Source organism: Streptomyces sp. NPDC004667 (genome assembly GCF_040609475.1).
Classification (GTDB): domain Bacteria; phylum Actinomycetota; class Actinomycetes; order Streptomycetales; family Streptomycetaceae; genus Streptomyces.
Window position 1 is genome coordinate 114,382 of record NZ_JBEXKC010000001.1, and the last position, 115,343, is coordinate 229,724.

Below are 115,343 nucleotides of genomic sequence, written 5' to 3' on the forward strand. Positions count from 1 at the left end.
CTCCTCGGCGTCGGCGCCGCACTCGGCGGCTGGGTCCGGCCCGACACGGGGACCGTCGTACGGCATCCCGCGCTCGGCCGGCGGCAGTGGCCGCTGGCCGCCGAGCTGGCACGGGCCCTCGGCCTGCCGGTGCACGTGGACAACCACGCCCGCGCCGTCGCCGGGGCCGAGATCCTCTTCGGGCATCCGGCGGCCCGCCGGAGCCTGGTGCACCTGTTCATCGGCAACGTCGTCGACGCCGCGTTCGGCATCGAGGGCACGGTCCACCAGGGTCCCGGCTCCGCCGCGGGCGACGTGGCGCACCTGCCGGTGCCCGGGTCCGGGGCCGTCTGCGCGTGCGGGCGTACGGGCTGCCTCCAGGCGACCGCCTCCGACACCGCACTCGGCGCCGAGGCCGTGCGGCGCGGGATCGTGCCCGATCCGTCCGTCGCCCTCCTCGTCGACGCCGCGGCGGCCGGCGACCCCCGGGCGGACCGGCTGCTGCGCGAGCGGGCCCGGGACGTCGGACGGGCCGCGGCACTGCTGCTCGACGTGTTCAACCCGGCGGTGATGGTCGTCACCGAGCTGTCCTGCGTACTGCACGAGGGCTACCTGGACGAGATCCGCGCCGCCGCCGTCGAGCGCTCGCACGTGTGCGACGATCCCGCGCGGATCATCTCCCCGCACGCCGGTCCGGCCGTCCTCCCGCAGGCCGCCGCGACGGTGCTGCTGGACCCGCTGTTCCGCGACCCGGCCGGGCTGACCTGGGAGTGCGAGATCACATCCGGCGGTTATGGTCTCGGTTGATCGGGCCCCCCTAGCATTCGAGCCATGACGGTCCTGCCTGACGACGGGCTCTCCCTGGCCGCCGAATTTCCCGAAACGACACATGAGCAGTGGCAACGCCTGGTCGAGGGCGTACTGCGCAAGTCGGGCAAGGAAGTATCCGGCGAGGCGGCGGAAGACGCGCTGTCCACCACACTCGAGGACGGGCTCATCACCCGCCCGCTGTACACGGCACGCCCCGACGGGGACGGCCCCGACACCGGTTTCCCGGGCTTCGCACCCTTCGTGCGCGGCGGGACGCCCGCCGGGACCGGCACCTCCGGCTGGGACGTGCGCCAGCGGTTCGCGGGCAGCGACCCGGTACGGATCAACGAGGCGGCCCTCGCCGACCTCGAGAACGGCACCACCTCCCTCTGGCTGACCGTCGGCCGGGGCGGTCTGCCGGCCGACGGCCTCGCGCGGGCACTGGAGGGCGTCTACCTCGACCTCGCGCCCGTGGTCCTGGACCCGGGAGCCGAATACGCCGACGCCGCACGGGCGTTGCTCGCCCTGTACGCCGAGCGGGGGGTGGCCCCGCGGGACGCGCGCGCCGCCCTGGGCATCGACCCGCTGGGGCACGAGGCCCGCACAGGTGAGGCCCTGGACCAGGCGCCCGCCGTCGAGCTGGCCCGGGAGGCGGCCGCCTCCTGGCCCGGCGTGCGCGCGCTGACCGTGGACGCCCTGCCGTACCACGAGGCGGGCGGCTCGGCCGCCGAGGAGCTCGGGCTGTCCCTGGCCACCGGGGTGGCGTACCTGCGGACCCTCACCGACGCCGGTCTCACCACCGAAGCCGCCCTCGGGCAGCTGGAGTTCCGCTACGCCGCGACCGCCGACCAGTTCCTGACCATCGCCAAGCTGCGCGCCGCCCGGCGGCTGTGGGCCCGGATCGCCGAGGCCTGCGGGGCCGCGGAGGCGGGCGCCCAGCGGCAGCACGCCGTCACCTCGCCGGTGATGATGACCCGGCGCGACCCGTGGGTGAACATGCTGCGCACCACGGTCGCCTGCATGGCGGCGGGCGTGGGCGGCGCGGACTCCGTCACCGTGCTCCCCTTCGACAGCGAGCTGGGCCTGCCGGACGCCTTCGCGCGCCGGATCGCCCGCAACACCTCCACCGTGCTGCTGGAGGAGTCGCACCTGGCCCGGGTGATCGACCCGGCCGGCGGCTCGTACTACGTGGAACGGCTCACGGACGAACTCGCCGAGGCCGCCTGGGAGTTCTTCCGGACCGTGGAGCGGGCCGGCGGGCAGGCCGCCGCGCTGCGCTCGGGGCTGGTCGCGGAGCGGCTCGCCGCCACCTGGGCCGCGCGGTCGAAGAAGCTGGCGACGCGCCGCGAACCGATCACCGGCGTCAGCGAGTTCCCGCTGCTGTCGGAGAAGCCGGTGGTCCGCGAGGCCGCGCCCGCGCGCCCGGCCGGCGGGCTCCCCCGCGTCCGGCGCGACGAAGCCTACGAGGCCCTGCGCGCCCGCAGCGACGCGCACCTGGCCGCCACCGGCGCCCGGCCGCGGATCTTCCTCGCGGCGCTGGGTCCGGCGGCCGCGCACACCGCCCGCGCCACCTTCGCGTCGAACCTGTTCCAGGCGGGCGGCGTCGAACCGGTCCACGACCCGGTGTCGGTGGATCCGGCGACGGCCGCCGGGGCGTACGCGGCGAGCGGTGCGGACGGCATGGCCGTGCTCTGCTCCAGCGACGCACTGTACGAGGAGCAGGCCGCGGCGGTGTCCGAGGCGCTGCGCGCGGCGGGCGCCACGACCGTCTTCCTCGCCGGCCGGCCGGGCACCGCAGGGGCTTCCGTGGACGAGTACGTCTTCGCCGGCTGTGACGCCGTCGCCGTGCTGTCCTCCGTACTCGACCGGATGGGAGTGCCGTCTTGAGCATCCCCGATTTCTCCGAGCTGGCGCTCGGCCCCACCGCCGCCCGGGGGGTGTCCGAGGAGCAGTGGCGCTCCGCGGTGAAGGAGTCCACCGGCACCGCGGCCGCCGACCTGCTGTGGGAGACCCCCGAGGGCATCGGCGTGAAGCCGCTGTACACGGGGCGGGACCTGGAGGGCCTGGACTTCCTGGCGACGTACCCGGGTGTGGCCCCGTACCTGCGCGGCCCCTACCCGACGATGTACGTGAACCAGCCCTGGACGATCCGGCAGTACGCCGGCTTCTCCACGGCGGAGGAGTCGAACGCCTTCTACCGGCGCAACCTCGCGTCGGGCCAGAAGGGCCTGTCGGTGGCCTTCGACCTGCCGACGCACCGCGGCTACGACAGTGACCACCCGCGCGTGACGGGTGACGTCGGCATGGCGGGCGTGGCGATCGACTCGATCTACGACATGCGCCAGCTGTTCGACGGCATCCCGCTCGACAGGATGTCGGTGTCGATGACGATGAACGGCGCGGTGCTGCCGGTCCTCGCCCTCTACATCGTGGCGGCGGAGGAGCAGGGCGTCTCCCCCGACAAGCTCGCCGGGACCATCCAGAACGACATCCTCAAGGAGTTCATGGTCCGCAACACCTACATCTACCCGCCGAAGCCGTCGATGCGGATCATCTCCGACATCTTCGCCTTCACCTCGCGGAACATGCCGCGGTACAACTCGATCTCGATCTCCGGGTACCACATCCAGGAGGCCGGGGCGACGGCCGACCTGGAGCTGGCGTACACGCTGGCGGACGGGGTGGAGTACCTGAGGGCCGGTCAGGCGGTCGGTCTGGACGTCGACGCGTTCGCGCCGCGCCTGTCGTTCTTCTGGGCGATCGGCATGAACTTCTTCATGGAGGTCGCGAAGCTGCGCGCGGCCCGGCTGCTGTGGGCGCGCCTGGTCAAGCAGTTCGACCCGAAGAACGCCAAGTCGCTGTCGCTGCGCACGCATTCGCAGACCTCGGGCTGGTCCCTGACCGCCCAGGACGTGTTCAACAACGTCACGCGTACGTGCATCGAGGCGATGGCGGCGACCCAGGGGCACACCCAGTCGCTGCACACGAACGCCCTCGACGAGGCGCTGGCGCTGCCGACGGACTTCTCGGCGCGCATCGCCCGCAACACCCAGCTGCTGCTGCAGCAGGAGTCGGGGACCTGCCGGTCGATCGACCCGTGGGGCGGCAGCGCGTACGTCGAGAAGCTGACGTACGACCTGGCGCGGCGGGCCTGGCAGCACATCGAGGAGGTCGAGGCGGCCGGCGGCATGGCGCAGGCCATCGACGCGGGCATCCCGAAGCTCCGGGTGGAGGAGGCCGCCGCCCGTACGCAGGCGCGGATCGACTCCGGCCGGCAGCCGGTGATCGGCGTGAACAAGTACCGGGTGGAGAGCGACGAGCAGATCGAGGTGCTCAAGGTCGACAACTCCTCGGTGCGCGCGCAGCAGATCGCCAAGCTGCGGCGGCTGCGCGAGGAGCGCGACGAGGCGCGTACGCAGGACACCCTGCGGGCGCTGACGAACGCGGCCGGCAGCGGGGAGGGCAACCTGCTCGCCTTGGCGGTGGACGCGGCGCGCGCCAAGGCCACGGTCGGTGAGATCTCGGACGCACTGGAGAAGGTGTACGGGCGGCACGCGAGCCAGATCCGTACGATCGCGGGTGTGTACCGCAACGAAGCAGGCGAGTCCCCGTCCGTGGAGCGCACGCGTGCGCTCGTGGACCGGTTCGAGGAGGCGGAGGGCCGTCGTCCGCGCATCCTGGTCGCCAAGATGGGCCAGGACGGGCACGACCGCGGCCAGAAGGTCATCGCGACGGCCTTCGCCGACCTGGGCTTCGACGTGGACGTCGGCCCGCTGTTCCAGACCCCGGCGGAGGTGGCCCGCCAGGCCGTCGAGGCGGACGTCCACGTGGTGGGCGTGTCGTCGTTGGCGGCCGGTCACCTGACCCTCGTTCCGGCGCTGCGCGAGCAGCTGGCGGAGGAGGGGCGCGAGGACATCATGATCGTGGTGGGCGGGGTGATCCCGCCGGCCGACGTGCCGACGCTGCTGGAGATGGGCGCGACGGCGGTGTTCCCGCCGGGCACGGTCATTCCGGACGCGGCCCACGACCTGGTGACGCGGCTGGCCGCGGACCTGGGCCACGAGCTGTAGGCGCCGCGCGGATGCCCCCGAAGATCGACATCGACGTGTACGTGAAGGGCGTGCTCGACGGGAAGCGCGCGCACATCGCGCGGGCGATCACTCTCGTCGAGTCCACCCGGCCGGATCACCGCACCCTGGCCCAGTCCCTGCTGACGCGGCTGCTGCCGCACGCGGGCAGTGCCCGGCGGATCGGCATCAGCGGGGTGCCGGGGGTGGGCAAGTCCACCTTCATCGACGCGTTCGGCACGATGCTGACCGGGCTGGGCCACCGGGTGGCGGTGCTGGCCGTGGACCCGTCCTCCACCCGGACGGGCGGGTCCATCCTCGGCGACAAGACGCGGATGGAGCGGCTCGCCGTCGATCCGGCGGCGTTCGTCCGGCCGTCCCCGTCCGCGGGGACGCTGGGCGGGGTCGCCAAGGCGACCCGCGAGTCGATGATCGTCATGGAGGCGGCCGGGTACGACGTGGTCCTCGTCGAGACGGTGGGCGTGGGCCAGTCGGAGACCACGGTCGCCGGGATGGTGGACTCCTTCCTGCTGCTGTCGCTGGCGCGTACGGGCGACCAGTTGCAGGGCATCAAGAAGGGCGTCCTGGAGCTGGCGGACGTGCTGGCCGTGAACAAGGCGGACGGTCCCCACGAGCGGGACGCGAAGGCGGCGGCCCGGGAACTGTCGGGCGCGCTGCGGCTGATGCACCCGGCGGACGCCGCCTGGACCCCGCCGGTGCTGACGTGCAGCGCGCGGGAGTCGGCGGGGCTCGACGAGGTCTGGAACCGGCTCGAACAGCACCGGATGCTGCTGGACGCGGGCGGCCGACTGGCGGCCAAGCGCGCGGCGCAGCAGGTGGAGTGGACCTGGTCGATGGTCCGCGACGAACTGCTGGAGCGGCTGCGGGCCGATCCGGCGGTACGGGAGCTGGCTCCGGAGCTGGAGGCGGGGGTGCGGGCGGGTACCGTCACCGCCACCTCGGCGGCGGACCGGATCCTGTCGGCGTTCGGCCGCGGCTGACGGTCCGGCGCGCGTCCGGGCCGGCAGGTCCGGGCGCGCCCGGGAAGGCGCGAGGCGCGGGAGCGGGGGCGTGACCCCGGCTCCCGCGCCTCGCGGCTTCCCGGCGGTTACGCGTCGATCAGTACCGAGCCCGCGGCGCCCAGCACCTCGTGCAGGACGCGGGCCCGTTCGGCCGGCTCCGGGGTGGCCAGCAGCGCGGAGAGGACCGCGATCCGGGCCTGGCCGGCCCGCAGGGTGCCGGTCGGGACGGCTCCGGCGGCGACGAGGTCGACCGCGCCGCCGTGGGTGTAGATCTCGGTGACGGGACCGGCCGCGACCCGCGTGGTCAGCGCGACCAGGACCCCGCGGGCGACGGCGGCGGCCACCGCGTCCACGATCTCCGGGGTGGCGTTGCCCGCGCCGGTGCCCACCAGGACGATGCCCTTGGCGCCCGCCTCGACGGCGGCGTTCAGCAGCACCGGGTCGCCGTCGGCATGGTGCATCACCATGTCCACGCGCGGCGGCAGCTCCGGCATGGCGGGCAGGGGCAGCGGGGCCGGCCGCTGCGGGCCGCGCAGCACGGCGACCTTGCCGAAGCCGACCTTGCCGAGGAGCTCCTTGGAGGGGTCGGCGAACGCGTCCAGGGCCACGGCCTGGGTCTTCACGGTGCCCCGGGCGGCGTGCACCCGGCCGGCGAAGGTGATCAGGACGCCGAGTCCGCGCGTGGTGGCGGCGGTGAGCAGGGCGTCGTAGAGGTTGCCGGGACCGTCGCCCTCGGCCGAGCCCATGGGGAGCTGCGAGCCGGTGAACACGACGCTGCGCGCGTCGTGGTGGTGCAGGTCGACGAGGAAGGCCGACTCCTCCAGGGTGTCGGTGCCGTGCGTGACGACGATGCCGTCCACGCCGGGGTCGGCGAGCACCTCGTGGACGGTGCGCAGGAGGGTCAGCTGGTGGGCGGTGGTGAGCCGGGGACTGTTCACGCTGAACAGGTCCACGACGTCGACGGTGACGCCCTCGGGCAGGGGGGCGGTGGCCATCACCTCGCGTCCGTCGGCCTCGGCGGCGAAGCCGGAGCCCATCCACCGGCTGGCTATCGTCCCGCCGGTGCTGATGACGACGATGCGTCCCATGGCCTGGCCACCTTCCCTCGCGTAGATCTCGTACAGATTTCCTATACCCGGCAATGATAGTGAGATCTACGCGCAATGCGATTGCGTGTTTCAGCGTGCCCGTAACAAACCGTGGGTGATAATTGCGCCATGGACGCGATCGATCACGAAATCTTGCGCGAGCTCCAGCGCGACGGCCGCCTCAGCAACCAGGAACTGGCCCAGCGGGTCGGCCTGACGCCCTCCCCTTGCATGCGCCGGGTGCGCCAGCTGGAGCAGGACGGGGTGATCCAGGGCTACCGGGCCGTGATCGACCCGGAGGCCGTCGGGCGCGGGTTCGAGGTGCTGGTGTCCGTCGAGGTCAAGCGGGACCGGGAGGCCGTCGAGGCCTTCGAGGCGGCGCTCCAGGACATCCCCGACGTCATCGAGGCCTACCGCCTCTTCGGCAGCCCGGGCTGCCTGCTGCGCATCGCCGTCGCCGACCTGCGCGCGTACGAACGCCTCTGGATCGAGCGGCTCACGGCGCTCTCCGGGATCACCGAGGTCAACTCCCAGATCATCATGAAGCGCGTCAAGGAGCCGACCGGGCTGCCCGTCTGACGGTGCGCCGGCCGCTCCACGCCCCGGCCGCGCCCTCCGCCCACCCCTGGCGACCTGCGCATATCTCCCTACGCCGGAAGCCGGGCGCACGGCGATAACCCTCCAATAAGGCCCCCCACTAGCTTCTGGAATCCGACACGGATGCTCACACCAGAAGGGGGTGCCGCATGGACTTCCGGCTGCTCGGGCCGATCGAGGCCAAACGGGGAAGCGGCGCTACGATCCCGCTCTCCGGTTCAAAGGTCCATACGGTGCTCGCGGCGCTACTGCTGTCCGAAGGACGCGTGGTCTCCGATGCCCGGCTCAGCGCCCTCCTGTGGGGGTGGGACCCGCCGGCCACGGCCAGCGCGCAGATCTACACGTACATGTCGAGGCTGCGCAAGCACCTCGGCCCGGAGATCGAGATCGTCCGACGGCAGCCGGGCTACGTGCTGCGGGCACCCGGGGCGTGGATCGACCTCACCGAGTTCGACCGCCTGGACCGCCTGGGCCGCGAGGCCCTCGCCGACCGCCGCTTCGACGAGGCGGGCAGGCTGCTGCGCGACGCCCTGGACCTGTGGCGGGGCACCGCGCTGGCCAACGCGACCGAGCAGATGATCGAGGCGGAGCTGCCCCGGCTGGAGGAGGCGCGGATGATCGCGCTGGAGAGCCGGATCGAGGCCGACCTCGCCGTCGGCCGCCACGAGCAGGTCACCGCCGAGCTCACCGGACTGGTCGCCGAGCACCCCGTACGGGAACGGCTGCGCGCCCAGCTGATGACGGCCCTGTACCGCTGCGGGCGGCAGGCCGACGCGCTGCACACGTACTACGAGGGCCGCGCGGTCCTCGCCGACCAGCTGGGCGTGGACCCGGGCGAGGCGCTCGGGTCCACCTACCAGGCGGTGCTCGGCGGCGGCCTCGGACTGGGCGCCTCCGCCGGTTCCCCGCCCGCCGGCGCGGACGCCCCGCAGGCCCCCGCGGCCCGGGGCCGGGCCGGATCCACGGCACCGGCTGCGGGCACGGCGGCGGCGCCGTCGCGCGCGGTGCCCGCGATGCTGCCCGCACCGTACGGGGAGTTCACCGGCCGGCGGGCCGAGCTGGCCGGGCTGCGCGCGAGGCTGGGCCGCGAGGACGGCCGTCCGCGCCGGCTGCTGATCACCGGCATGGCCGGGGCGGGCAAGACGGCGCTGGCGGTGCGCGCGGCCCAGGACTGCGCCGCGCACTTCCCCGACGGACAGCTCTTCGTGGAGCTCTGCCACCCGGACGGGGCCCCGAAGGAGCCCGCCGAGGTACTGGTCCGGCTGCTGCGCGCCCTCGGCGAACCGCCTGCGGCGTCGGCATTCGGGGACCTGGAGGAACTGGTGCGGCTGTACCGGACCCGGACCTCGGGCGCCCGGCTGCTGCTGGTCCTGGACGGCGCCGTGGGCGACCGGCAGGTGGCCCCGCTGCTGCCGGGCGGCCCGGAGTCCGCGGTGCTGATCACCAGCCAGGAACGGCTGGCCCGGGTCGCCGGCGCGGACACCACCGCGCTGGCCCTGGTCGACGAGGAGGAGGGGCTGGAACTGCTCGCCTCGCTGGTGGGGCGCGGCCGGCTGGACGCCGACCCGGACGCGGCCGACGACCTGGTGGCGTACTGCGCCGGGCTGCCGCTGGCCCTGCACGTCACCGGGGCCCGGCTCGCGGCGCGCCCGCACTGGCCGGTGGCCCGGCTCGCGGCCCGGCTCGCCGACCCCGGTACCCGGCTGGCCGAGCTGTCCTACGGCGACGTGAGCGTGCGGGAGGCCCTGGTGCACTCCGTACGACGGCTGGAGGAGCCGGAGCTGGCGGCGCTGACCGGGCTCGCGGACGGGGACGCGGAACCCTTCTGCGCCCAGTACGCGGCCCTGGTACTGGGCACCGCGGAGGAGGAGGCGGAGGCGGCCCTGGACACCCTGGTGGACCGCGCCCTGCTGGAACTGTCCGGGCTGGACTCCCAGGGCCGGCCGCTGTACCGGTGGAACGACCTGGTCCGGCTGCTGGCGGCCTCCCTGACCACCCGGGACGCCTTCCCCTCCGCAGTGCTGTGAGTCACCCCGCGGTGCTCACCACGAGCTGTGGGACCGCAGGTGGAAGGTGCCCGCGGGCCGCAGGGCCGGCTCGATGGTCTCGCGGACGATGGTCCACACGTCGCCGACGACCCGCTCGCGCGGGGGCCGGGGCGAGCGGGACAGCGCGTCGGCGGCGATCGCCCAGGCCGAGGCCACGGCGGCCGTGGCCCGTACCTCGGCGGACGGCTTGGCGGCCTTCGCCCGGGCCCGGCCGACGTCGATGCGGAACGCGAGTTCCGCGGCCTGGCCGAGCTGGAACTCGCGGATGACTCCGGTGACCGGGAGCGCGAAGACGGCCGGCGAGAGCGGGTGCTCGTAGACCCGGCGGACCCAGGTGGAGAAGCGCAGCCGCTCCCGCTCCTCCCAGCCGCCGCGCGCGGCCGGGCCCGGGTCGTCCCGCTCCACGGCTTCCGCGATCGCCTCGAAGTACGCGGCGAGGTCCTCGGAGTCCAGCCCCAGCAGTTGCCCGGGCGAGTCGAACTCGGGGGAGCCGGACGGGGCTTCGGCGGTGGAGGCGGCCTGGAAGGCGTTCTCCGCGATCAGCTGTTCCACGGGGAAGAAGGACTCGATGGTCATGGCTCTACGGCCTTTCGCTGAGGCGGTACCGGGGCGGAGGGGGCGGTGACGGGCGGAGAGGTGTCGGTGCGGTGCGATGTCGGTGCGGTGCGTGAGGTCGAGGGGGGCTCAGTGGTCGGTGTGGTGGTGCACGGGTCCGTGCGCGGCGGGTCCCGCCGGCCGGGCCAGCGCCACCGCAACGCCGTCCAGGAGCCGGAGGTCCTCGACGGTCCAGGCAGTGGTCCGGCCGCGGTGGGTGTGGGTGACCCGGACCGGACCCTCGCGGCCCGGATGGGTTTCCAGCAGGCCCAGTTCGACTCCGGACAGACCGAGTCCGGTGGCCTTGACCACGGCCTCCTTGCGGGTCCAGATCCGGTAGAAGGCCGCGTCCCGCTCGGGACCGGGGCGGAGCGCCGCCAGGTGGTCGCGTTCCGCGGCGGTGAGGTCCGCGTCGGTGGTCGCCGAGCCGCGGACCGGGCGCACCGACTCGGCGTCGACGCCGATCGAGGCGCCCGCGCCGAGGGCGAAGATCCCGCAGCCGGTGGTACGGCTCATGCTGACCGGGAGACCCAGGTCCGGGACGACCAGCTTCGGCGGGCCGTGACTGCCGTCGCCGCAGCCGGGACAGGAGCGCCGGCCGAGGGCGATGTCCCCGGGCCCGAGACCGAACAGCCCGGCGAGGGCCCGGCGGGCCGCGGCGCGGGAGCGGACGAAGGCGGCGGCGTCGCGTTCGGCGGGCAGGGACAGCGCCCGCCGGAACTCCTCCGTGTCCAGCAGCGGCAGATCGGCCGGATCGGTGTGTTCCGGCGTACGCCACCACCAGACGTGGGCCTCCCCCCGTGCGCCGAGGGCGTCGGCCACGGCCATCGCCGTGCCATGGGCGCGGCCTTCCGTGCCTGATGCCATGAAGTCCTCCCTTCTACTCCCCCGTCGGATGGTGCGGGACGTGCGGCGGCCGGCAGGAATTCGCCGGGATTTCCCCGGGGAAACCGTAGACAAAGCCGCCCCATAACCATGCGGTGGGCAACTATTTCCCGGCTATACACGGATACGCGGACCATGCGGAGCCCTTTCCCATAGGAATGGGATAGGAAAGGTCCGGAAACTGACTCGGGTCACCGTTCATCAACCCGAGGATTTCTTCATGCCGCGGATTCAGGAACACACCCTTACTCTTCCCGCGACCGGCACGGCCCCGGACGCCCTCACGCTCACCGACGCCGAGCGCGCCGGGCTGATCGCCGTCGCCACCGACGTGCTGCGGGCCACCCCGGCCCTGATCGACGATCCGGCCTGGCTGGACACCGTGCGGGACGCCTCGTCGGCGCTGCCCCGTTCGGTGCTGGCCGCGCTGCGCCGGTTCCGCCACGACGCCGGCCCCGACGGGGTGCTGCTGCTGCGCAACGTGCCGGTGGTCGCGAACGACCCGCTGCCCGAGACGCCGACCGTGCCCGGTTCCGTGGAACGGGTGCCGGCCGTGGCCTCGGCTCTGGTCACTGCGGCCATGCTCCAGCTCGGGGAGGTCATCGCCTATCGCAGCGAAAAGACCGGCGCCCTGGTCCAGAACGTCGTCCCGGTCCCGGGGAGCGAGAGTTCCCAGAGCAATGCCGGCTCCGTTCTGCTGGAACTCCACGTCGAGAACGCCTTCCATGACAACAAGCCCGATTACGTCGGCCTGCTCTGCGTCCGCGAGGACCCGACCGGCGATGCGAAGCTGTGCACGTCCTCGATCCGGCGGGCCCTTCCGCTGCTGTCCGCCCACACCGTGTCCGTACTGGCCGCGCCGCGGTTCCTCACCGAGCCGCCGCCGTCCTTCGGCGATCTGAACTCGGTCACCCCCGCCCACCCGGTGCTCGTCGGGGACCCCCAGGACCCGAACGTCCTGGTGGACTTCGCCGCGACGCACCCGCTGGACGACGAGGCGAAGGCCGCCATGGGCGAGCTGCGCGAGGCCCTCATGCGGACGATGTCCGCGCTGGCCCTGCGGGTCGGGGACCTCGCGGTGGTCGACAACCGGCTCGCGGTACACGGCCGGACCTCCTTCACCCCGCGTTACGACGGCCAGGACCGGTGGCTCCACCGGGTGTACGCCCACCTGGACCACCGGCGCAGCCGGGTGGACCGCAAGGGTGGTGGCGCGGTGCTCAACTGACGTGCCGCCCACCGCTCTTCGGGAGCCGGTAGGAACGGCCGGAGGGCCGGCCCCTTGCGGGGGCCGGCCCTCCGGCCGTCGTGGTGCCTACTGCCGTGAGCTGATGACGTCCGCCGGCCGGCCCGCCAGGGCCAGACGGCCCGGGACCAGCGTGGCCAGGGCGGTCAGCAGCGCCGCGAAGCCGAGGACGCCCAGGTACATCCAGCCGTCGATGGAGGGGGACGCGGAGCCCGTCATCCCGACGCTGAAGGCGGTGAGCACCGCGAAGGCGATGCCGGTGCCGAGGACCGAGGAGATCACGATCACCAGGGCCGCCTCGATGCGGAGCATGCGCATCACCTGGCGCCGGGTGGTGCCGACGAGCTGGAGCAGCGCGAACTCGCGGGTGCGGTCGGACACCGACATGGCCAGCGTGTTGACCACGGCGATGGCGGTGAAGGCGATGATCAGGCCCATCGCGACGTAGTTCACCTCGGCGTTGGACTGCTGGACCTCGGCCTGCAGGTCCTTGACCTGGTCGCGGTCGAGCACCCCGACGCCCGGCAGGCCGGCGAGGGCCTTCTGGAGGTCGGCGCGGCCGGGCTTGCCCGCGTCAGCGGTCTTGACCAGCAGCGAGGAGGCCAGCGGGTTGTCGACGTGCTTCGAGACCAGCTCGTGGGACATCGTCAGGTCGCCGAAGCCCAGGCCGCGGTCGTAGACGGCCGCGACGGTCAGTTCGGTCTCGGTGCCGTCACCGAGGGTCAGCTTCAGCTTGTCCCCGGGCTTCTTGCCCAGGTTGTCGGCCGCCACGTCGCTGAGCGCGACGCTCTGCGCGCCGAAGCCGTCCAGGGTGCCGTCGCTGACGCCCGGGTCCCAGGTGCGGGTCAGGCCCTCGGTGGAGACGCCCTGCGCCGGGTACTTCTCCAGGCCGACGCGCACGGAGGTGCGGACGACCTCGGTCACCGCCGACACGCCGGGGACCTTGCGCAGGTTCTCGGCGGCCTGGGCGGGCACGCCGGGGCCGGCGGCTCCGACGACCCAGTCGGCCTTGTTGCCGGCCTGGGCCTGGGCGGTGGCCGCCGCGCCCATCGTGGTCTGCACGAAGAAGACGGTGCAGGCCATGCCGATCAGCAGGGCGAGCGGGGTGACCGCGGCGGAGACCCGCTTGGTGTTGGCGCGGGCGTTGGCCGTGGCCAGGTAGCCGCCGACCCGGGAGGCCCGCAGCGGGACCCCGAGGACGCCGACCGCGATCCGGGCGATCAGCGGCCCGAGCAGCGAGACCGCCACCGAGAGCACGACGACCGACAGGAACGTCACCGGGGTGGAGGCGGGTTCGCTGCGCAGGGCGGCGAGTACGGCGAGCAGCACGATCCCGCCGGCCAGGAACGCGGCACCGGCGCCGAGCCGGCCCCAGGCGAAGTTCCGCTGCTCCATGGCCGCTTCGGACAGGGCCTCGGCGGGACGGATGCGGGCGGTGCGGCGGGCGGAGATCCGGGCGGCGGCCCAGGCGCCCAGCAGGGCCGCGCCGATGGCGGCGAAGAACGGGAAGACGCTGAAGGTGACTTCGAGGGTGTCGGGGATCGCCTTGAAGCCGACGAACTTGCCGTGCAGCCAGTAGGCGATGGGCAGGCCCGTGATCGAGCCGAGGACACCGGCGAGGGCGCCGACGATCAGTGCCTCGCGGCCGATCAGCTGGCGGACCTGCTTGGGGGTGGCCGCGATGGCGCGCAGCAGGGCCAGTTCGCGGTAGCGCTGCTGGATGGAGAGGGCGAAGGTGCCGACGACGACGAGGATCGCGACGAGCAGCGAGGTGCCGCCGATGGCTCCGCCCATGGAGACCAGCTTGATCCGGGCCTTGGCCGCGTCGAGGAACTCGACCGGGCCGCGCTCGCCGCCGGTGACCACCTCCGCGGAGGTGCCGTCGAGGGCCTGGCGGACCTGGCCGGCGAGCTCCGAGGTGGACACGCCCTCCTTGGGCAGCACGCCGACGACGGCGACCAGGTCGGCGCGGCCGGACAGCCGCGCGGCCTCGGCGTCGGAGAAGAACAGCGAGGTCTGCTGCTTGAGGTCGTGGCCGGCGGGGGCCGCGATGCCGGTGACCCGGTAGACGCGCGGGGAGCCGGTGGCCTGGACGGTCAGTTCGGTGCCGGGCTTGATGCCGGCCCGCCGGGCCAGTTCGCGGTCGACGACGACCTCGTCGGCGCCGATCGGGGCGGCGCCCTCGGCCAGGGTGAAGGGGGTCAGGGGCGCGGAGGTCCAGGCGTGTCCGTAGGAGGGCTTGTCGTCGACGCCCGGGACGACCTGTCCCTTGGGGGTGACCGCGTACGCCGGGAAGGTGATCTCGGGCAGCGCCGCCCGGACGCCGGGCAGCGAGGCGACCTTGGTGACCGTGTCGGCGGGCAGCCAGACGCGCTCGCCGAGCGGCTTCTCCTTCTTCTTGGTCTTGGTCTTGTCGCCCTTCTGCTTGACGGTGACCTGGTGGACGTTCTGGTCGCCGCCGACGATCACCGGGGCGCCGGCGTAGCGTTCGGTGCCGATGGTCCCCCTCAGCCCGGTCTCCAGCAGGATGCCGCAGGCCGTGACGAGCGCGGCCGCGCAGAAGAGGGCGAGGAACGCCCCGATGAAGCCGCCCTTGCGGGCGCGCAGGGTCTGCAACGCATAACGCAGCATCAGGCCCACGCTCCCAGGTGGGTCATGCGGTCGGCGACGCGGTCGGCGGTGGGGGCCTGCATCCGGTCGGCGATCCGGCCGTCGGCGAGGAAGAGGACGGTGTCGGCGTAGGAGGCGGCGACCGGGTCGTGGGTGACCATGACCACGGTCTGACCGGTCTCGTCGACGCAGGAGCGCAGCAGGGAGAGGATCTCCTTGGCGGTCACGGTGTCGAGGGCACCGGTCGGCTCGTCGCCGAAGATGACGTCGGGGCGGGTGATCAGGGCGCGTGCGATCGCCACGCGCTGCTGCTGGCCGCCGGAGAGCTCCGCGGGGCGGTGGGTGGCACGGCCGCCCAGGCCCACGCGCGTGAGGATCTCCTCCAGCCAGCCGGAGTCGAGGCGCTCGCCGGCCAGGCGCAGCGGCAGCTCGACGTTCTGTCGTACCGACAGCGCCGGGATGAGGTTGAACGCCTGGAAGACGAAGCCGATGCGCTCACGGCGCAGCTTCGTCAGCTGGGTCTCGTTCATTCCCCCGAGCTCGGTGTCACCGATGTACGCGGAACCGCTCGACGGCTTGTCGAGGCCCGCGGCGCAGTGCAGGAACGTCGACTTGCCGGAACCGGAGGGTCCCATGACGGCCGTGAACGAACCGCGCTCGATGCCCACCGAGACCCCGTCCAGCGCGCGCACGCCCCGGCCGGCCTTTCCGTACTCCTTCACGACTCCGTCCAGGCGCAGCGCGAACCCCGGGGACCCGGCGCCGTTCTGCCCGCGGCGGCTGTTCGTCTCGGTCCTCATGCGCGACCAGTCCTTCCAAAGCTTTTGAGGGGGGGAATGTCAGCAGCCTCATCCGCGAGATGTGGCGGATGCAACACCGCCGATCCTGGACGGCGTTCCTATATTCCCTCTACTCAAAATGCCCCGGGGTACGGGTTTCCGGCCGCGGGCTGGGTGCCGACGGCCGGAAAGGGTCGTTCGCGGGGGATTCAGCGGCGGCGCCCCCTCGTCCAGCGGTGGACCAGGGCCGCGGCGGAGGCCGCGAGGCACAGGGCGTAGCAGGCGGTGACCCACGGGGCGGGGGTCCGGCCGGCGCCGAGTCCGTGGACGATCCCGGCGACCCAGCCGGCGTAGGCGAGCCCGTGCAGCACCCGGAAGGGGCGGATCCAGCGGCGGGTGGCGAAGACGCCCCGCCACAGGCCGGTGATCAGCGCGAGCACGAAGAGCTGGGCGGCCAGGGAACCGAGGTCGACGAGGAGGTCCCCGCTGCCGAGGACGACGTCGCTCGCCGCGATCTCCTCGCCGGCCACCTTGACTCCGATGTGGACGAGCAGGAAGCCGACCCCGGCGAGGCCGGCGGCGCGGTGCAGGAGCTGGGCGAGCCGGCGCCGGTCGGGGGTGAGGATGTCCCGGAAGACGGAGGCGAGGCCGAGCATCACCGAGACCGAGAGCGCGACCAGCGCGAAGACGCCGGCCATCCGGTCCAGGAAGTCCTGGAGCGCGCCGCCGGCGAGGGCGCCCGCGGACAGCAGCAGGGCGACCGCGAGCACCCCGGCGGCCACGGCGCGGGCCCCGGGGGCGGGGGTGTGCGGGGGCCCTGGCCGGGCGGGAGCGGCGGTCGTGGCGGGCGCGGCCGGGGCGGCGGCGGACATCGCGGCGGGCGCGGGCGCGGTGGCGGGCGCGGGTACAGCGGCAGGCGTGGGTGTGGTGGCGGGTGTGGCCGGGGCGGCGGTCTGGAGGGCGGGGTGGGCCATGAGGAGCTCCGGGAGGGGTGGGTTCTCCGTGCGGGGAGGCCTCCGCCCGCCCCCGGCCCCCGCCGCGGGGGCGGGTCCGGGGGCGGGCGGACGCGGGTCAGGCGGGGCGGTGCCGGTGGACCACCCCGAGGGGGGAGCCGTCGACGGGGCGGGCCAGGGAGGCCGACCAGTTCCCGTCGAGGTCGAGGTCGTCGATCTGCCAGCTGCTGACCTCGCCCTGGTAGCCGTGCTCCACCGCGACGGGGCCGGCCGTGCCCGGCCGGACGTCCAGGGCGTTGAGGTCGATGCCGAGGAGCCCGAGCCCGACCCCCTTCAGAACGGCCTCCTTACGGGTCCACACCCGGTGGAAGGCGGCGGTCCGTTCGGGCCCGGCGGGCAGCGACAGGATGTACGCGTGCTCGGCGGGCGCGAGCACCACACTGGCCAGGGAGCCGGACTCGACGGGCCGCAGGGCCTCGACGTCCACCCCGATCCAGTCGCCGGCGTGCAGGGCGAGCACCCCGCAGCCGCTGGTCCGGGTCAGGCTCAGCGCGAGTCCGACGGCGGGGGCGGCCACGGCCGGCGGGCCGTGCTCCAGGTCACCGCAGCCGGGGCACACGCGGCGGCCCAGGGCCACCTCACGGGCGTCCACGCCCAGCAGCCCGCCGATGGCTCGCCGGGCACCGGCCCGGGTACGGACGAACGCGGCGGCGTCCCGCTCCAGGCGGAACCGCCGTGCGCGGACCTGCTCGACCTCGTCGAGCAGGTCGAAGTCGCTCTGGTCGACCCGGTCTTCGAGCGTCCACCACCAGACGTGGGCCTCGCCGGTCGCCCGGAGTCTGGCCGCCTCCCGTGCGGCCGATTCGGGCACGGGCAGTACACCGGTGTGGTCGGTGTGGTCGATGCGGCCGCGGGCGGCGGCCAGGGTCTGGCTGGTCATCGGATCCTCCTCTCCCCCCTTGAGGGCGTTGTCAGGTCAGTCCACCCAGGCGCAGGAGCAGGTCCTTCACCTCGGTGGCGTGGTAGCGGGCGCGTTCCTGCGACGGGTCGGAGCACAGCAGCAGCGGTCCGTCCCGGTCGTCCTCGGGCAGCCGCCCGTGGCTGCCGCGGACGCAGCCCGGATCGAGCGGCACCACCTGGAGCGGTGCGCGCAGGCCCGCCTTCTTCTTCAGCACGGCGAGGCCGGCCTTCGCCCTGGCCGCCGGATCGGCGGGGTCGAAGAAGAGTTCGGCCGGGTCGTATCCGGGTTTGCGGTGGATCTCGACGCCGCGCGCGAAGTCGGGCGCGCGCCGGTCGTCGAGCCAGTAGTAGTACGTGAACCAGGCGTCCGGCTCCGATACGGCCACCAGTTCGCCCGCGTTCGGGTGGTCGAGGCCGTAGTCGGCCTGCTGGGTGCGGTCCCAGACCTCGTCGACCCCGTCCAGGCACTTCAGGACGTCGCGCACGCGCGGGACGTCGGACGGGTCGGCCACGTAGACGTGCGCGGCCTGGTGGTCGGCGACCGCGAACGCCCGCGAGGTGTGGGGGTCGAGGTACTCCATGCCGCGCTGGGCGTAGACGGACAGCAGTCCCTCGCGGCGCAGCGCGCGGTTGATGTCCACGGGCCGGCTGACGGGTGAGATCCCGTACTCGCTGAGGGCGACGACGGTGGTGCCGCGCTCGCGGAGGTCGTCCAGGAGCGGGCCGAGTGCGGCGTCGGCCTCGCGGGCGGCGCGGACGGCCTCGGGGCCGTCGGGGCCGAAGCGCTGGAGGTCGTAGTCCAGGTGCGGGACGTAGATGAAGGACAGGTCGGGGTCGCGGGTGTCGGCCACGTGCCGGGCGGCGCCGGCGATCCACCGGGTGGAGGTGAGGGAGGCCGTCGGGCCCCAGTAGTTGAAGAGCGGGAACTCGCCCTGGGCTGAGGTGAGTTCGTCGCGCAGGGCGGCCGGGACGGTGTAGCAGTCGGGAGCCTTGCGGCCGTCGTAGTGGTAGACGGGCCGGGGGGTCAGGACGGTGTCCACGTCGGCGCCCATGGCCCACCACCAGCACAGGTAGGCGGTGGTGTGGTCCGGGTCCTGCCGCCGGGCGGCCTGCCAGACCTTCTCGCCCCGCACCAGCGCGTTGTGCTGGCGCCACATCATCACTTCGCCGTGGTCCCGGAAGTACCAGCCGTTGCCGACCGCTCCGTGCTCGCGCGGCAGCGTGCCGGTGGTGAGGGTGGCCTGGACCGTGGCGGTGACGGCGGGGAACACCGTGTCGAGGGGGGCCGCGAAGCCCCGCTCGCCGATGGCGCGCACGTTGGGCATGTGGGGCAGCAGTCGTGGGGTGAGGCCGACGGTGCACAGGACGGCCGTCTTCTTCCGGGCGGTGGGGGTCATGAGCCGGGCTCCTTCCGCGCGGCGGACGGTACGGGGGCGGTGAGTACCGGGGCGGGCGGTACGGGAGCGGGCGCCGTGCGGGTCAGGCCCAGTGCGGTCAGCTCCCGGGCGGTCCAGGCGAGTTCGGCGGCGATGCCCCGGGCCAGCCCGGCGTCGCCCACCGGCCGGCTGCCCTCGGGCAGGACCGACCAGGTGTACGTCTCCACCTCGATGTGGTCGGTGACGGCGTGGTCCCCTCCGAACAGGGCCCGGAGGGTGTCCCGCAGCACCGGCCCGGTGGAGGCCAGCGGCGGGGCCGGCTCCTCGTGCAGCGGTACGTGGTAGTGGATCCGCCAGGGCGCCTCGCCGGGCAGGGCCCCGGCCAGCGCCGGTCCCAGGTCGTCGGAGCCGAGCAGGGCGCCGCCGGCCGGGGCGGCCTCGCGGGTCTGGTGCAGGAAGCGGGGTTCCGCGAAGGCGGCCAGGGCCTCCCGGACCCGGGGGTCCGCGGGGTCGGCGGCCTGGAGGGCGCTGGACGCCTGCACCTTGACCACCTGGAGACCGGCCGTCAGGAGTTCGGCGACGGCGGCGCCGGGCTCCTCGTGGGCGACGGCGAGGTGGCAGGCGTCCAGGCAGAGCCCGATCCATTCGTGGTCGACGCCCTTGAGCGCCTCGACGGCCTGCGCGGTGGTCTCGGCGACGCAGCCCGGCTCGGGTTCGACGGCGACCCGCACGGTCCTGCCGGTCTCCGCCTCGATGCGGCGCAGTCCGGCCGCGAGCTTGTCGAGCTGGCGCCCGGCCGCGGCCCGCTGGGTGCGCGACCAGGCGGTGCGCCAGGCCAGCGGCAGGGTGGAGACCGAGCCGCGTTCGGCGTCGTCGGGCAGCAGCCCGGCCAGGACCCGGGCCAGGTTCAGGGTGTAGTCGAGGCGGGCGGGCTCGGACCAGTCCGGGTAGTACACCGCCCGCTTGACCACGGGGGCGTGGAAGCCCTTGTACGGGAACCCGTTGAGGGTCACCGTCTCCAGTCCGCGGGCCGTGAGCTCGCGGCGCAGCCGGGTGACGGCGGCCGGGTCTGCGGCGAGGGCCGCCGCCGCGTCCACCGGCAGCCACAGGCCGAGTCCGATGACGGACTCCCCCGCGGCCCGGCGGACCGGTTCCGCGTACGCGGCGAGCTGGGCGGTGATGCCCTCCAGGGTTTCGGCGGGGTGCACGTTGGTGCAGTAGGCGAGGTGGACGGCGGTGCCGTCGGGGTGGCGGAAGCGCATCGGGCGGATCCCCTTCCCGGTCAGTTTCCGCCGCGGGCGATCGAGTTCCCGGCGTACAGCCCCGCGGCCTGCTCGTCCGTGTAGCCGTCCAGGCCGAGCCGGCCGGACTGCGCGTAGAAGGCGACCGGGTTGCGCCACAGGACGCGGTCCACGTCGTCCTCGTCGAAGCCGGCGGCGAGCATGGCGTCGCCGGTGGCGCGGGTGAGGAGCGGGTCGCTGTGGCCCCAGTCGGCGGCGGAGTTGACCAGGATGCGCTCGGTGCCGTGCTCCTCGAGGATGGCGACCATGCGGTCCGGGGTCATCTTGGTGTCGGGGTAGATGGAGAAGCCCATCCAGCAGCCGGAGTCGCGGACCTCCCGGACCGTGACCTCGTTGAGGTGGTCGAGGACGACGAAGCCGGGGTCGATGCCGGATTCGCGGATGACCGCCAGGGAGCGGCTGGTGCCGCCCGCCTTGTCGCGGTGCGGGGTGTGGACGAGGGCCGGCAGGCCGAACTCGACGGCGAGGGAGAGCTGGACGGCGAAGGCGTGCTCCTCCGCGTCGGTGACCGTGTCGTAGCCGATCTCGCCGACGGCGACGACCCCGTCCTTGGCGAGGTAGCGCGGCAGCAGGTCCAGGACGGGGGTGCAGCGCGGGTCGTTCGCCTCCTTGGGGTTGAGGCCGATGGTGCAGTGGTGGCTGATGCCGAACTGCGCCGCGCGGTAGGGCTCCCAGCCCAGGAGGGCGTCGAAGTAGTCGGTGAAGCTGGACGGGGAGGTGCGCGGCTGCCCAAGCCAGAACGCGGGCTCGACCAGCGCGCGGACGCCGGCGGCGTGCATCGCTCGGTAGTCGTCCGTGGTGCGGGACGTCATGTGGATGTGCGGGTCGAAGATGCGCATGGTCGGGCTCCGGTAGGGGTGGGTGGCTGGGTCAGTGGTCGAGGGTGGCTACGGTCCACAGGTCGGCCGGCACGGGGCGGTCCGCGGCGCGCCGCTCCGCGGCGAACCCGTGGGCCATCCGTGCCAGTTCGGCGTCCCGGCGCTCGTGCAGTCCGGCGACCTTGGCCAGCGGTATCCCGGTGAACAGGCACTTGAGGACGGCCTGGCGCCAGCGGTACTGGTCGAGGTGGGCGCGGGCGTAGGGGCCCAGCGCGGCCGCGATGAGCCGGTTGTCGTTGGTCCGTACGGCGTCGTCGGTGAGGTGCACCGCTCGGGCGCCGAGCGGGAGGAAGGGCAGGGCGCGCAGGACGCCGCGGCGTTCGGCGGCGTCCCCGTGGGCGTAGCGTTCACCGGCCTCGCGGGCGAGGGCGGCGCCGGAGGTGCCGTAGCGGGTCAGGGCGAGCAGGAGGACGGCGCGGACGGCGTCCTCGACGGCCCAGTCGGCCCAGCCGGGCAGGGGGCCGCGGCCGTAGTCGCGTCCGGCGGCGGGGAAGCGGCGGTCCAGGGCGGCGGGGCCCTCGGCGGCCACGGCGGCGGTGTCGGCGACGAGCGCGGCCCGGTGCTCCTGGTCGAGGACGGAGCGCAGGGACTCCTCCAGGGTGCGCAGGGTCAGCGCGTCGTGGACGGCGTGGTCGGCGGCGGTGGTGGCGGGTGCCACCGGGACGGGCGGGGCGAGGGTGGGGGCGGTCATGCCGGTACGGCCTCCTTCGACGGCTCTTGCTGCGGACGGGTGTCGCGGGACGCCTGACGGGCGGCCGCCTCGCGCAGGAACGCGATGCTGTGGCGGGCGGTCTCGGCGCCGGCGTGGCTGTGGCGCGGGAGTTCGACGGAGACGAGCCCCCGGTAGCCGGCGTCGGCGAGGGCGCCGAGCACGGGCGGGAAGTCGATCTCCCCCTCTCCGAAGGGCAGGTGTTCGTGGGTGCCCCGGCGCATGTCCTCGATCTGGACGTGGGCCAGGCGGTCGGCGGCCAGTGCCACGCAGTCGGCCACGGGGTAGGGCTCCAGGCAGCGGCAGTGGCCGATGTCCAGGGTGAGCCGGAAGCGGTCCGGGCGGCCGAGGTCGGCCAGCAGCCTGCGGTATCCGGCGAGGTCGGCGACGAGCATGCCGGGCTCCGGTTCGAAGGCGAGGTCGATGCCCGCGGCGTCGGCGTGGCCGACGGTCTCGGCGCAGCCGTCGACCAGCCGCTGCCAGGCCTGTTCGCGGGTGGTGTCCGGATCGGGGGTGCCGCTCCAGAAGTGCACGGCCCCGGCGCCCAGTTCGGCGCCGATGCCGACGGCCCGGCGCAGCAGGTCCAGGCGCTGCTCCCGGCCCTCGGGTTCGGCGCAGAGCAGTGTCGGGCGGTGCTTGCGGCGCGGGTCGAGGAGGTAGCGGGCGCCGGTCTCCACGACGACGGCCAGACCGGTGGCGTCCAGGGCGCGCCGGACCTCGTCGACGCGCGCGGCGAGTCCGGGTGCGTACGGGTCCAGGTGCTGGTGGTCGAGGGTGAGCGCGACGCCTTCGTAGCCGAGGTCGGCGAGGAGGCGCAGCGCGTCGCCCAGACGGTGGTCGGCGAGGCCGTTGGTGCCGTAGGAGAACCGCGGGCCGGTCGGCGTGCTCATGTGGAGGACACCTTCCGGGAGAGGCGGCGGACCAGCGGCAGGGCTGCGGCGAGCGGTACGGCGACGCGGGGCGCACCGGCCCGGGCGGCCAGGGCGGCCTGGAGGGGCAGCAGGGCGTGGATGCCGGCTCCGACGGCCCGGCGCACGCGGGGTGCGGCGGGGTCGCGCAGTACGCGGGTGAGGGCGGGGCCGAAGCTCGTGGCGTACAGGGCGAGGGCGGCCGCCTGGGCGGGTCCGGTGCCGCGGTGCGCGGTGCCGGCGGCCGCGGCGGCCGCGGCGGCGAGGGTCAGGGCCGCCTCGCGGGGCGGGGCGCCGTCGACCTCGTGGCGGCTGAGCCGGGTCAGGCCCAGGGTGTGGACCGCCACGGCGGCGGCCGGGACGAGGGCGGGGCGGACGGGGGCGGGCCCGGTGCCGTGCAGGACGTCCAGGGCGCGCGCGCCGGCCATCACGGCGGGGCCGAGGGGGGTGGCCTTGGCGCCGAGGTCGTAGGCCCACACCGCGGCGGCCAGGGGCAGGGTGCGGCGCAGGGCGGTGCGGGGGCCGCCGGCCAGGGTGGCGATGCCGAGACCGGCCGCGGTCAGCCCGGCGGCGGTGGCAAGGGCGGACCCGGGGCGGATCCGGCCGGACGGCAGCGGGCGTTCGGGCCGCTCCACGGCGTCGAGCTCGCGGTCGGCCCAGTCGTTGAGGGCCATGCCCGCCCAGTAGAGGCAGACGGAGGAGGCGGCGAGGCCCAGGGTGCGGGGGCCTGTGCCGCGTCCGGCGGCGAGGGCGCCGGCCAGGACGTCGCCGGGCACGGTGATCGCGGCGGGCGCCCGGACCAGCTCGGCGTAGGCGCGCAGGGTGCGCCGGGCGCGGAAGGCGCGGCCCGGGAACGGCGGGAGCCGCAGGGGTCCGGCCTCGCCGACGGTGGTGGCGGTCCCGGGGCGGGCGCCCCGCCCCGGGAGGGTGGCGGTGGTCACGGCCGGGCCCCCGTCAGCGGATCGGCGCCCGTCACGGTGGACGCCGGGGCGGGGTTCGCGGCCCAGGCGGTGAGGGCCTCGTACTGGAGGGTGAGGTTGTGCTCGGTGGAGCCGGCCGGGTCCTTGAAGAAGAACCCGAGGGCGGCCAGGGCCCCGGACTCGCCGCGCCGCCCGGCCAGCGCTGCCAGCCGTACGAGGTCCAGGACCAGCGGGGCGGCCAGCGCGGAGTCGCAGCCCTGCCAGGTGAACTGCATGGTCATCCGGACGCCGAGGAAGCCCTCGAAGGAGATGTGGTCCCAGGCGGTCTTCCACTCCCCCATCTCGGGGACGTTGTCGATGTGCGTCTGGCCCTGGACCGCGTGGCCGACGGTCTCCTCCAGGCTGCGCTGCTTCGACTCGGTCTTGGAGCGGGCCGCCGCCGGGTCGGCGAGGGTCGCCCCGTCGCCGCCGCCCAGCAGGTTGGTGCCGGACCAGGACCGCAGGCGCAGGGCGCGCTGGGTGAACATCGGGGCGAGGGCGCTCTTGACGAGGGTCTCGCCGGTCTTGCCGTCGCGGCCGGCGTGCGGGACCCCGCGCAGCCGGGCCAGTTCCTCCAGGGCGGGCAGGGCGGCGCCCGCCGACGGGGTGAAGTTGACGTAGGAGCAGCCCGCGGTGAAGGCGGCGTAGGCGTAGAGGGAGCTCGCCGGCAGGGTGACGGAGCCGGCGGTGAGGGCGGCCTCCAGGGAGGCCAGGTCCAGGAAGGCGGGGTCGGGCTCGGGCAGCGGCTCCGTGGAGGAGACGTTGACGACGACCACCTGCTCGAGGCCGTGCCGGTCGCGGAAGGCGGCCATGTCCTCGGCGAGGCGGGCGGCGGTCTCGGACTGCGACTCGCCGGGGCGGACGGAGCCGTCGCGGATCTCCAGCTCGGCGGCGGCCAGCGGGGTGTCCAGGGCCTTGAGGACCGCGAAGGGCAGGACGCCCGCCTCGGCGAGTTGGCCGGCCCTCACCGACAGGGGGGTGCCGACGACGTCGTGGCCGCCGAACACGAGGTCGGCGAGGGCCGGAAGAGGTGCGTCACGGAACGGGGGCGTTTCGGTGACGCACCCGACGGGGGAGGCGGCACCCGCGACGATGGCGGCGGCGCCGGCGATGGCGGCCGTGGCGACCGAGCCTCGCGCGCCGACCATCCAGACGCCGATTCGGGGGGAAGATCCGGTCGTGTCTCGCATGGTGTGCCATTCCTCCTGAGTCGTGTGGGGCGGGGGTACAGCCGGACTACTTGCCGAGGTCGACCGGGTAGGGCCAGACGTCGAAGGCCTTGGTGACCTTCTCGTCGGAGCGGCACAGCCACTTGTCGGTGACGTGGCGGACCACGTGCCGGGGCAGGTGCTTGTTGTCGTTGGCGTCGTTCACCGGCTTGGCGATGGACTGGAGCTCCCAGGCCGCGCCCGCGAGGCGGTTGATGTGCGCCCAGAACCGGCGGTCGATGCCGAGCAGCTGGAAGGACTGCAGGTAGGCGTGCCAGCGGTGGTAGGCGTGGGTGGCCTCGGGCGGCGTGTAGTTCATCATGTGGACCTTGTTGCCGGCCGGGCGGCGCGGGTCGAACAGGGTGCCCTGGCCGAACTCCTGGAAGGCGAAGACCAGTCCCTTGGGGTCGTGGCCGTACCACTTGTCGTAGACCTTCTTCTGCTCGCGGGAGAGCAGTTCGAAGTGGGCCTTGTTGGGCTGGATGAGCTCCATCCAGCTGCGCGGGTAGCGGCCGCCCTGGCGGGTGGCGAGCCAGGCGTCGTAGGACTTGGTGAAGCCGCCGAAGGGCGCCGTGATGGCCGCGACCGCGGCCTTCATCTCGGCCGACGGCGTGTAGTAGGACATCTCGTCGTAGTCGTACCAGAACTCGCTCGCCCAGCGGTCGCCGACCAGGCCCTCGACCTTGGGCAGCTGCGGGCGGCGGCCGTGGGCGGCCGCCGGGCCGGCGCCGAGGACGGTGACCGCGGCCGCGGCGCCCGCGGCGCCCAGGGCGGTCCGCAGGACGCTCCTGCGGTCCATGGAGTTGAGCGGCATGGTCGTGCTCCTTCTGGCTCTGTCGCTGATGCGGACGGATCATCGGGGGGTGCGATGGGTGTACTCTCCCGGGCCCCGCCATACCTGCCCTATATCGCTGTTCGCGCAGGTCACAGGCGGGGCCCGGAGGTGGCTACGTGAGCTCCGGGGAGCCCTTCTCCAGGGGGTTGCGGCGCAGGGACGGCGACAGCAGCGCGACGAGCGCGGTGACGCCCATGGCGACGCTGAGGCCCAGCACGGTACGGGTGGGGCCGAAGGCCTCCAGGGCGAAGCCGGCGGCCACGGGACCGGCCGCCATGGCGCCGCCGCCGACCAGCATGGCGAGGGAGTTGGCCCTGCCGCGCATCCGGTCGGGGGCGACGCGGACCATGAACACCCCGCCCGCGACGTTGAACACGCCGCCGACGTAACCGCTGGCGGCGAACAGCGCGCCCAGGGCGTAGGGATCGCGCAGGAACGCGACGGGGACCATCAGGGCGGTCCAGACGGCCAGCCCGCCGAGGACCAGGGTGCGCAGGGAGAAGCGGGTGGCCCACCAGCCGCCGGTGATGGCGCCGACGAGTCCGCCGGCCCCGCTGAGGGAGAGCACGACGCCGATCTGGAACTGGGAGCCGTGGTTCTCCTGGATACCGGTCATGACGGCGAGGTTGAGGCCCTGGAACAGCACGTTGGAGACGGCCACGGCGGCCATCACGGCCCGCAGGAAGCGCTGGCGCCACATCCAGACGAGCCCCTCCTTGATCTCCCGCACCAGATCGGGCCGGGGCCCGGTGCGCTCGGCCTGGAGCTTGCCCCGTACTCCGAAGAGCAGCACGACGGAGGCGAGTTGGCCCACGAGGGCGGCCACGTACGGGAAGGAGGAGCCCAGGGCGACGAGGCCGCTGCCGAGCGGCTGCCCGGCGATGGCGGCGCCGCGGGTCCGGGCCTCGTTGCCGGTGAGGGCGGCGGGGAGCTGCTCCGTGGGGACCACGGCGGGGACCGCGGCCCGCTCCGCGAGCTGGTGCAGCACCCCGAGGGTGCCCTCGGTGAAGGCCGCGGCGAGCAGGGCCCAGAGCCAGACGTGCCCGCTGAGCAGGAGGGCGGCGACGGCCCCGGCGACCAGCGCCTGCCCGAGGCCCGCGCCGATCATGATCCGGCGCCGGTCCCAGCGGTCCACGAGGGCGCCGCCGGGGAGCTGGACGAGGAGCTGGGGCAGCAGGAGGGCGGTGCCGACCAGGCCGGCGTCACCGGGCGAACCGGTGATCCACAGGACGGTCAGCGGGTAGGCGACGGCGGTCGCCCGGCCGGCGAGGAGCGAGAGCCCGGCGCCGCCCCACAGCAGCCCGAAGTCACGGTTGCGGCGCAGCGGGACGGCTGCCGCCGGGGCCTCGTCGTGCTCCGGATCCGGGGCCGCCCCACCGGCCCCGGACCGGGCCGCGACTTCGGCCTGGGTCTGGGCCTGGGTCTGGGTCTGGGCCTGGGCCTGGGTCCGGGATGCGGGCCGGTGCTCCGGGGCGTCTCCCGCCGGGGCGGAGGCGGCCAGCTCCCACGGGAGGACGGCCGGGTCCGTCACCGTCTTCGGCGGCGGGGTCACCGTACGGCCGTCACGAGGTGCGCGGCGGAGCGGGTGCCCGGGGCCTCGCCGTCATGCGGGCCGGAGTGGGTGTACTCCAGTACCGCCATGGCGCTGTGCATCTTGTTGGTGGCCTGGGCGAAGGCGATGCTCGTCGGGCCGTCCAGCACCTCCGCGGTGACCTCCTCGCCCCGGTGTGCGGGCAGGTCGTGCATGAACACGGCGCGCGGGCTGGTCTCCCACAGACCGGAGGTGACCTGGAACGGGGCGAAGATCTCCCGCCAGTTCGCGTCCGGCTTCGCGGTGCCCGTCGTCTGCCAGCGGGTCGTGTAGACGACGTCGAAGCCCTCGGGCAGCACGTCCATGTCGTGCCGTTCGACGATCACCGCCCCGCTGCGCGCGGCCCGGGCGCGGGCCCGGTCGGCGATGGAGGGCAGCAGCCCGTAGCCGGGCGGCGTGCGCAGCTCGAAGTGCACGTTCGGGAACCGGGTCAGGGCCAGGGCCAGTGCGGCGGCGGTGTTGTTGCCCTCGCCGACGTACAGGACGCGCAGTCCGTCGACGCGGCCGAAGTGGCGCAGCAGGGTGGTGAGGTCGGTGAGGGCCTGGGTGGGGTGCTCCTCGGCGCTCATCGCGTTGACCACGGCCATCCGGTCCTGGGCGGCCCAGCCGCGCAGTTCGGCCTCGGGGCCGGCGGTGCGGGCGACGAGGACGTCGAGCATGCCGGAGAGCACGCGGCCGGTGTCCTCGACGGACTCCCCGGTGTTGAGCTGGAGGTCGCCGGGGCCGTACGCCACGATCCGGGCGCCCACGCGCAGCGCCCCGGAGGAGAAGGCGGTGCGGGTGCGGGTGGAGGTCTTGGCGAAGTAGATGCCGGCGACCAGGCCTTCGAGGGCGTCGGAGCGGGTGACGGTGCCCGCCGAGAACTCGGCGCCGCGGGCGACGATGCGGTGCAGGTCCCGGTCGGTGAGGTCGTCGATGGAGATGAGGTGGCGCGCCGGGCGGCGGCCGTCACGGTCGTTCGTGTGCTGCGGGTCCATCGGATCAGCCCTTCTCGGGGTGGTCTGCGCCGGCGTGGGGAGCGGCGGCTTCGAGTGCGGCGGCGGTCCGCGCGACCGTGTGGTGGCGCAGCGCGGTGGCGAGGTCGAGGTCGAGCCCGTGCCGGCGGGCGGCGACGAGCAGCGGGGCGACGAGCAGCGAGTCGCCGCCGAGGTCGCGGAAGTCGTCGTGGACGCCGACCTGTTCGAGGCCGAGGACCTCGGACCAGACCTCGGCGAGCACCTTCTCCAGGTCGGTGCGCGGGGCGGTGTACGGCAGGGGCGTCGCGGTGGCCCGGCGGGAGGCCAGGGCGGCCTTGTCCCGCTTGCCGTTCGCGGTCAGCGGCAGCCGGTCGACGACGGTGACGGCGGCGGGGATGGCGGCGGCGGGCAGGACCGCCCGCAGCCGGTCGCGCAGGGCGGGGACCTCGACGGAGTGTCCGTCGGCCGGGACCACCCAGGCGGCGAGCCGCTTGCCGCCGTCGGCCGCGTCCACGGGGGTGACGAGCGCCTCGCGGACGGCCGGGTCGGCGGTCAGGGCGGCCTCGGCCTCGCCGGGCTCGACGCGGTGGCCGCGCACCTTGACCTGCTCGTCGGCGCGGCCGGTGAACTCCAGCACTCCCCCGGGCAGGATGCGGGCGAGGTCTCCGGTGCGGTAGATGCGGGTGCCGGGCAGGCCGTAGGGGTCGGGCAGGAAGGACGCGGCGGTCAGGGCGGGCTCCCCGGCGTAGCCGCGGGCCAGTCCCTCGCCGCCGAGCCAGACCTCGCCGGTGATCCCGTCGGGCACGGGCCGCAGCCGGTCGTCGAGGATCCGCAGCAGCACCCCGGGCAGCTGGGAGCCGAGCGGGACGAGGGTGCGCCGGGTGTTGGGGCGTACGTGCCCGAAGGTCGCGGCGACGGTGGCCTCGGTGGGCCCGTACTCGGCGCCGAGCAGCATCCGCCCGCCGGCCGCGGCGATGCGGGCGGCGACCCGTTCGGCCTGCGCGGTGGGGTAGGCGTCGCCGGCGCAGACCGCGATCGCGGCGAGGCCGCCGAGCTCGGAGTCGCTCAGCTGGGCCTCCAGGAGCTGGAGGTGGCCGGGCGTGAGGCCGACGAAGGCGTACGGGGCCCCGGCCATCAGCAGCGGGCCGAACTCCCCCGGCTGCCAGTCCTGCGGCAGCAGGCGCACCGGCTGCCCCGTCATCAGCGGCGCGTACAGGGCGGGCAGGCCCAGGTCGAAGCCGACCGAGGTGAACCAGGGGGCGCCGCCGGAACCGGTCTCGGCGTAGGCCCGTACGGCCCAGTCGAGGTAGTGAGCGAGCGAGCGGTGGCTGATCTCGACGCCCTTGGGGGTCCCGGTGGAGCCGGAGGTGTGCAGGACGTAGGCGAGCCGGTCGGGGTCGAGGTCCAGGTCCAGCGGGCTCCCGTCGCCCTCGTGGGAGATCTCCTCGGCGAGCAGGATCCGCCCGGCGCCGGCCGCCGGGGCGAACCGGTCGGCGTACGCGCCCTGGGTGAGCGCCAGGTCGAAGCCGAGGGCGGGGATCCGGGCGGCCGGGGTGCAGGGGTCGACGGGCAGCTGCGCCGCGCCGGCCTTCCACACGCCGAGCAGGGCGGCGACCAGCTCCGGCCCGCGGTCCAGCAGGACGGCGACCCGGGTCTCGGGGCCGGCGCCGAGGGCGCGCAGGCGGCGGGCGATCCGGTTGGCCCGGGCGTCCAGTTCGGCGTACGAGGTGCCGGAGCCGTCCGGGGTGCCCGCGCCGGTGAGGGCGGTGGCCCAGGGGGTGCGCGCGGCCTGCGCCTCGAAGCCGGCGAGGGCTTCGACGGGGGTCTCGGGGTGCGGGAGGGCGGGCGCGGCGAGGCGGTAGTGCTCCTGGTGGTTGGGGAAGCCGCTGCGGGCGTCGCCGTCGGCCCCGGTGCGGGCCATGTCGGTGAGGACCGCCTTGTAGAGGGCGGCGAGGCGCTCGGCGTTGGCCTTGGCGAGGGTCCGGGTGCGGGAGGCGATCGAGAGGTGGCCGCGCACGGGCGTGCCGACGACGAGCGGGAACTCGTTGGGGCTGTCGTCGCGGCTGGCCATGATGTCGATGAGCTCGACGTCGACCTGGTGGAAGTCCAGGTAGTGGAAGAGCACGTCGATCAGGTGGCTCTCGCCGCCGGCCACGCGCATGGCGGGCATCGGGTAGCGGCGGTGGGGCCACAGTTCGACCTCGCGGGCGAAGACCTCCCGGGCGAGCTCGCCCCAGGTCGCGGCGCCCTTGCGGTAGGGGAAGGGCACCGAGTTGAGGTACATGCCGGAGACCCGTTCGGCGCCGGCCTCCTCGGGGCGGGCGTCGGCGACCATGCCGCCGCGGAAGCTCCCGGCCCGGGTCAGCATCGACAGGACCTTGCTGTGCGCGGCGTGCAGCACGCTCTTGTACGGGACCTCGGCGGCGGAGGCGAGGGCGCGCAGGCCCGGTTCCACGTCGCCGAGTTCGAGGTCGATGCGGTAGCGCTCGTCCGCGCCGAGCGGGTCGCCGGCCCAGCCGGTGGGGATCGTGAACTTCTCGTGGCCGTCGACGAGTGCGCGCCAGTAGTCGCGGTCCTCGGCGGATTCCAGGGAGCGCAGTTCACCGGCGATGAAGTCGGCGTAGCGGACGGCCGGGACGGGCGGCGCCGGGTCGGGCTCGCCGCCGGTGCGGATCGCCCGGTAGGCGCGCAGCAGCTCCATCAGCTGGGAGTGGTAGCTCCAGCCCTCGATGACCGGGTGGCACTCGGTGATGGACAGCCACCAGCTCTCGTCGTCGACGAGGTGGACGGCCATCCGCATGAGCGGGGCCGCGCCGAGGTCGAAGAGTTCCTCGCGGTCGCGGTCGGCGAAGGACCACAGGGTGGATTCGCGCTCCTCGCGCGGCAGGTGGCGCAGGTCCTCGAAGAGGCAGGGCATCGACACGGAGCCGGCCTCGTGGACCAGCTGGAGGGGTTCGCTGTAGCCGGAGAGGGCGAAGGAGGTCCGCATCACCTCGTGGCGTTCGACGATCAGGTCGGCGGCCCGCTGGAACACCGCCGGATCGAAGGGGAGTTCGTCGCGGATCCGGAAGGAGGTGATGTTGTGGTAGCGGTTCTCGCCGCTGCGGCCGTGCATCTCGACGAGCATGCCCGCCTGGATCCGGGAGACCGGGTAGGCGTCGGTGACGCCGTGCGGCAGGGTGGCCCGGTCCTCTTCGCCGATCAGGGCGAAGGGGGCGACGGGGCCGTCGGCCCGCTCGGCGGAGCCGTCGCCGGCCTGGTCGCCGAGGGCGGCGCGCAGTCTGGCGACCGTACGGTGCTCGAAGACGTCGCGGACGCTGGTCTCCCAGCCGGCCTCGCGCAGGGCTCCGACGAGGGAGACGGCGCGGATGGAGTCCCCGCCGAGGTCGAAGTAGTTGTCGTGGACGCCGACGGTCTCCAGGCCGAGGACCTCGGCCCAGACGGCGGCGATGGAGGCCTCGGCGGCGTCGCGCGCCCCGACGTGCTCGCCGACGGTGGTGGCCTCGCGGCCGGGGGCGGGCAGGGCGCGGCGGTCCAGCTTGCCGTTGGCGGTCAGCGGGAGCGCGTCCAGGCGCAGGTAGGCGGAGGGGACCATGTAGGCGGGCAGGGCCTCGCCGAGCGCGTCGCGCAGGGCGGCGGGGGCGAGGTCCGCGTCGGCGGCGCCGGTCTCGGGGACCAGGTAGGCGACGAGCTGCTTGTCCCCGGGGGTGTCCTCACGGACCAGGGCGACGGCCTCGGCGACGGCGGGCAGGGCGGTGAGGGCCGTCTCGATCTCGCCGAGTTCGATGCGGTAGCCGCGCAGTTTGACCTGGTGGTCGATGCGGGCGACGAAGTCGAGGCTGCCGTCGGGCAGGACCCGGGCGAGGTCTCCGGTGCGGTAGATGCGGGCGCCGGGGGCGCCGTAGGGGTCGGGCAGGAAGCGTTCGGCGGTCAGGTCGGGGCGGCCGGCGTAGCCGCGGGCCAGGCCGGTGCCGCCGATCCACACCTCGCCGGGGACGCCCAGCGGCAGCGGGCGCAGCCGCTCGTCGAGCACGTACATGGTGGTGTTGGGGACGGCGCGGCCGATGGAGACGAGCTCGGTGGTGACCGGGCCGTGGGCGGTGCCGTCGGCGGGCAGGAAGTGGGCGGAGTTGCCGACGGTGATCTCGGTGGGTCCGTACTCGGCGGCGAGGCGGGTGCCCCCGGGTCCCGCGGCGGCGGCCCAGCGTTCGGCGAGGCGGTGGGTGAAGGAGTCTCCGGCGGCGATGACCAGCCCGGCCAGGTCGCGGATCTGCCCGTCGGTGAGCTGCTGCGAGAGGAGGTCGAGGTGGCCCGGGGTGAGCTTGATGAAGGCGTACGGTCCCCCTTCGGCCAGCAGGGTGCCGAGGTCGGCGGTGTCGAAGTCCTGCGGGAGCAGGTGGACGGCCTGGCCGGTCATCAGGGGGGCGTACAGGTCGGGGACGCCGAGGTCGAAGGCGACGGAGGAGAACAGCGGGGCGCCGCCGGTGCCGGCCGTGGCGTAGGCGCCGACGGTCCAGGTGAGGTAGTTGGCCAGGCCGCGGTGGCCGATGAGGACGCCCTTGGGCTTGCCGGTGGAGCCGGAGGTGTAGATGACGTACGCGAGCTGGTCGAGGTCGTACGCGGTGGGCAGTTCGGCCTCGGCGGTGGCCAGGGCGGTCCGCTCGGCCGGGTCGTCGACGACGACGAGGCCGGGGCCGTCGAAGCGGTCGGCGTGCCGGGCCTGGGTGATCACGAGGCGGGTGGCGGTGTCGCCGAGCATGAAGGCGATGCGCTCGTCGGGGTATCCCGGGTCGATCGGCACGTAGGCGGCGGCGGCGCGCCAGATGCCGAGGAGGGCGGCGACGAGGTCGGGGCCCCGGTCGAGCAGGACGCCGACGGTGTCGTCGGGGCGGACTCCGAGCTGGACCAGGCGGCGGGCGAACCGGTCGGCGCGGGCGTCGAGTTCGGCGTAGGTGAGCTCGCCGGAGGCGTGCCGGACGGCGACCGCGCCGGGGGTGGCGGCGATCCGGTCGGCGATGGTCTCGAACACGGGGCGCAGGGCGGCGGCGTCCACGGGGGCGCCGACCGGTTCGGCCGGGCCGTCGAGCAGCAGGGAGCGCTCTGCGGCGCCGAGGAAGTCGAGGGTGGACAGGGGGGCGCCGGGCCGTTCGGCGACGGCCGCGAGCAGGGCCGCGTAGTGCCCGGTGATCCGCTCGGCGGTGGCGGCCTCGAACAGGTCGGTGGAGTACTCCAGGGCGCCGTGCAGGGAGCCGTCGGGGCGCTCGGACAGGTGCAGGGTGAGGTCGAAGCGGGCGATGCGGCCGCTGGCGGCGACCGGGGTGACGGTGAGGCCGGGCAGGTCGGGGCTGTCGGAGCCCTGGCCGGAGGCGAGGTCGAACATCACCTGGAAGAGCGGGGTGGTGGACAGGTCCCGTTCGGGTTCGAGCTCGTCGGCGATCTTGTCGAAGGGGGTGTCCTGGTGGTCGAAGGCGTCCAGGACGGTGGTGCGGTTGCCGGCGAGCAGCTCCCGGAAGGCCGGGTCGCCCTGCCAGCGGCCGCGCAGCACCAGGCTGTTGTAGGCGTAGCCGGCCATCTGCCGCAGCTCGGGGCGGGTGCGGCCGGAGACGGCGGTGCCGACGGCGACGTCCTGCTTGCCGGTGTAGCGGCCCAGCAGTGCCTGGTAGGCGCTGAGCAGGACCATGAAGAGGGTGGCGCCCTCCTGTTCGGCGAGGGCGCGCAGCCGGGCGGCGGTCTCGGCGGGCACGTCGAAGGCGGCGACGGCGCCGTCCCAGCCGCGGACCGAGGGGCGGGGCCGGTCGGTGGGCAGGCCGAGGGGTTCGGTGCCGGCGAGCTGTCCGCGCCACCAGTCGAGGGCGGCCTCGGCGGCGGGGCCGGACTGGCGGGCGTTGAGCCAGGCCGCGTAGTCGGCGTACTGGACGGGGGGTTCGGGCAGGACGCCGTCCAGCGGCCCGGTGACGGTGCCGGCGGCCCGGTAGCAGGCGGCCAGGTCGGCGAGGATCAGCGGCCGGGTCAGGGCGTCGCAGGCGATGTGGTGCATGACGACGACCAGGACGTGGTCGTCGGCGGCGAGGCGCAGCAGGCGGACCCGCAGCGGGGCCTCTGCGGCCAGGTCGAAGACCTCGCCGGCGCGGGCCTGGGCGAAGGCGGCCGCGGCGGCGTCGCGGTCGGCCGCGTCGATGCCGGTGACCTCGCTGACGGCGTAGTCGACGGGGCCGGCCGGGTCGACGACCTGCCGGGGCTCGCCGTCTTCGAGGAGGTAGCGGGTGCGCAGGATCTCGTGGCGGGCGGCCAGGGCGTCGAAGGAGCGGCGCAGGGCGCTCTCGTCGAGGGTGCCGCGCAGCCGGTGCGCGAGCGGCAGCAGGTATTCGGGGCTGTCCGGGTCGAGCTGGTGGAGGAACCACAGCTGGCGCTGGCCGGCGGAGAGCGCCAGCGGGGCCTGCCGGTCGGCGCGCGGGATCCCGGTGCGGGCGGCGCCGCGGCCCGTGGTGCGGCCCGCGCGTCCGGCGAGCCGTCGGCGCAGCAGTTCCGCCCGCAGCTCTTCCTGCGTGGGTGCGGTGGGTGCGGTCACGGCTGGTACTCCCTGTGGGCGATGGCCAGTTCGGCGTGGTCGAGGGTTTCGATCTCGATGCGTACGGCTTCTTCGACGGCCGCGGCGAGACCGGCGACGGTGGGGTGTTCGAAGACGGCGCGCAGGGGCATCTCGACGTCGAACTCCTCGTGGAGGCGGGCGATGACGCGGGCGGCGAGGACGGAGTTGCCGCCGATCCGGAAGAAGCCCTGGCGGGCGCCGATCCGGCGGGTGGTGCCGTCCTCCCCGGCGAGGACCTCGGCCCAGATCTCGGCGACGATCTCCTCGACCGGGCCCTCGGGCGCCGTGTAGGGCTCGTCGGAGAGGGCGGCGGCGAGGTCGGGGGCGGGCAGGGCCTTGACGTCCACCTTGTTGTGGCGGGTGAGCGGGATCCGCGGGACGGGCACCAGCAGCGCGGGGACCATGTAGTCCGGCAGGCGGCGGGCGCAGTGGTCCAGGAGTTCCCCGTCGCCGGGCGGGTTGTCGCCGCGCGGGACCCAGTAGCCGATGAGCGCGGCCGTGGGGCCGGTGCCGTGGACGACGACGGCGCACTGGGCGACCCCGGGGTGCTCGGCGAGGACGCCCTGCACCTCGCCCGTCTCCACGCGGCGGCCGCGGATCTTGGCCTGGCCGTCGGCGCGGCCGGCGAACTCCAGGGTGCCGTCGGGCAGCATCCGGGCGCGGTCGCCGGTGCGGTAGAGGCGGGCGCCGGGGGGCCCGTACGGATCGGGGACGAAGGCGGCGGCGGTCAGGTCGGGGCGGCCGTGGTAGCCGCGGGCCAGTCCGGATCCGCCGACGCACAGTTCACCGGTGGTGCCGTACGGGACGGGCTCCAGGTACGCGTCGAGGACCCGGGCCGTGACGTGCGGGTAGGCGCGGCCGACGGGGACGGCGGCGGCGGTGTCGTACGCGTCCCAGCGGGTGGCGGCGATGGTGGTCTCGGTGAGCCCGTACTCGTTGACGAAGCGCAGCAGGCGGCGGGACAGGTCCCGGGCCAGGGCGGGCGGGCAGGGCTCGCCGCCGGTCTGGCCGACGAGGGGGCGCCGGCCGAGGCCCGCGTCGATCAGCATCTGCCAGTGCGGCGGCGCGACCTGGAGGTGGCTGACGCCGTGCTCCTCGATGAGCCGCAGCTGCGCGGCGTGGTCGGCGAGGTCCCGCTCCTGGGCCAGGACCACCCGGCCCCCGGCGACGAGCGGCATCAGCAGCTCGGTGCAGGAGATGTCGAAGGTGGGCTGGGCCAGGGCCAGCCAGGCGTCGTCGGGGCCCTGCCCGAAGTCCAGGTGGGCCTGGGAGGCGCGGAGCATCGCGAGCAGGGTGCGGTGCTCGACGGCGACGCCCTTGGGGCGCCCGGTGGAGCCGGAGGTGTACATGATGTACGCCAGCCGGGCCGTGTCGGCCGGGGTCCCGGCCGGGACGGCGGCGCGGGACCAGGAGCCGATGCCCTCGGCGGCCAGGGCGGGGTCGCTGGCCGCGGCCAGGGCGGCCGCGGCCGCGGCGGCGGCGATACCGGCGGCGGGCTCCGGCGCGGTCGTCGCGGCGCCGTGCGCCGCCCCCGGACCGGCCGCCCGCGCGGGGTCGGAGTCCAGCGCGGCGTCGGAGTCCAGGGCGGCGAGGCGCTCGTCGGTGTCGATGGCCAGCCACGGCCCGTCGTGGTGGCCGCGCAGCCGGGCGGCGCCCGCCAGGTCGGAGACCAGGAGCCGGGCCCCGGCGTCGTCCAGGACGTAGCCGAGGCGTTCGACCGGCGCGGCCGCGTCGAGCGGCACCCAGGCGGCGCCGGCCTTCCAGACGCCGAGGTAGGCGGCGATCAGGTCGGGGGTGCGGCCGAGCATGACGGCGACCGCCGTCTCGGGGCCGGCGCCCAGTTCGCCGAGCCGCCGGGCGAAGGCCTCGGCACGGCGCTCCAGCCGGGCGTAGGTCCAGCTCTCGCCGCCGCAGACGACCGCGGTCTCCTCGGGGTTGGCGCGGGCGACGGCGGAGATCACCCTGTGGACGAGGTCGTCGCCCGCACCGGCGGTGCCGGGCTCGGGGGCGCCGGGGCCGAGGGCGAGGATCTCCTCGCGCAGGGCGCCGGGCAGCAGCGCGGCCCGGTCCAGACGCGCCCACGGCTCGTCGACCAGGGACTCCAGCAGCCGCACCCAGCCGGCCGCGAAGCGTTCCACGGTGCCCGGGTCGAAGAGGGAGGTGGCGTACTCGACCAGTCCGAGCAGGGAGCCGTCGCCCTGGCGCTGGAGCACGAAGGTGAGGTCGGTACGGGCGCTGCGCCAGGCCCCGCGGAAGGCCTCGACGTCGCCCTCGGCGGCGGCCGTGCCGGTCCGGCCCTCCTCGTGGAGGTCGAACATGACCTGGTAGAGGGGGGTGCGGCCGGGGTCGCGGGCGTCGTCGAGCTCGGCGACGAGGCGGTCGAAGGGCAGGTCCTGGTGGGCGAAGGCGCTGCGGGCGGTGTCCCGGACCCGGATCAGCGCCTCCTCGAAGGTGGCGTCGGCCGGGGCGTCGCAGCGCATCACCAGCGTGTTGAGGAAGAAGCCGACGACGTCGGCGACCTCCGGCCGCTCCCGTCCGGCGACGGGCACGCCGACCGGCACGTCCCACTGGCCGGTGAGCCGGGCGACGAGCGTCCCGAAGACGGTCAGCAGGGTCTGCTGGAGGGTCGCCCCGCGGCCGCGCCCGAAGGCGGCGGCCCGGTCGGCGAGTGCGGCGGGGACGGTGAACACGTGGGCGGCGCCGACGCCGTCGCGGACCGCGGGACGGGCCCGGTCCGCGGGCAGGTCGGCGGGGACGGACCCCTCCAGGGCCCGCTTCCAGTGGGCCAGCTCCTCGGTCGCGGCGGATCCCGTCAGGCGGCGGCGCTGGTGGACGGCGTGGTCGGCGTACTGGACCGGCAGTGCGGGGAGCACGGCGCCGGTGCCGTGGTGCGCGGCCTCGGCGAGGGCCAGCAGGTCGCGCTCCAGGACCACCGAGGACCAGCCGTCGCAGGCGATGTGGTGGATGGACAGGACCAGGTGCAGGGAGCCGGCGCCGCGGACGGTCAGGGCGCGCCAGACGGGCCCGTTCTCCAGGTCGAAGGGGCGGCTGAACTCGTCCTCGATCAGGACGTTGCGGGCCTCGGCGGTCTCGGCGCGGGTGGTGCGCAGCTCGATGTGCGGGGCGGGGTCGGCGATCTGGACCGGCTCGGTGCCGCGCAGGACGTAGCGGGTGCGCAGGATCTCGTGGCGCTCGGCGAGCCCGTGCAGGGCCGCCGCGACGGTGTCGTCGGCGTAGGCGGGCGGCAGGGTGATGAAGACGGGCGCGTTCCACTCGGCGCTGCCGGGGCGCATCCGGTCCATCAGCCACAGGCCCTGCTGGCCCGGCGAGAGCGGCAGTCCCGCGTCGGTGCGGGGCACGGGCCGGACGGCATCGTCGGCGGCGGCCGGGGCGGCGTCCGGGCCGGCGGTGCCCGCGAGGGCGGGGGCGCCGGCCAGCAGGGCGGCCTGCGACTCGACGGTGGTGGCGGTGAACAGGGCGCGCAGCGGGACGGTGGTGCCGGAGGCGGCGGACAGGGCCTGGGCCAGCCGGCTGAGCAGCAGGGAGGCCCCGCCGAGCTGGAAGAAGTCGTTGGTGGCGCCGATCCGGGCGGCGGGGATGTCCAGGAGGGCGGCCCACTGCTCGGCGACGACCCGTTCGGCGGCGGTGCGCACGGGGACGTGCGCGGTCTCCGCCTCGGCCGCCGCGGAGGCGGGCTCGGGCAGGGCGGAGCGGTCGATCTTGCCGTTGGCGGTGAGCGGGAAGTCGGCGACGGGCACGTACACGGACGGGATCAGCGGGTCGGGCAGGGAGCGGCGCAGGAAAGTGCGCAGTTCCTCGGGGCGCAGCCGCTCGCCGCGGGAGCGGACCCAGGCGACGAGGCGGTGTCCGCCGTCGCCGTCGGGGACGGCGGCGGCGACGGCGCCGCGCACCCACGGGTGGGAGGCCAGCGCGGCCTCGACCTCGCCGGTCTCGATGCGGACCCCGTTGACCTTGACCTGGTGGTCGAGGCGGCCGAGGTACTCCAGCGTGCCGTCGGCCTGCCAGCGGACCCGGTCGCCGGTGCGGTAGAGCCGTTCGCCGGGCGGGCCGTAGGGGTCGGGGACGAAGCGTTCGGCGGTCTGGTCGGGGCGGCCCTGGTAGCCGAGGGCGAGGCCGATGCCCCCGGCGTGCAGTTCGCCGGGGACGCCGACCGGGACGGGACGGCCGGCCGGGTCGAGGACGAGGGCGCGCATGTGGGCGATGGGCCGGCCGATGGGGACCGCGCCGGTCTCCTGCGCGGGGTCCCAGCGGTGCTCGGTGATGTCGACGGAGGCTTCGGTGGGACCGTAGGTGTTCCAGATCTCGGCGCGCGGGGCCAGTTCGGCGAGGGCGCGGCAGAGTTCGGCGTGCAGCGGTTCGCCCGCGCTGAAGATCAGGCGCAGGGCGGTGGCGCGCTCCCAGCCGGACTGTTCGGCCAGGCGCCGGTAGACGGAGGGGACGCCCTGCAGGACGGTCACCTTGTGGTCGCCGACGGCGCGCAGCAGCGCCGCCGGGTCGCGTTCGGCGTCCTGGGGGGCCACGGCCACCGCTCCCCCGCTGATCAGCGGCGAGAAGAGTTCCAGGCCGGCCGCGTCGAAGCCGATGGTGGTCTTGAGCAGGAAGCGGTCGGCGGGGCCGAGCTTGTGCCGGTGGGCCAGCCAGCGCACCCGGTTGGCGATGCCGGCGTGCGGGACGAGGACGCCCTTGGGGCGGCCGGTGGAGCCGGAGGTGTGCAGGACGTACGCGGGCCGGGCCGGGTCGGGGGCGAGCGGGAAGGCTGCGGCCTCGGCGGCGGGCACGGAGTCGGGGGCGTCGGCGACGTCCAGGACGGTGAGTCCGGCGGGCAGCCGCGCGGCGGTGCCGTGACCGGCGAGGACCACGGTGGCGCCGGCGTCCTCCAGGACCAGGGCGAGCCGGGCCTCGGGGTAGGTCGGGTCGAGCGGGACGTAGGCGGCGCCGGCGAACCAGACGCCGAGCAGCGCGGCGATCAGCTCGGGGCCGCGCGGCAGGCAGACGCCGACGAAGTCGCCGGGCGCCACTCCGCCGGCCCGCAGGGCGGCTGCGTGGCGGGCGGCGTGGTGCTCCAGGTCGGCGTAGGTCCAGACGGCCCCCGTGGTGGCGAGGACGGCGGGGGCTTCGGGGGTGCGGGCGGCCTGGGCCCTGAACAGGCCGGGCAGCAGCAGACGGCCGGGGGCGGATCCCGACTGCGTACGGTCGTTCACGTTCTCTCCTTCATCGGGATCGGGGGTGGCGTCGGCCGCTTCCCGGGGCCGGGGCGCCCGGGTGGCCCGCACGTCCGGGTGGTCAGGCGGCGGAGCCCGCGGACATCCGGCGGCGCAGGCTCGCGGGGCGCAGGTCGGTCCACAGTTCGGTGATCCGGGCGAGGCATTCCTCGCGGGTGCCCTCGGTGCCCTCGGCGTGCCAGCCGGCGGGCAGGTCGCGGTCGGCCCACCAGAGGGAGTACTGCTCCTCGTCGTTGAGGACGACGCGGTGGACCGTGTCCGCCCGGTTCTCGTTCTGCTGTTCGCTCATCGCTGTTCCCTTCGCGTGGTCAGGTGCCGCCATCCTTGAAGAGGCCGCTATCGATGCCCTATCGAGCGCATATACGTGCCGGAACGCGGCAGGGCCCCCGATGCCTTTCGGCTTCGGGGGCCCTGGGGTGCGCGGGGGTGGCGGGTCAGGCGGCGGCGCCGCTCAGGCCGGTGCCCGCGGTGTCGGGAGCGCCCTGGAGGGGGGTCGGGAAGGCGGCTTCGAAGGCGGCCTCGACGTCGTGGCCGAGGATCCAGCCGACGTCCGCCGCGGCCTCCTTGACGCCACCGGGCCGGCCGCCCGCGCCCGGGGCGGGACGGCCCGTGCGCGATCCGAGCTGGACCTTCGTGGTGTGCGGGCGGCGCAGCGACTCGTAGCGCTCCAGGGCGTCGGCGACGCCCCGCGCGTCCTCGTCGGCACGGGCCAGGCACAGGGCGAGCGCCACGCCGTCCTCGACGGCCTGGTTGGCGCCCTGTCCGTGGTGGGGCAGCATCGGGTGGGCCGCGTCCCCGAGCAGGGTCACCCGGGAGGTGCTCCACCGCTCCAGCGGGGCCCGGTCGTAGAGGGCCCAGCGGCGGACCTCGCCCGCGGCGCCGACCAGTTCGCGCACCTCGGGCGCCCAGCCGGTGAGGACGGCGTCCAGGTCGGTCCGGTCGCCGGCGCTGGTCCAGGACTCGGCGTCGCCCTCGTCGGCGGGGGTGACCACCACGTACGTGAACTGCCGTCCGCCGCTGACCGGGTAGCACAGCACCCGGGACTCGGGCCCCGCGAACATGTACATCCGGCCCGGGTCCAGCGAGGGCACGTCCGCCGCGTCCACCAGCCCCCGCAGCGCGCTGTTGCCGGAGTACACGGGGGCGTCCGCGCCGGCCACCGCGCGGCGCACCGCCGAGTGGACCCCGTCGGCGCCGACCAGGACGTCCGCCCGGCCCGTGGTGCCGTCGGCGAACTCCAGGAGCACCCCGTCGGGGCCCTCCTCGTGACGGACGAGCTCCTTGCCGGTGCGCACCCGCTCGCCGGGCACCAGTCCCGCGAGCATCCGGTGCAGGTCGCCGCGGTGGACGGTGAGGTAGGGGGCGCGGAACTGCCGCTCCCAGGCCTCGCCCATCTCCTGTACGGCGACGGGCGCGCCGTTGTGGAAGGCCCGGACCTCCAGGGCCTCGGGGCGGACCGCCAGCTCGGCCAGGCGCGGGCCGAGGCCGAGGCGCTCCAGCAGCCGGGTGCCGTTCGGGCCCAGGTGCATGCCCACGCCCTGCTCGCGCAGGGCCCCGCCCCGTTCGTACACGGTGACGTCCAGGCCCCGGGCGTACAGGGCCGCGGCGGCGGTGAGACCGCCCAGACCCGCGCCGATCACGGCCACTTCGAGGCTCACCGGTACTCCCAGGCGCTCTCGAAGGACTCGAACTCGTCGGCGGAGTCGAAGGATCCGAAGTCCGTACCGGCCCCGCCTGCGGAGCCCAGGGCCAGCAGTGCCTCCAGCTCGCCGGCGCCCGCCAGCTCCACGTCGGCGACGAGGGTGTCCGGTGCGGCGACGGCGGCCGCCAGCATCCGCTCGTACCCGTCGGCGAAGCGCGCGACCGTCTCGCGGTCCAGCACGTCCGTGTCGTACGAGAAGACCGCGGTGACCCCCTCGGGGGTCTGCTCGATGCGCAGCAGCAGGTCCAGCTGGCCCTCCTGCTGCGGGACGTCGATCAGTGCGATGTCGAGCCCCGCGTACGGGACGGACGGTCCCTCGGTGGCGCCCGGCGGGACGTTGGGCACGGGCGGTTCCATCCGGTCCATCTGGACGAGGAACAGGGCGGTGCGGAACACCGTGGCCCGGGGGAAGGCCAGCGCGCACGGGTAGCGCACGCCCATCATGCCGCCCATCACCCGCTGTCCGGCCTGCTCGGCCGCGCTGCGGAAGGTGGAGCCGGCGGTGAAGTCGGCGCGCACCGGCATGGTGTTGAGGAAGCAGCCGATCACGTCCCGCTGCGCGCGGCCCATCCGGCTGGTGGCCGGGACCCCGAGCACGAAGGCCTCCTGGCCGGTCCAGCGGTGGGTCAGGGCCTGGAAGACGCCGAGGAGGTAGGCGAAGGGCGTCACCCCCGCGACGGCCGCGGCCGGGGCCAGCGCGGCGGCGCTCTGCGCGGCCAGCTGCCGTACGACGGTGCCGCCCCGGTAGGAGCGCAGTGCGGGCCGGGGCCGGTCCAGGGGGAGTTCGGCGGCGGGGGCCCGCCCCACCGACTCCTGCCACAGCTCGGCCGCCCGCAGGCCCGACGCGGAGGCGGTGTAGCGCAGCTCCTCGGCGGCGTGGTCGGCGTAGGAGCCGGGGATGGGCCGCCAGCGGGGTTCCTGCCCGGAGGCGAAGCCCTCGTAGGCGTCGAGGACGTCGCGCACCAGCAGCCAGCGCGAGGTGAAGTCGCTGACGATGTGGTGGGCGGAGGTGACCAGCGCCCAGTCCTCGTCGGTGTTGCGCAGCAGCACCACGCGGAAGGCCGCGGACTCCAGGCGGAAGGGCCGGGCCCCGGCCTCCTCGGCGGCCCGGTGCAGGGCCTCCTCGCCGGCGCCGTCGAGGTCGCGGAACTCCAGCCGGACAAGGGGCTGTTCGCCGACGGTGCGGCGGACTCCCTCGGCGTTCTCGGTGAACACCGAGCGCAGCAGTTCCTGGCGGGTGCCGACGGCGGTGACGGCGGCGTCCATGGCGGCGGGGTCGACCCGGCCGCGCAGCCGCAGCGGCATGACGATGTTGTAGGCGGAGGCCTCGGGGGAAACCCGGTAGGCGGTCCACATGGACTGCTGGATCGCGGTCAGGGGCAGTGCCCGCACGGCGCCGGGCGCCCCGGCGGCGGTGTCCGTCACTGCGGTCACGGCGGTCACGGCGGTCACGGCGGTCACGGCGGTCACGGCGGTCACGGCGGTCATCCGCAGCCTCCCGCGTGGCTCATGTCCGTGGTGCGCCCGGCGCCGACCACCGCGAGCTCCGCCTCGGCGGGCTGTGCGGCGGGGGCCGCGGGGGCGGCGTCCCCGAAGGAGGCGGCGAAGGCGGTCACCCGGTCCAGGCCCCAGTAGGGCTCGTTGCCGTTGACGAAGAACGGGACGCCGAAGACCCCGTCGCGGTGCACGTCCAGCAGGGCGGCGACGGCCCGCTCGCGCAGCTCCGGGCTGTCGGTGGCGGCGGCCACCGCGTCGGCGTCGAGGCCGATCTCCACGGCCAGTTCGAGGACGGTCGCGGGATCGCAGATGTCGCGTCCCTCCAGCCAGCGGGCCCGGCCGGCGCGGGCCACCCACTCCCGGCCCAGGCCCGCGTCCACGGCGAGGAACCAGGTCAGGTGGGCCGGCTCCCACCACGGCTCGCGGTCGGTCGGCCAGGTCAGCGCCAGGCCGCGCTCGGCCGCGAGGCGGCGTACGTCACGCAGGATGTAGAACTGCTTGGCACGGGTCATGGGGGTGTACGGGAACTGCCCGCCGGCCTCGTCCAGCAGCTTGGCGCTGGTCTCGTCGGGCTCCCAGAAGGGGCGCCACTCGACCCGGTCGAGCAGACCGGGGTGCTCGCGCTCCAGGTCGTGCAGGGCGAAGAAGTTGTAGGGGCTGCGCAGGTTGAAGTAGAACCGGGGCGGTTTGGCGGCACGGCCGGCCATGTCGAACTCCTCTGTGAATCAGGCTGGTCGGACTGGTGGGGGCCGGTCAGACGACCAGACCGCCGTCGATGTGGAAGACCTGTCCGGTGATGTACGCGGCGCGGTCGGAGGCCAGGAAGGACACCAGCTCGGCGACCTCGTGCGCCTCGCCGAAGCGGCCCAGCGGGATCCGGGCCGTCATCTCCTTGGCGTGCTTCTCGGACAGGCCCCCGACCATGTCGGTGGCGATGAATCCGGGGGCGACGGCGTTGGCCCGCAGGCCGCTGCGGCCGGACTCCTTGGCCAGGGCCTTGGTGAAGCCGATGATCCCGGCCTTGGTCGCGGAGTAGTTGCTCTGCGTGGCGTTGCCGGCGGCGGCGACCGAGGAGAGGGTGATGATGGTGCCGCGGCGGCGCTTCATCATCGGGAAGGCCAGTGCCTTGGCGAAGTTGAACGTGCCGTCGAGGTTGGTGCGGACCACCGCGTCCCAGTCCTCGTCCTTCATCATCGCGAGGTGGCCGTCGCGGACGATGCCGGCGGCGGTGACCAGCACCTCCACGGGGCCCAGTTCGGCCTCGGCCCGCGCGGTGAAGGCCCGGACCTGCTCGCGGTCCGTGACGTCCACGCGGCCGGCCAGCACCCGCGCCCCCAGCTCCCGGGCGGCCTTCGCGGCGAGCTCCGCGGCCTCCTCGTTGGACTGGTAGCAGAAGGCCACGTCGTGGCCGTCCCGTGCCAGGGTCTCCACCACGGCCCGGCCGATGCCGCGCGAGCCGCCGGTGACGAGGGCTACCGGCCTCGGTGTCTCGGACATGGATAGATGCCTCTCTCTTCGGGACGCGGGTGCGCGCGTACGCGTCGACGCGCGCGGGGGATGGTGCGCAGGGTGCGGTACGGGACCGGGGGCGCGGTGGTGTGCGCCCCCGCCGGTCTCAGCCGAGCCGCAGCAGGGTGGCTCCGACGGTGCCGTCCCGGTCCAGGGCGGTGACCAGCGCGAGCCGGTCCACCAGGGCGGGCTCCGAACCGGCGTGCGCCAGGACCGCCGCCAGCTGGAAGGCGGCCGAGGCGGCGGTCGCGTCGCCGACGAGCGGGCGTACGGCGATCCGCTCGCCGCCGATCCCCTCCAGCGCGGACTCCTCCTGCTTGCCGAGCTGCCCGGGCGGGGTGCCCGGCGCGATCAGGGCGACGTCCTCGGGGCCCACGCCGGCGTCGGCGAGCACCTCGGCCACGCAGCGGGCCAGCGCGGCCCCGGCGCGTCCGCTCTCGGGGAAGGCCCGGAAGCGGGAACCGAGGACGGTGGCGAGCACCCGCCGGCCTCCCTCGCGGGCGGCCTCCCCGCTCTCCAGCAGGAACAGCGCGGCGCCCTCGCCGAGCGGGTCGGCCTCGGCCCCGCCGTGGTCGGCGACCCGCTCCAGGCGGGCCCGCTGGACGGAGAACTCCTCGGCCGCGCCGGCCAGCAGCGCGTTGGCGTGGCCGCCGCGCAGCAGCCGGGAGGCGTAGTTCAGGGCGAGCAGGCCGGTGGCCGAGCCGCCGGAGACGGTGACGTTGGGGCCCTTGAGGGTGTGCCGGATGGCGCTCTGGCCCGTCGGGCAGTTCATCACCGTGTTGGGGAACCGGGCCGGGTCGACGAGGTAGGGCTTCTCCCCCGTCAGGGCGTCCTTGGTGAAGTCCATGATGGACTGGACGCTGCCGGAGGTGCCGAGCACCAGCCCGGTCTTCTCCGGGTCGGCGGCCAGGCCCTGTCCGAAGTCCTCCAGGAGCTCGCCGACGGTGACGACGGCGATCCCCGTGGCCCGGTCCATGGAGCGGGTTCCCTTGCGGCCGAGCACGGCCTTGATGTCGAAGCCCGGGATGAGGCCCGCTTCCCCGTAGGGGACCGGCCACTGCCCGCCGTCGACGGCGGAGGTCGCCGTGGTCCCGGCCAGGAGTCCCTCGGCGAAGGACCGGCGGCCCAGGCCATACGGGGAGGTCACGGCCCAGCCCGAGATGACGAGCCGGCGCTCGCGGGGCTGCGCCGCCGCTGTGTGCGTCATGCGACTGCGCTCCTGTCTTCCCAGTGGCCGAGGACCAGTACGGCGTTGTTGCCGCCGAAGGCGAGTCCGTTGTTCTGCACGACCTTGAGGTCGGCTTCGACCGCCTCGTTCGGTACGCAGTCCACGCCGCACTCGGGGTCGGTGGTGCGGTGGTTGATGGTCGGCGGGATGAATCCCTCGCGCAGGGCGAGGGCGCAGGCCGCCGAGGCCAGGGCGCTGGCGGCGCCCATGGTGTGGCCGATCATCGACTTGATGGAGACGGTGCGCGGCAGGTCCTCGCCGAACACCTGGCGGATCGCGCCGACCTCGGTGACGTCGTTCGCCCTGGTCCCGGTGCCGTGCGCGGAGATGAAGTCCACATCGGCGGGGGTGATCCCGGCGTTGGCGTGCGCCGCGGTGATGCAGCGGGCGATCGAGTCCCGGTCGGGGGCGACCGGGTGGCTGGCGTCGCAGGACAGGCCGTAGCCGAGGACCTCGGCGTAGATCCGGGCGCCGCGGGCCAGCGCGGACTCCAGCGATTCCATGAGCAGGATGCCGGCGCCCTCGCCCGTGAGGATGCCCTGCCGGTCGGCGTCGAAGGGCCGGCACACGTCGGGGGCGATGGTGCCGAGCCGGTAGAAGCCGGTGAACGTCTTGCGGCACAGGGCGTCGGCCCCGCCGCACAGGGCCATCTCCACGTCTCCGGAGCTGATCGCGTCGTAGCCGTAGCCGACCGCGTAGTTCCCGGCGGCGCAGGCGGTGGGGACGGTGACCGTCTCCACGTCCTCCAGGCCGAGTTCGCGGACGATGCCGGCGGAGAGCCGGCCCGGCCAGACGCGGCGGGCGACCACCGGGTCGAGGGTGTCCTCGTCCCCGGCGACCTGGAGCCCGGTGAGGTGGTCCAGGTCGCGGGACTCGCCGTCGGTGGTGCCGACCGAGACCAGGGAGCGCCTGGCCCGGACGTCCGCCTCGGTGAGACCGCCGTCGGCCACCGCCATCCGGGCCCCGGCGACCGCGAACTGGGCGGCCCGGCCGAGCTCGTCGGCCGGCAGCTCGCGCAGCCAGGCCTCCGGCTCGAAGTCGGTGATCTCGCAGGCGTTGGAGTGGGCGAAGCCGGTGGTGTCGAACGCGCTGATGGGCTTGGCCCCGCTGCGTCCGGCGCGCAGGCCCTCGGCGAAGGCGTCCACGCCCGTGCCGATGCTCGTCACGACACCGAGACCCGTGATCACCACCCGGTGCCGGGCAGCGGACCGCTGCCCCGTCGCGGCCGTCTCGGTGGTCACTTGCCCTCGGCCTCCGCGATCACGGCGTAGACGCCGACCAGGTTGACCATGCGGCTGAGCTCGGACTGCTCCAGCGTGATGCCGAAGACGCGCTCCAGCGAGGCCAGGATCTCGATGGTGCGCAGGGAGTCCGCGTCGTGCTCCTCCTTGAAGAGGCTCGTCTCGGTCACCTCGTCGAGGTCGAGTTCGAGGATGTCGCAGACGATTTCCTTGATCTGCTCCTTGCGCCCGGCGTCGAGGGCGGGGATCTGGGTGGTCATCTGATGTTCCTCCAGGTGAAGGGCGGTCCGCGGCGGACCTGCCGGTGCCGTGCCGGGTGGGCTCCCGGTGGGGTGGCGGGGGTGGGGGGCTGGCGGGGCCAGCGGTGGTGCGATGCTTCGATGGTGGGAGGGGCCGCTATCAGTGGCCTATATCCACCAGGTGCGGAGTGAGGCCCGCGGAGCGGGGCTCCTTCCAGAGGTGCGAGACCTCGCCGAACTGGCGGTACACCCAGGCGTCGTCGTAGATCGTCTCCAGGTAGCGGTCGCCGCCGTCGGGCAGGACGAGCACCACGTTCGAGCCGGGGATGATGTCGGGGGCGATCCGTTCCAGTGCCGCGACGACGGCCCCGGAGGAGCCGCCGGCGAGCACCGCCTCGTCCCGGACGAGGCGCCGACAGCCGACGACGCAGTCGAGGTCGCCGACGTGGATGACCCGGTCCGCGTCCGAGGGACGCAGCAGCCGGGGCACCACCGAGGCGCCGTGGCCCGGGATGAGCCGGGTGCGGCGCTCCTGCGGGCCGAAGAGCACGCTGCCGATGGCGTCCACGGCGTTGATCGTGGTGTTCATCCCGTGCCGGCGGACGTACTCGGCGCAGCCGCCCAGGGTCCCGCTGGTGCCGGCGGCCACGATGAGCTGGTCGACGCGGCCGTCGAGGGCCTCGGCGATCTCGCGCATCGTGTTCTGGTGGGCGATGGGGTTGAGGGGGTTGGAGTACTGGTCGGGCCAGTAGGCGTCGGGCGTCACGGCGACGAGGTCGGCCACCCGGCGGAGCCGGGCCGGCAGCAGTTCGCCGGTGGCCGGATCGGGGTCGACGACGATCTCGACCTCGGCCCCGTAGGCCCGCAGGATCGCGACGTTCTGCCGGGTCGTCCTGGCGTCCACCACGCAGATGAAACGCAGTCCGAAATATCCGCAGATCTGGGCGAGCCCGATCGCGAGATTGCCGGAACTCGACTCGATCACGGTCGATTTGCCGGGTACGAGTTCCCCGGTCCTGATGCGCGCCAGCACCATGGAGAGTGCGGAGCGGTCCTTGATGCTTCCTCCGGGATTGAACCGCTCCACCTTGGCGAACACCCGCGAGCCGAGGCCCGGCAGCAAACGCTCCAGTTCGATGAGCGGAGTTCCTCCCACGGTGGAGAGGATTCCCTTCGTCCCTTCTTCGTACGGCATCTGATGCAGCCATCCTCTGCTGGGAGTTGCGGGGTGCGAATACAGCGTGATTGAGATTCGGCCAATCCGCTATATCGATGCCATACGGCCGGTTATAGGTGGCGCATAGTCGATGGCCTGAATCTCTTCCACATCGCACCACGGAAGTCCCCATGAAGACGGAAGAGAGAGTCCCTGACATGACCGGCACCGACTCGCGCATTCAGAAAGTCGTCATCCTGGGCGGCGGAACCGCCGGCTGGATGACCGCCGCCTATCTCGGCAAGGCGCTCCAGGGCACCGTGGACATCACGGTCCTGGAGGCTCCGGCGATCCCGCGGATCGGTGTCGGTGAGGCCACCGTCCCGAACCTGCACAAGGTCCTCTTCGAATACCTCGGCATCGCCGAGGAGGAGTGGATGCGGGAGTGCAACGCCAGCTTCAAGATGGCCGTCCGCTTCGTCAACTGGAGAACCGGCGGTCAGGGCGAGCCCAACGCGCGTGAGCTGGAGAACGGCGGCCCGGACCACTTCTACCACCCGTTCGGCATCCTGCCGGACAGCGACAACGTCCCGATGTCGCACTACTGGGCCAAGCGGAAGCTGGAGGGCCAGACCGAGGAGCCGTTCGACTACGCGTGCTTCCGCGAGCCCCCGGTCATGGACGCGAAGAAGTCCCCGAAGTGGCTCGACGGCACCCCGTCCACCCGCTACGCCTGGCACTTCGACGCGGCCCTGGTCGCCGACTTCCTGCGCCGCTTCGCCACCGAGAAGCAGGGCGTCCACCACGTGCAGGGCGAGATGACCCACGCGGAGAAGGACGAGCGCGGCTTCATCAAGGCCCTGCACACCAAGGACGGCCGGGTCCTGGAGGCCGACCTGTTCGTGGACTGCTCCGGCTTCCGCGGCCTGCTCATCAACCAGGCCCTCGAAGAGCCGTTCATCGACATGAGCGACCACCTGCTGTGCGACAGCGCCGTCGCCACCGCCGTTCCGCACGACGACGAGGCCAACGGCATCGAGCCGTACACCTCCGCCATCGCGATGTCCTCCGGCTGGACCTGGAAGATCCCGATGCTGGGCCGTTTCGGCTCCGGCTACGTCTACTCCAGCAGGTTCACGACCAAGGAGGAGGCGACCAAGGAATTCAGCGCGCTGTGGGGCCTCGACCCGGAGACGACGAAGTTCAACCACGTGAAGTTCCGGGTGGGCCGCAACCGCCGCGCCTGGGTGAACAACGTGGTGAGCATCGGCCTTTCCTCCGCGTTCCTGGAGCCGCTGGAATCGACCGGGATCTACTTCATCACCGCGGCCATCTACCAGCTGGCCAAGCACTTCCCGGACCGCACCTTCAACCCGGAACTGGCCAACAGCTTCAACCACGAGATCGAGGTGATGTTCGACGACACCCGCGACTTCATCCAGGCGCACTTCTACTACGCGCCGCGCAATGACACGCCGTTCTGGCGGGCGAACAAGGAACTCACGCTGCCGAAGAACATCCAGGAGAAGATCTCCGCGTACAAGGCCGGCCTGGCGATCAACTCCCCGATCGCCGACGAGTCCACGTACTACGGGAACTTCGAGGCGGAATTCCGGAACTTCTGGACCAACGGCAGCTACTACTGCGTCTTCGCGGGCCTCGGCCTCGAACCGGACGCCCCCCTGCCGATCCTCGCGCACAAGCCCGATTCCGTGGCGGGCGCCGAGGCCATGTTCGGCAAGGTCAAGCAGGAGCAGGACCACCTCCTCGACACGCTGCCGAGCACCTACGACTACCTGCGCAAGCTGCACGGCTAGTCCGCGGTCCCTCCCTTCCGGTGCGCAGGCCCGGAGCCGGCTCCTCCCTCCGGCTTCCGGGCCCGCGCCGCACCCCGATCCCCAGGAGCCCCACAGATGTCCCGTACCTCCCAGCCCTCCCCGTCCCTGCGCGCCGATCGGTCCGACGGCGCGGCCGAAGCCGACATCCGCCCCCTGATGTCGGCGTTCCCGTCCGGTGTCTCGGTGATCACCACGATCGGTACGGATTCCGAGCCGCGCGGTATGACCTGCAGCTCCCTCGCCAGCGTGGCCCTCTCCCCGCCCACCGTCGTGCTGTGCCTGCGCACGCAGAGCCCGACCGTCCAGGCGGTGCTGGAGACCGGCCAGGTGGCCGTCAACCTGCTCCACGAGAACGCCCGTCCCGTCTCCGACCTGTTCGCCTCGGGCGCCCCGGACCGCTTCGCCCGGACCGAGTGGCGGCTCCCGCTGGGGGCCGGCGGCCCGCACCTGGCGGCGGCCTCGCACGCCGTCGCCGACGGGGAGGTGGTCAAGGCCGTCGAGTTCGGCGACCACACCGCGGTGTTCGTCCGGGTCACCCGGGTCTCGTTGCACGACGGGGAGCAGCCCCTGCTGTACGGCAAGCGCAGGTACGCCCGCTGGACCGATGCCACCGCCGTGCCCGGCCCACCCGCCGCGGCCCCACCCCTGCCGGCGATACCCGGCCCCGCCTCCGCGGCCCCGTCGGTCACCTCGGCAGCGTCGGTTGCGTCGGCCCCGTCGGCCCCGTCGGCAGCCTCGCCCGCCCCGGCCGTGAAGGAGACCGCCCGTGTCCGCCCGTGACCCGCTCCCCGATCTGCTGATCGCGATCCCTGCGGTCATCATCGCGTGCAAGGCCGGCGCGATGCTCTTCCGCCGCCTCGGTCAGCCTCCGGTGGTCGGTGAGATCGCCGTCGGCATCCTGCTCGGCCCCTCGCTCCTCGGCTGGCTGTGGCCCTCTGCCCAGACATGGCTGTTCCCCGGGACGGTCCTGCCGTTCACCGGGGCGTTCGGAAATCTGGGTCTGCTGGCGTTCATGTTCCTGGTGGGCCTGGAGCTGAACCTCTCCGCCCTGCGCGGGCACAGCCGTACCGCCATCGCGGTCAGCCAGGCGAGCATCGCGCTCCCGCTGGTCCTCGGCTCCGGGCTGGCCCTGCTGATGTTCGACACGCTGGCCCCCAAGGGGGTCTCCAAGATCGCGTTCGTCCTGTTCATCGCGGTGTCCATGAGCATCACCGCGTTCCCGGTGCTGGCCCGGATCCTGACCGACCGGGGGCTCTACAACACCCGGATCGGCGCCCTCGCCATGGCCTGCGCGGCGGTGGACGACGTGACCGCCTGGTGCCTGCTGGCCGCGGTGGTCGCCGTCAGCACCAGCAGCTCCCCGATCGAGGCGGCCACCACGGCGGCCCTGGCGGCCCTGTTCCTGGCCTTCATGATCTACGCGGTCCGGCCGCTCCTGGCCAAGTGGGCCGTGCGGGCCGCCCGTACGGTGGACTCCGTCGTGCTGGTCGTGCTGTTCAGCGGGCTGTGCCTGTCGGCCTTCGCCACCGACAAGATCGGCGTGCACGCGCTGTTCGGCGCCTTCGTCTTCGGGGTGATCACCCCGCGCGGCTCCCGGGTGATCGAGCTGTGCGCGGCCCGGCTGCGGGCCTTCACCATCCCGATCCTGCTGCCGCTGTTCTTCGTCAACACCGGTCTGCGCACCGATGTGGGGCTGGTGGTCGCCGACCCGATGATGTGGGTGTGGGCCCTGGCCATCATGGTCGTCGCCTTCCTCGGCAAGTGGGGCGGCAGCACCTCCGCGGCGCGGGCCACCGGCCAGTCCTGGCGGGACGCCATGTCGATCGGCGCCCTGATGAACTGCCGCGGCCTGACCGAGCTGGTGGTGCTGAACCTGGGGCTGGAGCTGGGGGTGATCGGGCCGGACCTGTTCACCATGCTGGTCCTGATGGCCCTGCTCACCACGGCGGTCACCTCTCCCGCGCTGTCCTGGATCCGCCGTAAGGTGCCGCGGGGCACGGAGGCCGACGACGTGGCCGACGGTCCGCTGGCCCACGATCCGGTGCAGTTGCCGGCCAAGGCCGCCGCGGCCTCCTGAGGCCTCGTCCCCCACCGGGACCCGCTCCCGGACCCTCAGCCCGACCCGCCGTGCGGCCGTACCGTCCCCCTCCCAGGGACCGGTACGGCCGCACGGCCGCGGTGCGCGCGTCATGCCCGTCCTACGTGTCCACCGCTCACCGCCCCGCCGTGGCGAGCGGTGCCCCGGCGTGTCCGGCGGCGGCCCGCACCCAGCGGTCCAGCACCGCTTCCGCGGCCCCCGAGTCGAGGGCGCCCGCCGCCACGGCGACGGCCTCCCGCAGCCGCTCGGTGACCCCGCGCCCGCGCGCCGGCTCGGCGGCGGCCAGCGCGGCCCCCGCCGAGAGCAGCACCGCGTCGCGGACCGGGCCGCGCTCCCCGCCGGCGAACAGCCGTCGGGCCACCGCCGCGTTGTGCGCGGCGTCGGCGCCGCGCAGGGCGTCGGCCGGGGCGAACGCGATGCCGAGGTCGCGGGGGTCGAAGGATTCCTCCCGGACCCTTCCCCCCTCGACGCTCAGCACCGTCGAGGTGCTGCTGACGCTGAGCTCGTCGAGCCCGTCGTCCCCGCGGAACACCAGGGCGCTGGTGCCCCTGCGGGCCAGTACCCCCGCGATGAGCGGGAGCAGCCGCGCGTCGGCCACACCCACCGCCTGGGCGGTCGGCCGGGCCGGGTTGGTCAGCGGCCCGAGCGCGTTGAAGAAGGTGGGGATCCCCAGCTGCCTGCGCACCGGCGAGGCGTGCCGCATGGAGGGGTGGAAGTCGGGGGCGAAGCAGAAGGTGATCCCCGCCTCCTCCACCAGCGCCGCGACCCGGGCCGGCGGCAGGCGCAGGGTGACCCCGAGCGCCTCCAGTACGTCCGCCGAGCCGGAGGCCGAACTCGAAGCCCGGTTGCCGTGCTTGACCACCCGGGCCCCGGCGCCGGCGGCGACGATCGCCGACATGGTGGAGATGTTCACCGTGCGGGCGCCGTCGCCGCCCGTGCCGACCACGTCGACCGTGGCGCCCGGTACGTCGAGGGTCACCGCGTGGTCGAGCAGGGCGCGTACCAGGCCCTCCAGTTCGCCGACCGTCTCCCCCTTGCCGCGCAGGGCGACCAGGAAGCCGGCGAGCTGGGCGTCGGTGGCCTCACCGCGCATGACCTGGTGCATGGCCCAGCCGGTGTCGGCGGTGGTCAGGTCCCGGCCGGCGAGGAGGGTCTCCAGCAGGGCGGGCCAGTTGCGCGCCTCTCGGCCGGGTTCGGGTCTGGCGGTGGTCACTTGGTCTCCCTCTGGGATGGTCGGGTGTGACGGCTCAGTTCCACTCGCCCCAGTTGGTGGTCGCCGTCGGCGAGGGGGAAGCGTTCACCGGCGCCGCCGGGGGCTGCATGGTGGTGTCTGCTGCGACGCTCGCGTCGGCGGCGGAGCCCTCACTCGCGATCTGAACCCCGCCGGCGATCGCCACCGCCGCGATGATCGCGATGGTGATGCGCTTGACCTGGGTGCGCCACATGCTCTGCATTTCTGTTCTCTCCCCCGTTGGACTTCTGCTTGAGCTCCGGTCTGTTCCGGTGAGAAGAACACTAGGAAGAGGCGGCTTCGAGCTGATATCGCTGTGTCTTCCAGGGCCACACAATTTCGATAAGGACGATATACCTGCTGGTCAGAGGGGGTCCCGAGACCGATATCGGTCTCGGAAACCCCCCTTGACGATCCCTCGGGAGCCGCTTGAGGGCCGTTCGGGAGATGGTCGGGAACGGTCCGCGATAACGACCCGAAGCGGAGTTCAGCGTTCCCTGTACATTTCGGCCACCAGGAAGGCCAGATCCAGCGACTGGGTGCGGTTCAGCCGGGGATCACAAGTGGATTCATAGCGTTCGCACAGCTCGTCCAGGCTCACTTCCTCACCGCCGCCCACGCATTCGGTGACGTCGCCCCCGGTGAACTCCAGGTGCACGCCCCCGGGATGCGTCCCGAGCTCGCGGTGGACCTCGAAGAAGCCCTTCACCTCGTCGACGATGTCGTCGAAGCGGCGGGTCTTGAGGCCCGACGGGGCCTCGAAGGTGTTGCCGTGCATGGGATCGCTGACCCATGCCACCGGCGCCCCCTCCGCGGCCGTCTTCTCCACCAGGACGGGCAGCCGCTCGCGGACCTGCCCGGCGCCCATGCGGACGATGAACGTGAGCCGGCCTGGCTCCCGTTCGGGGTCGAGCCGGTCGATCAGCCGCAGCACCGTGTCGGAGTCGGTGGTCGGGCCGAGCTTCACCGCGATCGGGTTGGCGATCCGCGAGAAGAACTCCACGTGGGCCCCGTCCAGGTCCCGGGTGCGTTCCCCGATCCACAGCATGTGGCCGCTGCCCGAGTAGCGCCGCCCGGTCGTCGGGTCCTCGCGGACCAGTGGTTCCTCGTACTCCAGCAGCAGTCCCTCGTGGCTGACGTAGAACTCCACGGCGTGCTGGATGCGTTCGTCGGCCCCGCAGGCCCGCATGAAGTTGAGGGCCTGGTCGATCTGCGTGGCCAGGGCCGAGTACCGCTCGCCGACCGGCGAGCGGGCCACGAAGTCCTGGTTCCAGGCGTGCGCCTGGCGCAGGTCCGCGTAGCCGCCGGTGGTGAAGGCCCGCACGAGGTTCAGCGTGCCGGAGGCCGCCTGGTGCATCCGCAGCAGCCGGCCGGGGTCCGGTTCGCGCTCGCCCGGTTCGAAGGGGAAGCCGTTGACGGCGTCGCCCCGGTAGGCGGGCAGGGTCACCCCGTCGCGGGTCTCGGTGGGCTTGGAGCGGGGTTTGGCGTACTGGCCCGCCATCCGCCCGATCTTCACGACCGGCACGGAGGCGGCGTACTGCAGGACGAGCGCCATCTGGAGCAGGGTGCGCACCTTGCGGCGTACGGAGTCCTCCCGCACGTCCGCGAAGGTCTCGGCGCAGTCCCCGCCCTGGAGCAGGAAGGCCTCACCCCGGGCGACGGCGCCGAGGCGCGCCTTCAGCTGCTCGCACTCGGCCGCGACGACGAGCGGAACGCTGTCGCGCAGTTGCGCCCGTACGGCCTCCAGGGCCGCCTTGTCGGGCCACTCGGGCTGTTGTGCGGCGGGCAGGGCCCGCCAGGAATCCACGTGCTCCACGACATGCTCCTTCGTCACCCGGTGAGGGCGTCTGCGGGCTGGGTCCGTGCGGTGGTGAGGAAGTTCTCCAGGAGGCGCATGCCGCCGACCGTGGTGATCGACTCGGGGTGGAACTGCACCCCTTCGACGGCGAGGGTCCGGTGGCGCAGTCCCATCACGTAGCCGTCGTCCACGGCGTGCGCGGTGGCGAGCAGCTCCTGCGGCAGGGGTTCGGCGACGATGAGCGAGTGGTAGCGGGTGGCGGTCATGGGGGCGTCGAGCCCGGTGAAGACCCCGGCGCCGTCGTGGGCGACCTCGCTGGTCTTTCCGTGCTTGAGCCGGTCGGCCACGCGCACCCCGCCGCCGTAGGCCAGGCCGATGGCCTGGTGGCCGAGGCAGATGCCGAGCAGCGGCACCCGTCCGGCGAAGCGGTGCACCAGCTCGACGTGGCCCGACTCGGCGGGGTGTCCCGGGCCGGGGCCCAGGACCACGGCGTCCGGCAGCCGGGCGGCGAGCTCGTCCGGGCTCTGGGTGCGGGAGCGCACGACCTCGGTGGTGGCGCCGAGGGTGCGCAGGTACTGGTCGATGATGTGGGTGAAACTGTCGTACGCGTCGACGAGCAGGACCTTCACGGGAGCAGCTCCTCACCGGTGAGCGCCCAGTAGGCCGCCCCCATCTTGTGCAGGGTCTCGCGCCACTCGGCGGCGGGCGAGGAGTCCGCGACGATGCCGGCGCAGCTCTGGGTGGAGTACGTCGCCCCGTCGTGGGTGACCGTACGGATGCACAGCGCCAGCCGGGACCAGCCGCGGATGTCGACCAGGCCGACGGCTCCCGCGTACATGCCCCGGGAATCGCTCTCCAGTTCGGAGATGATCTCCATGGCGCGGATCTTGGGAGCTCCGGTGACGGTCCCGGCGGGGAAGGTCGCGGCCAGCGCGGACCAGGTGTCCTCCCCCGGGGCGAGCAGGCCCTCGACCGTGGAGACCAGGTGGAAGACGTGCGAGAACGTCTCGACCGTCATGACCTCGCGGGCGTCCAGGGTGCCGGCCAGGCTGACGCGGCCGATGTCGTTGCGGCACAGGTCGACCAGCATCACGTGCTCGGCCCGCTCCTTCTCGCTGGCGAGCAGGGCCTCGATCCGGGGCCCGTCGACCGCCGGGTCCCCGCTGCGCGGGGTGGTCCCGGCGATGGGGCGCATGACGATCCGGTCGCCCTCGGTGCGGAAGAGCACCTCGGGGCTGGCGCCGATCAGCGTGGAGCCGTCGCGGGGGACGAGGTACATGTACGGGGAGGGGTTGCGCGCGCGCAGCCGGCGGTAGACGTCCGCGGGGGTCAGCGCGGTGTCGACCTCGATGCGGTGGCCGATCTGGATCTGGTAGATGTCGCCGACGCCGATGTGGCGCAGGCAGCGTTCGACGTTTCCCAGGAAGGCGGCCTCGTCCGTGCTGTCGCGGACGGCCAGGGGGGCGGGGGCCTCGGGGGCCCGGCCGGCGGGCTCGGCCATACCGGCCGTCAGCCGTTCGACGATACCGGCGAGGTCGGTACGCGCGGCGGGGCCTCCGTCGGGGCCGAAGGCCTCGCTCCGGGCCGCCAGCCGGACGGCGGTGCCGGCGTCCAGGTCGTACCAGACGGTGTCCTGGAACAGGGTCAGGACGAGGTCGGGGGTGCCGTCGGCGACTCCTTGCCGGTCGGGCAGCTCCTCCATGTACCAGGCGGCGCCGTAGCCGATGGTGGCGAGGAAGCCGAAGGCGTACTCGGGGCGGGTGCTGTCGACGTCGAAGGAGGCCTGTACGGCCCGCAGTACGTCCCAGACCTGTCCGGGCCGCTCGAACAGCCGGTCTCCGCCGGGGCCTTCGGCCAGCCCGAGCCGGTCGGCGACCGCGGACAGTTCGGCCAGGACGGGGGCCACCCCGACGGCGGAGATCCGCCCCGGGTGGATCCGCAGCTCGGCGAGCCGGCCGAAGCCGACGACGGCCGAGTTCCCGTCGAACTCGGGGCTCTCCAGGGACTCCAGGAGGAACACGTCCTCCCCGAACCGGGCGCGCAGCGCCTCGTAGAGCTCCATGGGCGGGTGCGGGTCGAGGGCGCTCTCCTCGATCCGGACGGGGAGGGGGCGACGGCCGTGGTCGGCCGGTGCCCGAGTGGTGGTGTCGAGCAGTGTGGTCACCGGTTCGCTTTCCTCGGGTGGCTCGGGGCCGTGATGGGGGCGGCCGTGGGGGATTTCGGGGGGGGCGGGACGCCTCAGCCGTAGCGGCGCATCTCGTGGAAGAAGTCCTCGACGACCGCGAGGCCGCCGCGGCCCCGGAGGGTGTCGTAGATGTGCCGGCCGACCGCGAGGTCGAGCACGCCGAGGCCGAAGGGGGAGAAGAAGACGGGCCTGTCCTCGGGGACGGAGAGCTTCCCGGAGAGCACGTCGTAGAGGGTGCCGTCGACGAACTCGCGGCTGCCGGTGAGCTGTTCGGCCAGGTGGGGGGAGGTGTCGGCCTTGAGGCAGTGCTCGATGTCGTCGACGACGTTGAAGCCGGAGAGGATCACCTCGGGCGACAGGTCGCGCAGGGAGACGTGCAGCACGAGCGGGTTGTGCCCGAACCACCGCGGGTCGGTGACGTGGGGGGTGCCCGCCACGGTCGCGAAGACGACCAGGTCGCTCTCGCGGATCAGCTTCTCGGCGCTGTCGTGGACGGTGACCGGGCCCGGCTCGCCGGAACGGGTGAGGTAGTCGGCGAAGCCCTCGGCGTGCTCGGTGGACAGGTCGTGCACACCGATCTCGTCGAACTCCCAGCCCGTGCCCGCCAGGTACTGGTGGATGAAGCGGGCGATCAGGCCGACGCCGAAGAAGCCGATCCGGCGCGGGCGGCGGCCGGCCGGGCTGAGCCGGTCGGCCGCCAGCGCGGCGGAGGCGGCGGTGCGGGCCGCGCTGATGATCGAGGATTCCAGGCAGGCGATCGGGTAGCCGGTCTGCGGGTCGTTGAGGATCAGTACGGCGGAGGCGCGCGGAATTCCGGCCGCCACATTCTCGGGGAAGCTGGAAATCCACTTCACTCCGTCGACCGGCGCCTCTCCCCCGATCGAAGCCGGAAGCGCGATGATCCGCGAGGTCGGCCGGTCGGGAAAGCGCAGGAAATAGGACGGCGGATTCACCGTCCCGCCCTCGCCGTGCACCCGATATGCGGATTCGATCAATCCGACCAGTTCGGGCGCACGGCCGTCGAGGACTTCGTGCACCTGGGCGCCGGGGATCACGGCGAATGAGGGCGCGCCGGTCGTACGTGACATCGCAGACTCCACAGCTCGGCAGTTTTCTCGTCTGCGATGACGCTAGGGATCCGTTTTATCGCCGGGTTATTGACCGGTTACGGGCTCCTCACACACCGCCGTTCAGGGCTGCGGAAGGCACCCGCTCCAGAGCGCGGGCCGCCTTCTCCTCCCACGGAGGTGCTCCGGTGCGCTGGAAGATGGCGAGCGCACCGGTCAGCTGTGCCGTCGCCTCGTCCTCACGCCCACTCCCGAGGTAGGCCTCGCCCAGCGCCAGCCGGATCTGGCCCTCGATCATCGGGCTGCCCGTGCGGAGCGCATTGTCCAGCGCCTCCAGGAAGGTCGCCAGGGCCGACTCGCCATCGCCGGCCGCGTGCCGGGTCTGCGCGAGCCCGAGCAGGCCATACGAAAGTCCCAGCAGATCGGACCGCTCCTGGACGAGGTCCACCACCCGGGCGAACTGCGCCTCTGCCTCGTCCAGCTGGCCCAGCTCCAGATGAGCGCTCGCCAGCTGATGTGTGGCGATAGCGATGTTGCGCGCCGCCTTGCCCCCGATACTCTCACTCACCCGGACCGAGTCCCGGCTGAGCCGTATTGCCGTCTCCGGCTCTCCCTGATCGCGCGCGAACTGGGCCATGAGGTTGAGTACGTAGGCCTCGGAAGGCCGGTCCCCCGCAGCCCGGAACACCGGCAGGGCCTCCCGCAGACGGGCCATCCCCCGCTCGTGCTGCCCCCGGATCCGGTCGATGACCGCGAGGTTGCCCAGCACCAGCGACCGACCGACCTCGTCACCCGCCCGTGTGTAGAGCTCCAGGGACACCTCGTGCCGTGCGGCCGACTCGGTCAGGTTGCGCAGTCGCAGGTCCACGGTGGCGAGCTGCTGTTCCATTGCCGCCTGCCCGCGGATGTTGCCCGCACTGCGGGTCGCCTCCAGGGCGTGCCGGCCGCACGTGCGCCAGTCCTCCACATAGTTGCGCGACTCGAAGAACACCTCCATCGACATGACGAGGTCCCAGGCGACCTCGTCCATGCCCATCCGGGCGGTTTGTTCGACGACGGCAACCAGCGACAGACGCTCCGCCTCGTACCACTCCAGGGGAGCCGCGAGCAGTTCCTCCAGCAGGACCACGTCGATCTCCCGTCGAGAGACCGCGCTGTGCACGATGCTGAAGTCCCCGCCGTACTCACGGCGGTGCGCCTGCTCGGCGATGGTCAGACAGGTCCGGAACACCCGGTCACACGCTGCCAGCCGGTCCTCCTCGCTCTCCTCCTCCCGCGCCAGCTCCTCCGCGTACAGCCGCATCAGGTTCTGGAAGCGGTAGCGCAGCTGCCCGGTGGCGTCGACGCCGACGACCTCCAGGAACTGGGCGTCCACGAGGTGCTCTATCAGCCGCTCCGCGTCCATGACGTCCTGGTCCATCAGCGCGGCCCCGACCCACGCCGTGAAATCGGGTACGCCGAGCAGCCCGAGGTAGCGGTAGAGCCGGGCCGCGTCCTTGTGCAGGTAGCGGTAGCTCAGCTCGAAGCTCGCCCGGATCTGGGACTCGCCCTGGCTGAGCTCGTCCAGTCGACGCCGCCCGTCGTTGAGCCGGGTGACCAGGTGCCGCACCGACCAGTGCGGCTTGGACGCCAGCCGGGCCGCGGCGATGCGCAGGGCCAGGGGCAGCCGGTCGCACAGCTCGACCAGCCGGGCCGAGTCCGCGGGCGCGGCCATGATCCGGGCCTCCCCGACGATGCGGCCGAGCAGCTCGACCGACTCGTCCTCGGGCAGCACCCCGAGGTGGACGCGGGCGCGCGGGGGCCAGGTCACCAGCTGTTCCAGTTGCTCCCGGCTCGTGACCAGGACGGTGCAGCCACCGCTTCCCGGCAGCAGGGGCCGGATCTGCGCGAACGTGCGTACGTTGTCGAGCACGAGCAGTACCCGGCGTTCGGCCAGCACGCTGCGGTACAGCGCGATCCGGTCCTCCAGCCCGTTGGGCACGTCCTCGCTCTCCACCCCGAGGGAGCGCAGGAAACGGCTCAGTATGTCCCCGGCGGTGGTGGGGGCGTGGTGCTCGTCATATCCGCGGAGATCGGCGAACAGCCGTCCGTCCGGGTACTGTTCGGTAACCCGGTGCGCCCAGCGGACGGCGAGGCCGGTCTTGCCCACGCCCGCGACGCCCGTGATCAGTCCGACGGTGGGCGCGCGGCCGCTCTCGCCCTGCCCTTCCACCAGGGCGTCGAGGTCCGTGAGTTCCTCCCTGCGGCCGGCGAAGCCCGGTACGTCGGGGGGCAGTTCGGAGGGCACGACGCGGTTGCGTGCTCCTAAGGCGTCGCCCGTCGCGTCGGCGGCGGCCGTGGCGGGCGCCTCGTACGCCAGGGACGGGTCGTCGCGCAGGATCGCGTCGTGCAGCTCCTGGAGCTCGGGACCCGGATCCATGCCCAGTTCGTCGATGAACTGGCGCCTCGCCTCCCGGAAGCTCTCCATGGCCTCGGCCCGCCGCCCGGATCTGTACTGGGCGAGGATGAAGTGGTAGCGGGTGCGCTCGCGCAGCGGGTGTTCCCGTACGGTCGCGGCCAGCTCCGGGAGCAGCAGCTGGTGCCGGCCGAGCTCCAGCTGGACGCTGGTCATCGCCTCGTAGGCGTTGATCCGGACTTCCTCCCAGCGGGCCGCCTCGTCCTCGACGAGCTGTCCGGTGACCCCGGCGAGCGCCGGTCCGCGCCACAGGGCGAGGGCCTCGGCGTAGCAGCGCGCCGCGTCGGCCGGACGCACGTCGCGGACGGCGGTCTCGGCCTCGGCGACCAGCCCGGTGAAGGTGACCGTGTCCAGCGCGTGCCCCTCCGCACGCAGCAGGTAGCCGGGGTGCGCGGTGACGATGACTTCCTCGGTCACACCCTCGGCCTTGATGGCCTTGCGCAGGGCGGCGATGACGATGGCCACCTGCGTCCGCGCGGTGGCAGGAGGCCTGCCGTTCCACACTACATCGACAAGTGTGTCAACTGGCACAATCCGCCCAGGACTCAGGAGCAGAAGGGCCAGAATCGTACGTTGCCGGGCACCCCCTACCAGAATCGGCCGCTCCCCCACGGTGGCCATAAGTGGACCAAGAATTCTGAAACTGAGCCGCTCACCCAATGGATCTCCCCCCGTCACTGACCGGGCCCGGCCAGCGGGAGCAGCCTACCTGTCTGCCGCTGACAGAAAAGGTGCCCGACGTAAGCCAAGTGACTGGTGAGACACCCTGACCGAAAGCTGATCGGTCATCTCGGGATTGGCTGAAATTAACCCGTTGAAGCCCTCTCGACATCTGTGCTCAGGGGACAACTTCAAGCCACACTCGACGAAACCGGAAGCTCCGCTTGACCTTGCATGGACCCGGCACGGACAACGGCCCGGCCCCCACGCGTGGTCACTCGTGGGGGCCGGGCCGTGCGCGGAGTGCAGTCAGCCGCGGGCCGGGGTCGGCGCCGGGGCGAAGTGGAGGGGCTGGCGCAGCGATTCCGGACCACGGACCCGGGTCCCGTAGACCAGCAGCTCGCATCCGGGTGCGACGCGGCAGTCGATCGTCCGGCCGTCGTTGGTGTCGAAAGCCGCCGAGACGAGGACCGTCTCGTCCAGCCTGCCCTGGTCCGTGGTGATCGGCGGACGGCCCCGGGTCCGGCAGGCGGTCTCCTGCGTGGACCCGGCGACGCACTCCAGGACCACCGAGTGGAACTGCGGCTCGTAGCCCCGCCCGGTGGCGCGCACGGACTGGCCGTCCACCAGCCCCTGGGACGGATCCACCCGGAAGGTGGGCGCCGCCTCGAGCGCCCCGTGCGGCCGGAAGGCCAGCGGGACGGTGGTGAGAACGGCTCCGGTGATGTCGGTCAGCGCCAGCCGGCACGGATGGGCGGCGGTCGCGGTACGGCAGTCGAAGGTGCCGGAGCCGGTGGCGAGCTCGGCGTAGAGCTTCTTCGGGAAAACCGGGAGCGTGCCGTCCGGAAGGACGCGGAACTGCCGGCTGGTCCTCTCGTCACAGGCCCCGGCGACCGTGTCCGGGGCGCAGAGCTCGACCAGCACGTACGCCTTGGCCGGACCGCCCTTGACCGAGAAGCCGACGACGTCCCCGTCCAGCAGCCCCGCCGTGCGCTTCACGAGCAACTGCGGATCCGCCGGCGCCGCCTGCGCGGTCCCCCCGAACCCCACCCCGGCCAACGCCAGCACCAACCCGGCGCGGGCGAGTGACCTCAAGATCCTCATGCGTCCCCCCTCTGGTCGCCCTGTCCGATCGCAGGCATCCTCCTGCCCGCGGAACCCCCCGACAAGGCCGCGAATCCGGACGCCTCCCCACCCCCACACCCCCCACCGAACCCCTTCGCGCCCACGTCCCCGCAGGTGCGTGCCGCCGCCACGGCCCGGACTCCGACGGGGAAGCGCTCCACCGCTTGGCGGGATCCGAGCCGTTCGGCCGCGCTCTCGGCCGCCGACCGGGAGCGCGGGTCCGGCCGGGCAGGGGCCCGGGACCCGGCTCCGAACGGGGCTCAGGTCGTGTACTCCGAGTTCAGGCGGACGTAGCCCTCGGTCAGGTCGCAGCCGTAGACGGTGAAGGAGCCGTCGGCGATGCCGAGGTCGATCCCGATCACGACCTCGTCGGCGGCCTTCAGGTAGTCGGCGACCTCGGCGCGCCGGGCCTGCTCGTCACCGGCCGGCGGGTAGACCTCGGCCGCGCCGAAGGAGACGCGGACGCGCTCGGGCGCGATGTCCGTGTCGTCCTGGCATTTGCCCACGGCCATCACGACCCGGCCCCAGTTGGGGTCGGCGCCGTGCACGGCGGTCTTCACCAGGGGCGAATTGACCACGGCCTTGCCGACCCGCTTGGCCTGGGCGCCGTCGCGGGCCCCGGTGACCGTCACCTGGATGAGCTTGGAGGCGCCCTCGCCGTCCGAGGCGATCATCTTCACCAGCGCCAACGCGACCTCGTACAGGGCCGCTTCGAAGGCCTGCGGGTCCACCGGGCCGGCCAGGCCGTTGGCGAAGAGGGCGGCACTGTCGGACGTGGAGGTGTCGGTGTCGATGGACACCGCGTTGAAGGTCACGTCCATCACCCGCTTGAAGGCGGCGGTCAGCCAGGCACCGTCGAGCTCGGCGTCCGTCACGAAGAAGGTGAGCAGGGTGGCCATGTCGGGCTCGATCATGCCGACGCCCTTCGCGATGCCGGTCAGCACGGCGTCGCCGACGCGTACGGACACGCACTTGGGCCGGGTGTCGGTGGTCATGATGGCCCGCGCGGCGGCGTCCATGCCGACGGCCGGCCGCTCCGGAGGCCAGGCCAGGCCTTCGAGGTGGCCGAGGATCGACGGCAGCGGGTACTGCACGCCGATCACCCCGGTGGAGGCGATGAGCAGTTCGGCGGGGTCGATCCCGACGGCGCCGGCGGCCGCGTCACGGACCGCGGCGGCGTTGCGGGCCCCCTCGGCTCCGGTGGCCACGTTGGCGTTGCGTGCCACGACGACGACGCCGCGGGCCGAGCCGTCCGCGACGGCCTCCCGCGACAGCAGGACCGACGGCCCGGCGAACAGGGAGCGGGTGAAGACGCCCGCCGTCTTCGCGGGCACCTCGGAGACGATGACGCACAGGTCGTCGCGTCCGTCGTCGGCGATACCGACCGGTGCGGTGTGGACGACGAAGCCCTTCGGCAGTGCGTGCGTCACGGCGGTCCTTCTCTCGAATGGGTCCGGTGCGAATCGGGGAGTTATAAGTATGTGTGACCTTGAAAATTTATGCAATGCGGCCCGAAAAGCGGGCCGGTACGGGTATCGACCCGTACCGGCCCCGCCCAGGCCCTGGGGCCCGAGCGCCTATGCGGCGATCTGGAGCTGCTGCGCCAGGATCGACTGCATCGTCTCGCGCAGGCGGCGCCCCGGCATGATGCCGATCTCGTCCATCAGCGTCCGCTTGGCCTGGTGGAACACGTTCAGCGCGTCGGCCTGGCGGTCGGCGCCGTAGTACGCGTGCATGAGGGCCACATAGAGGTCCTCACGCAGTGGATCCCCCGCTATCAGCCCACTCAGGCGGGCTATCGCCTCCTCGTTGCGGCCGAGCTTGATGTCGAGCCGCGCCCGTTGCTCCAGTGCGGCGAGCCGCTCCCGGTCGAGCCCGTCGGCGCGGGCCCGCAGCCGGGCGGAGGTGATGTTGGCGAGCGCCTGCCCCTTCCACAGGGCCAGAGCCGCGTCGAGCCGGTCGGACGCCTCCCGGTACCGGCCGGCCTGGCCCTGTTCCTTCGACTCCCGGACCATGTCACGGAAGACGCTCACGTCCACCCGGCCCGCCGGGACGTGGAGCTGGTAGCCGAGGGCGTGGGAGGCGAGGATCTCCCGCCCCACACCCACCTCCTCGAACGCGGTCCGAATCATCCACGCACTGTTCTGCAGCTGTCCGGAGACCGTCTTCGGAGGATCCGCGTCCCACGAATCCTCGACGATCGACTCCTTCGTCACCATCTGTCCCGCATTCAGAGCGAGACTGGCCAGGAATTTCAACTGGCGCTGGCCCTGAACCGGAACCTGGGCTTCTGAATTGAAAGCGGTTACTGGCCCGAGAAGCCGGACTGTCACGCGCGTCGCAGTATCGATGTCATCCCCCTGATCATCGTATTCCTCCACCCGCAAGCGACTTTTGGTCGAAAAGTCGTCTTCCGGATGACTTGATCAGGTTATTGCCGAAGATCCTCTTTCGCAAATGAGGATCAGCTGCGCAACGATATCGTTGCATAGTCGTACATTCCATACACCTGGGACATGCGCACGTTGGCGGCCCGACCGCCCCTGACCACCACGGACTTGACGTACATGTAGGGGCACATCACGGCCGCCTCCATCGCCTCCCGGTCCACGGCCGCCCACAGGGCCTCCCGGGCCTGCGCGTCGAACGTGCGCGCCCCCGTGTCGAGCAGTGCGTCGATCTCCGAAGACGCCAGTTCACCCAGGTTCTGGTTCCCCGCCTCCTTGATCGCGCGCGAGTCCGAGATCTGCTGCAGGTAGCCGAAGCCGTCCGGGAAGTCCGCCGCCCAGCCGAACATCACGATGCCGATGCCGTGCTCCCGCAGGTACGCCGGAACACCCGCGGTCTCGGTGAAGTAGCCGCCGGAGGTGAACGGCACCACCTCCGCCTCGATGCCCACGCGGGCCAGGCCCCGGGACAGCGCGAGCGCCGCGTTCCACTCCTTGCGCCGGTCCTCGCGCGCCGCGATCCGGGTACGGAAGCCCTCCGGGAGCCCGGCCAGCGCCAACTCCCGGCGGGCGGCGTCGAGATCGCCCGTGGCGTCCGGACCCACCGGGTAGCGGTCGTGGGACTCGTGGCCCGGCACCGTGGGCGGCAGGAGCGTGGTGGCGATGTCCCCGGCCGGCTCCCCGCCGTACGCGGCGCGCATCGCCGCCTTGTCCGTCGCGTACTGCACCGCGCGCCGCGCGTGAACGTCCCGCAGCGGCCCGACGTTCTGGTTGATGCAGTACAGCCACACGAAGCCGGTGTGCGGGTTGTCCACCCCCTCCCGGGCCGCCGGATCCGCCAGCAGCCGGTCCTGGGTCTCCGGCTGCACGCCGACCCCGGCCAGGTCGATGTCGGCCTCTCCCGCCAGCAGCATCCGGTCCACCTCCGGCCCGGACACCCCCAGCCTGACCGTGACCGCGTCCGGCAGCGCCGTGCGGACGGGGTCGCTCTCGCGGACCCAGTGCGGGTTGCGGGCCAGGGCGAGGCGCTCCCCGGGCAGGTACTCCCCGATCCGGTACGGGCCCGAGGAGACCGGCCGCCACCGGTACTCGGGGTAGGTGTCGGCCCGCTGCGGCACCGGGATCGTGGTGGGCAGCGCGGCCAGGTAGTCGAAGCCCGCGAACGGCTCCTTCAGCCGGAACACCACGGTGTGCTCGTCGGGCGTCCCGATGCCCTCCGGCCCGGTCAGGTACTGCCGGAAGTAGGCCGGGCCCCCGCGGGTCACCACGCCCGGGTAGACCTCCTCGGGGAAGCTGGCGCGCAGGACCGCGTAGCGGACGTCCTGCGCGGTGACGGGGGTGCCGTCCTCGAAGCGCACGCCCTCGCGCAGCCGGTAGGTCCAGGTGCGGCCGCCGTCCGACGGCTCGCCGAGGGAGGCGGCGAGGTCCGGCACCGGCTGCGGCCGGCCGTCCTCCCCGGTCCCGTAGCCGACCAGGGGCCGGCCGAGGAGGCGGATGAAGTTCCAGGTGTACGCGTAGTACGTGTCGGCGGGGTCGAGGGAGTCGAAGTCGTCGGTGCGGACGAAGCGGAGCGTTCCGCCCGTGCTGTCCGACGGGTTCACGGTCCCGTGCGAGGCGGCGTCGAAAACCACAGGGTCTCAGTCCCAACTGTGTTGCGGGTTGCGGGCGGTGCGGTCTTGGCGGGTGCGGGCACGCCCCCACCGCTGCGGCGCGGTCAGCGGAGGGCTTCGAGGAACCGGGCGGCCACCGGGCCGGCGTCCTTGCCGCCCGAGCCGCCGTCCTCGATCAGGACGGACCAGGCCACGTCCCGGTCGCCGAGGTAGCCGATCATCCAGGCGTGCGTCTGCGGCGGCTTGGCCGCGCCGAACTCGGCCGTGCCGGTCTTGGCGTGCGCCGTGCCCGGTACGTCCTTCAGCGCGGCCGCGGCCCCGTACGTGACGGTGGCGCGCATCATCCCCCGCAGCCCCTCGGCCACGGGCGCCTCCAGCGCCGGGGCGGTGTGCCGGTTCCGGACGTGGTCCGGCACCAGGACGGGCTGCTTGAAGGAGCCCTCCTTGACGGTGGCCGCCATGGAGGCCATCACCAGCGGCGACGCCTGGACCCGGGCCTGCCCGATGGTGGTGGCGGCGAGCTCGTTGTCCGAGGCGGGCAGCGGGACCGAACCGTCGTAGGAGGCGGCCCCGATGTCCCACGGGCTGCCGATGCCGAAGGCCTTGGCGGTCTCCGGCAGCGCCGGCCCGGCCACCTTGCGGCGGGCCTCGACGAAGAAGGTGTTGCAGGACTTGGCGAAGGAGTCCCGGAAGAGCGAGCCTTCCGGCAGGACGAACTGGTTCTGGTTCTCGAAGCGCTGCCCGTCCACGGAGGCGAACTTCGGGCACGCCGCCACGTCCGTCGGCTTCATGCCGGTCTTCAGCAGCGCCGCCGCCGTGACGACCTTGAAGGTGGAACCGGGCGCATAGCGGCCCTCCAGGGCCCGGTTCATCCCGCCGGGCCGGTTCGCGGCGGCGAGGATGGCGCCGTTGCGCGGGTCGACCGCGACGATCGAGGCGTTCTTGTCCAGGCCTTCCAGAGCGCCCGAGGCGGCCCGCTGGACCTTCTGGTCGATCGTCGTGCGGATGTCCTCGCCCTTGCCGGACGGGCCCTGTGTCAGGGACTTGACCACGGCGCCCGACTGACGGTCGGCCACCACGACGGACTTGCCGTACGCGGCGCCGCCGGACAGCTCCTTCTGGTAGCGGGCCTGGAGCCCCGAGACGCCCTTGCCCTGCTCGTCGACCGCCCCGGTGAGGGAGGCGGCCTCCAGCGGGGCGCCGCCCTTGTCGAGGATGCGGCCGCGGCCGGTGTTCGCCGCGAGCGCGAGGGTCTGGCCGGCCTGCATCTGCGGGTGCACCACGGGCGTGGAGAACTGCACCTTCCAGGCGCCGGAGCCGTCCTTGAGGACCTTCGCCTCGGAGTCGTACGCCAGCTCCCCGGCTCCCGCGGTCTGCAAGGAGACCTTGAACGGCACCGTGACGGCACCCTCGCCGCCCTTCGAGGCACGGGGGCGGTCCGCGGTGATCGCGGCCTTCGTCGGCGCGACGTTCTTCATCACCGACTGGAGCAGCGAGCGGGCGCCGTCCGGCGAGTCGGTCAGGGCCGCCGCGTCCGCGGGGCGGTTCGCCGCCCAGGCGTCGAGGAACTCCTGGAGCCGGCCCGCGGCGGCCGCGACGTCCTCGTCCTGCGACGGCGGGGAGAGCCAGCGGTAGCCCGCGTAGGCGCCCGCGCCCAGCGCGGCCGTGGCCGCCACGGCCACCGCGGCCGCGCCCACGCGCTTGCCCCGGCCCGTCCTGCGGCGGGACGGGGCGTTCTGGTCCATCGCGTGCTCAGACATGCCGGTCAGGTTAGGCAGCGGCCGTCTCCGGGCTCTCTCGCCACTCTCCCGGCGCTCTCCCGACCCGCTGCGGCACTTGATCTCGTACCGCGGAACGTGTTGGGGTGGCCCCACCGCGAACCCCTCGCCGCTGCGCGGGGTTCGCCGGCCGGTCGCCCGTGCGGCCCAGCCGGGCCGACCGCCCCGGCTCCGCCGCGCGCGACCCCCTTCCCGGCCTCTACCGAGAGCGCATCCATGCACATCGCACGACGCACCGTCGTGTTCACCGCGGCCGTCGCCTGCCTGCTCACCGGAACGCCTGCCATGGCGTACGCACAGCAGGCACAGGGCACGCAGCCGGTGCACGACTTCAGCAAGGCCATACGCGAAACCGTGTTCGTGACCACGGACACGGACACCGACGGCGACGGCCGCAAGGACAAGGTCCGGGTCCAGGTGATCCGCCCGGACACGCCCCGCAAGGTCCCGGCGATCATCGAGGCCTCCCCGTACCACGGTGGCTTCGCCAAGGCCGACTTCCACCCCGCCGATGTCACCGGCACCCCGCAGCTGGCTCCCTGGACCCCGGGCGAGGCCGCCAAGGACGTCGACCAGTACCCGCCGTACTGGGACAACTACTTCGTCTCGCGCGGCTACGCCACCCTCGCCGTCTCCACGCTCGGCACCGGAGGCTCCACCGGCTGCCCCGGCACCGTGTCCCCCGAGGAGGTCAAGGCGATGACCAAGGTGGTGGACTGGCTGAACGGCCGGGCCGGCGCCACCACGGCCGTCGACGACACCGGCACCGGGGCCAGGGCCACCGGCTGGTCCACCGGCACCGCCGCGATGACCGGCACCAGCTACAAGGGCACCCTGGCACTGGCCGCCGCCACCACCGGCGTGCGCGGCCTGAAGACCGTCGTGCCGATGCTCCCGGTGTCCGACTGGTACGACTACTACCGCGCGAACGGCGGGAACGTCGGCCCCAAGGGCTACCCCGGCAACGACGCCGACATGCACGTCAAGCTCGTCCTGACCCGCGACCGGCCCGAGGCCTGCGCCCGGGCGGTCGCGGACGTGCAGGCCCGCATGGGCCACGAGAACGGCGACCTCAACTCCTTCTGGCGGGAGCGCGACTTCCGCTCCCGCACCGACCGGATCCGCGCCTCGGTCTTCCTCGTGGCCGGCCTCAACGACTGGAACGTCCGCCCCAAGCAGAGCCTCGACCTGTGGTCGCGGCTCCAGCACTCGGGCGTGAAGTCCCGGCTGTGGCTGACGCAGGGCCAGCACGACGATCCGCTGGACGTCCGCCGCCAGGCCTGGCTGGACTCGGTCCACAAGTGGTTCGACCAGGAGCTGATGGGGCTGCGCTCCGGGGCCGACGCCGAGCCGCGGGTACAGGTGCAGCGCCCGTCGGGCGCGTGGGACGCGTACCGCGAGTGGCCCGCCCGCGGCGCCCTCGACCGGACCCTGAAGCTCGCCTCCCTGCACGGCCCGCAGGCGCGCGGCTGGACGGACGACCCGTCGCGCACCGGCGACCAGCTGGCCACCGCCCCGGAGGGCGAGGACCCGGCGCGGCTCGCGTACCTGACGGAGCCGCTGAAGGAGGCCGTGCGGATCTCCGGCACCCCGCGGATCAGCCTGCGGGCGGGGGTCGACGGCCCCTCCCCGTACCTGTCGGCGTTCCTCGTGGACTACGGCCCGGCGAACTACCCGGTGAAGCTCAACGCCGGGCAGGAGAACTGGTGCTTCGGCGACAGCGCGCCGGGGAACACCGGGTGCCGCCCGCTGAAGGAGTTCAGCCGCGAGGACAAGCCGTTCAAGATCATCACCCGGGGGTGGACGGACGTGCGCAACCGCGAGAGCCCCGCCCGGCAGAGCCCCGTGGAGCCCGGCAGGACGTACGCCTTCCGCTGGGACCTGGAGCCGACCGAGCACATCGTCCCGGCGGGCCACCGCATCGGGATCGTCCTCACCTCCACCGACCGCGACCACACCCTGCGCTACCCGGCGGGCACCCGGGTGACGCTCGACCCGGCGGCCTCGGCACTCACCCTGCCCCTGGCCTCCGCCCACTAGCGGGCACGGCCCGGCGGGCACGGCGAAAAGGGCCGTCCCGGCCTTCCACCGGGGGTGTGGAAGTGCCGGGACGGCCCGGCTCCCCGTCCTGCTCAGGGACCGGGAGGCTCACTGCGGGGACGACTCCAGGACGTCCTGCGCGGGATCGCCCACGCCGGGTTCCGCTCCTCTTCGCGGGCTCTCCACCCCGTTCGCGGGGAGCCGCAGGAGCAGCACCCAGGCGCAGGCGGCCGCGCCGCCGCCCGCGAGGACGACGTCGGCCGGGTCCGCGACGCGCGTGGCGGCGGAGGCCAGGGCCGCGCCGAGCGGGATCATCCCCCACACCAGGGTCCGCATCGTGGCGTTGACCCGGCCGAGCAGCTCCGGCGGGGTCACCGACTGGCGCAGGCTGATCTGGGCCACGTTGTACACCACCGCCCCGGCGCCCACACCGAACAGCGCGACCGCGGTGGCCCAGAGCGGGACGCGGCCGGTGAGTCCGGCGAGGAGGGCGAAGGGGGCGGGCAGCATCAGCCCGACGGTGATGGACCGGCCGGCCCCGAGCCGCTGCGCGAGGCGGCGTACCGCGAACGAGCCGGCCAGGCCGCCCGCGCCGAGGGCGGACATGACCGCGCCGGCGCCGCCGCGGGAGAGGCCGTACGCGAGCATCAGGGCGATCAGCAGGGCGGCCACCGCGGACCAGGCCGCGTTGAACAAACCGGTCGCGGCGGCAATGCGGCGCAGGGCCGGGTGGGCCACGACGAACCGGAGGCCTTCGGCGACGTCCCGCCCGACTCCGGCCCGCGCCGCCGGGCGGAGCTCCTCCGCGCCCCGCCCCTTCTCCGTTTCCAGGGGCTCCGCCCCGGACCCCGGTCGCCTCGAACGCCGGCGGGGCCCCGGGGTGAGCAGCAGGAAGGTGGCCGAGAGGGCGTAGGCCAGGGTGGAGACGGCGAAGCCCAGGGGGGCGGCGCGCCAGGCGAGGGCTCCGGCCAGCACCGGGCCGAGGACGGCCGCCGCGGACTCCGCCGCGGACAGCCGGGCGTTGCCCGCGACGAGGTCCCGGGCGGGCACCAGCGCGGGCACCGCCGACTGGGCGGCGACGTCGAAGAACACCGAGGCCACCCCGACGGCGAACGCGGCCGCGTACAGCAGTCCCAGCTCGATCCGGCCCGCGGCCCACGCCAGGGCGACGCACAGGACGGTGGCGCAGCGCACCCCGTCCGCGGCCACCATGACGGGGACCTTGCGGCAGCGGTCGACCCAGGAGCCGGCGGGCAGCCCGACCAGCAGGAACCCGGCGGTCTGCACCGCCATCAGCGCCGCGGCCCCGGCCGCCGAGGCTCCGCAGGCGGCCAGCGCGGTCAGCGGGAAGGCGGTCTGCGCGATCCGGAAGCCGAACTGCGAGGCGGTGTGGGCGGCGAGGAGCCGCCCGAACTCGGGGGTCATCGCGCGGTGCTCAGCTCCCAGGCCCACCGGACGCCGGCCGGCACGAACCCGAAGTCGGCGTTGACCCGCAGCATGTGCGCGTTGCCGGAGGCGTTCCAGGTGTCGACGTGGGCCAGCCGGGTCTCCGCCGCGCGGGCGCGGGCCAGGTTGTACGCCTTCACCTGGCGGCCGAGCCCGCGGCCGCGGTGCGCGGGGTCCACGATGGTGATCGCCTGGAGGGCGTTGTCCGGGTTGGCGCGGGTCATCGACAGCGCCGTCCAGGCGGCCATCCGCCCGGTGGTGTCGTCGAGGACCGCGCACTGGTGGGCGCGCCGGCCGCGGGTGGTCCGCATCCGCTCGAAGTCCCGGATGCGGGAGATCGCGGCGGGCTGCGGCTCCCGTCCCGGGTCGCCGGCCGGGGCGGTGGCCGAGAGGGCCGCCTCGAGCCGGGCGGCCTGCTCCACCAGCTCCTCGGGGACCTCGCTGCCCCAGTACCGGACGGACATCGACTCCGGCAGCGGCCGCGGCGGCGGCGCGTCCGCGATGTCCAGGCGCAGGTGGTCGAGCGTCCACACCGGGCGCGCGCCGACGGCCGCGGCCAGGCCGTGCGCCGGCACGGCGCCGCCGCCGGCCTGCCCCGAGGGACCGGAGTCGGCGGTGAAGAGGATCCGCGAACGCCGCGCCGCCTCGGCCCGCTCCCGTACGAACCCCACCAGGCGGCGCCCGGCGCCCTGTCGGCGCAGGGCCGGGTGGACGGCGAGGACGGCCGCGGCGACCATCCCGGTGTTCTCCTCCTGGGGGAACTCCAGGCGTACGGAGGCCACGCACCGCCCGGCCGCGTCGCGGCCCGCCCACTCCTCGACCCTGGTGGCCGGGGGCGGGACCATCAGCGAGCCGACGAAGTCGGCGGGGCAGGGCGCGGGCAGGTGGGGGGTGTCGGCCCGGTGGACGAGGGTGCGCAGCTCGAAGACGTCGTCGACGGCGTCGCGGTCGGCCGGGTCGAGGGGGGTGAGGTCGAGGCGGGTGAGGTCGGGGTGGGTGGGGTCGGGGTTCATCGCAGTACTCCCATGGCCTGGATGTCGTAGAGGCCGAAGGCGGGGTGGACGTAGACGTTCGTCAGGTCGGGGTGGCGGTAGTGCAGCGTCCGGTCGTGGGCCATCGGCAGCATGACGGCGCGGTCCATCACGGCCTTCTCGATCCGGCGCCACACCGCGCGGCGGGCCGCGGCCCCGGTCGTGGTGCAGGCCTCGTCGACGAGGGTGCGGACCAGTGGGTCGTCGAGTTCGGCGAAGTTGAAGTTGCCGCCGCCGTGCTTGATCTGCCGGCCGTCGACGAGCGGGGCCAGGAAGCCGTACTCGGTGGGGTAGTCGGCGCCCCAGTCGGTGACGCCGAGGCCGAGCCCGAGCCTGCGGACGGTCTGCGGGCTGCCGAGGCCGGTGCGGTAGTAGGAGGCGGTGTCGAGGACCTCCACCCGGGCCCGGATGCCGACCCGGGCGAGGCTGGTGGCGAGCGTGCGGGCCACCAGCTCGAACTTGCCGGGCTGGGTGGCGATCACGGTCTCGAAGCCGTCCGGCAGCCCGGCGGCGGCCAGTTCGGCGCGCGCCGCGCCCAGGTCGCCGGTGAGCCGGGGCCCGGAGGGGTAGCGGTCCTGGCTGCTGTGTGCCGGCAGGTTGGGCGGGATCAGGCCGGTGGCGAGGGAGCCGCCGACGCCGTCCCCGCCGCGCGCGTCCAGCAGCGCGGCCTTGTCGGCGGCGTAGAAGACGGCGCGGCGGGCGTGCAGGTTGTCGAAGGGCGGGACGGCGGTCTGCACGGTGATGTACTGGAGGAAGCCGGTGGCCGGATTGTCGGCCTGTGCCCGCAGCACCGGGTCGGCGAGGATCCGGTCGCGCGCCGCGTGCTGGATGCCGCGGCCCTCCACGTCCACGTGGAACTCGCCGGCGAGGAGCCGGTCGTCCATTTCGTTGACCTCGACCCCGAAGGCCACGGTCATCTCGTCGGGCAGGGCGGGGCGGACGGGGTCGGTGCTCCGCTCCCAGGCGTTGTTGCGCACCAGGTGCAGCAGGCGGCCGGGCTCGTAGCGGTGGATGCGGTACGGGCCGGAGCAGACCGGCCGCGACCCGTACGCCTCGCGGGTGTCGCGGTGCTCGGGGACGGGCGCCGTGTTCGGCTGGGCCATCAGGTAGTCGAAGTCGGCGAAGGGCCGCTTCAGACGGAAGCGGACGGTGTGCTCGTCGGGCCGTTCGACGGCCGGGCAGCGCTCCCCTTCGTACGGGCCGCGGTAGCCGCCGTGGTCGAGGAGGTCCGTGAGGTACGTGGGGCCGCCGGGCAGGACGTGCTGGGCGAACACCCGCTCCACGGCGTACGCGACGTCGTGCGAGGTGATCTCCTCGCCGGTCTCGAAGCGGATGCCGCGCTTGAGCCGGTAGGTCCAGGTCAGCCCGTCGGCGGAGACCTCGCCCGGGCCCTCGGCGAGGTCGGGGACGGCCTCCGCCCGTTCCGGGTCGGTGCCGAAGGCCATCAGGGTGCGGTTCAGGGCGCGCTGCAGCAGCCACGACCACACGTAGTAGGTGCGGGCGGGGTCGAGGGAGTCGACGTCGGCGGAGGCGACCATCTCCAGCCGCCCTCCGCGCCGGGCGGAGGGGTTGGCCACCGATCCGATCGCCGCGTTCCAGCCGGTCATGCGGGGAGCTCCTTGACGTACAGGTACTGGCGGGAGAGGGCGCAGCCGCGGGAGGCCTTGGCCTGCGTGGAGCCGATGCCGTAGTGCACCCGGCGCACACCGGCCGCGGGTGCCCGGTCGGCGACGGTGTAGTAGAGGAGCTCGTAGTACAGGGGAAGCCCGGTCCGGGCCTGGGCGGCGTAGTCGAAGCCGGCGCGGTGGGCGAACCAGTCCGCGCCGTTCGCCAGGATCAGCCCGAAGCCGGCGATCTCGCCGTCGAGGACGGCCTTGGAGACCAGCGCCCGGTCCCCCAACTGCCGGTGGGCGGCTTCGAGGACGGCCTCCGAGCGGCGCGGGTCCCAGCCCGCCATGCCGTACTTGGCGAAGAGCTGCGTCTCCAGCTCGGCGAGGCGGGGGATGTCGGCCGGGTCGAGCGGGGCGAGGGTGATCCCGGCCCCGCCGGCCTCGATGCGGCGCCGCTCGGACCGTACCCGTCGGGAGCGGGCGGCCGGCAGGCTCATCGCGTAGTCGGTGAAGTCCCGTCCCGGCAGGGTGAGCGTGGCGAACTCGCCCGACACGTGCGAGGTGTAGCCGCGCTCCGCGAGGACCTGCTGCTGGAGGGTGTCGCGGGAGTCCACGTACGGGAAGCACAGCGAGCGGCAGCCCGCCTCGGCGGCGGTGCGCTCGGCCCGCTCCACCACCAGGTGGGCGGTGTCCGCGCCGGCGCCGGGACCGAGCAGCAGGCGGGTGCGGCCCAGGTGGCGGCCGCCGAGCATCATCGAGGGCATCAGCCGGTCGAGGTCGCCGAAGGCGGCCGCGACCTCCGCGGCCCCCGCCATCCCCTCGGCCGCGCAGTGCGCGATCAGCAGGTCGGTACGGCCCAGCGCCCAGGGCGATTCCCGGGTCGCCAGCACCAGCGGGAGCCCGGCGAGCAGTTCCCCTCCGGCGCGGGCGGTGAGGTACCGCATCCGGGCGCCGGACGAGTCGTGCAGCACCCGCATCCAGGGCGGGGTGAGGAAGAAGTCCTCCGCGCCCGCCAGGGCGTCCCAGCCGACTTCCCCCGCCTGCTCGGGAGTTGGCCACTCATCTACCACGACATCTGTTCTCACGCATGGATCCTGGGCCGCTCCGCTCTCCGGCCGATCTCCGTCCGATCCCGGATACCGGAACGAGAGTCCGAAAAGAGATCGGCGCCCCAAGGTGAGCCCGCCCCAACGAAATTCGGACAGGAGACTGGTTTCACATGTCCCGCGTATCCACCGGCCCCAGCGAGCACCCGACCGCGGCCCACGCTCTTCTCAAGCGCCTCAAGGAGCACGGCGTCGACAAGGTATTCGGCGTCGTCGGTCGCGAGGCGGCCTCCATCCTGTTCGACGAGCAGGACGGCGTGGAGTTCATCCTCACCCGCCACGAGTTCACCGCCGGCGTCGCCGCCGACGTCCTGGCCCGCATCACCGGCCGCCCGCAGGCCTGCTGGGCCACGCTCGGTCCGGGTATGACCAACCTGTCGACCGGCATGGCCACCTCGATGCTGGACCGCTCTCCGGTCATCGCCCTGGCGGCGCAGTCCGAGTCGCACGACATCTTCCCGAACGACACCCACCAGTGCCTCGACCTGGTGAAGATCGCCGAGCCGATGACGAAGTACGCCGTCGAGCTGGAGCGCCCGGCGGAGATCACCGACCTGGTGGACTCCGCGGTCTCCGCCGCCATGACGGAGCCGGTCGGCCCCTCCTTCATCTCCCTGCCCGTCGACCTCCTCGGCTCCTCCGAGGGCATCGACATCACCAGGGACCACGGTCCGGCCCGGACCCCGCACAAGCCGATCGGCGCGGTGCAGCCCGGCTGGGAGTCGGCCGCCGACCAGGCCGCCGAGATGGTCGAGGGCGCGAAGAACCCGGTGTTCGTGGTCGGCGCCGCCGCCATCCGCGCCGGTGCCGTCCCGGCCATCCGCGCCCTCGCCGAGCGCCTGAACGTCCCGGTCATCACCACGTACATCGCCAAGGGCGTCCTCCCGCACGGCCACGAGCTGAACTACGGCGCGGTCACCGGCTACATGGACGGCATCCTGTCCTTCCCGGCGCTGGAGACCCTCTTCGGCCCCGCCGACGTCATCCTGACCATCGGCTACGACTACGCCGAGGACCTGCGCCCCTCGATGTGGGAGCGCGGCATCGAGAAGAAGACGGTCCGCGTCTCCGCCACCGCCAACCCGGTGCCGCGGATCTACCGCCCGGACGTCGACGTCGTCACCGACGTCCTCGCCTTCGTGCAGCACCTGGACGCCGCCACCGCCGGCCTCGCCGCGAAGGACCGCCACGACATCGCGCCGCTGCGCGAGCGCATCGCCGAGTTCCTGGCGGACCCCGAGCACTACGAGGACGGCATGCGCGTCCACCAGGTGATGGACTCCATGAACACCGTCATGACCGAGATCGCCCAGCCGGGCGAGGGCACGATCGTGTCCGACATCGGCTTCTTCCGGCACTACGGCGTGCTCTTCGCCCGCGCCGACCAGCCGTTCGGCTTCCTGACCTCGGCCGGCTGCTCCAGCTTCGGCTACGGCATCCCGGCCGCGATCGGCGCGCAGCTGGCCCGCCCGGAGCAGCCGACCTTCCTCATCGCGGGCGACGGCGGCTTCCACTCCAACAGCGCGGACCTGGAGACCATCGCCCGCCTGAACCTGCCGATCGTCACCGTCGTCGTCAACAACGACACCAACGGCCTGATCGAGCTGTACCAGAACATCGGCCACCACCGCAGCCACGACCCGGCCGTGAAGTTCACCGGCGTGGACTTCGTCCAGCTGGCGCAGGCCAACGGCGTGGAGGCCACCAAGGCCTCGACCCGCGAGGAGCTGCTGGCCGCCCTGCGCAAGGGCGCCGAACTGGGCCGCCCGTACCTCATCGAGGTCCCGGTCAACTACGACTTCAGCGCCGGTGGCTTCGGGGCGCTGAAGGTCTGACATGGCTGAGCAGGAATTCCCTGCCGCCTACGGCTTCCTGGTCTCCGCCCGCACGGGCGGGGACCAGGGCCCCACGGCGGCCTTCGCAACGCGGGGCCGGCACACCCGTACCACCGAGCGCCTGCGCTCCCTGACCCTCGAGGCGACCCTGGTCCACCCGGGCGCCTCCCCCGGCGGCGCGGTCGCGCGCGGCGCCGACGCGGTGCTGTGGCTCGCCGGCGAGCTCTACAACCGCGACGAGATCCGCTCCGTCCTCACCGCCACCACCGGGGCCGGCGCCTCGGACGCCGAACTGGTGCTGGGCCTGTTCGAGACGTACGGGCTGCACGCCTTCCGGCTGCTCAACGGCCGGTACGCGGCGGTGCTCTGCCAGGAGCAGCGCGTCCTGCTCGCCACCGACCACGCCGGCTCCGTACCGCTGTACACCCGGCCCGTGCCGGGGCACGTGCTGGCCGCGACCGAAGCCAAGGTGCTCGCCGCACCCTCCGACGGCCAGCTCGGCTTCCCGATCTCGGGGGCCCGGCGGATCCGCCGGCTGCCGGGGCTGTACCAGGTGCCGGCCGGCACCGCCCTGGAGATCGACCTCGCCTCCGGCTCGGTGCTCGCCCACCCGACCTGGGTACCGCCGGTGTCCCGGCGCATCGTCGACGAGGACACGGCCGTCGAGCAGGTCCGCACCGCGCTGCGCACGGCGGTCGGGCGCCGCCTGACCGGCCCGGAGCGCCCGCTGGTGGTGCTCTCCGGCGGCATCGACTCCTCCGGGGTCGCCGCCCTCGCCGACGCGGCCGTGGCCGGCCCGCTCGACACGCTCTCCATGGGCACCGACGTCTCGGACGAGTTCCCGCAGGCCAGGGTGGTCGCCGACCATCTGGGCTCGGAGCACCGGGAGATCACCATCCCGGTGGCCGAGCTGCTCGCGCAGCTGCCGCACACGATCCACGCCGCCGAGTCCCTGGACCCGGACGTGATCGAGTACCTGCTGCCGCTGACCGCGCTCTACCGGACCCTGGACGGTCCGGCCCGGCGCGTGCTGACCGGGTACGGGGCCGACATCCCGCTCGGCGGCATGCACCGCGAGGACCGGCTGCCCGAGCTCGACACGGCCGTCTCCCGCGACATGGCCACCTTCGACGGACTGAACGAGATGAGCCCGGTGCTCTCGACGGCGTCCGGGCACTGGTCCACCCACCCGTACTGGGACCGCGACGTGCTGGACCTGCTGACCGGGCTGGAGGCCGGGCTCAAGCGCCGGTACGGCCGGGACAAGTGGGTCCTGCGGTCCGCCATGGCGGAGCTGCTGCCGGCCGAGACCGTGAACCGGCCCAAGCTCGGCGTCCACGAGGGCTCCGGCACCACGTCCGCGTTCTCGCTGCTCCTGCTGGACGCGGGGGTGGGCGAGGCCGATGTGGCCCGGGCCAAGACCCTGGTGGTCCAGGAGCTGTTCGACCGGACCGTCGTCGCCGGCGAGGACCCGGACGCGGTCCCCGTCGCCGAGGTGGTCTCCCTCGTCGCCGCGCACTTCCGGGAGCTGCGGTCATGAGCGCGGCGGACACGAGCGCGTACGGCGGCTTCGCGGGCAGGCGGCTGGCCCTGGTGGAGTCCATGCTCCACACCGCCTTCTACGACGGCATCCAGGCGGCCCGCGCCCACGGCGCCGAGATCTGGCTGCTGGTCCGGGGCGAGGACTGGTACACCGGGGGCCGCCCGTTCCACGAGCACCCGCTGTCGGACGTGGACCGGGTGCTGCACGTCGACACGCACGACTGGCGGGCCATCGCGGCCGCGCTCGGCGACGGCTCCGGCACCCCGCTGGTCGACGGAGTGCTGTCGTTCTCCGACTACCACACCGAGGCCACGGCCCGGGCGGCCGAACACCTGGGCCTGCCCTCGCAGGGGCTGGAGGCCGTACGGGCCGCCAACCACAAGCACCTGCTGCGCGCCGCCCTCGACGGCGACCCGGCCAACCTGCGCTGGCGCCTGGTCACCGGGGAGGCGGAGCTCGACGAGGCGCTCGCGCACGTCGGGCTGCCCTGCATCGCCAAGCCCCCGTCGGAGGCGATCAGCTACGGGGTGCGCAAGTGCACCACGGCCGCCGAGGCGGCCGCGGCCTGGCAGGAGCTGTCGGCCGTACGGAAGTCCCTGCGCGGCCAGCCGCGCCCGGGCCACGTCCTGTTCGAGGAGTACGCGAGCGGATTCGAGGTCTCGGTGGAGTCGATGACGGCGGGCGGGAACACCCACTTCTTCGGCGCCACTTCCAAGGACCTGCACCGCACCACCCTGCTGGAGGAGGGCCACTCCTTCCCGCTGGCACTGGACGCCGACGTGTGGGAGGAGGTCCGCGGCTGCGTGGAACGGGCCCTGAAGGCGATCGGCTACCGGCAGGGACCGGCGCACACCGAGGTGATGGTGACCGCGGACGGCCCGCGGATCGTCGAGGTCAACCCCCGGCTGCCCGCGCACATGATCTCCACGATGGTCGCCGACGTGTGCGGGACCGATCCGCACCTGGACGCCAAGCTGCTGGCCCTCGGCGGCACCCCGGAGCCGGGCCTGCCCGGTGCCGGATCCGCGGGCGGCGCCGCCGTCCACGTGCTCTTCCCCGAGGAGCCCGGCGAGTTCACCGCCATCAGCGGTGTCCCGGAGGCCGAGGCCCTCGGTGCCCGCGTGCACCTGCACGCCGAACCCGGCGACCGCGTCGCGACCCGCCTCGACAACTCCGCCTCGGTCGGCTTCGTGTACGCGCACGGCGCCGACGCGGCGGCGGCCCTGGCCACGGTCCGCGCCGCGGCCGCCCGCATCCGCATCGACACACGGAAGGAAGGACCGCGATGACCGAGGTCCCGCGGACCGGCTCCCGGCGGATCGACTCGCACGTCTCCCCCCGGTACGCCCAGCTGCCCACCTTCATGCGCCTGCCGCTGGACCGGGAACCCCAGGGCAACGACGTCGTCGTCATCGGCGCGCCGTACGACGGCGGCACCAGCTACCGCCCCGGCGCCCGGTTCGGGCCGCGGGAGATCCGCGCCGAGTCGGGCCTGATCCACGGCGTCGGCATCGACCGCGGCCCGGGCGTCTTCGACCTGATCAAGTGCGTGGACGCCGGCGACATCGACCTGACGCCGTTCAACCAGCACATCGCGATGGAGACCGCCCAGCGGCACCTGACCGGCCTGCTCAAGGACAACGCGGCGTTCCTGATGCTCGGCGGCGACCACTCGCTGACCCTGGCGGCGCTGCGCGCGGTCCACGAGCAGCACGGCCCGGTGGCCGTGCTCCACCTGGACGCCCACTCGGACACCAACCCGGCCATGATCGGCGGCGAGTTCCACCACGGGACCCCTTTCCGGCACGGCATCGAGGAGGGCCTGATCCGGCCGGAGGCGATGGTCCAGCTCGGCATCCGGGGCCACAACCCCAAGCCGGACAGCCTCGACTACGCACGCGGGCACGGCGTGCGCATCGTGACGGCGGACGAGTTCGCCGAGCTCGGGGCGGCGGGCTCGGCCCGGCTGATCCGCGAGCGGGTCGGCGACCTGCCGGTCTACGTCTCCGTCGACATCGACGTCGTGGACCCGGCCTTCGCCCCCGGCACCGGCACCCCGGCCCCGGGCGGCCCGTCCTCCCGCGAGGTCCTGGCGCTGCTGCGGACGATCGGCGACCTCAACCCGATCGGCTTCGACGTCATGGAGGTCTCGCCGCTCTACGACCACGCCGGGATCACGTCGGTCCTGGCGACCGAGATCGGCGCGGAGCTGCTGTTCCAGTACGCCCGCGCCCACCAGAAGAAGGAGAAGGAGAACAGGACATGACGATCATCGACGTGACCGCACACCGGGAGGCTCTCCTCGACCTGGCGTCGATGCTCCCCGACGTACCGCGCGCCGACCTGTACCGGTTCCTGGACGAGGCCGGGAAGCTCTCCGCGGAGCTGCCGCAGGAGATCGCGGACGCGCTGGACGCCTTCAACCGGGGCGGCAACGAGGACGGCTACCTGGTGCTGCGCGGCCTGCCCGTCGAGGCCGACGAGGACCTGCCGGCGACGCCGACGAGCACCCCGACCCCGGTGGAGCGCGGCCGCCTGAACATGGAGGCCTTCCTCGCCCTGCTCGGCCGCCGCCTCGGCCTGCACACCGGCTACGCGGAGCTGCGTGCGGGCACCGTCTACCACGACGTCTACCCGTCGCCGGGCGCCCACCACCTGTCGTCGGAGACCAGCGAGACGCTGCTGGAGTTCCACACGGAAATGGCGTACCACACCCTCCAGCCGAACTACGTGATGCTGGCCTGCTCCCGCGCGGACCACGAGCGCACCGCGAAGACACTGGTCGGCTCGGTCCGCAAGGCGATCAGGCTCCTCGACCCCGCGACGGTGGAGCACCTGTACGACAACGGGCAGCCGTGCGAGGTCGACGTCGCCTTCCGCGGCGGCATCGAGGAGCCGGGCGCCATCGCGAACGTCAAACCGCTGTACGGCGACCGCGAGGACCCGCTGCTCGGCTACGACCGCGAGCTGCTGAAGCCGAACGGGGGCGCGGACGCCGAAGCCGTCGCCAGGCTCTCGGACGCGCTGGACGAGGTCACCGAGGCCGTCTCCCTGGTCCCCGGCGACGTACTGATCATCGACAACTTCCGCACCACGCACGCCCGTACCCCCTTCACCCCGCGCTGGGACGGCAAGGACCGCTGGCTGCACCGCGTCTACATCCGCACGGCCCACCACGGCCAGCTCCCCACGGGCGAGGAGCGCGCGGGTGACGTGGTCGCCTTCGCCCCGCGCCGCTGACGCACCCCGCCCGACCACCGCATGACCACGGGCCGCGCCCGCCCCGCCGAGGGGTGGCCGCGGCCCGCCGCCTGCCACACGGCCGACCGGCCGAGACGAGGAACACAGGGAATCACGTGGACAAGAAAGTCCTGGAAGCACAGCAGTGGGTCAACAAGACCTACGCGGGCAAGGCGGGCTACAACCCGTGCCCGGAGAACGGCCAGACCGGGTGGTCGACCATGCTCTCCCTCACCCGGGCCCTCCAGATAGAACTGGGCATCGCGACCCCGTCGGACAGTTTCGGTCCGACCACGGAGGCGAAGCTGACGGCCCTCGGGCCGGTCAGGGACGGCTTCGCCAACAAGAACATCATCCAGATCGTCCAGCACGCCCTGTTCTGCAAGGGCTACTGGGGCGGTGAGGGCGGCACCTTCGGCCTGGCCACCCAGAAGGCCGTCATGCAGATGAAGGAGAACATGGGGCTCTCCAAGCCGGGCCCCGACGTCGAACCGAAGTTCTTCAAGGCGCTGCTGACCCTCGACGCGTACGTGGTCGTCTCCAGTGGAACGGAGAAGGTCCGCGAGATCCAGCAGTGGCTGAACGGCAAGTACTCCAACCGCTCGTCGTTCAACATCGGCCCGGCCGACGGCATCTACTCGCGCGACGTGCAGAAGTCGCTGATGAGGGCGCTCCAGTACGAGTTCGGCGTCGCCGACGACGCCGCCTCGGGCAACATGGGTCCGACGACCCAGAACGGCCTGAAGTCCCACGAGGTGGGCGAGGGCGACAAGGGCATCTTCGTCCAGCTCTTCTCCGCGGCGTGCGTGTTCAACGACCTGAAGAAGGGCACCAAGTCCGCCTCCTTCACCTCGTCCTTCGACGCAAACCTGAAGGAGCTGGTGCAGGAGTTCCAGGAGTTCTCCTGCCTGGAGAAGCAGAACGGGCGGGGCGACTACGACACGTGGTGCCAGCTCCTGGTTTCCATGGGCAACCCGGACCGCAAGGCCAACGCCTGCGACACCCGGTTCACCATCACCACCGCCCGCGCCAAGGCCCTCAAGGCCGCCGGCTACGAGGTCGTGGGCCGCTACCTGGACGAGGAGGTCCTCGACCCCAAGTACGCCCTGCACAAGGAGATCCAGCCCGGCGAGCTCGACCAGATCTTCGCCGGCGGCATGCGGGTCTTCCCGATCTCGCAGTACCACGCCCGCAAGCTGGGCGACTTCACCTACCCCGAGGGCTACCGGCACGCGTCGATGGCCCACGACCGGGCGGAGAAGACGTACGGCTTCAACCGGGGCACCGTGATCTACTTCGCGGTCGACTACGACGCCACCGACCCGGAGATCGCCTCCAACATCATCCCGTACTTCAACGGGATCCAGGCGGCGCTGAACGCGAAGGGCAAGCGGTACATCGCCGGCGTGTACGGCTCCCGCAACGTCTGCCAGCGCGTCACCGACGAGGCGTACGCGCGGTACTCGTTCGTCTCCGGCATGTCGTGGGGCTTCTCCGGCAACCTCGGCTTCGCCATGCCGAAGAACTGGTCGTTCACGCAGATCAAGGAGTTCAAGTTCAGCGCGAACGGCGACACCTTCGACCTGGACCGCGACGTGATGCGCGGGACCGACACCGGTGCCGGCCGCGAGAACGTCGGCCAGAACGACGCCCCCACCGACAAGGTGCTCAAGTACATCGACGACCTGTACGCGGCGGCCGTCCGCTACAACAAGGGCAACCCGAACGAGCTGGTCTGCGAGTACCTGCGCAAGCCCAAGTACGACGACAGCAACTGGCAGATGCTGCTGTACTCGGTCGACGACGCGTGGGTGAAGCGCGCCGACGCCGAGGTCGGCCGCCCGGTGGAGTTCTTCAAGGACCCGTCCTACGGCACCAGCGTCAACCTCGACCACCTCGGGGCCTGCGCCAACACCGTCATCAGCAAGGGGTCGATCACAGGCAAGAGCGCCAACCGCGGCGACTTCGCGGGCTGGGGCGGCGACCTGTGCACCTTCTACGTCGAATGGCGCCAGGCGGCCGACTCCTACGCCTCCGGCTACCTCTTCTGCCAGGACCGGCTGGCCAAGATCGGCACGCCTTCCTCCTTCAGCTTCGGCGACCTCATCGAGGACGTGGACGGCTACCTGATCGGCACGGCGGCGGGCGTCAAGGACAGGCCGATCAACGAGGTGTTCCGTGCGCACTACGGCCAGGGCGCCGGCCCCGGCCACCTGCGCCGCTTCCGCGACTTCTACGACAAGCGGTACGAAGGAAAGATGGAGGTGCTGCGGGACGCGGCCAACTTCATGCTGGAGGGCAGCCTGCCGGACAGCATCCTCCAGGTCATCCGCCAGGGCCTGTTCTACAAGACGGGCAAGAACATCCTCGTGCCCAACGTGATCCCGGACGAGAAGCTCGACCCCTTCGTGAACGGCTACGTCGACACCTTCCAGAAGATCATGGGACAGGAGAACGCCCAGGCCAAGGCGTTCGCCGCACGCCGCTAACCCGTAGGAGGGGACATGCTCGTACTCGCGCTCCTGGCGCTCCCGTTCGCCTTTCTCGTCGGCTCCGTGAAGGGGATCCAGTTCCTCGTCCGGGGCATCCGGGCCAGAGCCTGGGCCGCGCCGAAGACGTGGACGGGGGCGGTGCTGCTGGCCGGCACCGCCGCCTGCTTCGCGTACGCCTGGGGCTTCGTCGCCGGGTGGGGCGGGATGGACATGGGGGAAACGTGCGGGGAGGACCAGTACGACGCCACGTTCGTCATGGCCCACCAGGACGATCCGCCGTTCCCGCTGCACAACTGGTGCAACGCCGGCCACGACCTCGTCCCCTCATGGGTCAACCCCACCGTCACCGGCCTCGCCGCGCTCACCGCGGTCTGCCTCGCCGTGACCGCGGTGACCGGTACGGCCCGCATCACCCGGACGCTGTCCGCCCGGCGTGCCCGGGCGGCAGAAGAGACACAACAGAGGGAACAGAAGGCATGAGCAACCCCATACCCGGCCTGTCGCGCCGCCGTTTCGTCGGCACCGCGGCGGGCGCCGCCGGAGCCGCCGCCCTGTGGAGCATCGGCACGGGCACGGCAGCGGCCGCCCCGAAGCCGACGCCGCCGAACGCCCCGACGGCCTGGAAGGGCAACAGCACCGCCAACGGCTGGCCGGTGGTCACGTCGGTCCCCACCCGGCTGATCGAGGGCAGCCCGGCCTCCGTCGCCGTCCTGGACGGCGACGTGGCCACGATCCTGCTGCACGTGGCCCGCCGCTTCCACTACGAGGTGGACTCCCTGCGCCAGGGCGAGGTCACCGGCCACTCCGGCGACCGCAAGGTGGCCCAGCCGTACGAGTCGAACCACCTCTCGGGCACGGCCGTCGCCATCCGCCCCCAGGCGTACCCGACGGGCGCCCAGGGCGGCCTGTACCCGCACGAGCTGGTCATCATCCGCGACATCCTCACGGAGCTGGACGGCACCGTGGCCTGGGGCGGCGACGAGAAGACGGCCAAGGAGTCGCACTTCCACATCGCCCTCAAGCCCGGCCACCCGAAGATCAAGAACGTGGCCCGCAAGATCAACGAGTGGAACGAGGCCCCCGGCAAGGGCGCCGGCACGGTGGACGCCTTCGAACCGTCCCGCCGCCGGGCGGCAAAGGCCTTCACCCGCTAGGACCCCGCATCCCACCGGAAGAGGCCAGGGGCCCGACCGCACGAGCGGTCGGGCCCCTGGCCTCGTCGTGCCCCGTCTCAGCCGAAGGACGGGCGACTCACGACGTCACGCTGGTTCTTTTCGAAGACCTTGCCGTCCTTGAAACGGAACCAGGCCTGCGCGTCGAGGAACCCGGTGCCCTTGCCGGTCCAGCACGCCAGCGTGGACGTGGCACCGGCGGTGGACGGGAAGGCCGGCTGGGCCACGTCGGTCACCACGCACGAGTTCGCGCCGACCGTCTTGAGCACCTGCTCCTCGGTCATGCCGACCGTGACCTTCTTGTACTGGGCAGCCGTCATGGACGGGGCCGAGGGCAGGCTCATCCGGTAGAAGGACTTCATGTAGAGCTTGCCGTCGGCGTTGAAGGTGAGGTGGGAGTACGGCGCCCACTCCTCGATCCCCGACACCCAGCAGGTGAAGGTGGGCACGACCGACTCCGCGGTCGCCGGCTTGCCGTCGTCCGCGCAGGCGCTCTGCCCGACGATGTCCAGCACCTCCTGCCGGCTCATCCCGAACCGGACCCGGTCGTACTTCTCCTTGCTCATCCCGGAGAACCCGGCCGCGCTCGACGCCCCGGCGGTCCCCACCACGATCCCGACGGCCACCCCGGCCACCACGACGGCCTTCTTGATCCTTGCCACGCGCCAACTCCTCACGACACACCAAAGCCCCGCCCCTACGACGAGCGCCCGGCCATCGTGGCAACGCCCCCTCTCCCCCGGATCTCCACCGGCTCTGACGCCCCGCCCGCGCACGGCACGGTCCGACCCGGTCACCCGGCGCGGCCGCACTACGGAGTGCGGTCGTCACTCATGGGCCGGCCAGGTCGGACAGCAGTGCGTCGAGAACGGTCTCCTCCTCGATGCGGATGCCCAGTTCCTCAAGTGCGTCGGACAGCCCCGGGGCCCAGGGGGCTTCGGCCGGGCGTCCGGTGAGGGGCGGTCCGCCCGGGTGGGCGAGTGCCGCGGCGCGGTAGTCGGCCGTCGTGTAGCGCCAGGGCAGCCACGGGACGCGGCGCAGCAGTGCGGAGGCGATGCGGAGGCCACCCCAGTCGAAGTCGCCGTGATAGCGGAGCGTGGTTCCGCCCCGGTGCAGGTGGCGCAGGAGGGTGAGGGCGGCGGCCGACGGCTGGCCCTGGAGGCACACCAGTGGGGCGCAGTCGCCGCCGTGGGTATCGGCCGCCGCCGCGAGCACCGTCGGGTTCTCACAGATCCTGACCATCGGGGCGGAGACGGCGAGGGGGTTGCGGATGAGTTGCCGCAGGGTCAGGACGCACGGTTCGCCCGCGTCGGCCGCCCAGTCGAGTGCGGGAGTGCCGCGCAGGTTCAGGGTGAGCACGGTCGAGGACAGCTCGTCGCGCAGCAGCCCGGCCGATGCCCAGGCCTCCCGGCGCCATTCGGTACCCGTGCCATCGGGGAAGCCGGTCAGCGCTCGGATGCCCGCCAGGACGACAGTGGCCCGGGGGGTGTCGTCGTCGAGGGCGTGGGCAGCGCCCAGGACCCGGGCCGCGAAGGCCGGGAGCGAGACCGGTGGGTCGGCGGGAAGGGCGCGGAGGACGGCGGCGACCTCGCCGAGGAAAGTGTGAGCGGCGGCGGGTGCGTCCACCAGGCGTCGTATCAGACCGTCACCGCGCAATCGGACGACCCATGGGGCGAGGGGTGGCATCTCGTCCGCGAGGGCGGCCAGCGGGGTGTACGCCTCATGCCATGCACGGGCCTCGGCCTCCTTCGCGGGAGCGAGCGGGGCAACCGGCCCGGTGAGGGCCGTGACGGCGGCGGCCAGCCCGTCCGGGCTCACGCCGGAGCGGCGCAGCACGGCGTCCACGTCGTCGAGCCTGAGGGTCAGGGAGCGGCCGCTGCCTGGAGAACGGCCCAGCAGCCGCTCGGCCGCTGCCCGCTGGGGCTCGGTCGGGGCGCTGAGGGAGACCTGGCCGGTGAGCGGCTGTTGGTGCTCCAGGCGTCGGCGTACCCGGTCGACCAGCCAGGTCAGGGCCGGGTCGCCGAGCAGGCGACCCAGGCGGACGCCGTCGACGGGCACGGCATCCGGCCTCAGGTCCACAGCGGCTCCGCTCCGGCCGCCTCGGCCGCTGCCCCTGCCGCTGCCCCTGCCGCTGTCCGTTCCTCTGCCTCCGCCCGCATGCCCGTGGCCGCGTCCGGTGACCGCACCGGGTCCTCTCTGCGCCACCGCCTCGCGCCGTCCCATTCCCATCGGGTGACGAGGACCGCCGCCACCTCGTCGATCCGCGACAGCTGGGCGATGGCGACACCGGGCACCTGCGGATAGCAGGCCCATTCACGTTCGCTGGTCATCACCACGTCCAAGTCGAACGCGTGCAGCAGTCCCAGGCATTTGGCGCGCGAGTCGTCGTCCACGCCTGCGAACGCCTCGTCGAGGGTGACCAGCCGCGGGGCGTGCGGGCTGCCTCCGCGGTCGCCGCCCTCGCCGACGCGGCCATGCGACACCACCGGTCATGCTCTGCCGCTCCGGTTGATGTGAAAGCAGTGATCACGTGGCTCGTGTGGCTCGTCCGGGCTTTCAGCCGGCCAGCCAGGCGAACGGGCCGCCCACCAGGTGGTACTGGACCAGCATGCTCGACATCGCGCAGGCACCCGCGGCCACGACGGTGAACAGGACGCGGCCTGCGATGTTCCACCAGCTGCGGAACCAGGCCGCGATGGCCCCGGCCATCAGGCACAGCGTCAGCGGCACGAGTGCCGTGCCCAGCATCGTGACGGAGGACAGCAGCGGTGATCCCAACAGCACTGTTTCCGCCATCGCGTTGCTGTCCGAGACGACCGCGACGAGGGTCGCGGCGAACGCGGCGGCGATCAGTCCGGTCGCCACGGCCGTTGCCCGCGCGGCCCGTGCCGGGAGCGGGTGTGGGGCCGAACCCCGGATCCGCCGTACCAGAGCGGTTGCGGGAAGGGCGGCCGCGGCGAGGAGCAGCACGGCCATGCCGGTCCCGAGCAGTCCCTGGTGGAGGGCCGGAGACTGGCGCCATGTCAGCTTCTCGTACGCCGTCGACGGCAGCGCCGACGAGACGAGCACCCCGCCCTCGGCGAAGGCGAGCGTCGCCCGGCCTCCGCCGCGCTCCTGGAACGAGCCGTCGCCGAGCGGGAGCCAGCGTTGTTCGGGCCGGTCGGGGTCGAGGGAGAGCCCGGTGGTGCGCAGTCCGTTCCTGCCGTCCTTCTCTACGGTGACACCCCCGGCCAGACCCTCCATCGCCATGAGGCCCGTGCGGCTGACCCGTGCCGAACGGTAGGTGCCGGTGTACGAGTCCAGGGAGGCGGCGACGGGGGAATCGGTCGTGGCGCTCGGGGCGTTGGTGGCCGGGCCGTCCGGGAGGAGGGCGGCCACGACCCGGTTGATCAGGTCCTTGCCGTCCCAGGCGGCCCGTCCGTCGGTGCCGTCGCCGTTGAAGACGACGAACACCCCCACGTCGTGGCCGGGGACGAGCAGCAGGTTGGCGTGGAAGCCGGGGATGTCACCGTCCTTGAACCAGCCCGTCTGCCCGACGCGCCGCCATTCCTCGAACCCGTAGCCGAGGCCGGGCAGGCGGGAGTCCTGCCGGTAGTGCACCTGCTGCATGAGGCGGTTCGCCGGTGTGCCGTCGGTGAGCTGCCCGGTCATCCAGCGGCTCATGTCGGCGGCGGTGCTGACCACACCGGGTCCCGCCGGGCTCCACGCGCCGTACTGGCCCTCGTCCCGCGTCCACCCGGATGGGCCGCCGGGGCGGTAGCCCCGGGCGAGGTCGGCTGCGATCGGGGCCGGCTGCGGCTGGGCGAAGGTGGAACGGGTCATGCCCAGCGGCTGGAGGATGTGCTCGTCGACGTAGGCGGGGAAGGGCCGGCCGGAGGCCTCGGCGACGAGCTGGCCCGCGAGCGCGTAGCCGTAGTTGTCGTAAGCGGCGATGGTGCCCGGGGCACGGATCCGGGGCGGCCGACGCGTCACCAGGCTTTCGGCGAGCGGTTCGACGTCTTGCGCGCGGGACCTGCTGCGGCCGATGAGGTCGCTGTCGAAACCCGCGGTGTGGGTGAGGAGCCGGTCCAGGGTGACGGGTCGTCCGGGGTACGTGTCGGGGACGGTGACCGCCTGGAGGTAGTCGTTGACGTCGGCTTCGGGGTCGACCGCGCCCTGGGCGATGAGCTGGGAGGCCGCCTGGGCCGTGAACAGCTTGGCGAGCGAGCCGAGGAAGAAGCCGGTGCGGTGCGGGTCGACTGGGGTTCCGGCCTGGACGTCGGCGACGCCGTATCCCTTGGTCAGGACGGTCCGGCCGCCGGCCACGACGGTGACGGCCGCGCCGGGAATGCGGTCGTCCTCCAGATACCCGGCAACGGCGGTGTCGACGACGGAGTCGAGACGGGGCGGAGCGGCCGCGTGAGCGGGGGCCGCGACGGCGAGCAGCGCGGCGGAGGTGATCGTGATCGTGGCGGCCATCGTGGTGAGGGTCCGTATCGGCGTCGTACGCATACCTCGACGATCGCGTTCAGGAGTGGCTCGGCGGCAGTGCGGGGCACACCGGCCGATGTGTATTTCACATGGGTGGGCGGGTGTGGTGCGCACGGGTGCCTCTAACGTGACCTCATGCCCGGCCCCGTCACCGATCCCCGTCCCGACACCGAGCCCGACACCGAGCCCGACACCGGTCCGACGCCGACGGTCGTGTCGGTGGTCCTCGTGGTCGTCATCCTCGGATTCGCCTTCGAACCCGGTGTCGTCCTGCCGCGCCCGGCCGCCGTGCCGATGCTGCTGCTCCAGTTGGCCACCTGCCTGCCCTCGACGCGCCGGCTGCGCGGGGCCTGGACCCTGGCAGCCCAGATCCTGCTCGCGCCCTGGTCCGGCCTGCCCGGATTCCTCGGCGCCTCCGTGCTGCTGGTCGTCGAACGGCCCTTCCGGTGGGCCCTGTTCACGGTCGTCGTGCTGGCCGCGGGGCTGCTCGCGCCCGGCGACGGGAGTGTCCATTCCGTGCTCAACGGCATCGGCAACGCCCTCGCCCACGGGTTGATCATCTATGCGCTGACCCGGCTCACCGACCTCTACACCGAACTACGCGCCACCCGTGGCGCGCTGGCGGAGGCCCTGGTCGCGGCCGAGCGGGAGCGCGCCGGGCGGAGCCTGGACGCGGTACTGGGAACGGCCCTGGCGGAGATCATCCGGCTGGCCGGGCAGGGCACGGGGGCCGCACGAGAACTGGTCGCGGTGGCACGGACGGCGACGGAGCGCGTGCGGGCCGCGCCGCCCGCGCAGTCGGCCGACGAGGTCGGCATCCCTTCGGCTGCCCTGACGCCCAGGGTGGTGTGGCCCATCGTGGTCGCCACCCACCTCGAATACCTGGTGGTGGGGACGGCCTTCCTGCTCGATACCGGGGTCCCGGGCGGGTGGGTCGCCGCGTACACGGCCGCGCTGGCGGCGGTGCTCGGACTGCAGGCGTACCACTCCTTGCCGCGTCCGCCCGGTGTGCGTCCCCCGTACGCCGCGTGGACGCTGGGCGTCCAGCTCGCCCTCGCCCTGGGCGTACTGGCCGCTCCGGACGGGCCGTACCCCCAACTGGTGGCGTTCGCGGTCGCTTCGGTGCTGATCGTGCTTCCCGGACGCACCGCCTGGCCGGCGGCCGGGGTGCTGACCGCACTGGCGGCGATCGCGGTGCTGATACGGACCGACGGGCCCACAGCCGGTGGCACCGCGCTCCTCCTGCTGGACATCGTGGTGATCGCCTCGGTCTTCTACGGCCTTGCCCTCCTCACCGCCCTGGTACACCGGGTACGGGAGGCCCGCGCGGCACTGGCCTCGCTGGCCGTGGCGCGAGAGCGGCGGCGCATCGCCCGGGACGTCCACGACCTGCTGGGCTACGGACTGTCGGCGATCGCACTGAAGGGCGAGCTGGCGGCCCGCGACCCCGACCGCGAGCGGGCCGCAGCGCATCTCGCCGATGCGGCGGCGCTGGCGGACCGGGCGCTGGCGGACCTCCGGGCGATACCGGGGGACGGACCGGATCTCACCCTGTCCGGGGAAGTGGCCGCGGCACGGGAGGTACTGGCAGCGGCGGGCATCGCCGTGCGGGTGCGCGGCGAGGCGGACACGGTGGACGGGGCGTCCGAGGCGCTGTTCGCCACGGTGCTGCGGGAGGCGGTGACGAACGTACTGCGGCACGCGGCGGGAGCCCGGCGGTGCGAGGTGGATCTCGGGCCGGGACTGCTGCGGGTGGCGGACGACGGCCGTGTGCTTCCCGTACCGGCACGGGCGGAAGGCACCGGAGCGGGTGCCGACGGCGTCGGCGGCAACGGGCTGGGCAACCTCGGGGAGCGAGTGGCAGCGCTCGGCGGTTTCCTGGAGGCCGGACCGACCCCGCACGGGCGCGGCTACGTCCTGACCGTCCGCCTGGAATCCGCGAGATCCGTCCTGGTCTCCCCCTCCGGCTGACGCCGTGTCACCCCAACCAGCCCTGGTCCCGGGCGATCCGTACCGCGTCGAGCCGGTTGCGGGCATCGAGCTTGGTGACGGCCGCGCCGAGGTAGTTCCGTACGGTGCCCCGGGATAGGTGCAGGGCGCGGGCGATTTCGTCGAGTTCGGCACCCTCGGCGGCCAGCCGGAGCACATCGGTTTCGCGGGGGGTGAGCGGGCTCTCCTTGACGGTGAGCGCCGCAGCGGCCAGCCTCGGATCGATGACGTGCTCCCCCGCGGCCACGCTCCGGATCGCGGCGGCAAGCTGATCCGGCTGGGCGTCCTTGAGCATGAACCCGCCCACCCCGGCGGCGAGCGCCGACCGCAGTGCCTCGGGTCGGCCCAGCGCGGTGAGGATCAGGATCCGGCAATCGGGGAGCACGGCTCCGAGGTCGCGGGCGGCCGAGAGCCCGTCGGCGCCGGGCATGTCCAGGTCGAGCACCGCGACGGTGGGCCCGTGGGCGAGCGCGGCGGCTGCCACGGCGTCCCCCCGGGCCACCTGGGCGACGACTTCCATGTCGGCCTCCAGACCCAGCAGGGCAGCCAGCGCCCCCCGGACCATGTGCATGTCCTCGGCCAGCAGAATGCGGATCACGATCCCCCCTCCGGGGGATCGTAACGCGGCCCCTGCCGCCGCAGGTCAGCGGCTCTTTTCGACAGGCTCCAGGATCGCCACGCACTCCACGTGGTGCGTCATCGGGAAGAGGTCGAAGACGCGGAGGGTGCGGACCTTGTAGCCGTTGTCGGCGAAGTACGCCAGGTCGCGGGCCAGGGCCGCCGGGTCGCAGGCCACGTAGGCGATGCGGCGGGCGGAGAGGCCCGCGATGTGGCGGACCGTCTGCTTGCCGGCGCCGGCGCGGGGCGGGTCCAGGACGACCAGGTCGCATTCCGTGATGCCGGTCTTCGGGAGGACCGCTTCGACCTTGCCCTGCTCGATGCGGACCCGGGGGAAGTCCGCCAGGTTGTGGCGGGCGTCCTCGACGGCGCGCTTCGTCGTCTCGATGCCGAGGACGGCCCCGGTGTCGCCCAGACGCTCCGCGAGGGCGCCCGCGAAGATGCCGACGCCGCAGTAGAGGTCGAGGGCCATCTCGCCCTTGCGCGGCATCAGGCCCTGCATGACGGCCTTGATCAGGGTGTCGGCGGCCTGCGGGTGGACCTGCCAGAAGCCGCCCATGCCGACGCGGTACGTGCGGCCGTCGGCGCGCTCGCGGACGAAGGGGCGGCCGTGGACGCGGTGGACGCCGCCGTCCTTCTCCTCGACGCGCAGGACCGAGACCGGCTTGTCGAGCTCCACGAGGGGCAGGCGGCCGCCGGGCCGCGGGGTCAGGACCACCTGGCGGTCGTTCGAGCCCGAGGCCGCGATGGCCTCGACCGAGGCCATCTGGGGCCAGTCCTGCTGCTCGATGCCGAGCTCGGAGACGCCGGGAGCGGCGATCATGCAGTGGTCGACGTGCTCGATGTCGTGCGAGCGGTGCTTGCGCAGGCCGGCGCGGCCGTCCTCGTCGATCGCGAACTGCACGCGGGTGCGCCACTGCGGCACCTGCCCCGCGGGCAGCTTGTCGCCCTCGGCCGGCATGACGGTGCCGTCCCAGCCCGCCTCCTCCGGGGTGAGGCCGGCGAGCCGCTTCAGCTGCTCGGCGACGACCTCTCCCTTGAGCCGGCGCTGGGCGCCCGGCTTGGCGTGCTGCCAGTCGCAGCCGCCGCACTTGCCGGGGCCGGCGTACGGGCAGGGGGCCGGCACCCGGTCCTTGGAGGCGTCGAGGACGGTGATCGCGTCGGCGCGCAGGAAGCGGGAGTCGCTCTCGCCCTCCGTGACGCGAGCGACGACCTTCTCACCGGGAAGCGTGTGGCGGACGAACAGGACGCGGCCGTCGGCGGTGCGGGCGATGCAGTGGCCTCCGTGCGCGACGGGACCGACCTCGACCTCGTACTCCTCCCCGACCAGTGACTGCTTCTCGTTCTGCTCGGTCATGGTGGGGAGGCTCCAGGAGATCAAAGGAAAACGGCCGGACGACCGACCCACCAGTTTACGTGGATCTCGTCCGGCCGTTCACCACCGTGGGGCGGCGGGGCTCACTTGCCCGCCGGGTCCTTCGGCCGCGGGCGCGGGGTGTCGACGGGGCCTCGGCGCACGGCGCCCGGGGCGTTCCAGTCCTGGCGCTTCTTGGCCCGCCGCTTGGCGAGCTCCGAGGACTCCAGCTGGTAGGGCACCGAGGTGACCATCACACCGGGGGTGAAGAGCAGGCGGCCCTTGAGGCGCAGCGCGCTCTGGTTGTGCAGCAGGTGCTCGTACCAGCGGCCGACGACGTACTCGGGGATGTAGACGCTGACGGCGTCGCGCGGGTTCTCGCTGCGCAGCCCCTTGACGTACTCGACGACCGGCCGGGTGATCTCGCGGTACGGAGAGTCGAGGATCTTCAGCGGGACGTTGATCCCGCGCCGCTCCCACTCGGCCTTCAGCGCCTTGGTCTCGTCCGCGTCGACGCTGATGCTGAGCGCCTCCAGGGTGTCCGAGCGGGTCAGCTTGGCGAACGCGAGGGCGCGCAGGGTCGGCTTGTGGACCTTGGAGACCAGGACGATCGAGTGGACCCGGGAGGGGCGCACGCTGTCCTCGCTGGGGCCCTCGGCGGCGGCGATCTCGTTGGCGACCCGGTCGTAGTGCTTGCGGATCGCGGTCATGGTTCCGTAGAAGATCACCATGCCGAGCAGGGCGACCCAGGCGCCGTGGGTGAACTTCGTGGCCAGGACGACGACCAGCACCATGCCGGTGAAGAAGGCGCCGAAGGTGTTGATGGCCCGCGAGCGCTGCATCCGGCGGCGGGCGGCCTGGTCGCGTTCGCTGCGCAGGTGGCGGTTCCAGTGCCGGACCATGCCGATCTGGCTCAGCGTGAAGGAGACGAAGACGCCCACGATGTAGAGCTGGATCAGCTTGGTGGAGTCGGCGTCGTAGATCCACACCAGCAGCATGGCGGCGCCCGCGAGGAGCACGATGCCGTTGGAGAAGGCGAGCCGGTCGCCGCGGGTGTGCAGCTGGCGCGGCAGGTAGCGGTCCTGGGCGAGGATCGAGCCGAGCAGCGGGAAGCCGTTGTAGGCGGTGTTCGCGGCCAGGAACAGGACGAGCGCGGTGGCGGTCGCCAGCACGATGAACAGGAAGCTGCCGTTGCCGAAGACGGCCTCGGCGACCTGGGAGATCACCGGGTGCTGGACGAAGTCGGGTCCGACGGGGACGCCGTTGTCGAGCAGGTTGGTGGCGGGCGACTCGGCCATCCGCACGTTCGTGGACATGGCCAGGCCGATGATCCCGCAGAACATGGTGACGGCCAGGATGCCCATGAGCGCGAGGGTGGTGGCGGCGTTCTTGCTCTTGGGCTTGCGGAAGGCGGGCACGCCGTTGCTGATCGCCTCGACGCCGGTCAGGGCGGCGCAGCCGGAGGAGAAGGCCCGCAGCAGCAGGAAGACGAGGGCGAATCCCGCCAGCCCCTGGTGCTCCGCCTTGATCTCCAGGCCGGCGGTGGGTGCCTCCATGGTGTCGCCCAGCACGAGGCCGCGCCAGGCGCCCCACGCGATCATCACGAACACGGCCCCGACGAACACGTACGTCGGAATGGCGAAGAGTTTCCCGGATTCCTTGACCCCGCGCAGATTCATCAGCGTGAGGAGCAGAATCATGATCATCGCCGAGAGCACCTTGTGCTCGATGACGAAATCGACGGCGGAGCCGAGATTCTCGACGCCCGAGGAGATCGATACGGCCACGGTGAGCACGTAGTCGACGAGCAGTGCGCTCGCGACGGTGAGACCGGCCCGGGGCCCGAGGTTGGTGTTGGCGACCTCGTAGTCACCGCCGCCGCTCGGGTACGCGTGGACGTTCTGCCGGTAGGAGGCGACCACCGTGAACATCAGCACGACGACCGCGACCGCGATCCATGGGCTGAAGTGGTACGCCGACACACCCGCGATCGACAGGACCAGCAGTACCTCGCCGGGGGCGTAGGCCACCGAGGAGAGCGGGTCGGATGCGAACACAGGAAGGGCGATCCGCTTGGGGAGGAGGGTTTCCCCGAGGCGGTCGCTGCGTAGCGCCCGGCCAATCAGGATCCGTTTGGGCACGTCGGTCAGTTTGGACACGCAGAGGATCGTAAGCGTTCGAAATCCGGCTGACGAACCCCCGCCCCCTTATCCGCTGCCACGGGCCCCCAATGCGGCGCCCCGGGAACCCCAAAAGGGCACACTGGTGACCGCCCGTGTGTAGCTTGGGCCATGGTCTGAGACCCTGTTTAGCCAGAGCATGCAATGAGGCTGGTAACCAGCGAGCCGCTGTCAGCCGGAAGGACGGCCGTGCACATCGTCATTATGGGCTGCGGAAGAGTGGGCTCCGCCCTCGCGCAGACCCTGGAACAGCAGGGGCATACGGTCGCGGTCGTCGACCAGGACCCCACCGCATTCCGCCGGCTCGGGGCTTCCTTCGGCGGCCGCCGGGTCACCGGGGTCGGCTTCGACCAGGACACCCTGCGGGAGGCCGGGATCGAGGACGCGGGCGCCTTCGCCGCGGTCAGCAGTGGTGACAATTCCAACATCATCGCCGCCCGCGTCGCCCGGGAGATGTTCGGCGTCGAGAACGTCGCCGCCCGCATCTACGACCCCAAGCGCGCGGAGGTCTACCAGCGCCTCGGCATCCCCACCGTCGCGACCGTGCGGTGGACCGCCGACCAGATGCTGCGGCGCCTCCTGCCCTCGGGCGCCGAGCCGCTGTGGCGCGACCCCAGCGGCGGTGTGCAGCTCGCGGAGGTGCACACCTCCGCCGCCTGGATCGGGCACAAGGTGAGCAAGCTCCAGGAGGAGACGGGCGTGCGCGTCGCGTTCCTCACCCGCCTGGGCGAGGCGATGCTGCCGACTTCGCAGACGGTCCTGCAGGAGGGCGACCTCGTCCACGTGATGATGCGCACGGACGAGATCGACAAGGTTGAGGCGGCCTTCGCCGAGGGGCCCGAGGAGGCACACGCATGAGGGTCGCGATCGCCGGAGCCGGAGCCGTGGGCCGCTCCATCGCGGGCGAGCTGCTGGAGAACGGCCACGAGGTGCTCCTCGTGGACAAGGCGCCGACCGCCATCTCGGTGGAGCGGGTCCCGCAGGCCGAGTGGCTGCTGGCCGACGCCTGCGAGATCACCTCGCTGGACGAGGCCGCGCTGCAGCGCTGCAACGTGGTCATCGCCGCCACCGGTGACGACAAGGTCAACCTGGTCGTCTCCCTCCTCGCCAAGACCGAGTACGGGGTCCCCCGGGTCGTGGCGCGGGTGAACAACCCGAAGAACGAGTGGCTCTTCAACGAGTCCTGGGGCGTCGACGTCGCGGTGTCCACCCCGCGCCTGATGTCGGCCCTCGTCGAGGAGGCCGTCAGCGTCGGCGACCTGGTGCGGCTGCTGCGCTTCAGCCACGGCGACGCCAACCTCGTCGAGCTGACCCTGCCGGCCGACTCCTCGGTCGCGGGCACCCAGATCAGCGAGATCTCCTGGCCGGAGGACACCTCGCTCGTCACGATCATCCGGGGCAACCGGGTGCTCACGCCGCACGGCGAGGAGACCCTGGAGCCCGGCGACGAGCTCCTCTTCGTGGCCGCACAGGCCCGCGAGGAGCAGCTGGAGGACCTCCTCCAGGCCCGTCACTGAGGTACCCGCACGGCGAAGGGGCGGGGAGACCGGATCCGGTCTCCCCGCCCCTTCGCCGTGTCAGACGCCCCGCTCGCGCGCGGCGGCCTTGGCCGCCTTCTCCGCGGCCTCCTCGGCCTCGTACTCGGCGATGACGTCGATCGGCGGCGGCGCCTTCGCGAGGAAGACCCACGTGAAGTACACGGCCAGCACCATCGGCGGCAGCTTCAGCGCGATCAGCACCCAGCCCAGCTGCGTGGCGTCACCCCACCAGTACAGCGGGAAGAGGATCGCGTACTTGGCGAGGAAGATGATGCCCCAGGCCAGGCTGGCCTTGGTGTACGCCTTCTTGCGCCCCGGGTTGCGGGTGCGCCAGGACAGGTTCTCCTTGAAGACCGGTCCGAGGATCACGCCCAGCAGCGGGAAGCCCACGAGCGCCGACAGCGTGAACGCCACGCCGAGGCCGGCGCCGTAGATCATGCCCGGCAGGTAGAAGCCCTTGGCGCTGCCCGTGAACAGGGCGAAGGCCACGCCCACGCCCACGCCGAACACACCGCTGAAGGCGTGTTTGACGGTGTCCTTGCGCAGCAGCCGGACGATCACCAGCAGGACGGCGACCGCGCCCGCCGCGATGGCCGAGGACTTCACGTCCTTGTTGATCGTGTAGATCATCACGAAGAGCAGGCCGGGGAGCATCGTCTCCACGGTGCCCCGGATGCCGCCGAACGCGTCGAAGAGGGCCGCCTGCGTCACGGCCTTCTGGTCGGCCGCGGGGTCCTGCGGATTCGGCGGGGGGGACGAGCGGTCGAATGACGTCACCGGTCAGTGCTCCTGTCCGAGCGGTCGGAGTTCGTACTTCGGGTTGAAGAGGACCCGGCGCCCATGACTCATCGAGATCCGCCCGGAGGCGATCATGCGCCGCCCGGGTTCGATTCCCACGATCGAGCGACGTCCGAGCCACACCACGTCCAGCGGGGCCGAGCCGTCGAAGAGCTCCGCCTCCAGGGCGGGGACGCCCGCCCGGGGACGCAGGGTGACCGTACGCAGGGTTCCGGTCACCTTGACTATCTGGCGGTCGTGGCAGTCGCAGATCCGCGTGCATCCCGCGGCTTCTGCGTCCTCCTGCAGCTCCGCCGAATGCAGCTCCTCCTGGGAGGTGGACAGCCGTTCGATCATCCGGCGGAACCGGCCCGCCGGCCGGGCCGGCTTCGCGGGCTTCTCGGGACGCGGTTCAGCACTCATACCGGAAGCCTACCGGCGCCCCCGCTACCTCTCGAAGCGGTATCCCATGCCCGGTTCGGTGATGAAGTGGCGGGGGTGCGAGGGGTCGGCCTCCAGCTTGCGGCGCAGTTGCGCCATGTAGACCCGCAGGTAGTTGCTCTCCGTCCCGTACGAGGGCCCCCAGACCTCCTGGAGCAGCTGCTTCTGGCTGACGAGCTTCCCGCCGTTGCGGACCAGCACCTCCAGCAGGTGCCACTCGGTGGGGGTCAGGCGTACGTCGCGCCCCTCGCGCACCGCCTTCTTGGCGGCGAGGTCCACGGTGAACCCCTCGGTCTCCACCACCACCTCGTCCTCGCCCGCCCCGGCCGCCGGCTCGGCCCGGCGCACGGCCGCGCGCAGGCGGGCCAGCAGCTCGTCCATGCCGAAGGGCTTGGTGACGTAGTCGTCGGCGCCCGCGTCGAGGGCCTCGACCTTCTCGTCGGAGCTGTGCCGGGCGGAGAGCACCAGGATGGGCACCCGGGTCCAGCCCCGCAGCCCCCTGATCACCTCGACGCCGTCCATGTCGGGGAGGCCGAGGTCGAGGACGACCACGTCGGGGTGGCGGGCCGCCGCGAGCTCCAGGGCCTGGGCCCCGTCGGCGGCGGCGTCGACCTCGTACCGGCGCGCCTTCAGGTTGATCACGAGGGCTCGGACGATCTGCGGCTCGTCGTCCACCACGAGCACCCGGGTCATTGGGGTCCTGCTTTCTGTCGTTCGGAGTGGTCCCCGGCTCCCTGCGGAGCCGGGGCCGGTGTCTGTCCTGCTCGTACCGCGGACGCCGAGCGCTCCGGGCGCCCCACGCGGTCGACGCCGCCCGGGCCCGGCCCGGTTCCGGCGGCGTCCCGCGCCGCCCCGTCCGGCGCCGCCCCGTCCCCGGCCGGCGCGTCCCGGGTCGCCGCGCGCAGGGTGAGCACCATCGTCAGACCGCCCCCGGGGGTGTCCTCGGCGGCGAGGGTGCCGTCCATCGCCTCGGCGAAGCCCCGGGCCACGGCCAGCCCGAGGCCCACCCCGGTGCCGCGCGGGGCGTCCCCGTACCGCTGGAAGGGGGCGAAGATCCTGTCCTTGGCCTCGTCCGGCACCCCGCGCCCCCGGTCGACGACCCGGACCTCGACCCGGTCGCCGAGGAAGCTGGCCGCGACGAGCACGGGCTGCCCGCGGGGGCTGTACTTGACGGCGTTCTCCACGATGTTGGCCACGCTGCGCTCCAGCAGCCCCGGGTCCACGGCCACCATCGGCAGGGATTCCGGGACGTCCAGCAGCACGCTGTCCTCCGGTACGCCGCCCAGCGCCATCGGAACCACCTCGTCGAGGTCGATCTCCCGGATCAGCGGGGTCACGGTGCCGGTCTGGAGGCGGGACATGTCCAGCAGGTTGCCCACGAGGTGGTCCAGCCGGTCGGCGCCGTCCTCGATCCCCTCGAGCAGCTCGGCCCGGTCCTCCTCGGACCACTCCACGTCATCGGAGCGCAGCGAGCTGACGGAGGCCTTGATGGAGGCCAAGGGCGTCCGCAGGTCGTGGCTGACGGCGGCCAGCAGGGCCGTCCGGATCCGGTTGCCCTCGGCCAGCCGGCGGGCCTCCTCGGCCTCCCCGACGAGCCGCTGGCGGTCCAGCACCACGGCGGCCTGGGCGGCGAACGCGCCGAGCACCCGGCGGTCCTCGGCGGGCAGCACCCGGCCGGACAGGGCCAGCGCCATGTGGTCGCCGATCGGCATGTCCACATCGGCGTCCTCGGGCCGGGCGGCCGGCGCCGGGCCCACGCTGCCGGCCCGGGTCCAGGGCTCGACGTCCCCGGCCCGCTCCAGCAGGGCCACGGACTCCATCGCGAAGGTCTCGCGCACCCGCTCCAGCAGCGCGTCCAGGGCGGTCTCGCCGCGCAGCACGCTCCCGGCGAGGAAGGAGAGGATCTCGGACTCCGCGCGCAGCCGGGCTGCCTGGTGCGTGCGCCGGGCCGCCAGGTCCACCACGGAGGCGACCGAGACCGCGACCCCGAAGAACACGGCGATGGCCATGATGTTGCGCGGGTCGGAGACCGTGAACCGGTGTACCGGAGGGGCGAAGTAGTAGTTCAGCAGCAGCGAGCCGAAGGCGGCCGAGGCCAGGGCCGGCCAGAGCCCGCCCACCAGCGCGGCCGCCACCGTCAGGGCGAGGAAGAGGAGCATCTCGTTGGCCAGGCCCGGGTTCGCGCTGATGTGCGTGAGCAGGACGCACAGCAGCGCGGGGAGGACCACCCCGACCAGCCAGCCGGCCACGATCCTGGGCCGTCCGAGCCGGGCGGTCGAGCGGGTCACCGGCAGCCCGCGGCCCCGGGCCACCTCCTCGTGGGTGACGATGTGCACGTCGAGGTCGGGACCCGAGTCGCGGGCCACGGTGGCACCCACGCCCGGCCCGAGCACGTATTGCCAGGCCTTGCGGCGGCTGGAGCCCAGCACGACCTGGGTGGCGTTGACCCCGCGGGCGAATTCCAGGAGGGATTCGGGGATGTTGTCGCCGATCACATGGTGAAACGTTCCGCCAAGGTCTTCGACCAGGGTCCGCTGGACCGCGAGCTCCTTCGGCGAGGCCGAGGTGAGCCCGTCGCTGCGCGCGATGTAGACGGCGAGGACCTCGCTGCCGGAGGCCTTGGCGGCCATCCGGGAGGCCCGCCGGATCAGCGTGCGCCCCTCCGGCCCGCCGGTGAGTCCGACGACGATCCGCTCACGGGCCTGCCAGGTCGAGCGGATGCCGTGCTCGCCCCGGTACTCCTGGAGGTACTCGTCCACCCGGTCGGCCACCCACAGCAGCGCCAGCTCGCGCAGCGCGGTGAGGTTCCCCGGCCGGAAGTAGTTCGACAGGGCCGCGTCGACCTTGTCGGGCCGGTAGATGTTGCCGTGGGCCATCCGGCGGCGCAGGGCCTGCGGGGACATGTCGACGAGTTCGATCTGGTCGGCCCGCCGGACCACCTCGTCCGGGACGGTCTCGCGCTGGCGCACCCCGGTGATCGACTCGACCACGTCGCCGAGCGACTCCAGGTGCTGGATGTTGACGGTGGACACCACGTCGATCCCGGCCCGGAGCAGTTCCTCGACGTCCTGCCAGCGCTTGGCGTTGCGCGAGCCGGGGACGTTGGTGTGGGCGAGCTCGTCCACCAGAGCGACGGCCGGCCGCCGCGCCAGCACCGCGTCCACGTCCATCTCGGTGAAGGACGCACCCCGGTACGCGAGCTCCTTGCGCGGCACCTGTTCGAGTCCGTGCAGCATCACCTCGGTGCGCGCCCGCCCGTGGTGCTCGACGAAGCCGACGACGCAGTCGCCGCCCCGCTCCACCCGGCGGTGGCCCTCCGAGAGCATGGCGTACGTCTTGCCCACACCGGGTGCCGCGCCGAGATAGATCCTTAGCCTGCCGCGTCCCATGCGCTCATTCTCCGGGACATCGCCGCAGTTCACGCACCGATCGGTCGCCCCGGACCCATCCCTGACGCATCCCTGACGCGTCGGACGCCCGGCACGCGGGGCCGGCGGGGCCCGCACGGCGGGACGGGAACGCCGGCCCACCGTCGCCGGGGAACACGCAGGCCGGCGGGCCCCGCACCGTGGAGTGCGGGGCCCGCCGGCCATGGGTGCAGCCCCGGGGACCTCACGGTCCTGCGGGGTCCCCGACGGTCAGCGGACCTCGGTGATCTCCGGGCCGCGCTCCAGCTGGCCCATGCCGCCGGAGAAGCGGGAGCCCTCCTGGTCCTCGGCCGTCTGCACGCCGTCCGGCACCATCTGGGCGTCGTTCGGCAGCTTCAGGACGATGGGGTCGCGCGGGGCCATCGGGCCCTCGCCGCGCAGGACGACGGTCTCCCGGAAGATGTTTTCCAGCACGCCGGCCGACTCCGGGCGCACCGCGCCCTGGCCGGAGATGACGCCGCGCAGGAACCAGCGGGGGCCGTCGACGCCGACGAAGCGCACCAGCTGGGCGCCCGTCTGGCCGTCGGGCAGCGGAACGGGGACCTGCGCGCGCAGTTCCCAGCCCAGCGGGCCCTCGACCTCGTCGATGATGCCGCCCTGCTGGGTGATCCCCGAGGCGATCTCCTCGCGGACCTCGCCCCAGATGCCCTCCTTCTTGGGCGCGGCGAAGGCCTGGAGCTGCACCGCGCTGTCGCCGAGGACCACGGTCGCGGCCACGATCGCGTCACCGGCGACCTCGACGCGCAGTTCCATGCCCTCGACGCCGGGTACGAGGATGCCGCCCAGGTCGACGCGGCCGTCGGCCGGGTTGCCGGGCACCTCGGAAACGTCCCACGGGCCGTCGGGACGCGGGGCCGGAGGCAGGTTCAGCCTGCGCGGCTCGGCGGAGTCGAGTCCGTCGGCGGGCTCATCGGCGCGCACGCCGTCGACCTGCTCGGCCGCGCCGCCGTCCTTGACGGAGTCGTTCTTCTTGCGACGTCCGAACACGTCACTGTCCTTCCCGGTCGGTTACGACCGAAGCGTAGCCATTCCCACCCTGCTGACCAGCGCCGGATCCGGCCACGGCCGCATGACCGCCGGTGGAGCCGAACCCCCCGTCGGCCCGGGCCGAGCCGGGAAGCTCCTCCACCTCGTGGAAGCGCACCTTCTCGACCCGCTGGACAACCAGCTGGGCAATGCGGTCGAAACGCTCGAACCTGACGCTCTCGCGAGGGTCGAGATTGACCACGATCACCTTGATTTCCCCACGGTACCCGGCATCCACCGTCCCCGGGGCATTCACGAGCGCGAGCCCGCAGCGGGCGGCCAGGCCCGAGCGCGGGTGCACGAAGGCGGCGTACCCGTCGGGCAGGGCGATGGAGACGCCGGTGGGCAGGACGGCCCGCTCCCCGGGTTCCAGCTCGGCGGCGACCGTGGTGACCAGGTCGCAGCCGGCGTCGCCTGGGTGACCGTAGGACGGGAGGGGCACCTCGGGGTCGACGCGGCGGATCAGCACGTCGACGTCATGGCGGGGTGCGGGGTTGTTCTGGGACATCAGGGGTTCACCTCGAAGGCGCGGGTGCGCCTGACCTGGTCCGGGTCGGCCATCGCCGCCCGGATCTCCTCGGGCCGACCGTTGTCGATGAAGTGGTCGACCTTCACCTCGATGAAGAGCGCGTCCGCGCGGACGGCGACCGGGCCGTCCGGGCCGCCTATCCGGCCCACCGCCGTGGAGTAGATCTTCCGTCCGGCGACGGCGGTGACCTCGGCCTCCAGGTACAGCACGGTGTCCACGGGCACGGGCCGCACGAAGTCCGTCTCCAGCCGGCCGGTCACCGCGATCACGCGCAGCAGCCAGTTCAGGGAGCCGAGCGTCTCGTCGAGCGCGGTGGCCAGGACCCCGCCGTGGGCCAGTCCGGGCGCGCCCTGGTGAGCGGGCCTGACGGTGAACTCGGCGGTGATGCGCACGCCCTCACCGGCGCGGGCCTCCAGATGGAGCCCGTGCGGCTGTCCCCCGCCGCACCCGAAACAGTGTTCGTAGTGCGCGCCGAGGAGCTCGCCGGGTGCCGGTGCGTCGGGATGCCGGACCGGCGCGGCGGCATCGGCCGGGGGCGTCAACGCTGTGTTTCGTCCACTCACAGCCGCTGACCTTACCCGCGCGGCTACCCGCCGGTCGCCTCGTGGCAGGCTTGCGTGTATGCAGCTCTCCCCCGCGCACCACGACGAACGACTGTCCGCCCCCCGCTCCTGGTGGGGCATCGCCGCCCTGACCGGGCTGGCGTGCGCGCTGACGCTGCTCCCGCTGGGCACCCTGCCGCTGCTGGCCGGGCTGGTGGGCGGGACGGCACTGGCGGCGCTGCTGGTCAGTTCGTACGGTTCCGCGCGCGTGCGCGTGGTGAACGGCTCGCTGGCTGCGGGCGAGGCGCGGATCCCGGTGACGGCGCTCGGCGAACCGGAGGTCCTGGAGGCGGAGGAGGCCCGCGCCTGGCGCACGTACAAGGCCGACGTCCGCGCCTTCATGCTGATGCGCAGCTACGTGCCCACGGCGGTCCGCGTCGAGGTCACCGACCCGGCGGACCCGACGCCCTACGTGTACGTGTCCACCCGCGAGCCCCGGGCCCTGGTGGCGGCGATCCGCGCGGCGCAGGCCGCCCCGGCCACCGGCGCCTGAGGGCCGCGGGCGTCCGGGCCCGGCTCCGGTCCTCGGGCCGCGCCGCGGCGGCGGGTCTTCAGCGCGGCTCGCGCTCCGGGCCTTCGAGTACGGGCCTGCGTGCCCCGGGAAGGGGCTGGGAGGGGCCGTCAAGGGGCCGGGGGTGCGGGAGGTACTCCCAGGGCACGGCCCGTCCGCGCAGGTCCGTACGCACCTTCTCGGCGAGTTTCCGGGTGTCCCGGCGGTTCATGACCGCGCCGACGGCCGCGCCGACCATGAACGGCATCAGGTTGGGCAGGTTGCGGAACATCCGCTTCATGATCTGCTGGCGCAGTTCGCGCTTCATCTGCCCGCCGAGCGCCGCGTTCAGCGTGGTCGGCTTGGTCAGGTCGATCCCGCGCTCCTCGGTCCATGCCGTCAGGTAGGCGGAGGTGCGGTCCTTCAGGGCGCCGGGCGGCCGCTGCCCGTAGACCTCGTGGAGCTCGGCGACGAGCTTGAGTTCGATCGCGGCGACGGCGGTGATCTCCGCGGCCAGCTCCGCCGGCATGGCGGGCGGAACCGGCAGCATCGCCGCGGCGCCGATGCCCGCGCCCACCGTGGAGGTGGCGTGGGCGGCCCCGGAGATCAGCTTGTCGGCCAGTTGATCGGGGTCGAGACCCGGGAACTGCACGCGCAGGGTCGCGAGGTCCCGTACCGGAACGCGCGGTGCGTTCTCGATGATGCGGTCGGCGATGTACAGGGCGGCGGCCTTCGCGCTTTCGCCGCCCTTGCGCACACCGTTCCTGACGGCCTGCATCCGGCCGGTCCCGGGCTTGCGCTCCCGGGACCCCTCGTCGGCCGCTGTGGCCGGCGGCACCGCCTGGGCGGTGCCGAAGGGCACGACGGTCGTGTCGAGGGGCGGGGCGGCGGGGGTGCCGGGGCCCGTTTCCGGGCCCGTGGCCACCACGCTCGTCTCCGCCGGACCGCCGGATTTCCGCAAGCGTCGCTTCCGAAAGGGCGTCGAGCCGGTCACCGCCGAGCCTCAGTCGCAGTCGCGGCAGATCGGCTGGCCGTTCTTCTCCCGTGCCAGCTGGCTGCGGTGGTGCACCAGGAAGCAGCTCATGCAGGTGAACTCGTCCGCCTGCTTCGGGAGGACCCGGACGGCCAGTTCCTCGTTGGAAAGGTCCGCACCGGGAAGCTCCAGGCTCTCGGCGCCGTCGAAGTCCTCGACGTCGACGTTCGAGGACGACTTCTCGCTGCGCCGGGCCTTCAGCTCTTCGATGCTGTCGTTGTCGACGTCATCGTCGGTCTTGCGTGGGGTGTCGTAGTCCGTTGCCATTTTTTCGCTCTCCCCCTCTGGGATTTAGCGGTGTCTCAGCGCACGTAACGCGCGAGAGGCCGGACTTGTGCCCGACCTGAGGCGGAGATTTTGCCTCACATCAAGGTCTGTTACTCAATCGACACCCAGCCGCACGCCCGAAGGAGCTTGTGGCTGGGATGACGACCGGGACCGTACACGGTCCGGGGGCCGTCTTGCACAAACGCCACCCCGTGTATTTCCCGCCATCAAGGGGGCCGGAAACCCGGACTTCCCGGGCTTTCCGGCCTCACCGGCATCACTGAACGCACATGACCGGACACTCGGCAATGTGATCGATCACACAACTACCGCCTGTCGCCCCGCCCCGCCATTCCGCTGACAGCGAACACGGTTCCAGGTGGATCAAAGGGGCAACGTGACACGCATCACGAGGCCACCGCCCTCGCGCGGCGTCGCGAGGATGCGGCCGCCGTGTGCGCGCGCCACGGAGCGCGCGATCGACAGGCCGAGCCCGACACCCTTGTCGCTGCCCGTGCGCTCCGTACGCAGCCGCCTGAAGGGCTCGAAGAGGTTGTCCACCTCGTACGCGGGAACCACCGGCCCCGTGTTCGAGACGAGGAGCACCGCCTGGCCGTGCTGGACCTCGGTCGTGACCTCCACCCAGCCGTCCTCCGGCACGTTGTAGCGGACGGCGTTCTGCACCAGGTTGAGGGCGATCCGCTCCAGCAGGACGCCGTTGCCCTGGACCACGGCCAGCGCCCGCTCGCCGCGGATCTCCACGCCCTTGGCCGCGGCCTCCCCGCGCGCCTGGTCGATGGCGCGCGAGGCGACCTCCGCCAGGTCGACCGGTTTGCGTTCGACGATCTGGTTCTCGCTGCGCGCCAGCAGCAGCAGGCCCTCGACGAGCTGCTCGCTGCGCTCGTTGGTGGCCAGCAGGGTCTTGCCCAGTTGCTGGAGCTCCACCGGCGCTCCGGGATCCGAGAGGTGGACCTCCAGCAGCGTCCGGTTGATCGCCAGCGGGGTTCTCAGCTCGTGCGAGGCGTTGGCCACGAACCGTTGCTGGGCCGTGAAGGCCCGCTCCAGCCGGTCCAGCATCTCGTCGAAGGTGTCGGCCAGCTCCTTCAGCTCGTCGTCCGGCCCGTCCAGCTCGATCCGCCGGGTCAGGTCGGATCCGACCACCCGGCGGGCGGTACGGGTGATCTTGCCCAGCGGCGAGAGCACCCGGCCGGCCATCGCGTAGCCGAAGGCGAAGGCGATGATGCTGAGGCCCAGCAGGGCCATCAGCGAGCGGCGCAGCAGGTCGTCCAGGGCGTGCTTGCGCTGGTCGAGGATGCACTGGCCGATCGCGGCGTTGAACTGGTCGATCGACTGGTCGATCCCCACGCCGGAGCAGGTGGTGCTGGAGACCTCGACCTTCTGACCGCCCACGATCTTGAACGGGAGCGCGTTGCCCTCCCGCAGCGCCTGGGCGGCCAGCAGGTAGATGATCGACAGGAGCAGGATCCCGGCGATCAGGAACATGCCGCCGTACAGCAGCGTGAGCCGTATCCGGATGGTCGGTCGCAGCCAAGGGAAGGGACCCTCGGGCTGGCCGGGGTCCCAGGTCGGTTTCGGTGGCGCCGCCGGTGGCGCGGGGGTCGCGGCCATCCGGTCAGATCCGATATCCGGAGCCGGGCACCGTCACGATGACGGGCGGCTCGCCGAGTTTGCGGCGCAGGGTCATGACGGTCACCCGGACCACGTTGGTGAACGGGTCGGTGTTCTCGTCCCAGGCCTTCTCCAGCAGCTGCTCGGCGGAGACCACGGTCCCCTCGCTGCGCATGAGCACCTCCAGCACCGCGAACTCCTTCGGCGCCAGCTGGACCTCCCGGCCCTCCCGGAACACCTCGCGCCGGTTGGGGTCCAGCTTGATCCCGGCCCGCTCCAGCACCGGCGGCAGCGCCACGGTCGTCCGCCGGCCCAGCGCCCGGACGCGGGCGGTCAGCTCGGTGAAGGCGAAGGGCTTGGGCAGGTAGTCGTCCGCCCCCAGCTCCAGGCCCTCGACCCGGTCGCTCACGTCGCCGGAGGCGGTGAGCATGAGCACCCGGGTGGGCATGCCGAGTTCGATGATCCGGCGGCAGACGTCGTCGCCGTGCACCAGGGGAAGGTCCCGGTCGAGCACGACCACGTCGTAGTCGTTCACCCCGACGCGCTCCAGGGCCGCGGCGCCGTCGTACACGACGTCCACGGCCATGGCCTCCCGGCGCAGGCCGGTGGCCACCGCATCGGCGAGCAGCTGCTCGTCCTCGACGACGAGTACGCGCACGTCGTTTCCTTCCTTCGAGCCCAGAAGGGCACACGTGTATTGCGCCTCCATCCTGCCGGTTTCGGCCGTAAACCGGCTGTAAGGCGCCCCTGGGGCCGTCCGGGGAGGCGATCACGGGGTGGACGAGGGGTGTGGATGGGGTGGAGGTGAGGATTCCCTCGCCCTACGAGGTTTCTGGGACCGGGGTGCCGGGGAGGACGTCAGCACACCCCAACCACTCCCTGACGGCGGACTGCCCCGTGCTCGTCCGTCGCCGACCCACGAAGAGGGGGCGCACCCACCATGGACGCATTCACCGCGGGTCTTCTGCAGCGCATCAAAGCCACGCAGTCGGACCTCAGCAAGGCCCGTGAGACGGGCGACGACCACCTCGCGGATGTGGAGCAGGCCGAGCTGGAAGATCTCCAGCGGCTCGCGGCGGAACACGGCGTCGCCGTGTCCGCCGCCTGACCCGTCGGCAACGGAACACAGGCTCGACCGGGCCCCGGCCGCCGTCCTCGGCGGCCGGGGCCCGTTCCGTGCCGTCAGTCGTGCCAGGCGCCGGCTTCCTCCAGCAGCGGCTGGAGCGAGGCGAACACCGCCGGGGACGCCGCGAGCGTCAGCTCGAAGGACGCGGGCTCCCCGGGCCGGCCGCCCGTCAGCGCGCCGGCCTCCCGCGCGATCAGCTCACCCGCGGCCAGGTCCCACGGATTGAGCCCGCGCTCGTAGTGCCCGTCGAGGCGCCCCGCGGCCACGTCGCACAGGTCCAGCGCCGCCGAGCCGCCCCGCCGGATGTCCCGGACCAGCGGGATGATCCGCTGTGCGACCTCCGCCTGGTGGGCCCGCCTCGTCTGGACGTACCCGAAGCCGGTGCTGAGCAGCGCCTGGTCCAGCGGCGCGTCGGCCCGGCAGGACAGCCGCTCGCCGCCCGCCCACGCGCCGCCCCCGAGCACGGCGTGGTACGTCTCGCCGCGCATCGGCGCCGCGACGACCCCGACCACGGTCTCGCCGCGGTACTCGGCGGCGATGGAGACGCCCCAGCTCGGCAGCCCGTAGAGGTAGTTCACCGTGCCGTCCAGCGGGTCGATGACCCAGCGGACCCCGCTCGTGCCCGGGGTGTCGGACCCCTCCTCGCCGAGCAGGCCGTCCGCGGGCCTGCGCTCCGCGAGCAGGCCCGTGATGAGCTTCTCGGCCGCGATGTCCATCTCGGTCACCACGTCGATCGGGCTGCTCTTCGTCGCCGCCACCGCCAGGTCGGCGGGGCGCCCGTCGCGCAGCAGCTCACCCGCCTGCCGGGCGGCCTCCCGGGCCACTTCCAGCAGTTCGGCCTTCAACTCTTCGGAGATCACGTTCCCACTCCCTCACGCGTACGGGCTGTCCGCGCCCGCGGCGGCGGGCCTGGGCCCCCGCGCCGGGCAGCAGCCCACGGCACACAGATCATGACTCGGGCCCAGCAGGCCCAGCGCGCAGCGCTCCACGTCCTCGCCCCGCTCCGCCGCGGCCCGCTCCACCAGGAGCTCGCGCACGGCCGCCGCGAACCGCGGGTCCGCGCCGACCGTCGCCGACCGGGCGACGGGCAGGCCCAGTTCGGCGGCCTTCGCCGTGGCCTCGGTGTCGAGGTCGTAGAGGACCTCCATGTGGTCGGAGACGAAGCCGATCGGCACCATCACCGCCGCCGGGGCGCCCGCCCCGTGCAGGGCCTCCAGGTGGTCGCAGATGTCGGGCTCCAGCCACGGGATGTGCGGGGCGCCGCTGCGCGACTGGTAAACGAGTTCCCAGGGCCGTTCGGTTCCCGTCTCGGCCCGGACGGCGTCGGCGATCACCCCGGCCACGTCCAGGTGCTGCCTGACGTAGGCGCCGCCCTCGCCGTGCTCCTCCACGGGCCCCGAGCTGTCGGCGGCCGCGGTCGGGATGGAGTGGGTGGTGAAGACCAGGTGCGCGCCGTCGCGGACCTCGTCCGGCAGCCCCGCCAGCGAGGCGAGGACGCCGTCGATCATGGGCTGCACGAAGCCGGGGTGGTTGAAGTAGTGCCGCAGCTTGTCGACCCGGGGCAGCTCGGCCACGCCCTCCTCGGCGAGGGTGGCCAGGGCGTCCGCGAGGTTCTCGCGGTACTGGCGGCAGCCCGAGTACGAGGCGTAGGCGCTGGTGGCCAGGACGGCGATGCGGCGGCGCCCGTCGGCGGCCATCTCGCGCAGCACGTCGGTCAGGTACGGGGCCCAGTTCCGGTTGCCCCAGTACACGGGCAGGTCCAGCCCGTGCCCGGCGAAGTCCTTGCGCAGCGCGTCCAGCAGCTCGCGGTTCTGCCCGTTGATGGGGCTGACCCCGCCGAAGCCGAAGTAGTGCTGCCCGACCTCCTTGAGGCGCTCGCGCGGGATCCCGCGCCCGCGGGTGACGTTCTCCAGGAACGGCACGACGTCGTCGGGTCCCTCGGGGCCGCCGAAGGACAGCAGCAGGAGGGCGTCGTAGGGGGCGGCGAGGCCTTCGGCCACGGGCGCTTCGGGGGCACGGAGCTGGTCTGACATGCCTCGAATCCTGCCACCCGGGGTTCGCCGGGGAGAACCGCCCGGTCCGCATCGCGGACGCGTCGCAGGTAAGGTGACCCTAAGTTCAATTGGCCGGACGGGGCTGCCCCGTCCGGTCCCCGTGCGGGTCCCGTGTCGGCGGTCGTAACCTGTATGGGCCGACGACGTCCCTTACGGAGACACCTTGCCCAGTCCCTATCGCGCGATCTTCGCGGCCCCCGGCACCAAGGGGTTCAGCGCCGCCGGCCTCATAGGCCGACTGCCGATATCCATGGTGGGTGTCGGCATTCTGACGATGATCTCCGAGATCACCGGGCGCTACGCGATGGCGAGCGCCCTGACCGGCACCCTGGCCCTCGCCGCCGCGGTCATCGGCCCCCAGGTCTCCCGGCTGGTGGACCAGTACGGACAGCGCCGGGTCCTGCGCCCCGCCACCCTGATCTCCGTCGCCGCGGTCGCCGGGCTCCTGCTCGCCGCCGCGAACGGCCTCCCCGACTGGACCCTCTTCGTCTTCGCCGCGGTCGCGGGCTGCGTACCGAGCGTCGGCTCGATGGTCCGCGCCCGCTGGACCACGCTCTACCGGGACTCCCCCCGCGAGCTGCACACCGCCTACTCCTTCGAGTCCGTCGTCGACGAGGTCTGCTTCATCTTCGGCCCGATCCTCGCCATCGGACTCTCCACCACCTGGTTCCCCGAGGCCGGACCGCTGATCGCGGCCGTCTGCCTGCTCGTCGGCGTCTGGCTGCTCACCGCGCAGCGCTCCACCGAGCCCGCCCCGCACCCGCGCGAGGCGCAGGCGAAGCGCACCTCGGCCCTGCGCTCCCCCGGTCTCCAGGTGCTGACGGCCACCTTCGTGGCCACCGGAGCCATCTTCGGCTCCATCGACGTGTCCACCCTCGCCTTCGCCGAGGAGCAGGGCAACAAGTCTTCCGCCAGCTTCATCCTGGCCATCTGGGCGGCCGGATCCTGCCTGGCCGGCATCGTCTTCGGGCTGCTCCATCTCAAGGGCCGGACGGAACGCAGGTGGGTACTGGGCATCTGTGCGATGGCCGTGAGTATGATCCCCCTCCTACTGGCCGGGAACCTTCCGTTTCTGGCCGTGGCGCTCTTCGTCTCGGGCCTCGCCATCGCTCCCACGATGATCACCACGATGGCCCTGATCGAAGCGCACGTACCACGCGCGAAGCTCACCGAGGGCATGACCTGGATCAGCACCGGCCTGGCGGTCGGGGTCGCGGTCGGCTCCTCCGTGACCGGTCTCGTCATCGACGCGGCCGGCGCCCAGCGCGGGTACGTCGTCTCGATCGCGGCGGGGACGGCCGCGGCGGCGGTGGCGTTCGCGGGATACCGCCGGCTGACGAGGCCGGCGCAAGGGGAGGAGCCTTCCACCGATGGCGACGGGGACAGCAGCGCAGAAGCACCGGCGGACCACGTGGCATAACTGGGCGGGGAACATCACCGCCACGCCCGCGCGGGTGGTGAGCCCGACCTCGGTCGGGGAGCTCCAGGAGGCGGTGCGCAGGGCCGCCGAGGAGGGGCTGCGGGTGAAGGCGGTCGGCACCGGCCACTCCTTCACCGCGGCGGCGGCGACCGACGGCGTGCTCGTACGACCCCAGGCCCTGGCCGGGATCCTGTCCGTCGACCGGGCCGCCGGGACGGTCACGGTGGCGGCCGGCACGGTCCTCAAGGACCTCAACCGGGCCCTGGCCGCCCAGGGACTGTCGCTCACGAACATGGGCGACATCATGGAACAGACCGTGTCGGGCGCCACCAGCACCGGCACCCACGGCACCGGCCGCGACTCGGCCTCGATCGCCGCCCAGATCCGCGGCCTGGAGCTGGTCACCGCGGACGGCCGGGTCCTGGCCTGCTCGGAGAAGGAGAACCCGGAGGTCTTCGCCGCCGCCCGGCTCGGCATCGGCGCCCTGGGCATCGTCACCTCGATCACCTTCGCCGTCGAGCCGCTCTTCTTCCTGACCGCCCGTGAGGAGCCCATGGGCTTCGACCGGGTGACCGCCGAGTTCGACCAGCACGTCACGGAGAACGAGCACTTCGAGTTCTACTGGTTCCCGCACACCGGCAACTGCAACACCAAGCGCAACAACCGCAGCCAGGGCCCGGCCGCCCCGCCCGGCCCCGTCAGCGCCTGGGTGGAGGACGAACTGCTCTCCAACGGCGTCTTCCAGGCCGTCAACTCGCTGGGCCGCGCCGTCCCGGCGACCGTCCCCGCGATCGCCCGGGTGGCCAGCCGCGCCCTGTCGGCGCGCACCTACACGGACATCCCGTACAAGGTGTTCACCAGCCCGCGCCGGGTGCGCTTCGTGGAGATGGAGTACGCCCTTCCGCGCGAGCGGCTGGTCGAGGCGCTGCGGGAACTCAAGGCGATGGTCGACCGTTCCCCGCTGCGGATCAGCTTCCCCGTGGAGGTGCGCACGGCCCCGGCCGACGACATCACCCTGTCCACGGCCTCGGGGCGGGAGACCGCGTACATCGCGGTGCACATGTACAAGGGCACTCCGTACCAGGCCTACTTCACTGCCGCGGAGCGCATCTTCACCGCGCACGGCGGGCGGCCGCACTGGGGCAAGGTGCACACCCGGGACGCGGAGTACCTCGCCGGGGTCTACCCGCGCTTCGGGGAGTTCACCGCGCTGCGCGACCGGCTCGACCCGGACCGGGTGTTCGGCAACGACTACCTGCGGCGCGTGCTCGGCGGGTGAACCCCGGGGGTACCCCGCTCGGGATGTGCCTCGCTCGGGGGTGCCACCGCTCAGGGGGTGCCCCTGCCCTGCCGGTCCGCTCCGTCGGCGCCCTGTCCGGTTCCGGAACCCGTTCCGCCGCCGGTGCCGGAGCCCGTTCCGGTGCCACCGGTGCCGGGCGTCGGACCGGGCGGGGTGGCGGACTTCGAGGGCGTGGCCGCCGGGGAGGCGGACGGGTCCGGGGCCGACGGCGTCGGGCTCGGGGTCCCGCCGGTGCCCTGTCCGCCCGAACCGCGGGAGGCCGAGGGGTCCGGGGAGGGCCCGGTACCCGGGGTCTTCCCGTCCTTCCCCCCGCGCTCGCCCGCGCCGCCGCCGTCCCGCCCGTCCTCCGGGGGTGCGGGACGGTGGTCGGGGGCCTTGCGGGAGCCGCCCGACAGCAGGGTTCCGCCGTCGCTGCTGATCGAGGTGCCGGCGAGGGCCTCGTAGGTCCCGAGGCCGCCGATGGCGAGGGCGAACGCCGCCCCGGAGGCCACCGCCGTCCGCT

At 73.1% G+C, this 115,343-nt stretch carries 91 protein-coding genes (2 of these 91 only partly in view); 26 read left to right on the forward strand and 65 right to left on the reverse strand.

Annotation, left to right across the window (positions count from 1 at the left end):
* The 4 genes in view from ABZW32_RS00465 to meaB are tightly spaced (at most 24 nt apart) and all read left to right on the forward strand, a layout consistent with a single transcriptional unit that may run on beyond the window.
* On the forward strand, window positions 1-786 hold the 3' portion of the coding sequence (locus ABZW32_RS00465; RefSeq protein ID WP_356209232.1) for an ROK family transcriptional regulator. 435 nt of this gene lie to the left of the window's left edge; only the last 786 of its 1,221 coding nucleotides appear in the window; its start codon lies off the left edge, out of view; its stop codon occupies window positions 784-786.
* Window positions 787-810: 24 nt separating this feature from the next.
* A complete protein-coding gene (locus tag ABZW32_RS00470; protein ID WP_356209234.1) occupies window positions 811-2,676 on the forward strand; it encodes a methylmalonyl-CoA mutase family protein in 1,866 nt (621 codons plus the stop codon).
* Window positions 2,673-4,859 carry a methylmalonyl-CoA mutase gene (gene scpA / locus ABZW32_RS00475; RefSeq protein ID WP_356209237.1) on the forward strand — a complete coding sequence of 729 codons (2,187 nt, stop codon included), beginning with the start codon at window positions 2,673-2,675 and terminating at the stop codon, window positions 4,857-4,859. Before ABZW32_RS00470 ends, scpA begins: the two co-directional genes overlap by 4 nt.
* A gap of 11 nt (window positions 4,860-4,870) precedes the next feature.
* A complete protein-coding gene (meaB, locus tag ABZW32_RS00480; protein WP_356209239.1) occupies window positions 4,871-5,857 on the forward strand; it encodes a methylmalonyl Co-A mutase-associated GTPase MeaB in 987 nt (328 codons plus the stop codon).
* Between the two features lie 107 nt (window positions 5,858-5,964).
* Here the strand turns inward: meaB and ABZW32_RS00485 are convergent, their stop codons facing one another.
* Entirely contained in the window at window positions 5,965-6,966 is a 1,002-nt protein-coding gene (locus ABZW32_RS00485; RefSeq protein WP_356209241.1) for an asparaginase, read from the reverse strand.
* Between the two features lie 129 nt (window positions 6,967-7,095).
* Between ABZW32_RS00485 and ABZW32_RS00490 the strand changes: the two genes are divergently transcribed.
* Window positions 7,096-7,545, forward strand: a complete 450-nt coding sequence (locus ABZW32_RS00490) for an Lrp/AsnC family transcriptional regulator (protein ID WP_266843156.1) — start codon at window positions 7,096-7,098, stop codon at window positions 7,543-7,545.
* A 167-nt stretch (window positions 7,546-7,712) separates the two neighbouring features.
* Window positions 7,713-9,590 (forward strand): BTAD domain-containing putative transcriptional regulator, encoded by a 1,878-nt coding sequence (locus ABZW32_RS00495; RefSeq protein WP_356209244.1) that lies wholly within the window; start codon window positions 7,713-7,715, stop codon window positions 9,588-9,590.
* 15 nt (window positions 9,591-9,605) lie between these two features.
* On the opposite strand, the gene ABZW32_RS00500 is transcribed toward ABZW32_RS00495, so the two are convergent.
* On the reverse strand, window positions 9,606-10,187 hold the full coding sequence (locus ABZW32_RS00500; RefSeq protein WP_356209247.1) for a hypothetical protein: 582 nt from the start codon (window positions 10,185-10,187) through the stop codon (window positions 9,606-9,608).
* Between the two features lie 108 nt (window positions 10,188-10,295).
* A complete protein-coding gene (locus tag ABZW32_RS00505) occupies window positions 10,296-11,072 on the reverse strand; it encodes a 4'-phosphopantetheinyl transferase superfamily protein (RefSeq protein ID WP_356209250.1) in 777 nt (258 codons plus the stop codon).
* A gap of 238 nt (window positions 11,073-11,310) precedes the next feature.
* Here ABZW32_RS00505 and ABZW32_RS00510 point away from each other — a divergent pair, with 238 nt between their 5' ends.
* Window positions 11,311-12,318 carry a TauD/TfdA family dioxygenase gene (locus ABZW32_RS00510; RefSeq protein ID WP_356209252.1) on the forward strand — a complete coding sequence of 336 codons (1,008 nt, stop codon included), beginning with the start codon at window positions 11,311-11,313 and terminating at the stop codon, window positions 12,316-12,318.
* A gap of 87 nt (window positions 12,319-12,405) precedes the next feature.
* On the opposite strand, the gene ABZW32_RS00515 is transcribed toward ABZW32_RS00510, so the two are convergent.
* From ABZW32_RS00515 to sbnA, 25 genes are all read right to left on the reverse strand, one after another.
* Window positions 12,406-14,967 carry an FtsX-like permease family protein gene (locus ABZW32_RS00515; RefSeq protein ID WP_356209255.1) on the reverse strand — a complete coding sequence of 854 codons (2,562 nt, stop codon included), beginning with the start codon at window positions 14,965-14,967 and terminating at the stop codon, window positions 12,406-12,408.
* Window positions 14,967-15,746 (reverse strand): ABC transporter ATP-binding protein, encoded by a 780-nt coding sequence (locus ABZW32_RS00520; RefSeq protein ID WP_266843146.1) that lies wholly within the window; start codon window positions 15,744-15,746, stop codon window positions 14,967-14,969. Before ABZW32_RS00520 ends, ABZW32_RS00515 begins: the two co-directional genes overlap by 1 nt.
* A 188-nt stretch (window positions 15,747-15,934) precedes the next feature.
* Window positions 15,935-16,699, reverse strand: a complete 765-nt coding sequence (locus ABZW32_RS00525; RefSeq protein WP_356209257.1) for a hypothetical protein — start codon at window positions 16,697-16,699, stop codon at window positions 15,935-15,937.
* Window positions 16,700-16,796: 97 nt separating this feature from the next.
* Complete coding sequence (locus ABZW32_RS00530; RefSeq protein ID WP_356209259.1) at window positions 16,797-17,618, reverse strand: 4'-phosphopantetheinyl transferase superfamily protein; 822 nt, start codon at window positions 17,616-17,618, stop codon at window positions 16,797-16,799.
* A gap of 31 nt (window positions 17,619-17,649) precedes the next feature.
* Window positions 17,650-19,035 (reverse strand): nucleotide pyrophosphatase/phosphodiesterase family protein, encoded by a 1,386-nt coding sequence (locus ABZW32_RS00535; protein ID WP_356209261.1) that lies wholly within the window; start codon window positions 19,033-19,035, stop codon window positions 17,650-17,652.
* Window positions 19,032-20,276, reverse strand: coding sequence for a metabolite traffic protein EboE (gene eboE, locus ABZW32_RS00540; protein ID WP_356209263.1), 1,245 nt, complete (start codon window positions 20,274-20,276; stop codon window positions 19,032-19,034). The genes ABZW32_RS00535 and eboE overlap by 4 nt, the downstream gene beginning before the upstream one ends.
* Before the next feature lie 20 nt (window positions 20,277-20,296).
* The gene (locus ABZW32_RS00545; protein ID WP_356209265.1) at window positions 20,297-21,154 is read right to left on the reverse strand and encodes a TatD family hydrolase; all 858 of its coding nucleotides are present in this window, start codon (window positions 21,152-21,154) and stop codon (window positions 20,297-20,299) included.
* Window positions 21,155-21,185: 31 nt separating this feature from the next.
* A complete protein-coding gene (locus ABZW32_RS00550; RefSeq protein ID WP_356209267.1) occupies window positions 21,186-21,884 on the reverse strand; it encodes an EboA domain-containing protein in 699 nt (232 codons plus the stop codon).
* Complete coding sequence (locus tag ABZW32_RS00555) at window positions 21,881-22,792, reverse strand: sugar phosphate isomerase/epimerase family protein (protein ID WP_356209269.1); 912 nt, start codon at window positions 22,790-22,792, stop codon at window positions 21,881-21,883. Before ABZW32_RS00555 ends, ABZW32_RS00550 begins: the two co-directional genes overlap by 4 nt.
* On the reverse strand, window positions 22,789-23,631 hold the full coding sequence (locus tag ABZW32_RS00560; protein WP_356209536.1) for an SCO3242 family prenyltransferase: 843 nt from the start codon (window positions 23,629-23,631) through the stop codon (window positions 22,789-22,791). The genes ABZW32_RS00555 and ABZW32_RS00560 overlap by 4 nt, the downstream gene beginning before the upstream one ends.
* A gap of 116 nt (window positions 23,632-23,747) precedes the next feature.
* Window positions 23,748-24,959, reverse strand: coding sequence for an inositol-3-phosphate synthase (locus ABZW32_RS00565; protein ID WP_356209271.1), 1,212 nt, complete (start codon window positions 24,957-24,959; stop codon window positions 23,748-23,750).
* 46 nt (window positions 24,960-25,005) lie between these two features.
* The gene (locus ABZW32_RS00570; RefSeq protein ID WP_356209274.1) at window positions 25,006-25,791 is read right to left on the reverse strand and encodes a Tat pathway signal sequence domain protein; all 786 of its coding nucleotides are present in this window, start codon (window positions 25,789-25,791) and stop codon (window positions 25,006-25,008) included.
* Between the two features lie 133 nt (window positions 25,792-25,924).
* Window positions 25,925-27,364, reverse strand: a complete 1,440-nt coding sequence (locus tag ABZW32_RS00575) for an MFS transporter (protein WP_356209276.1) — start codon at window positions 27,362-27,364, stop codon at window positions 25,925-25,927.
* Window positions 27,361-28,380: an ornithine carbamoyltransferase gene (locus ABZW32_RS00580; RefSeq protein ID WP_356209278.1), complete on the reverse strand. Its 1,020-nt coding sequence runs from the start codon at window positions 28,378-28,380 to the stop codon at window positions 27,361-27,363. Before ABZW32_RS00580 ends, ABZW32_RS00575 begins: the two co-directional genes overlap by 4 nt.
* A 4-nt stretch (window positions 28,381-28,384) precedes the next feature.
* On the reverse strand, window positions 28,385-34,927 hold the full coding sequence (locus ABZW32_RS00585; RefSeq protein WP_356209281.1) for an amino acid adenylation domain-containing protein: 6,543 nt from the start codon (window positions 34,925-34,927) through the stop codon (window positions 28,385-28,387).
* Window positions 34,924-40,170 (reverse strand): amino acid adenylation domain-containing protein, encoded by a 5,247-nt coding sequence (locus tag ABZW32_RS00590; RefSeq protein WP_356209283.1) that lies wholly within the window; start codon window positions 40,168-40,170, stop codon window positions 34,924-34,926. The genes ABZW32_RS00585 and ABZW32_RS00590 overlap by 4 nt, the downstream gene beginning before the upstream one ends.
* Window positions 40,171-40,252: 82 nt before the next feature.
* Window positions 40,253-40,480, reverse strand: coding sequence for an MbtH family NRPS accessory protein (locus tag ABZW32_RS00595; protein WP_356209286.1), 228 nt, complete (start codon window positions 40,478-40,480; stop codon window positions 40,253-40,255).
* A gap of 145 nt (window positions 40,481-40,625) precedes the next feature.
* Window positions 40,626-41,849 (reverse strand): FAD-dependent monooxygenase, encoded by a 1,224-nt coding sequence (locus ABZW32_RS00600; RefSeq protein WP_356209289.1) that lies wholly within the window; start codon window positions 41,847-41,849, stop codon window positions 40,626-40,628.
* Window positions 41,846-43,381, reverse strand: a complete 1,536-nt coding sequence (locus ABZW32_RS00605; RefSeq protein WP_356209290.1) for a condensation domain-containing protein — start codon at window positions 43,379-43,381, stop codon at window positions 41,846-41,848. Before ABZW32_RS00605 ends, ABZW32_RS00600 begins: the two co-directional genes overlap by 4 nt.
* On the reverse strand, window positions 43,378-44,097 hold the full coding sequence (locus ABZW32_RS00610) for a DsbA family protein (RefSeq protein WP_356209292.1): 720 nt from the start codon (window positions 44,095-44,097) through the stop codon (window positions 43,378-43,380). Before ABZW32_RS00610 ends, ABZW32_RS00605 begins: the two co-directional genes overlap by 4 nt.
* Window positions 44,098-44,143: 46 nt before the next feature.
* Window positions 44,144-44,887: a 3-oxoacyl-[acyl-carrier-protein] reductase gene (fabG, locus tag ABZW32_RS00615; protein ID WP_356209294.1), complete on the reverse strand. Its 744-nt coding sequence runs from the start codon at window positions 44,885-44,887 to the stop codon at window positions 44,144-44,146.
* Window positions 44,888-45,005: 118 nt separating this feature from the next.
* Complete coding sequence (locus ABZW32_RS00620; RefSeq protein WP_356209296.1) at window positions 45,006-46,106, reverse strand: beta-ketoacyl synthase N-terminal-like domain-containing protein; 1,101 nt, start codon at window positions 46,104-46,106, stop codon at window positions 45,006-45,008.
* Window positions 46,103-47,368, reverse strand: a complete 1,266-nt coding sequence (locus tag ABZW32_RS00625; RefSeq protein ID WP_356209299.1) for a beta-ketoacyl-[acyl-carrier-protein] synthase family protein — start codon at window positions 47,366-47,368, stop codon at window positions 46,103-46,105. Before ABZW32_RS00625 ends, ABZW32_RS00620 begins: the two co-directional genes overlap by 4 nt.
* Window positions 47,365-47,628: an acyl carrier protein gene (locus tag ABZW32_RS00630; protein ID WP_280914146.1), complete on the reverse strand. Its 264-nt coding sequence runs from the start codon at window positions 47,626-47,628 to the stop codon at window positions 47,365-47,367. Before ABZW32_RS00630 ends, ABZW32_RS00625 begins: the two co-directional genes overlap by 4 nt.
* A gap of 139 nt (window positions 47,629-47,767) precedes the next feature.
* Window positions 47,768-48,802, reverse strand: a complete 1,035-nt coding sequence (gene sbnA, locus ABZW32_RS00635; RefSeq protein ID WP_356209302.1) for a 2,3-diaminopropionate biosynthesis protein SbnA — start codon at window positions 48,800-48,802, stop codon at window positions 47,768-47,770.
* A gap of 179 nt (window positions 48,803-48,981) precedes the next feature.
* Between sbnA and ABZW32_RS00640 the strand changes: the two genes are divergently transcribed.
* From ABZW32_RS00640 to ABZW32_RS00650, 3 genes are all read left to right on the forward strand, one after another.
* Window positions 48,982-50,580, forward strand: a complete 1,599-nt coding sequence (locus tag ABZW32_RS00640; RefSeq protein ID WP_356209304.1) for a tryptophan halogenase family protein — start codon at window positions 48,982-48,984, stop codon at window positions 50,578-50,580.
* A 96-nt stretch (window positions 50,581-50,676) separates the two neighbouring features.
* A complete protein-coding gene (locus tag ABZW32_RS00645; RefSeq protein ID WP_356209306.1) occupies window positions 50,677-51,381 on the forward strand; it encodes a flavin reductase family protein in 705 nt (234 codons plus the stop codon).
* On the forward strand, window positions 51,368-52,678 hold the full coding sequence (locus ABZW32_RS00650) for a cation:proton antiporter (protein ID WP_356209308.1): 1,311 nt from the start codon (window positions 51,368-51,370) through the stop codon (window positions 52,676-52,678). The genes ABZW32_RS00645 and ABZW32_RS00650 overlap by 14 nt, the downstream gene beginning before the upstream one ends.
* Window positions 52,679-52,814: 136 nt before the next feature.
* Here the strand turns inward: ABZW32_RS00650 and trpD are convergent, their stop codons facing one another.
* The 12 genes from trpD to ABZW32_RS00710 form a co-directional block, all read right to left on the reverse strand.
* Window positions 52,815-53,912: an anthranilate phosphoribosyltransferase gene (gene trpD / locus ABZW32_RS00655; protein ID WP_356209311.1), complete on the reverse strand. Its 1,098-nt coding sequence runs from the start codon at window positions 53,910-53,912 to the stop codon at window positions 52,815-52,817.
* Between the two features lie 34 nt (window positions 53,913-53,946).
* Window positions 53,947-54,153 (reverse strand): hypothetical protein, encoded by a 207-nt coding sequence (locus ABZW32_RS00660; RefSeq protein ID WP_356209313.1) that lies wholly within the window; start codon window positions 54,151-54,153, stop codon window positions 53,947-53,949.
* Window positions 54,154-54,417: 264 nt separating this feature from the next.
* Window positions 54,418-55,737, reverse strand: a complete 1,320-nt coding sequence (locus tag ABZW32_RS00665) for a class II 3-deoxy-7-phosphoheptulonate synthase (protein ID WP_356209539.1) — start codon at window positions 55,735-55,737, stop codon at window positions 54,418-54,420.
* Window positions 55,738-55,760: 23 nt separating this feature from the next.
* Window positions 55,761-56,357 (reverse strand): aminodeoxychorismate/anthranilate synthase component II, encoded by a 597-nt coding sequence (locus ABZW32_RS00670; protein ID WP_356209316.1) that lies wholly within the window; start codon window positions 56,355-56,357, stop codon window positions 55,761-55,763.
* Window positions 56,354-57,892, reverse strand: a complete 1,539-nt coding sequence (locus ABZW32_RS00675; protein ID WP_356209319.1) for an anthranilate synthase component I family protein — start codon at window positions 57,890-57,892, stop codon at window positions 56,354-56,356. Before ABZW32_RS00675 ends, ABZW32_RS00670 begins: the two co-directional genes overlap by 4 nt.
* 74 nt (window positions 57,893-57,966) lie before the next feature.
* A complete protein-coding gene (sbnB, locus tag ABZW32_RS00680) occupies window positions 57,967-59,001 on the reverse strand; it encodes a 2,3-diaminopropionate biosynthesis protein SbnB (RefSeq protein WP_356209322.1) in 1,035 nt (344 codons plus the stop codon).
* An 88-nt stretch (window positions 59,002-59,089) separates the two neighbouring features.
* Window positions 59,090-62,056 (reverse strand): BTAD domain-containing putative transcriptional regulator, encoded by a 2,967-nt coding sequence (locus ABZW32_RS00685; protein ID WP_356209324.1) that lies wholly within the window; start codon window positions 62,054-62,056, stop codon window positions 59,090-59,092.
* 348 nt (window positions 62,057-62,404) lie between these two features.
* Entirely contained in the window at window positions 62,405-63,199 is a 795-nt protein-coding gene (locus ABZW32_RS00690; protein ID WP_356209327.1) for a neocarzinostatin apoprotein domain-containing protein, read from the reverse strand.
* A 281-nt stretch (window positions 63,200-63,480) separates the two neighbouring features.
* Complete coding sequence (gene argJ, locus ABZW32_RS00695) at window positions 63,481-64,650, reverse strand: bifunctional glutamate N-acetyltransferase/amino-acid acetyltransferase ArgJ (protein WP_356209330.1); 1,170 nt, start codon at window positions 64,648-64,650, stop codon at window positions 63,481-63,483.
* A 147-nt stretch (window positions 64,651-64,797) separates the two neighbouring features.
* Complete coding sequence (locus ABZW32_RS00700; RefSeq protein ID WP_356209332.1) at window positions 64,798-65,352, reverse strand: AfsR/SARP family transcriptional regulator; 555 nt, start codon at window positions 65,350-65,352, stop codon at window positions 64,798-64,800.
* A gap of 332 nt (window positions 65,353-65,684) precedes the next feature.
* Window positions 65,685-67,298 (reverse strand): ABC transporter substrate-binding protein, encoded by a 1,614-nt coding sequence (locus ABZW32_RS00705; protein ID WP_356209335.1) that lies wholly within the window; start codon window positions 67,296-67,298, stop codon window positions 65,685-65,687.
* Between the two features lie 83 nt (window positions 67,299-67,381).
* Window positions 67,382-69,037, reverse strand: coding sequence for a penicillin-binding transpeptidase domain-containing protein (locus ABZW32_RS00710; RefSeq protein ID WP_356209337.1), 1,656 nt, complete (start codon window positions 69,035-69,037; stop codon window positions 67,382-67,384).
* 234 nt (window positions 69,038-69,271) lie between these two features.
* Between ABZW32_RS00710 and ABZW32_RS00715 the strand changes: the two genes are divergently transcribed.
* Window positions 69,272-71,095 (forward strand): CocE/NonD family hydrolase, encoded by a 1,824-nt coding sequence (locus tag ABZW32_RS00715; protein WP_356209340.1) that lies wholly within the window; start codon window positions 69,272-69,274, stop codon window positions 71,093-71,095.
* 108 nt (window positions 71,096-71,203) lie between these two features.
* Here the strand turns inward: ABZW32_RS00715 and ABZW32_RS00720 are convergent, their stop codons facing one another.
* Genes ABZW32_RS00720 through ABZW32_RS00735 form a run of 4 tightly spaced genes read right to left on the reverse strand, consistent with a single transcriptional unit; the run spans window position 71,204 to window position 76,252 of the window.
* Entirely contained in the window at window positions 71,204-72,520 is a 1,317-nt protein-coding gene (locus ABZW32_RS00720) for an MFS transporter (RefSeq protein ID WP_356209342.1), read from the reverse strand.
* Window positions 72,517-73,554, reverse strand: coding sequence for a GNAT family N-acetyltransferase (locus tag ABZW32_RS00725; protein WP_356209344.1), 1,038 nt, complete (start codon window positions 73,552-73,554; stop codon window positions 72,517-72,519). The genes ABZW32_RS00720 and ABZW32_RS00725 overlap by 4 nt, the downstream gene beginning before the upstream one ends.
* Complete coding sequence (locus tag ABZW32_RS00730) at window positions 73,551-75,179, reverse strand: ABC transporter substrate-binding protein (protein WP_356209346.1); 1,629 nt, start codon at window positions 75,177-75,179, stop codon at window positions 73,551-73,553. Before ABZW32_RS00730 ends, ABZW32_RS00725 begins: the two co-directional genes overlap by 4 nt.
* Window positions 75,176-76,252 carry a GNAT family N-acetyltransferase gene (locus tag ABZW32_RS00735; protein WP_356209348.1) on the reverse strand — a complete coding sequence of 359 codons (1,077 nt, stop codon included), beginning with the start codon at window positions 76,250-76,252 and terminating at the stop codon, window positions 75,176-75,178. The genes ABZW32_RS00730 and ABZW32_RS00735 overlap by 4 nt, the downstream gene beginning before the upstream one ends.
* A gap of 149 nt (window positions 76,253-76,401) precedes the next feature.
* Here ABZW32_RS00735 and ABZW32_RS00740 point away from each other — a divergent pair, with 149 nt between their 5' ends.
* From ABZW32_RS00740 to ABZW32_RS00775, 8 genes are all read left to right on the forward strand, one after another.
* Window positions 76,402-78,123, forward strand: coding sequence for a thiamine pyrophosphate-binding protein (locus ABZW32_RS00740; protein ID WP_356209350.1), 1,722 nt, complete (start codon window positions 76,402-76,404; stop codon window positions 78,121-78,123).
* A 1-nt stretch (window position 78,124) separates the two neighbouring features.
* Entirely contained in the window at window positions 78,125-79,663 is a 1,539-nt protein-coding gene (locus ABZW32_RS00745) for an asparagine synthase-related protein (RefSeq protein WP_356209353.1), read from the forward strand.
* Window positions 79,660-80,955 (forward strand): ATP-grasp domain-containing protein, encoded by a 1,296-nt coding sequence (locus ABZW32_RS00750; protein WP_356209355.1) that lies wholly within the window; start codon window positions 79,660-79,662, stop codon window positions 80,953-80,955. The genes ABZW32_RS00745 and ABZW32_RS00750 overlap by 4 nt, the downstream gene beginning before the upstream one ends.
* Window positions 80,952-81,932 carry an agmatinase gene (speB, locus tag ABZW32_RS00755; RefSeq protein WP_356209358.1) on the forward strand — a complete coding sequence of 327 codons (981 nt, stop codon included), beginning with the start codon at window positions 80,952-80,954 and terminating at the stop codon, window positions 81,930-81,932. The genes ABZW32_RS00750 and speB overlap by 4 nt, the downstream gene beginning before the upstream one ends.
* Complete coding sequence (cs1, locus tag ABZW32_RS00760) at window positions 81,929-82,906, forward strand: clavaminate synthase Cs1 (RefSeq protein WP_356209360.1); 978 nt, start codon at window positions 81,929-81,931, stop codon at window positions 82,904-82,906. The genes speB and cs1 overlap by 4 nt, the downstream gene beginning before the upstream one ends.
* A gap of 116 nt (window positions 82,907-83,022) precedes the next feature.
* Window positions 83,023-85,395, forward strand: a complete 2,373-nt coding sequence (locus ABZW32_RS00765) for a glycoside hydrolase domain-containing protein (RefSeq protein WP_356209363.1) — start codon at window positions 83,023-83,025, stop codon at window positions 85,393-85,395.
* A gap of 15 nt (window positions 85,396-85,410) precedes the next feature.
* On the forward strand, window positions 85,411-85,878 hold the full coding sequence (locus tag ABZW32_RS00770) for a hypothetical protein (protein WP_356209365.1): 468 nt from the start codon (window positions 85,411-85,413) through the stop codon (window positions 85,876-85,878).
* Window positions 85,875-86,552, forward strand: coding sequence for a hypothetical protein (locus ABZW32_RS00775; protein WP_356209368.1), 678 nt, complete (start codon window positions 85,875-85,877; stop codon window positions 86,550-86,552). The genes ABZW32_RS00770 and ABZW32_RS00775 overlap by 4 nt, the downstream gene beginning before the upstream one ends.
* 77 nt (window positions 86,553-86,629) lie before the next feature.
* Here ABZW32_RS00775 and ABZW32_RS00780 read toward each other — a convergent pair whose 3' ends face one another.
* From ABZW32_RS00780 to ABZW32_RS00795, 4 genes are all read right to left on the reverse strand, one after another.
* Window positions 86,630-87,232: a BLIP family protein gene (locus ABZW32_RS00780; RefSeq protein ID WP_356209370.1), complete on the reverse strand. Its 603-nt coding sequence runs from the start codon at window positions 87,230-87,232 to the stop codon at window positions 86,630-86,632.
* A 169-nt stretch (window positions 87,233-87,401) separates the two neighbouring features.
* A complete protein-coding gene (locus ABZW32_RS00785) occupies window positions 87,402-88,649 on the reverse strand; it encodes a TIGR02679 family protein (protein WP_356209373.1) in 1,248 nt (415 codons plus the stop codon).
* Window positions 88,640-89,053, reverse strand: a complete 414-nt coding sequence (locus ABZW32_RS00790; protein ID WP_356209376.1) for an SbcC/MukB-like Walker B domain-containing protein — start codon at window positions 89,051-89,053, stop codon at window positions 88,640-88,642. The genes ABZW32_RS00785 and ABZW32_RS00790 overlap by 10 nt, the downstream gene beginning before the upstream one ends.
* Window positions 89,054-89,126: 73 nt before the next feature.
* The gene (locus ABZW32_RS00795) at window positions 89,127-91,061 is read right to left on the reverse strand and encodes a serine hydrolase domain-containing protein (protein ID WP_356209379.1); all 1,935 of its coding nucleotides are present in this window, start codon (window positions 91,059-91,061) and stop codon (window positions 89,127-89,129) included.
* Window positions 91,062-91,175: 114 nt separating this feature from the next.
* Here ABZW32_RS00795 and ABZW32_RS00800 point away from each other — a divergent pair, with 114 nt between their 5' ends.
* The gene (locus ABZW32_RS00800; RefSeq protein ID WP_356209382.1) at window positions 91,176-93,011 is read left to right on the forward strand and encodes a histidine kinase; all 1,836 of its coding nucleotides are present in this window, start codon (window positions 91,176-91,178) and stop codon (window positions 93,009-93,011) included.
* Between the two features lie 7 nt (window positions 93,012-93,018).
* Here the strand turns inward: ABZW32_RS00800 and ABZW32_RS00805 are convergent, their stop codons facing one another.
* The 3 genes from ABZW32_RS00805 to ABZW32_RS00815 form a co-directional block, all read right to left on the reverse strand.
* Window positions 93,019-93,627, reverse strand: a complete 609-nt coding sequence (locus ABZW32_RS00805) for a response regulator transcription factor (protein ID WP_356209385.1) — start codon at window positions 93,625-93,627, stop codon at window positions 93,019-93,021.
* 45 nt (window positions 93,628-93,672) lie between these two features.
* Window positions 93,673-95,004: a class I SAM-dependent RNA methyltransferase gene (locus ABZW32_RS00810; protein WP_356209388.1), complete on the reverse strand. Its 1,332-nt coding sequence runs from the start codon at window positions 95,002-95,004 to the stop codon at window positions 93,673-93,675.
* 101 nt (window positions 95,005-95,105) lie between these two features.
* Complete coding sequence (locus ABZW32_RS00815; protein ID WP_356209391.1) at window positions 95,106-97,160, reverse strand: APC family permease; 2,055 nt, start codon at window positions 97,158-97,160, stop codon at window positions 95,106-95,108.
* Between the two features lie 210 nt (window positions 97,161-97,370).
* On the opposite strand from ABZW32_RS00815, the gene ABZW32_RS00820 reads away from it, so the two are divergent.
* Window positions 97,371-98,039: a TrkA family potassium uptake protein gene (locus ABZW32_RS00820; RefSeq protein ID WP_266842945.1), complete on the forward strand. Its 669-nt coding sequence runs from the start codon at window positions 97,371-97,373 to the stop codon at window positions 98,037-98,039.
* The gene (locus tag ABZW32_RS00825; RefSeq protein WP_266842943.1) at window positions 98,036-98,698 is read left to right on the forward strand and encodes a TrkA family potassium uptake protein; all 663 of its coding nucleotides are present in this window, start codon (window positions 98,036-98,038) and stop codon (window positions 98,696-98,698) included. The genes ABZW32_RS00820 and ABZW32_RS00825 overlap by 4 nt, the downstream gene beginning before the upstream one ends.
* Window positions 98,699-98,758: 60 nt before the next feature.
* On the opposite strand, the gene ABZW32_RS00830 is transcribed toward ABZW32_RS00825, so the two are convergent.
* The 7 genes from ABZW32_RS00830 to ABZW32_RS00860 form a co-directional block, all read right to left on the reverse strand.
* The gene (locus ABZW32_RS00830) at window positions 98,759-99,496 is read right to left on the reverse strand and encodes a DUF3159 domain-containing protein (RefSeq protein ID WP_356209396.1); all 738 of its coding nucleotides are present in this window, start codon (window positions 99,494-99,496) and stop codon (window positions 98,759-98,761) included.
* 3 nt (window positions 99,497-99,499) lie between these two features.
* Complete coding sequence (locus ABZW32_RS00835; protein ID WP_078950496.1) at window positions 99,500-99,919, reverse strand: OB-fold nucleic acid binding domain-containing protein; 420 nt, start codon at window positions 99,917-99,919, stop codon at window positions 99,500-99,502.
* Window positions 99,920-99,943: 24 nt separating this feature from the next.
* Window positions 99,944-100,630, reverse strand: coding sequence for a response regulator (locus ABZW32_RS00840; RefSeq protein ID WP_266842937.1), 687 nt, complete (start codon window positions 100,628-100,630; stop codon window positions 99,944-99,946).
* Window positions 100,627-103,326, reverse strand: coding sequence for a sensor histidine kinase KdpD (locus ABZW32_RS00845; RefSeq protein WP_356209400.1), 2,700 nt, complete (start codon window positions 103,324-103,326; stop codon window positions 100,627-100,629). Before ABZW32_RS00845 ends, ABZW32_RS00840 begins: the two co-directional genes overlap by 4 nt.
* 249 nt (window positions 103,327-103,575) lie before the next feature.
* Window positions 103,576-104,352: a DUF3710 domain-containing protein gene (locus ABZW32_RS00850; RefSeq protein ID WP_356209402.1), complete on the reverse strand. Its 777-nt coding sequence runs from the start codon at window positions 104,350-104,352 to the stop codon at window positions 103,576-103,578.
* A gap of 1 nt (window position 104,353) precedes the next feature.
* On the reverse strand, window positions 104,354-104,899 hold the full coding sequence (dut, locus tag ABZW32_RS00855) for a dUTP diphosphatase (protein ID WP_356209405.1): 546 nt from the start codon (window positions 104,897-104,899) through the stop codon (window positions 104,354-104,356).
* Window positions 104,899-105,483: a PaaI family thioesterase gene (locus tag ABZW32_RS00860; protein ID WP_030235187.1), complete on the reverse strand. Its 585-nt coding sequence runs from the start codon at window positions 105,481-105,483 to the stop codon at window positions 104,899-104,901. Before ABZW32_RS00860 ends, dut begins: the two co-directional genes overlap by 1 nt.
* Window positions 105,484-105,541: 58 nt before the next feature.
* On the opposite strand from ABZW32_RS00860, the gene ABZW32_RS00865 reads away from it, so the two are divergent.
* Window positions 105,542-106,015 (forward strand): DUF3093 domain-containing protein, encoded by a 474-nt coding sequence (locus tag ABZW32_RS00865; RefSeq protein ID WP_356209409.1) that lies wholly within the window; start codon window positions 105,542-105,544, stop codon window positions 106,013-106,015.
* Window positions 106,016-106,073: 58 nt separating this feature from the next.
* On the opposite strand, the gene ABZW32_RS00870 is transcribed toward ABZW32_RS00865, so the two are convergent.
* From ABZW32_RS00870 to ABZW32_RS00885, 4 genes are all read right to left on the reverse strand, one after another.
* Window positions 106,074-107,006: a hypothetical protein gene (locus tag ABZW32_RS00870; RefSeq protein WP_356209412.1), complete on the reverse strand. Its 933-nt coding sequence runs from the start codon at window positions 107,004-107,006 to the stop codon at window positions 106,074-106,076.
* A gap of 9 nt (window positions 107,007-107,015) precedes the next feature.
* On the reverse strand, window positions 107,016-107,312 hold the full coding sequence (locus ABZW32_RS00875; RefSeq protein WP_030235196.1) for a DUF4193 domain-containing protein: 297 nt from the start codon (window positions 107,310-107,312) through the stop codon (window positions 107,016-107,018).
* Window positions 107,313-107,696: 384 nt separating this feature from the next.
* Window positions 107,697-108,941 carry a HAMP domain-containing sensor histidine kinase gene (locus ABZW32_RS00880; protein ID WP_356209415.1) on the reverse strand — a complete coding sequence of 415 codons (1,245 nt, stop codon included), beginning with the start codon at window positions 108,939-108,941 and terminating at the stop codon, window positions 107,697-107,699.
* A 4-nt stretch (window positions 108,942-108,945) separates the two neighbouring features.
* Window positions 108,946-109,599 carry a response regulator transcription factor gene (locus ABZW32_RS00885; protein ID WP_266573503.1) on the reverse strand — a complete coding sequence of 218 codons (654 nt, stop codon included), beginning with the start codon at window positions 109,597-109,599 and terminating at the stop codon, window positions 108,946-108,948.
* Window positions 109,600-109,881: 282 nt separating this feature from the next.
* Here ABZW32_RS00885 and ABZW32_RS00890 point away from each other — a divergent pair, with 282 nt between their 5' ends.
* The gene (locus ABZW32_RS00890) at window positions 109,882-110,049 is read left to right on the forward strand and encodes a hypothetical protein (protein WP_356209418.1); all 168 of its coding nucleotides are present in this window, start codon (window positions 109,882-109,884) and stop codon (window positions 110,047-110,049) included.
* A gap of 74 nt (window positions 110,050-110,123) precedes the next feature.
* Here the strand turns inward: ABZW32_RS00890 and ABZW32_RS00895 are convergent, their stop codons facing one another.
* Entirely contained in the window at window positions 110,124-110,924 is an 801-nt protein-coding gene (locus tag ABZW32_RS00895; protein ID WP_356209542.1) for an inositol monophosphatase family protein, read from the reverse strand.
* A gap of 15 nt (window positions 110,925-110,939) precedes the next feature.
* Window positions 110,940-112,100 (reverse strand): ferrochelatase, encoded by a 1,161-nt coding sequence (locus tag ABZW32_RS00900; protein WP_356209420.1) that lies wholly within the window; start codon window positions 112,098-112,100, stop codon window positions 110,940-110,942.
* 184 nt (window positions 112,101-112,284) lie between these two features.
* On the opposite strand from ABZW32_RS00900, the gene ABZW32_RS00905 reads away from it, so the two are divergent.
* A complete protein-coding gene (locus tag ABZW32_RS00905) occupies window positions 112,285-113,541 on the forward strand; it encodes an MFS transporter (protein ID WP_356209422.1) in 1,257 nt (418 codons plus the stop codon).
* Entirely contained in the window at window positions 113,492-114,820 is a 1,329-nt protein-coding gene (locus ABZW32_RS00910) for a D-arabinono-1,4-lactone oxidase (RefSeq protein ID WP_356209424.1), read from the forward strand. The genes ABZW32_RS00905 and ABZW32_RS00910 overlap by 50 nt, the downstream gene beginning before the upstream one ends.
* 50 nt (window positions 114,821-114,870) lie before the next feature.
* Here ABZW32_RS00910 and ABZW32_RS00915 read toward each other — a convergent pair whose 3' ends face one another.
* Window positions 114,871-115,343, reverse strand: partial view of a hypothetical protein gene (locus ABZW32_RS00915; protein WP_356209426.1) — the 3' portion only. The gene runs 364 nt beyond the window's last position; the window shows 473 of its 837 coding nt (coding positions 365-837); the start codon falls outside the window, past its right edge — the gene reads right to left on this strand; it ends in the stop codon at window positions 114,871-114,873.

Bases quoted from the DNA above. Each gene is read 5' to 3' on its own strand.
- ABZW32_RS00890 (WP_356209418.1), top strand. From the start codon at position 109,882: ATGGACGCATTCACCGCGGGTCTTCTGCAGCGCATCAAAGCCACGCAG.
- ABZW32_RS00690 (WP_356209327.1), bottom strand. From the start codon at position 63,199: ATGAGGATCTTGAGGTCACTCGCCCGCGCCGGGTTGGTGCTGGCGTTG.
- sbnA (WP_356209302.1), bottom strand. From the start codon at position 48,802: ATGCCGTACGAAGAAGGGACGAAGGGAATCCTCTCCACCGTGGGAGGA.
- ABZW32_RS00880 (WP_356209415.1), bottom strand. From the start codon at position 108,941: ATGGCCGCGACCCCCGCGCCACCGGCGGCGCCACCGAAACCGACCTGG.
- ABZW32_RS00660 (WP_356209313.1), bottom strand. From the start codon at position 54,153: ATGCAGAGCATGTGGCGCACCCAGGTCAAGCGCATCACCATCGCGATC.
- ABZW32_RS00730 (WP_356209346.1), bottom strand. From the start codon at position 75,179: ATGACCGGCTGGAACGCGGCGATCGGATCGGTGGCCAACCCCTCCGCC.
- ABZW32_RS00835 (WP_078950496.1), bottom strand. From the start codon at position 99,919: ATGAGTGCTGAACCGCGTCCCGAGAAGCCCGCGAAGCCGGCCCGGCCG.
- ABZW32_RS00740 (WP_356209350.1), top strand. From the start codon at position 76,402: ATGTCCCGCGTATCCACCGGCCCCAGCGAGCACCCGACCGCGGCCCAC.
- ABZW32_RS00630 (WP_280914146.1), bottom strand. From the start codon at position 47,628: ATGACCACCCAGATCCCCGCCCTCGACGCCGGGCGCAAGGAGCAGATC.
- cs1 (WP_356209360.1), top strand. From the start codon at position 81,929: ATGACGATCATCGACGTGACCGCACACCGGGAGGCTCTCCTCGACCTG.
- ABZW32_RS00710 (WP_356209337.1), bottom strand. From the start codon at position 69,037: ATGTCTGAGCACGCGATGGACCAGAACGCCCCGTCCCGCCGCAGGACG.
- fabG (WP_356209294.1), bottom strand. From the start codon at position 44,887: ATGTCCGAGACACCGAGGCCGGTAGCCCTCGTCACCGGCGGCTCGCGC.
- meaB (WP_356209239.1), top strand. From the start codon at position 4,871: ATGCCCCCGAAGATCGACATCGACGTGTACGTGAAGGGCGTGCTCGAC.
- sbnB (WP_356209322.1), bottom strand. From the start codon at position 59,001: ATGTCACGTACGACCGGCGCGCCCTCATTCGCCGTGATCCCCGGCGCC.
- ABZW32_RS00845 (WP_356209400.1), bottom strand. From the start codon at position 103,326: ATGGGACGCGGCAGGCTAAGGATCTATCTCGGCGCGGCACCCGGTGTG.
- ABZW32_RS00645 (WP_356209306.1), top strand. From the start codon at position 50,677: ATGTCCCGTACCTCCCAGCCCTCCCCGTCCCTGCGCGCCGATCGGTCC.
- dut (WP_356209405.1), bottom strand. From the start codon at position 104,899: ATGTCCCAGAACAACCCCGCACCCCGCCATGACGTCGACGTGCTGATC.
- ABZW32_RS00640 (WP_356209304.1), top strand. From the start codon at position 48,982: ATGACCGGCACCGACTCGCGCATTCAGAAAGTCGTCATCCTGGGCGGC.
- ABZW32_RS00865 (WP_356209409.1), top strand. From the start codon at position 105,542: ATGCAGCTCTCCCCCGCGCACCACGACGAACGACTGTCCGCCCCCCGC.
- ABZW32_RS00520 (WP_266843146.1), bottom strand. From the start codon at position 15,746: ATGAGGACCGAGACGAACAGCCGCCGCGGGCAGAACGGCGCCGGGTCC.
- ABZW32_RS00770 (WP_356209365.1), top strand. From the start codon at position 85,411: ATGCTCGTACTCGCGCTCCTGGCGCTCCCGTTCGCCTTTCTCGTCGGC.
- ABZW32_RS00800 (WP_356209382.1), top strand. From the start codon at position 91,176: ATGCCCGGCCCCGTCACCGATCCCCGTCCCGACACCGAGCCCGACACC.
- ABZW32_RS00545 (WP_356209265.1), bottom strand. From the start codon at position 21,154: ATGCGCATCTTCGACCCGCACATCCACATGACGTCCCGCACCACGGAC.
- ABZW32_RS00610 (WP_356209292.1), bottom strand. From the start codon at position 44,097: ATGGCCGGCCGTGCCGCCAAACCGCCCCGGTTCTACTTCAACCTGCGC.
- ABZW32_RS00825 (WP_266842943.1), top strand. From the start codon at position 98,036: ATGAGGGTCGCGATCGCCGGAGCCGGAGCCGTGGGCCGCTCCATCGCG.
- ABZW32_RS00525 (WP_356209257.1), bottom strand. From the start codon at position 16,699: ATGGCCCACCCCGCCCTCCAGACCGCCGCCCCGGCCACACCCGCCACC.
- ABZW32_RS00745 (WP_356209353.1), top strand. From the start codon at position 78,125: ATGGCTGAGCAGGAATTCCCTGCCGCCTACGGCTTCCTGGTCTCCGCC.
- ABZW32_RS00530 (WP_356209259.1), bottom strand. From the start codon at position 17,618: ATGACCAGCCAGACCCTGGCCGCCGCCCGCGGCCGCATCGACCACACC.
- ABZW32_RS00700 (WP_356209332.1), bottom strand. From the start codon at position 65,352: ATGATTCGGACCGCGTTCGAGGAGGTGGGTGTGGGGCGGGAGATCCTC.
- ABZW32_RS00580 (WP_356209278.1), bottom strand. From the start codon at position 28,380: ATGGACCCGCAGCACACGAACGACCGTGACGGCCGCCGCCCGGCGCGC.
- ABZW32_RS00725 (WP_356209344.1), bottom strand. From the start codon at position 73,554: ATGAACCCCGACCCCACCCACCCCGACCTCACCCGCCTCGACCTCACC.
- ABZW32_RS00570 (WP_356209274.1), bottom strand. From the start codon at position 25,791: ATGCCGCTCAACTCCATGGACCGCAGGAGCGTCCTGCGGACCGCCCTG.
- ABZW32_RS00535 (WP_356209261.1), bottom strand. From the start codon at position 19,035: ATGACCCCCACCGCCCGGAAGAAGACGGCCGTCCTGTGCACCGTCGGC.
- ABZW32_RS00605 (WP_356209290.1), bottom strand. From the start codon at position 43,381: ATGACCGCCGTGACCGCCGTGACCGCCGTGACCGCCGTGACCGCCGTG.
- ABZW32_RS00595 (WP_356209286.1), bottom strand. From the start codon at position 40,480: ATGAGCGAACAGCAGAACGAGAACCGGGCGGACACGGTCCACCGCGTC.
- ABZW32_RS00750 (WP_356209355.1), top strand. From the start codon at position 79,660: ATGAGCGCGGCGGACACGAGCGCGTACGGCGGCTTCGCGGGCAGGCGG.
- ABZW32_RS00620 (WP_356209296.1), bottom strand. From the start codon at position 46,106: ATGACGCACACAGCGGCGGCGCAGCCCCGCGAGCGCCGGCTCGTCATC.
- ABZW32_RS00810 (WP_356209388.1), bottom strand. From the start codon at position 95,004: ATGACCGAGCAGAACGAGAAGCAGTCACTGGTCGGGGAGGAGTACGAG.
- ABZW32_RS00485 (WP_356209241.1), bottom strand. From the start codon at position 6,966: ATGGGACGCATCGTCGTCATCAGCACCGGCGGGACGATAGCCAGCCGG.
- ABZW32_RS00555 (WP_356209269.1), bottom strand. From the start codon at position 22,792: ATGAGCACGCCGACCGGCCCGCGGTTCTCCTACGGCACCAACGGCCTC.
- ABZW32_RS00550 (WP_356209267.1), bottom strand. From the start codon at position 21,884: ATGACCGCCCCCACCCTCGCCCCGCCCGTCCCGGTGGCACCCGCCACC.
- ABZW32_RS00515 (WP_356209255.1), bottom strand. From the start codon at position 14,967: ATGCTGCGTTATGCGTTGCAGACCCTGCGCGCCCGCAAGGGCGGCTTC.
- ABZW32_RS00505 (WP_356209250.1), bottom strand. From the start codon at position 11,072: ATGGCATCAGGCACGGAAGGCCGCGCCCATGGCACGGCGATGGCCGTG.
- ABZW32_RS00910 (WP_356209424.1), top strand. From the start codon at position 113,492: ATGGCGACGGGGACAGCAGCGCAGAAGCACCGGCGGACCACGTGGCAT.
- ABZW32_RS00900 (WP_356209420.1), bottom strand. From the start codon at position 112,100: ATGTCAGACCAGCTCCGTGCCCCCGAAGCGCCCGTGGCCGAAGGCCTC.
- ABZW32_RS00470 (WP_356209234.1), top strand. From the start codon at position 811: ATGACGGTCCTGCCTGACGACGGGCTCTCCCTGGCCGCCGAATTTCCC.
- speB (WP_356209358.1), top strand. From the start codon at position 80,952: ATGACCGAGGTCCCGCGGACCGGCTCCCGGCGGATCGACTCGCACGTC.
- ABZW32_RS00510 (WP_356209252.1), top strand. From the start codon at position 11,311: ATGCCGCGGATTCAGGAACACACCCTTACTCTTCCCGCGACCGGCACG.
- ABZW32_RS00490 (WP_266843156.1), top strand. From the start codon at position 7,096: ATGGACGCGATCGATCACGAAATCTTGCGCGAGCTCCAGCGCGACGGC.
- ABZW32_RS00775 (WP_356209368.1), top strand. From the start codon at position 85,875: ATGAGCAACCCCATACCCGGCCTGTCGCGCCGCCGTTTCGTCGGCACC.
- eboE (WP_356209263.1), bottom strand. From the start codon at position 20,276: ATGCGCTTCCGCCACCCCGACGGCACCGCCGTCCACCTCGCCTACTGC.
- ABZW32_RS00720 (WP_356209342.1), bottom strand. From the start codon at position 72,520: ATGACCCCCGAGTTCGGGCGGCTCCTCGCCGCCCACACCGCCTCGCAG.
- ABZW32_RS00875 (WP_030235196.1), bottom strand. From the start codon at position 107,312: ATGGCAACGGACTACGACACCCCACGCAAGACCGACGATGACGTCGAC.
- ABZW32_RS00685 (WP_356209324.1), bottom strand. From the start codon at position 62,056: ATGGCCACCGTGGGGGAGCGGCCGATTCTGGTAGGGGGTGCCCGGCAA.
- ABZW32_RS00795 (WP_356209379.1), bottom strand. From the start codon at position 91,061: ATGCGTACGACGCCGATACGGACCCTCACCACGATGGCCGCCACGATC.
- ABZW32_RS00715 (WP_356209340.1), top strand. From the start codon at position 69,272: ATGCACATCGCACGACGCACCGTCGTGTTCACCGCGGCCGTCGCCTGC.
- ABZW32_RS00840 (WP_266842937.1), bottom strand. From the start codon at position 100,630: ATGACCCGGGTGCTCGTGGTGGACGACGAGCCGCAGATCGTCCGAGCC.
- ABZW32_RS00565 (WP_356209271.1), bottom strand. From the start codon at position 24,959: ATGCGAGACACGACCGGATCTTCCCCCCGAATCGGCGTCTGGATGGTC.
- ABZW32_RS00495 (WP_356209244.1), top strand. From the start codon at position 7,713: ATGGACTTCCGGCTGCTCGGGCCGATCGAGGCCAAACGGGGAAGCGGC.
- ABZW32_RS00500 (WP_356209247.1), bottom strand. From the start codon at position 10,187: ATGACCATCGAGTCCTTCTTCCCCGTGGAACAGCTGATCGCGGAGAAC.